The sequence below is a fragment of the Pseudoduganella sp. LjRoot289 genome (assembly GCF_964252925.1).
In the GTDB taxonomy this organism is placed as follows: Bacteria; Pseudomonadota; Gammaproteobacteria; order Burkholderiales; family Burkholderiaceae_D; genus Rugamonas.
Map to the genome: position 1 here is coordinate 4,205,173 of NZ_CAXUPN020000001.1, position 115,343 is coordinate 4,320,515.

85 protein-coding genes, 1 tRNA gene and 1 pseudogene (2 of these 87 only partly in view) are annotated in these 115,343 nt (G+C 64.8%); 29 read left to right on the forward strand and 58 right to left on the reverse strand.

Going from position 1 to position 115,343, the window contains the following annotated elements:
* From ACSQ8Y_RS18005 to ACSQ8Y_RS18035, 7 genes are all read right to left on the reverse strand, one after another.
* On the reverse strand, positions 1–1,194 hold the 5' portion of the coding sequence (locus ACSQ8Y_RS18005; protein ID WP_436267805.1) for a pseudouridine synthase. 963 nt of this gene lie to the left of the window's left edge; only the first 1,194 of its 2,157 coding nucleotides appear in the window; the start codon lies at positions 1,192–1,194; its stop codon lies beyond the left edge, outside the window.
* Positions 1,181–1,900, reverse strand: a complete 720-nt coding sequence (gene scpB, locus ACSQ8Y_RS18010) for an SMC-Scp complex subunit ScpB (RefSeq protein WP_436267806.1) — start codon at positions 1,898–1,900, stop codon at positions 1,181–1,183. The genes ACSQ8Y_RS18005 and scpB overlap by 14 nt, the downstream gene beginning before the upstream one ends.
* A gap of 206 nt (positions 1,901–2,106) precedes the next feature.
* Complete coding sequence (locus tag ACSQ8Y_RS18015) at positions 2,107–3,126, reverse strand: glucokinase (RefSeq protein ID WP_436267807.1); 1,020 nt, start codon at positions 3,124–3,126, stop codon at positions 2,107–2,109.
* 220 nt (positions 3,127–3,346) lie between these two features.
* Positions 3,347–4,315: a VTT domain-containing protein gene (locus ACSQ8Y_RS18020; RefSeq protein WP_436267808.1), complete on the reverse strand. Its 969-nt coding sequence runs from the start codon at positions 4,313–4,315 to the stop codon at positions 3,347–3,349.
* A 12-nt stretch (positions 4,316–4,327) separates the two neighbouring features.
* A complete protein-coding gene (locus ACSQ8Y_RS18025) occupies positions 4,328–6,034 on the reverse strand; it encodes an ABC transporter ATP-binding protein (protein ID WP_436267809.1) in 1,707 nt (568 codons plus the stop codon).
* The gene (locus ACSQ8Y_RS18030) at positions 6,035–7,207 is read right to left on the reverse strand and encodes an ABC transporter permease (RefSeq protein ID WP_436267810.1); all 1,173 of its coding nucleotides are present in this window, start codon (positions 7,205–7,207) and stop codon (positions 6,035–6,037) included.
* Between the two features lie 9 nt (positions 7,208–7,216).
* Positions 7,217–8,155 (reverse strand): ABC transporter permease, encoded by a 939-nt coding sequence (locus ACSQ8Y_RS18035; protein ID WP_436269854.1) that lies wholly within the window; start codon positions 8,153–8,155, stop codon positions 7,217–7,219.
* Between the two features lie 445 nt (positions 8,156–8,600).
* On the opposite strand from ACSQ8Y_RS18035, the gene ACSQ8Y_RS18040 reads away from it, so the two are divergent.
* The 4 genes from ACSQ8Y_RS18040 to ACSQ8Y_RS18055 all read left to right on the forward strand — a co-directional run bounded on the left by ACSQ8Y_RS18040 (position 8,601) and on the right by ACSQ8Y_RS18055 (position 21,082).
* Positions 8,601–11,381, forward strand: coding sequence for a TonB-dependent receptor (locus tag ACSQ8Y_RS18040; protein WP_436267811.1), 2,781 nt, complete (start codon positions 8,601–8,603; stop codon positions 11,379–11,381).
* Positions 11,382–11,796: 415 nt separating this feature from the next.
* Positions 11,797–14,589, forward strand: a complete 2,793-nt coding sequence (locus ACSQ8Y_RS18045; protein WP_436267812.1) for a TonB-dependent receptor — start codon at positions 11,797–11,799, stop codon at positions 14,587–14,589.
* 512 nt (positions 14,590–15,101) lie between these two features.
* Positions 15,102–17,765 (forward strand): TonB-dependent receptor, encoded by a 2,664-nt coding sequence (locus ACSQ8Y_RS18050; RefSeq protein ID WP_436267813.1) that lies wholly within the window; start codon positions 15,102–15,104, stop codon positions 17,763–17,765.
* 542 nt (positions 17,766–18,307) lie between these two features.
* The gene (locus tag ACSQ8Y_RS18055; RefSeq protein WP_436267814.1) at positions 18,308–21,082 is read left to right on the forward strand and encodes a TonB-dependent receptor domain-containing protein; all 2,775 of its coding nucleotides are present in this window, start codon (positions 18,308–18,310) and stop codon (positions 21,080–21,082) included.
* 70 nt (positions 21,083–21,152) lie between these two features.
* Here ACSQ8Y_RS18055 and aroG read toward each other — a convergent pair whose 3' ends face one another.
* Entirely contained in the window at positions 21,153–22,214 is a 1,062-nt protein-coding gene (aroG, locus tag ACSQ8Y_RS18060; protein WP_436267815.1) for a 3-deoxy-7-phosphoheptulonate synthase AroG, read from the reverse strand.
* A 383-nt stretch (positions 22,215–22,597) separates the two neighbouring features.
* Here aroG and ACSQ8Y_RS18065 point away from each other — a divergent pair, with 383 nt between their 5' ends.
* Positions 22,598–25,429, forward strand: coding sequence for a TonB-dependent receptor (locus ACSQ8Y_RS18065; RefSeq protein ID WP_436267816.1), 2,832 nt, complete (start codon positions 22,598–22,600; stop codon positions 25,427–25,429).
* A 105-nt stretch (positions 25,430–25,534) separates the two neighbouring features.
* Here the strand turns inward: ACSQ8Y_RS18065 and tldD are convergent, their stop codons facing one another.
* The 3 genes from tldD to ACSQ8Y_RS18080 form a co-directional block, all read right to left on the reverse strand.
* Positions 25,535–26,995 (reverse strand): metalloprotease TldD, encoded by a 1,461-nt coding sequence (gene tldD, locus ACSQ8Y_RS18070; protein ID WP_436267817.1) that lies wholly within the window; start codon positions 26,993–26,995, stop codon positions 25,535–25,537.
* Between the two features lie 95 nt (positions 26,996–27,090).
* Complete coding sequence (locus ACSQ8Y_RS18075; protein ID WP_436267818.1) at positions 27,091–27,888, reverse strand: carbon-nitrogen hydrolase family protein; 798 nt, start codon at positions 27,886–27,888, stop codon at positions 27,091–27,093.
* Positions 27,885–32,033 (reverse strand): YhdP family protein, encoded by a 4,149-nt coding sequence (locus ACSQ8Y_RS18080; protein ID WP_436267819.1) that lies wholly within the window; start codon positions 32,031–32,033, stop codon positions 27,885–27,887. The genes ACSQ8Y_RS18075 and ACSQ8Y_RS18080 overlap by 4 nt, the downstream gene beginning before the upstream one ends.
* 193 nt (positions 32,034–32,226) lie before the next feature.
* Between ACSQ8Y_RS18080 and glnE the strand changes: the two genes are divergently transcribed.
* Together glnE and ACSQ8Y_RS18090 are read left to right on the forward strand one after the other, a co-directional pair.
* Positions 32,227–35,004, forward strand: coding sequence for a bifunctional [glutamate--ammonia ligase]-adenylyl-L-tyrosine phosphorylase/[glutamate--ammonia-ligase] adenylyltransferase (gene glnE, locus ACSQ8Y_RS18085; RefSeq protein WP_436267820.1), 2,778 nt, complete (start codon positions 32,227–32,229; stop codon positions 35,002–35,004).
* The gene (locus ACSQ8Y_RS18090) at positions 35,001–35,456 is read left to right on the forward strand and encodes a cache domain-containing protein (protein ID WP_436267821.1); all 456 of its coding nucleotides are present in this window, start codon (positions 35,001–35,003) and stop codon (positions 35,454–35,456) included. The genes glnE and ACSQ8Y_RS18090 overlap by 4 nt, the downstream gene beginning before the upstream one ends.
* Positions 35,457–36,526: 1,070 nt before the next feature.
* Here the strand turns inward: ACSQ8Y_RS18090 and gap are convergent.
* Both gap and tkt read right to left on the reverse strand, forming a co-directional pair.
* The gene (gap, locus tag ACSQ8Y_RS18095; RefSeq protein WP_436267822.1) at positions 36,527–37,537 is read right to left on the reverse strand and encodes a type I glyceraldehyde-3-phosphate dehydrogenase; all 1,011 of its coding nucleotides are present in this window, start codon (positions 37,535–37,537) and stop codon (positions 36,527–36,529) included.
* A 38-nt stretch (positions 37,538–37,575) separates the two neighbouring features.
* Positions 37,576–39,573, reverse strand: a complete 1,998-nt coding sequence (gene tkt / locus ACSQ8Y_RS18100) for a transketolase (RefSeq protein ID WP_436269855.1) — start codon at positions 39,571–39,573, stop codon at positions 37,576–37,578.
* 133 nt (positions 39,574–39,706) lie between these two features.
* Here tkt and ACSQ8Y_RS18105 point away from each other — a divergent pair, with 133 nt between their 5' ends.
* Entirely contained in the window at positions 39,707–40,432 is a 726-nt protein-coding gene (locus tag ACSQ8Y_RS18105; protein ID WP_436267823.1) for a 16S rRNA (uracil(1498)-N(3))-methyltransferase, read from the forward strand.
* A 195-nt stretch (positions 40,433–40,627) separates the two neighbouring features.
* The gene (locus ACSQ8Y_RS18110; RefSeq protein WP_436267824.1) at positions 40,628–42,256 is read left to right on the forward strand and encodes an NAD(P)/FAD-dependent oxidoreductase; all 1,629 of its coding nucleotides are present in this window, start codon (positions 40,628–40,630) and stop codon (positions 42,254–42,256) included.
* A gap of 35 nt (positions 42,257–42,291) precedes the next feature.
* On the opposite strand, the gene ACSQ8Y_RS18115 is transcribed toward ACSQ8Y_RS18110, so the two are convergent.
* From ACSQ8Y_RS18115 to glnA, 8 genes are all read right to left on the reverse strand, one after another.
* The gene (locus ACSQ8Y_RS18115) at positions 42,292–43,641 is read right to left on the reverse strand and encodes a sensor histidine kinase (RefSeq protein ID WP_436267825.1); all 1,350 of its coding nucleotides are present in this window, start codon (positions 43,639–43,641) and stop codon (positions 42,292–42,294) included.
* A 32-nt stretch (positions 43,642–43,673) separates the two neighbouring features.
* Complete coding sequence (locus tag ACSQ8Y_RS18120; protein WP_436267826.1) at positions 43,674–45,221, reverse strand: HD domain-containing phosphohydrolase; 1,548 nt, start codon at positions 45,219–45,221, stop codon at positions 43,674–43,676.
* Positions 45,222–45,346: 125 nt separating this feature from the next.
* Positions 45,347–48,130 carry a TonB-dependent receptor gene (locus ACSQ8Y_RS18125; protein ID WP_436267827.1) on the reverse strand — a complete coding sequence of 928 codons (2,784 nt, stop codon included), beginning with the start codon at positions 48,128–48,130 and terminating at the stop codon, positions 45,347–45,349.
* Between the two features lie 639 nt (positions 48,131–48,769).
* Positions 48,770–49,744, reverse strand: coding sequence for a magnesium/cobalt transporter CorA (gene corA, locus ACSQ8Y_RS18130; RefSeq protein ID WP_436267828.1), 975 nt, complete (start codon positions 49,742–49,744; stop codon positions 48,770–48,772).
* Between the two features lie 55 nt (positions 49,745–49,799).
* Positions 49,800–51,398: a nitrogen regulation protein NR(I) gene (ntrC, locus tag ACSQ8Y_RS18135; RefSeq protein WP_436267829.1), complete on the reverse strand. Its 1,599-nt coding sequence runs from the start codon at positions 51,396–51,398 to the stop codon at positions 49,800–49,802.
* Between the two features lie 69 nt (positions 51,399–51,467).
* Positions 51,468–52,577: a nitrogen regulation protein NR(II) gene (gene glnL / locus ACSQ8Y_RS18140; protein ID WP_436267830.1), complete on the reverse strand. Its 1,110-nt coding sequence runs from the start codon at positions 52,575–52,577 to the stop codon at positions 51,468–51,470.
* A 31-nt stretch (positions 52,578–52,608) separates the two neighbouring features.
* Complete coding sequence (locus ACSQ8Y_RS18145; RefSeq protein WP_436267831.1) at positions 52,609–53,082, reverse strand: DUF4124 domain-containing protein; 474 nt, start codon at positions 53,080–53,082, stop codon at positions 52,609–52,611.
* A gap of 128 nt (positions 53,083–53,210) precedes the next feature.
* Positions 53,211–54,626, reverse strand: a complete 1,416-nt coding sequence (glnA, locus tag ACSQ8Y_RS18150) for a type I glutamate--ammonia ligase (protein ID WP_436267832.1) — start codon at positions 54,624–54,626, stop codon at positions 53,211–53,213.
* 283 nt (positions 54,627–54,909) lie between these two features.
* Between glnA and ACSQ8Y_RS18155 the strand changes: the two genes are divergently transcribed.
* The gene (locus tag ACSQ8Y_RS18155) at positions 54,910–55,368 is read left to right on the forward strand and encodes a rhodanese-like domain-containing protein (RefSeq protein ID WP_436267833.1); all 459 of its coding nucleotides are present in this window, start codon (positions 54,910–54,912) and stop codon (positions 55,366–55,368) included.
* Positions 55,369–55,559: 191 nt separating this feature from the next.
* Here the strand turns inward: ACSQ8Y_RS18155 and ACSQ8Y_RS18160 are convergent, their stop codons facing one another.
* From ACSQ8Y_RS18160 to ACSQ8Y_RS18195, 8 genes are all read right to left on the reverse strand, one after another.
* Entirely contained in the window at positions 55,560–58,049 is a 2,490-nt protein-coding gene (locus ACSQ8Y_RS18160) for a TonB-dependent receptor plug domain-containing protein (protein WP_436267834.1), read from the reverse strand.
* Between the two features lie 118 nt (positions 58,050–58,167).
* Positions 58,168–59,508, reverse strand: a complete 1,341-nt coding sequence (locus tag ACSQ8Y_RS18165; RefSeq protein WP_436269856.1) for a TAXI family TRAP transporter solute-binding subunit — start codon at positions 59,506–59,508, stop codon at positions 58,168–58,170.
* Positions 59,509–59,616: 108 nt separating this feature from the next.
* Entirely contained in the window at positions 59,617–62,769 is a 3,153-nt protein-coding gene (locus ACSQ8Y_RS18170) for a transglycosylase domain-containing protein (protein WP_436267835.1), read from the reverse strand.
* A 340-nt stretch (positions 62,770–63,109) separates the two neighbouring features.
* On the reverse strand, positions 63,110–63,895 hold the full coding sequence (locus tag ACSQ8Y_RS18175; RefSeq protein WP_436267836.1) for a competence/damage-inducible protein A: 786 nt from the start codon (positions 63,893–63,895) through the stop codon (positions 63,110–63,112).
* A 9-nt stretch (positions 63,896–63,904) separates the two neighbouring features.
* On the reverse strand, positions 63,905–64,756 hold the full coding sequence (locus ACSQ8Y_RS18180) for an EI24 domain-containing protein (RefSeq protein WP_436267837.1): 852 nt from the start codon (positions 64,754–64,756) through the stop codon (positions 63,905–63,907).
* Between the two features lie 10 nt (positions 64,757–64,766).
* Positions 64,767–65,765 carry a sterol desaturase family protein gene (locus tag ACSQ8Y_RS18185; RefSeq protein WP_436267838.1) on the reverse strand — a complete coding sequence of 333 codons (999 nt, stop codon included), beginning with the start codon at positions 65,763–65,765 and terminating at the stop codon, positions 64,767–64,769.
* Positions 65,766–65,773: 8 nt separating this feature from the next.
* The gene (locus ACSQ8Y_RS18190) at positions 65,774–66,619 is read right to left on the reverse strand and encodes a polysaccharide deacetylase family protein (protein WP_436267839.1); all 846 of its coding nucleotides are present in this window, start codon (positions 66,617–66,619) and stop codon (positions 65,774–65,776) included.
* Positions 66,620–66,626: 7 nt separating this feature from the next.
* On the reverse strand, positions 66,627–67,607 hold the full coding sequence (locus tag ACSQ8Y_RS18195; RefSeq protein WP_436267840.1) for a YncE family protein: 981 nt from the start codon (positions 67,605–67,607) through the stop codon (positions 66,627–66,629).
* 160 nt (positions 67,608–67,767) lie between these two features.
* Between ACSQ8Y_RS18195 and ACSQ8Y_RS18200 the strand changes: the two genes are divergently transcribed.
* Positions 67,768–68,124 (forward strand): FKBP-type peptidyl-prolyl cis-trans isomerase, encoded by a 357-nt coding sequence (locus ACSQ8Y_RS18200; protein ID WP_436267841.1) that lies wholly within the window; start codon positions 67,768–67,770, stop codon positions 68,122–68,124.
* A 64-nt stretch (positions 68,125–68,188) separates the two neighbouring features.
* On the opposite strand, the gene ACSQ8Y_RS18205 is transcribed toward ACSQ8Y_RS18200, so the two are convergent.
* On the reverse strand, positions 68,189–68,944 hold the full coding sequence (locus ACSQ8Y_RS18205; protein ID WP_436267842.1) for an anti-sigma factor family protein: 756 nt from the start codon (positions 68,942–68,944) through the stop codon (positions 68,189–68,191).
* Between the two features lie 181 nt (positions 68,945–69,125).
* On the opposite strand from ACSQ8Y_RS18205, the gene ACSQ8Y_RS18210 reads away from it, so the two are divergent.
* Entirely contained in the window at positions 69,126–69,410 is a 285-nt protein-coding gene (locus ACSQ8Y_RS18210; RefSeq protein ID WP_436267843.1) for an HU family DNA-binding protein, read from the forward strand.
* Between the two features lie 61 nt (positions 69,411–69,471).
* Here the strand turns inward: ACSQ8Y_RS18210 and ACSQ8Y_RS18215 are convergent, their stop codons facing one another.
* Positions 69,472–70,926, reverse strand: coding sequence for a wax ester/triacylglycerol synthase family O-acyltransferase (locus ACSQ8Y_RS18215; protein WP_436267844.1), 1,455 nt, complete (start codon positions 70,924–70,926; stop codon positions 69,472–69,474).
* A 132-nt stretch (positions 70,927–71,058) separates the two neighbouring features.
* On the opposite strand from ACSQ8Y_RS18215, the gene ACSQ8Y_RS18220 reads away from it, so the two are divergent.
* Positions 71,059–71,316, forward strand: coding sequence for an acyl-CoA-binding protein (locus tag ACSQ8Y_RS18220; protein ID WP_436267845.1), 258 nt, complete (start codon positions 71,059–71,061; stop codon positions 71,314–71,316).
* A gap of 59 nt (positions 71,317–71,375) precedes the next feature.
* Here the strand turns inward: ACSQ8Y_RS18220 and ACSQ8Y_RS18225 are convergent, their stop codons facing one another.
* On the reverse strand, positions 71,376–71,666 hold the full coding sequence (locus ACSQ8Y_RS18225; RefSeq protein WP_436267846.1) for a polyhydroxyalkanoic acid system family protein: 291 nt from the start codon (positions 71,664–71,666) through the stop codon (positions 71,376–71,378).
* Positions 71,667–71,699: 33 nt separating this feature from the next.
* On the reverse strand, positions 71,700–72,983 hold the full coding sequence (locus tag ACSQ8Y_RS18230) for a putative Na+/H+ antiporter (protein WP_436267847.1): 1,284 nt from the start codon (positions 72,981–72,983) through the stop codon (positions 71,700–71,702).
* A 176-nt stretch (positions 72,984–73,159) separates the two neighbouring features.
* On the opposite strand from ACSQ8Y_RS18230, the gene ACSQ8Y_RS18235 reads away from it, so the two are divergent.
* From ACSQ8Y_RS18235 to ACSQ8Y_RS18245, 3 genes are all read left to right on the forward strand, one after another.
* A complete protein-coding gene (locus tag ACSQ8Y_RS18235; RefSeq protein ID WP_436267848.1) occupies positions 73,160–74,590 on the forward strand; it encodes a hypothetical protein in 1,431 nt (476 codons plus the stop codon).
* A gap of 169 nt (positions 74,591–74,759) precedes the next feature.
* Complete coding sequence (gene fdxA / locus ACSQ8Y_RS18240; RefSeq protein WP_436267849.1) at positions 74,760–75,083, forward strand: ferredoxin FdxA; 324 nt, start codon at positions 74,760–74,762, stop codon at positions 75,081–75,083.
* 223 nt (positions 75,084–75,306) lie between these two features.
* Positions 75,307–76,542, forward strand: a complete 1,236-nt coding sequence (locus tag ACSQ8Y_RS18245; RefSeq protein WP_436267850.1) for a polyhydroxyalkanoate depolymerase — start codon at positions 75,307–75,309, stop codon at positions 76,540–76,542.
* A gap of 60 nt (positions 76,543–76,602) precedes the next feature.
* Here ACSQ8Y_RS18245 and ACSQ8Y_RS18250 read toward each other — a convergent pair whose 3' ends face one another.
* Complete coding sequence (locus tag ACSQ8Y_RS18250) at positions 76,603–77,448, reverse strand: substrate-binding periplasmic protein (protein ID WP_436267851.1); 846 nt, start codon at positions 77,446–77,448, stop codon at positions 76,603–76,605.
* Between the two features lie 134 nt (positions 77,449–77,582).
* On the opposite strand from ACSQ8Y_RS18250, the gene rsxB reads away from it, so the two are divergent.
* A complete protein-coding gene (rsxB, locus tag ACSQ8Y_RS18255; RefSeq protein ID WP_436267852.1) occupies positions 77,583–78,317 on the forward strand; it encodes an electron transport complex subunit RsxB in 735 nt (244 codons plus the stop codon).
* Positions 78,318–78,342: 25 nt separating this feature from the next.
* Positions 78,343–78,990 (forward strand): endonuclease III, encoded by a 648-nt coding sequence (gene nth / locus ACSQ8Y_RS18260; protein WP_436267853.1) that lies wholly within the window; start codon positions 78,343–78,345, stop codon positions 78,988–78,990.
* Positions 78,991–79,008: 18 nt separating this feature from the next.
* Here nth and proB read toward each other — a convergent pair whose 3' ends face one another.
* The 4 genes from proB to rplU all read right to left on the reverse strand — a co-directional run bounded on the left by proB (position 79,009) and on the right by rplU (position 82,170).
* A complete protein-coding gene (proB, locus tag ACSQ8Y_RS18265; protein WP_436267854.1) occupies positions 79,009–80,127 on the reverse strand; it encodes a glutamate 5-kinase in 1,119 nt (372 codons plus the stop codon).
* 242 nt (positions 80,128–80,369) lie between these two features.
* Positions 80,370–81,479 carry a GTPase ObgE gene (gene obgE / locus ACSQ8Y_RS18270; protein ID WP_436267855.1) on the reverse strand — a complete coding sequence of 370 codons (1,110 nt, stop codon included), beginning with the start codon at positions 81,477–81,479 and terminating at the stop codon, positions 80,370–80,372.
* A gap of 88 nt (positions 81,480–81,567) precedes the next feature.
* Complete coding sequence (gene rpmA, locus ACSQ8Y_RS18275; RefSeq protein ID WP_436267856.1) at positions 81,568–81,825, reverse strand: 50S ribosomal protein L27; 258 nt, start codon at positions 81,823–81,825, stop codon at positions 81,568–81,570.
* A gap of 33 nt (positions 81,826–81,858) precedes the next feature.
* A complete protein-coding gene (rplU, locus tag ACSQ8Y_RS18280) occupies positions 81,859–82,170 on the reverse strand; it encodes a 50S ribosomal protein L21 (RefSeq protein ID WP_436269857.1) in 312 nt (103 codons plus the stop codon).
* 265 nt (positions 82,171–82,435) lie between these two features.
* Between rplU and ispB the strand changes: the two genes are divergently transcribed.
* The gene (ispB, locus tag ACSQ8Y_RS18285; RefSeq protein WP_436267857.1) at positions 82,436–83,425 is read left to right on the forward strand and encodes an octaprenyl diphosphate synthase; all 990 of its coding nucleotides are present in this window, start codon (positions 82,436–82,438) and stop codon (positions 83,423–83,425) included.
* Between the two features lie 118 nt (positions 83,426–83,543).
* Here ispB and arsC read toward each other — a convergent pair whose 3' ends face one another.
* From arsC to ACSQ8Y_RS18320, 7 genes are all read right to left on the reverse strand, one after another.
* Entirely contained in the window at positions 83,544–83,891 is a 348-nt protein-coding gene (gene arsC, locus ACSQ8Y_RS18290) for an arsenate reductase (glutaredoxin) (protein WP_436267858.1), read from the reverse strand.
* 278 nt (positions 83,892–84,169) lie between these two features.
* The gene (locus ACSQ8Y_RS18295) at positions 84,170–85,984 is read right to left on the reverse strand and encodes a HAMP domain-containing methyl-accepting chemotaxis protein (protein ID WP_436267859.1); all 1,815 of its coding nucleotides are present in this window, start codon (positions 85,982–85,984) and stop codon (positions 84,170–84,172) included.
* A gap of 46 nt (positions 85,985–86,030) precedes the next feature.
* On the reverse strand, positions 86,031–86,561 hold the full coding sequence (locus tag ACSQ8Y_RS18300; RefSeq protein ID WP_436267860.1) for a chemotaxis protein CheW: 531 nt from the start codon (positions 86,559–86,561) through the stop codon (positions 86,031–86,033).
* 70 nt (positions 86,562–86,631) lie between these two features.
* Positions 86,632–88,821 (reverse strand): chemotaxis protein CheA, encoded by a 2,190-nt coding sequence (locus ACSQ8Y_RS18305; protein WP_436267861.1) that lies wholly within the window; start codon positions 88,819–88,821, stop codon positions 86,632–86,634.
* A 27-nt stretch (positions 88,822–88,848) separates the two neighbouring features.
* On the reverse strand, positions 88,849–89,148 hold the full coding sequence (locus ACSQ8Y_RS18310; protein WP_436267862.1) for an STAS domain-containing protein: 300 nt from the start codon (positions 89,146–89,148) through the stop codon (positions 88,849–88,851).
* Positions 89,145–89,513 (reverse strand): response regulator, encoded by a 369-nt coding sequence (locus ACSQ8Y_RS18315; protein WP_436267863.1) that lies wholly within the window; start codon positions 89,511–89,513, stop codon positions 89,145–89,147. The genes ACSQ8Y_RS18310 and ACSQ8Y_RS18315 overlap by 4 nt, the downstream gene beginning before the upstream one ends.
* Before the next feature lie 9 nt (positions 89,514–89,522).
* Complete coding sequence (locus tag ACSQ8Y_RS18320) at positions 89,523–90,671, reverse strand: methyl-accepting chemotaxis protein (RefSeq protein WP_436267864.1); 1,149 nt, start codon at positions 90,669–90,671, stop codon at positions 89,523–89,525.
* 224 nt (positions 90,672–90,895) lie between these two features.
* Here ACSQ8Y_RS18320 and ACSQ8Y_RS18325 point away from each other — a divergent pair.
* The 6 genes from ACSQ8Y_RS18325 (at position 90,896) to ACSQ8Y_RS18350 (ending at position 94,609) form a co-directional block, all read left to right on the forward strand.
* Positions 90,896–90,972: transfer RNA gene (locus tag ACSQ8Y_RS18325), tRNA-Pro, on the forward strand.
* Positions 90,973–91,261: 289 nt separating this feature from the next.
* The gene (locus ACSQ8Y_RS18330; protein ID WP_436267865.1) at positions 91,262–91,471 is read left to right on the forward strand and encodes a hypothetical protein; all 210 of its coding nucleotides are present in this window, start codon (positions 91,262–91,264) and stop codon (positions 91,469–91,471) included.
* A 182-nt stretch (positions 91,472–91,653) separates the two neighbouring features.
* Positions 91,654–92,331: a GntR family transcriptional regulator gene (locus ACSQ8Y_RS18335; RefSeq protein WP_436267866.1), complete on the forward strand. Its 678-nt coding sequence runs from the start codon at positions 91,654–91,656 to the stop codon at positions 92,329–92,331.
* A 4-nt stretch (positions 92,332–92,335) separates the two neighbouring features.
* On the forward strand, positions 92,336–92,863 hold the full coding sequence (locus ACSQ8Y_RS18340) for a cysteine hydrolase family protein (protein WP_436267867.1): 528 nt from the start codon (positions 92,336–92,338) through the stop codon (positions 92,861–92,863).
* A 4-nt stretch (positions 92,864–92,867) separates the two neighbouring features.
* A complete protein-coding gene (locus tag ACSQ8Y_RS18345) occupies positions 92,868–94,019 on the forward strand; it encodes a trans-sulfuration enzyme family protein (protein ID WP_436267868.1) in 1,152 nt (383 codons plus the stop codon).
* Positions 94,020–94,150: 131 nt separating this feature from the next.
* A complete protein-coding gene (locus tag ACSQ8Y_RS18350; RefSeq protein WP_436267869.1) occupies positions 94,151–94,609 on the forward strand; it encodes a cache domain-containing protein in 459 nt (152 codons plus the stop codon).
* On the opposite strand, the gene ACSQ8Y_RS18355 is transcribed toward ACSQ8Y_RS18350, so the two are convergent.
* Positions 94,567–97,551 carry a sensor histidine kinase gene (locus ACSQ8Y_RS18355; protein ID WP_436267870.1) on the reverse strand — a complete coding sequence of 995 codons (2,985 nt, stop codon included), beginning with the start codon at positions 97,549–97,551 and terminating at the stop codon, positions 94,567–94,569. The two genes, ACSQ8Y_RS18350 and ACSQ8Y_RS18355, sit on opposite strands and share 43 nt — an antisense overlap.
* Before the next feature lie 281 nt (positions 97,552–97,832).
* On the opposite strand from ACSQ8Y_RS18355, the gene ACSQ8Y_RS18360 reads away from it, so the two are divergent.
* Positions 97,833–99,362 (forward strand): catalase, encoded by a 1,530-nt coding sequence (locus ACSQ8Y_RS18360; protein ID WP_436267871.1) that lies wholly within the window; start codon positions 97,833–97,835, stop codon positions 99,360–99,362.
* A gap of 134 nt (positions 99,363–99,496) precedes the next feature.
* Here ACSQ8Y_RS18360 and ACSQ8Y_RS18365 read toward each other — a convergent pair whose 3' ends face one another.
* The 7 genes and pseudogenes from ACSQ8Y_RS18365 to ACSQ8Y_RS18395 form a co-directional block, all read right to left on the reverse strand.
* Positions 99,497–99,973 carry a hypothetical protein gene (locus ACSQ8Y_RS18365; protein ID WP_436267872.1) on the reverse strand — a complete coding sequence of 159 codons (477 nt, stop codon included), beginning with the start codon at positions 99,971–99,973 and terminating at the stop codon, positions 99,497–99,499.
* A 160-nt stretch (positions 99,974–100,133) separates the two neighbouring features.
* Positions 100,134–100,859 (reverse strand): amino acid ABC transporter ATP-binding protein, encoded by a 726-nt coding sequence (locus tag ACSQ8Y_RS18370; RefSeq protein WP_436267873.1) that lies wholly within the window; start codon positions 100,857–100,859, stop codon positions 100,134–100,136.
* Positions 100,860–100,897: 38 nt separating this feature from the next.
* Positions 100,898–101,584, reverse strand: coding sequence for an amino acid ABC transporter permease (locus ACSQ8Y_RS18375; protein ID WP_436267874.1), 687 nt, complete (start codon positions 101,582–101,584; stop codon positions 100,898–100,900).
* Position 101,585: 1 nt separating this feature from the next.
* Positions 101,586–102,335 (reverse strand): amino acid ABC transporter permease, encoded by a 750-nt coding sequence (locus ACSQ8Y_RS18380; RefSeq protein WP_436267875.1) that lies wholly within the window; start codon positions 102,333–102,335, stop codon positions 101,586–101,588.
* A gap of 99 nt (positions 102,336–102,434) precedes the next feature.
* Positions 102,435–103,400 (reverse strand): amino acid ABC transporter substrate-binding protein, encoded by a 966-nt coding sequence (locus ACSQ8Y_RS18385; RefSeq protein ID WP_436267876.1) that lies wholly within the window; start codon positions 103,398–103,400, stop codon positions 102,435–102,437.
* A gap of 105 nt (positions 103,401–103,505) precedes the next feature.
* A complete protein-coding gene (locus ACSQ8Y_RS18390; RefSeq protein ID WP_436267877.1) occupies positions 103,506–104,504 on the reverse strand; it encodes a porin in 999 nt (332 codons plus the stop codon).
* A 216-nt stretch (positions 104,505–104,720) separates the two neighbouring features.
* Positions 104,721–104,913 (reverse strand): annotated as a pseudogene (locus tag ACSQ8Y_RS18395) (LysR family transcriptional regulator); the annotation flags it as partial.
* 415 nt (positions 104,914–105,328) lie between these two features.
* On the opposite strand from ACSQ8Y_RS18395, the gene ACSQ8Y_RS18400 reads away from it, so the two are divergent.
* On the forward strand, positions 105,329–107,170 hold the full coding sequence (locus ACSQ8Y_RS18400; protein ID WP_436267878.1) for a sensor histidine kinase: 1,842 nt from the start codon (positions 105,329–105,331) through the stop codon (positions 107,168–107,170).
* Positions 107,163–108,527 carry a sigma-54-dependent transcriptional regulator gene (locus ACSQ8Y_RS18405; protein WP_436267879.1) on the forward strand — a complete coding sequence of 455 codons (1,365 nt, stop codon included), beginning with the start codon at positions 107,163–107,165 and terminating at the stop codon, positions 108,525–108,527. The genes ACSQ8Y_RS18400 and ACSQ8Y_RS18405 overlap by 8 nt, the downstream gene beginning before the upstream one ends.
* Positions 108,528–108,594: 67 nt before the next feature.
* Here the strand turns inward: ACSQ8Y_RS18405 and ACSQ8Y_RS18410 are convergent, their stop codons facing one another.
* Positions 108,595–109,497, reverse strand: coding sequence for a transporter substrate-binding domain-containing protein (locus ACSQ8Y_RS18410; protein WP_436267880.1), 903 nt, complete (start codon positions 109,495–109,497; stop codon positions 108,595–108,597).
* Positions 109,498–109,513: 16 nt separating this feature from the next.
* A complete protein-coding gene (locus ACSQ8Y_RS18415; protein ID WP_436267881.1) occupies positions 109,514–111,094 on the reverse strand; it encodes a methyl-accepting chemotaxis protein in 1,581 nt (526 codons plus the stop codon).
* Positions 111,095–111,348: 254 nt separating this feature from the next.
* On the opposite strand from ACSQ8Y_RS18415, the gene ACSQ8Y_RS18420 reads away from it, so the two are divergent.
* Positions 111,349–113,406: a beta-galactosidase gene (locus tag ACSQ8Y_RS18420; RefSeq protein WP_436267882.1), complete on the forward strand. Its 2,058-nt coding sequence runs from the start codon at positions 111,349–111,351 to the stop codon at positions 113,404–113,406.
* Between the two features lie 94 nt (positions 113,407–113,500).
* On the opposite strand, the gene ACSQ8Y_RS18425 is transcribed toward ACSQ8Y_RS18420, so the two are convergent.
* The 3 genes from ACSQ8Y_RS18425 to ACSQ8Y_RS18435 form a co-directional block, all read right to left on the reverse strand.
* Positions 113,501–114,163, reverse strand: a complete 663-nt coding sequence (locus ACSQ8Y_RS18425) for a response regulator (RefSeq protein ID WP_436267883.1) — start codon at positions 114,161–114,163, stop codon at positions 113,501–113,503.
* Positions 114,164–114,307: 144 nt separating this feature from the next.
* Positions 114,308–114,496 (reverse strand): hypothetical protein, encoded by a 189-nt coding sequence (locus ACSQ8Y_RS18430; RefSeq protein ID WP_436267884.1) that lies wholly within the window; start codon positions 114,494–114,496, stop codon positions 114,308–114,310.
* Between the two features lie 106 nt (positions 114,497–114,602).
* Positions 114,603–115,343 carry the end of a methyl-accepting chemotaxis protein gene (locus ACSQ8Y_RS18435; RefSeq protein WP_436267885.1) on the reverse strand. Its footprint extends 975 nt past the window's final position, so only the last 741 of its 1,716 coding nucleotides appear in the window; its start codon lies off the right edge, out of view; its stop codon occupies positions 114,603–114,605.

Consider the following 115,343-nt stretch of genomic DNA (forward strand, 5'->3'; position numbering starts at 1 on the left):
CAAACCTTCGGTGTTGAAGTCGAGGCGACCGATGGCCAGCCATTTTCCGGCCTTCATGGTCGGCAGGCGGTCGAACACCGATGGACGGCCGTCCGGATCGTCGTGCGACACGATTTCCCCGGCGGGCTTGTGATACACCAGCACGCGCGGCGGTTTTTTGCTGACTTTGCGCTGGATCTGCTTGCCGTTGATGCGCACCGTGTCGGTCGGCAGGATGCGCTGGCCGATGTGGGCCGGCTCGCCGTTGACCGACACGCGGCCGGCAACGATCAGGTCTTCCATGTCGCGGCGCGAACCGAGGCCGGCTTCAGCCAGTACCTTGTGCAGTTTGGGCGCGTCGTCGTCCGAGGTCAGGTCGCGGCGCACGGCCGGCTTGGCCGCACGACCCTTGCCCGACTCTTCGCTGTCGAATGCATCCGAAGTCACATAGGAGAAAGCGGCATCGGCATCGTTCGGCTTGGCGCCGGCGTGACCGCCCTGGCCGGCCCCCCCCGCGCGCTGCGGCTTGCCCTTGTTCTTCTTGTTCTTGTTCTTGCCATGGCCTTCAGGACGCGGACCGCGTTCGTGGCGCGGCGCGGCCTGGACGGCATTGCCTTCGGCGTCGACCGTCGGCGCGGCTTCGGCGCCCTCGGCCGCCGGTGCGGCAGCGACAGGAGCCGGACGGGTCAACTCGCGCACGGCGCGCAGTTCACGCATCTGGCGCGGGCCGCGCGGGCGCTGCCTGTCGCCCTGGACTGCATCCGGGGATGGCGCGTCGGCGGATGGCGCGTCGGCTTGCGCTGCTGCAACATCGGCTTGCGGCTTCTTGGCCCGCGGCGCCCGGGCTGGCGCGGCGGCGGCGGCAGCAGGTGCGGCGGATGCGGGTGCGGAAGCGGCAGGCGCGGCGGATGCGGCGGCAGGGGCTGCGGCGGGGGGCGAGCCGGCAACAGCGGCTTCGACGGCCTTGGCCGGTTTGGCGCGCGGCTTCTTCACGGGTGCGTCGGCGGCGTCGCCGGCGGCCGCCACCGGCGCGGCGGCTTCGGCATCAGCCTTGGGCTTGCGCTTGGCTTTCGGCGCTTCGCCGGCAGCCAGCGCTGCGCTGTTGTCGGCTTCGATCTGGGCTTTGGTGCGGCGCTTCGGCTTGGCGGCAGCGTCCACAGCAGGGGCGGCGGCGGCGATGCCGTCGGCAGTCTCTTTGGTATCAGTATTGTTCATTGTTCATTTCTTGGTTGGGCTCAGCGTCAACCGTCGTTTCTGGCGCAGGGGCGTGAGTCGGTGCCTCGTTGATAGGCGGCGCGGCGTGTTGCGCCGCTTTGTCAAAGTTCTCCTGCAAGGCTGCTTCCAGCGCCTCCATGTCTGGCGCGCCACCCTGCATATCGCTGATTTGCTGCAACGGAGGCAGCTGGGACAGCGAATTGAGCCCCAAATCGTCCAAAAAGTGCTTGGTCGTACCCAGCAAGGCCGGGCGTCCTACCACATCGCGGTAGCCGAGCACATCGACCCAGCCGCGATCTTCCAGCATCTTGATCGTCTGCGAATTCACGGCAACGCCGCGAATTTCCTCGATATCGCCGCGCGTCACAGGCTGACGGTAGGCGATGATGGCCAGCGTTTCCAGTGTGGCGCGCGAATATTTCTGCGGCTTCTCCGGACTCAGGCGGTCGAGGTACTGCTTCATTTCAGGCCGGCTCTGGAAACGCCAGCCGCTGGACAAACTCACGACCTCTACGCCACGGCCAGCCCAGTCCTGCCTTAATTCTTCGAGTAATTCCTTGATCGTATCGGCGCCCAGCCCTTCATTGCGCGGCCCGCCCTTGTCGTCCAGTTCGACAAACAGCTTTTTCAGGCTGTGGACAGACAAAGGCTCATGCGCGCATAGCAAAGCGGTTTCGAGGACTTTTTTCGCCTCAACTGTATTCATAGCTATCTTGTGTTTGCAAATAAATGCAAGATGTGCGCCCGGGCCTATGCGCGCTGGGCTGGGGCACTACCGAATGGGGATGGTATGTTTTCGGGCGAAAACCGGCGCGGATAGCCGCAAAAAAGTAAGCCGTTTCATCCAACTGCGCCAATTGTACCTGATAAAAGCAAGAAACGGATAAATTGTCCAGGCGATCGGAACAAGCGTTACGCCGAGGCAAGCCTATCGCTGAGGATTGCGGAAACGCCAACGAAAGCCGGGTATTGCGCGGTGATCACAAAGGTCGGGATGCGCGCCAGATAATTGACGAAGCGGCCTTTTTGCTCGTAGCGGGCACGGAAACCCGAGCGGTCGAAGCGCGCGCCAAGGCGCGGCACAATGCCGCCGCCTATATAGATACCGCCCTGCGCGCCCAGCGTCACGCCGAGGTTGCCCGCCACCGTGCCCAGCATGCAGCAGAACGATTCGATGACCTCGTCGCACAGCGCGCACTCGCCGTCCAAGGCGCGGCGCACGATTTCCGGCACGGCGAGGTCTTCCGCCGCCACGCCGCGGTGGCTGCGCAGCGCGCGGTATATCAGTTCGATGCCGACGCCGGACATGAAGCGCTCGGCCGACACATGTTCGAATTCGGTCCACGCATATTGCAGGATGGCGACTTCGGTTTCGTTCACCGGCGAAAAGCTGACGTGGCCGCCCTCGCTCAGCAGCGCGGTCCAGCCGCCGCCCTTGGCAGGAATCAGCCCGGAAACGCCGAGACCGGTGCCCGCGCCGATCAGGCCCAGCGGCGCGCCGGCTTCGGCCTGGCCGCCGCCAACCTGGCGCTTTTGCTCGTCCGACAGGAAAGGCAGCGAACTGGCCAGGGCCGTAAAGTCGTTCACCACCACCAGCACGTCGAAACCGCACTCGACGCGCAAGGCCTCGACCGAGAACGCCCAATGGTGGTTGGTCATGCGCACGAAGTCGCCCGTCACCGGGTTGGCGATGGCGATGGCGCCATGGCGGATGCCCTCGCCCGCCACCGCCGCCACTTCCGGCAGCGCCAGGTAAGCGCGCAGCGCGTCACCCAGCGTCGGATAGTCGGCACCCGCCAGCACATTGATATGCCCGATATCGCCCGGCGCCAGCTCCAGCGCAAACCGCGCATTGGTGCCGCCGACATCCGCCAGCAAACGCGGGCCGCCTGGGAAGCCGGGATTTCGAGGGGATGTGGGCTGGACTGTCATGATGAGCAAAAATTAGTTGAGGCCTTAGCTTAAAGGAAATTCGAGCCGTCACGCAAGCATTCTTTGTAGTTTTAGTACATTTTATAATTCGCCGAGTAGAAAAAGTAACGCTTCGCACGATTTCCTGCGTAGTATGACTACCCAAAAATGCAAAAACCCCGGCCGAAGCCAGGGTTTGTCGTTTCCGCGCAGGCGGGAACCTATACGGTGTTACGCGCGCTCAGCCGTGCGAGGCGGTGATGGCTGTGTCGGTTGCGGGGCGAGGACGGCGCAGCTCGTGGGCGAAGGCGGTGTTCCAGGCGTCCAGGCCGCCATGCAGGGGCTTGGCGTAGCTGTAACCCTTGGCATGCATCAGTTTGGCGACATGGGCGGCCGTCACGTCGTTCGGGCAGCTGCAATAGACGACGATGTGGCGGTCCTTCGGCAAGGCCGCGATGGCGCCGAGCGGATCGCCATTGACCAGCAGCGCACCCGGCACCGCCGGCTCCAGCTCTTGCGCAGTGAGGCTGCGGGCATCGACCATCACGGGCGCGTGGCCGTCCAGCAGCAATTGCTTGAGCTCGTCGACCGTGATGCGTTCCATCTGCACCGCCTGCTGGAAACGCTTGCGCTCGACATATTTGTACAGGACGAACAGCAGCAGCAAGGCGCCCAGCACGCTCAGCGCGGTGCCGCCCATGGTGGACAGCACGTCGAGCACGTCGTCGATGCTTTTGTGGAAATAGGCGCCGATGGCGATGCCGGTGCCGCTCCAGATCAGTCCGCCCGGCACGCTGAAGCCGAGGAAGCGGGGGTAGGAAGTGCCCATGGCGCCCGACATCGGCGGGGCGATGGTGTTGAAGCCGGGGATGAATTTGGCCACCAGCAGCGACTTCGGCCCCCAGCGGCGGAAATTGTCCTCGGTCTGGCTGACGCAGTAGTCCGGCGACAGCGAGATGCGGCACAGCAGTTTCAGGATGCGCTTGCCGTAGCGGCGCCCTGCGCGGAACCAGAAGAAGTCGCTCACCGAGCAGGCCAGCAGCGCGGCCGCCAGCACGCCGGCCCAGTGCAGCTCGCCGTTCGCGGCCAGCGCGCCGGACACGATCAGCAGCGGAAATGCGGGAATGGGCAAGCCCATCTGTTCGATCAGGACAACCGCAAACACGATGAACACACCGTATTCCTGCAGCAATGAGAGTAAGTTCGCCATGGTGCTGCTATCTTATCCGAAATCGTGGCGCGGGATCGCCGCCAGCAGCGAGCGGGTATACGGATGAGTGGGATTGCGGTACAGCTCGTCCGAGTCCGCCAGCTCCACCACGACACCCCGGTGCATCACCATCACCTGGTCGGCGATGTATTTCACGACCGACAGATCGTGGGAAATGAAGATGTAGGACAGGCCGAACTCGTCCTGCAGGTCTTGCAGCAGGTTCAGCACTTGCGCCTGCACCGACACATCCAGCGCGGACACGGATTCGTCGCACACCAGGATTTCCGGCTTCATCGTCAGGCAGCGCGCGATGGCGATGCGCTGCCGCTGGCCGCCCGAAAACTCATGGGGGTAGCGATGGAAAGCTTGCGCGGGCAGCCCGACCTTCTCCAGCAACTGGTAGGCGCTCTCCACCCGCGCGCGCTCGTCGGCGCCGATGCCGTGCAGCCGCATCGGCTCGAGCAGGATCTGGCCCACCGTGAAACGCGGATTCAGCGATGCGTAGGGATTCTGGAAGATGATCTGGATGCGGCGCTTGTAGGCCATGTATTCCTTGGCCGGCATGGACATCAGATCCTTGCCTTCGAACATGGCGGTGCCGCCGGTGGCCTGGTGCAGGCGCAGCAACGTCAGGCCGACGGTAGTTTTGCCGGAACCGGATTCGCCCACCACGCCCAGCGTCTTACCGCGCGGCAGTTTGAACGACACGCCCTGCACCGCCTTGAACTCGCGCTTGCTGAACAGGCCCTCGCGCAGGAAGAAACTTTTGCTCAAATTGTCCACCACCAGCACGTGCTCGTCGTCCGGCGCGGTGCCGCGCGTACGCTGCCCGCGCTCGACGCCGGCACCGGCCGCGCCTTCCCCGCCCCTGCCGTCCATATAGTCGCTGATGACCGGCAGGCGCCACGGGCGCGCATCCAGCGAGGGGCGGCAGTGCAGCAGCGCCCTGGTATAGCTGTCCTGCGGGTCGCCGAAAATCTGCGCCGTGGCGCCGGCCTCGCGCACCTCGCCATGGCGCATGACAATCACCCGGTCGGCGATCTCGCCCACCAGGCCCAGGTCGTGCGTGATGAACAGCACCGACATCTGGTGCTTCTTCTGCAGGCTGGCGATCAGCTCCATGATCTGCTTCTGGATGGTGACGTCCAGCGCCGTGGTCGGCTCGTCGGCGATCAGCAGCCTGGGCTCGCAGGCTATGGCCATGGCGATCATCACGCGCTGCTGCTGGCCGCCGGACATCTGGCTCGGGTAGGCCTCGATCCTTTGAGCCGGATCGGGGATGCCGACCTCGTCCAGCAGCGCCAGCGTGCGCGCCCTGGCCTGCTTCCTGTCCATGCCCATGTGCTGGCGCAGCACCTCGCCGATCTGGTAGCCGACCGTGAAGACCGGGTTCAGCGAGGACATCGGCTCCTGGAAGATCATCGCAATATCCTTGCCGCACATGCGGCGCCGCTCGGCGATGGACAGCTTGAGCACGTCGACGCCCTGGAACTGGATGCTGCTTGCGGCATCGATTATGGTGTTGTCCGGCGGAAGCAGGCCCATCACCGCAAGCGAGCTGACGGATTTGCCGCTGCCGGACTCGCCCACCAGCGCCACGGTGCTGTTGCGCGGTACGGCGAAGCTGATGCCCTTGACGGCTTCGAAGGTGGTCTTCTTGTCGATGCGGAAGGAGACGCGCAGGTCGCGGACTTCAAGCAAATTGGCGTGGTCCATTTACTTCACTTTCGGGTCGAGGGCGTCGCGCAGCGCGTCGGTGAACAGGGAAAAAGCGGTGACCAACAGCGCCATCGCGGCGGCGGCGGCCGCCAGTTGCCACCATTTGCCGAGGATCAGTTCGTTCTGCGCCTCGTTCAGCATCGAGCCCCAACTGACCACGCCGACCGGCACGCCGAAGCCTAGGAAGCTCAAAATCACCTCGGCCTTGATGAAGCCGACCACGAGGATGGACATCTGCACCAGCGCCACGTGGCTGACGTTGGGGAAGATGTGCGAGAACATCTTGCGCCAGCTGGAAGCGCCGATGGCGTCCGCCGCCATCACGTACTCGCGCGCCTTGTGCTTGATGTACTCGGCGCGGATCAGGCGGTAGGGGCCGGTCCAGCCGGTCAGGCCGAGGATGAGCACGATGGTGCTCACGCCTTTTTGCTGCAAGACCGCCGCTACCGTCAGTATCATCAGGATGGAGGGGATGGAGGTGAAGATGCTGTAGAACCAGTTGAAGAAGTCGTCGACCAGGCCGCCGTGGAAGCCGGAGAAGGCGCCGAACACGGTACCCAGGCCGACCGCGATCAGCGCCGACGCCAGGCCGACCACGATGGACGTTTCCGCGCCCTTGATGGTTTTCTTGACGACGTCGTGACCCCATTTGTCGGCGCCAAACGGCAGCGTGGCGCGGCGTGCGGCGGCGCCTTGCGGGCCGCCGCCGGCCATGTCGGCGCGGAGTTCGTTCAGTTCGCCAGCCAAAGGGTCTACGATGCCGTAAGTCTCGTTTCGCAGCGCGACTCCGCTTGCGTGGCCAAGCTCGGCCTGCAGGACGCGGATGTCGTCGGCAAGCGGGTCGAATTCGTTGGCGGACGGCGGAGCTTGGCGGGTTACGCTTGCGCCAACCCGCCCTACGGGTCCGACGCCATTCGGCGACGGGATGGCGCGTCCGGAAGATACGGCGAGGCCCGCAGGACTGGTCGCTGGTCCCGTCATGAATGATGGCGGCGCGTAATTGACCCCGACTTCCTCCTCCCAGTCCGAAACGATCAGGCCGCTGGCCGACAGCGCCAGCAACAGCATGAAGGCGCCGACGACGGCGAGCGAGACCATGGCTACGCGGTCGGCGCGCAAACGGCGCCAGGCAAGCGCCCACAACCCGGGCGCGGCGTGTGTATTGTGCATCCGGCTTCCTTACTTCAATTGGACGCGTGGGTCGACCGCCTGGTACATCAGGTCGGTGAGCAGGTTGAACACCATGGTGGCGACGGCCACGTACACGGTGATGGCTTTAATGACGGGGAAGTCGCTGCGTTCCACCGCCAGGATCACCTCCCGCCCGATGCCCGGGATGCCGAAGAAACGCTCCAGCAGGAAGGCGCCGATCAGCAGCGCCGGCAGGTTGGCCATGACGTGCGTAATGATGGGAATGGCCGCGTTGCGCAGCACGTGCATCCACATGATGCGGCGCTCCCTCAGCCCTTTGGCGCGCGCCGTGCGCACATAATCCTGGTTGACCTCGTCCAGTACGAAGCTGCGGTACAGGCGCAAGGTGGGTGCGATCGACACCGCCAGCCCGATCAGGATGGGCAAGGTGGAGTAGCGCAGCAGGTTTTCCCAGAAACCGTTGCCCCAGCCCTGCACCGGGAACCAGCCCATCCGGTAGGCCAGGCCGTACTGGAACACGATGATGTAGACCAGGATGGAGATCGACATGCCGACCGTGCAGGCGATCATCACCGCGCGGTCCAGCAGCGAGCCGCGCACGAAGGCGACCACCAGCGCCAGTGCGATGCCGAGCAGGGTTTCGAGTATGGTCAGCGGCACCAGCACCGTCAGCGACGGCCCCAGGCGCGTGGCGATGATGTCGGACACGGACTCGCCGGTGGCCCAGCTCTGGCCGAAATCGAAGGTGACGATTTGCTTCAGGAATATGCCGAGCTGTACGTAGTACGGCTGGTCCACGCCGAGCTGGCTACGGATATTGGCAATGCTCTCGGCATTGGACATCTTGCCCGCCAGGATGTAGGCCGGGTCGCCGCCTACCCAGTTGAACAGCAAAAACACCAGCAGCACCACGCCCAGCATGGTGGGCAGCATCTGCCACAGGCGGCGCAGGACGTAGGCAAACATCCCGAAGCGGTGAGCTAACTTCATGCAGGTATTCCCTCAAGTTATAGGAGCACCCGCTCCCCCACCATCATCCTTGCCGCAGCCCGGCATGCAAGGACAAAATATGCTGCATTGCAATATGTTTACTGGCACAGCAGCGATATTATCGATATTTCATAGGTAAACGCAGTGCAGCATAGCCCTTATCAGGAAACAAAAATACTGTTGTTTGTACGCAAATTGCTACATGTATTTCATTGACAATTCCCATAGTGCAGTGTTCTGATGCGCCCTCTTCGAAAACATTGCGATTTTTGGAGACAATGTTGGTATGCAACTTGTCCATAAGCAGCGGCCTGAGCCGCATTCGGTAACTCGGCGCCCCGTCGGAACCCGAATGCGGCTCAGCTCGGCTATTGCGTGGACTGGCGGCTGCCGTACGAAAATCTTCTTGGGAGTTGTTGTAATGATGATGGAAACGGTTTTATCCCGCTCGGTGCGCCTGATTTTCTCGGGCAGCCTGGTAGCGGCAGGCCTGATGGGCCAGCAAGCTTTTGCACAAGACGCCAATGTCCAGCGCGTGGAAATCACGGGCTCGAGCATCAAACGCGCGACCGCTGAAACCGCGTCGCCTATCCAGGTCCTGACCAGCGACGACATGATGAAGTCGGGCAAAGCCACCGTGGCCGAGTACCTGCAGACCCTGTCGGCCGACGGCGCCGGCTCCCTGCCGACCGGCTTCGGCTCCGGCTTCGCCGCTGGCGCCACCGGCATCTCGCTGCGCGGCCTGGGCGCGACCTCCACCCTGGTGCTGCTGAACGGCCGCCGCATGGCGCCGTTCGCGCGTGCCGACGACGGCCAGAAGAGCTTCACCGACCTGTCGACCATCCCGATGCAGATCGTCGAGCGCATCGAAGTGCTGAAGGACGGCGCTTCCTCGCTGTACGGCGCGGACGCCATCGCCGGCGTGGTCAACATCATCCTGAAGAAGGACTTCGAAGGCTTGCAGATCAAGGCCGACACCGGCGCTTCGCGCTACTCGGACGCCAAGCAGAACAAGATCTCGCTGACCGCCGGCAAGGGCAACCTGGACGACGACAAGTACAACATCGTCTTCAACGCCGAGTACAGCCACACCGACGGCCTGCAGGCTTCCGACCGCGGCAGCCGCGCCTGGATCGGCCACGGCGACATCCGCCCTTGGGGCTATGGCGTGGGCACCCAGTACGCCGGCGGCTACATCACCAACGGCGCCGCGTCGCCATCGCCGACCGGCGCGCTGCTGAACCCGAAAACCGGCCAGTACGTCTCCCTGCCGGGCTGCGACCAGTTCTCCTCCTCGGCGCCGCAAGACCCGAACGGCGGCTGCCTGTGGCATCACGACAAGTTCCGCTCCATGAATCCGGAGATCGAATCGATCAACCTGTATTCGCGCGGCACCTTCCAGATCAACGCCGACCACCAGGCCTTCTTCGAAGCCGGCTACTCGGAGCGCGACACCGCCTTTACGCTGACGCCGTCGGCCACCTCGTCGACCGTGGTGTTCCCGGGCGCCAACGGCGGCGCGAACCAGCTGATCAACTACGGCAACACCATCCTGATGGCCGCCAGCCACCCGCAGAACCCGTACGGCGTACCCGTGCGCGTGCGCTACTCGGCCTTCGACGTCGGCCCGAGCACCCGCAAGAACACCAACGAGTTCACCCGCTTCGTGGCCGGCCTGAAGGGCAACGTCAAGGGCTGGGATTATGAAACCGGCTTCACCTTCTCGCAGTCCAAGCTGAACCTGGACTGGAGCAATCTGTTCAACATGAAGACGCTGCAGTCGGCGCTGGGCGATCCGAAGTCCTCGCTGTTCCCGTACTACATCGGCGCCCAGGCCGGCAAGAATCCGGCCGCGCTGTACTCGGCCCTGGTGACCAACGCCACGTCCGACTCCAGCACCAAGCTGATGATCGCCGACTTCAAGGCCACGCGCGAGCTGTGGGCCCTGCCGGGCGGCAATATGGGCCTGGCCATCGGCGGCGAACACCGCCGCGAGACGCTGAGCAACCCTAGCTTGAGCGGCACTTCGGACGGCTCGATCAACTCCAGCTACACCGCGGCGTTCGGCAAGAACAACGTGTCGGCGGTCTACGCCGAAGTGCTGCTGCCGGTGCTGAAGTCGGTGGAACTGACGGCGGCCCTGCGTTACGACCATTACGACCAGTTCAATTCGACCACGCCGAAACTGGGCGCGAAATGGACCCCGGCCAAGAACTTCGCCGTGCGCGGCACCTACACCGAAGGCTTCCGCGCTCCTAGCGCGGCCGAGTCGAACGTGCTGAGCCAGGCAGTGGGCAGCGCCCCGGTGCGCGACCCTGTCCGTTGCCCGGGCGGCACGCCGGCGGCTGGCGCCAGCGCCACCGACTGCTCGATCACCGTCAGCTCGATCAAGGTCGGCAACCCGAACCTGCAGCCTGAAGAATCCAAAGGCTACACCCTGGGCATGGTCTGGGATCCGTTCGAAGGCAACAGCATCGCCATCGACGCCTTCAAGATCAAGCGCAGCAACGAGATCAACCCGGTGTCCTACGCCGAAGCGGCGCAGTCCCCGACCGCAGTGCGCAACGACAACAACCTGAAGAACGCCGCCGGCCAGGTGATCCCGAACACCGGCTCGCTGCTGGTGGTGTCTGGCGCCTACCGCAACTCGAGCTTCACCGAAGTGACCGGTGTCGACCTGGACGTCAAGCAGCGTTTGCGCCTGGGCGCCTGGGGCAAGGCCGTCATCGGCCTGAACCTGACGCACATCTCGTCCTGGCTGCGCGCCGAGTCCGACACGGTGCAATACCAGTTCGCCGGCACCCACGGCAACTGCGACACCTCGAACTGCGCCGGCACGCCGAAGAACAAGGCCACCCTGTCCGCTTCGTGGGACATCGGCGCCTGGAACTTCGCGTCCAACGTGAACTACCGCGACAGCATGAAGAACATCAAATATGAAGGCGACATCTGCGCCTCCAAGTTTGCCGACGGCACCGCAGCCCCTCAGGACTGCAAGCTGGCATCGTTCACCACCATGGACCTGTCGACCCGCTACAACTTCAGCAAGAACCTGCAGCTGTTCGCGTCGGTGGCCAACGTGTTCGACAAGATCGCACCGCTGGACCCGCTGACCTACGGCGGCATGAGCTTTAACCCGATGGACGCCTCCGGCGCCATCGGCCGCTACTTCAAGGTTGGCGCGACCTATTCCTTCAAATAAGTAATCTGAAGACAAATCAGGGCCCGAGGGCGGTGAGCGATCACCGCCCTTTTTACATCCAAGTGTCGCCAAAAAGTAACAATATGCCGCGAACATCTGAATTATTTATAGCAGCGGCAGCAGGGTCCGATATGTGCCGAGTTCGCCACAATAGGACGCACTTGCGTTCGGATACGTCAGAAGTTGCCCAGAAATACAGCCCTCGAACCGGTACGAAACGTGATACAGCTGTCGCGCTCGTCTTGACAGTCCCTTATCACAAGTGATCTCATCGTTCACTTGGGTAAATGCAAAGACGTTTACTCAACTGGAGCGCAGAGACCTTGATTAAAGATAGCTTTAACAAAAAGCTAACGCGGTCGCTCGTTTGTTTATTCTTAGTTGGAGGTTTTTTAGCATGATGATGGAAACAGTTATGGCACGTTCCGTGCGCCTGATATTCTCGGGCAGCGTGGTTGCAGCAGGTTTGCTGGCAACGCCGGCGATGGCACAAGATGCCAACGCGAACGTCCAGCGCGTGGAAATTACCGGTTCGAGCATTAAGCGCGCAACCGCCGAAACCGCATCGCCTATCCAGTTGATCGGCCGCGAAGAGCTGCTGAAGTCGGGCAAAGCGACCGTGGCAGAATACCTGCAGACCCTGACCGTGGACGGCGCTGGCTCCCTGCCTACCGGCTTCGGCAACGGCTTCGCCGCCGGCTCCACCGCCATCTCGCTGCGCGGCCTGGGCGCCACCTCCACCCTGGTACTGCTGAACGGCCGCCGCATGGCGCCTTTCGCCCGTGCCGACGACGGCCAGAAGAGCTTCACCGACCTGTCCACCGTGCCGATGCAAATCGTCGAGCGCATCGAGATCCTGAAGGACGGCGCTTCGTCGACCTATGGCGCCGACGCTATCGCCGGCGTGGTCAACATCATCCTGCGCAAGGACTTCGAAGGCTTGCAAGTCAAAGCCGACACCGGCACCTCGCGCTACAGCGATGCCAAGCAGAACAAGGCTTCGGTCTCGTTCGGCAAGGGCAACCTGGACACCGACAAGTACAACTTCGTGCTGAACGCGGAATACATGCAGTCGGACAAGCTGAAAAACAGCGACCGCGCCGACCGCGGCCACATCGGCCATGGCGACCTGCGTCCGTATGGCTTCCCGATCGGCACCCAGTTCGCGGGCGGTTACATCGCAGGCCCGAACAACGCCAGCCCAGGCCCGGCAGGCGCGATCCGTGACCCTGACCCGCTGAAGGCCGAGAATCCTCCTTACATCGGCCTGCCTGGCTGCGCGGCACTCAGCGCGACCACCAACCAGACCGGCGCCAATGGCGGCTGCCTGTACCATCACGACCAGTTCCGCGACATGCAGCCTGAGATCGAATCGATCAACCTGTACTCGCGCGGCACCTGGCAGGTGAACGACAACATGCAAGCGTATGTGGAAGCGGGCTACTCCAAGCGCGACACCGCGTTCACGATCATCCCGCCTAGCGTCACCCCGACCGTGGCATTCCCGCGCAACGCGGCCAACCCGCAAGGCTTCATCAATTTCGGCAACCGGAACCTGATGGCCGCCAGCCACCCGCAGAACCCGTTCGGCGCCGCGACCCGCATCCGCTATGCCGCTTTCGACGTCGGCCCAAGCACCCGTACCGCCAACAACGAGTTCTCACGCTTCGTGGTCGGCGTCAAGGGTTCGGCCATGGGCTGGGATTACGATACCGGCTACACCCACTCCGAGTCCAAGCTGCACCTGGACTACAGCAATATGCTGAACATGAAGGTGCTGGTAGCGGCGCTGGGCGATCCGAAATCGCCGTTCTTCCCCTACTACATCGGCGCGCAGGCGAACAAGAACCCGGCTTCGCTGTACGCCGCTATGGTGACCAACGCCACTTCGGATTCGACCACCAAGCTGGACGTGATCGACTTCAAGGCCACGCGTGAACTGTTCGCCCTCCCAGGCGGCAACGCCGGCATCGCGATCGGCGCCGAGCACCGCCAGGAAAAACTGTCCAACCCGTCGCTGACGGGCACCTCCGACGGTTCGATCAACGCCAGCTACGTTGCCGCCTTTGGCGACACCAAGGTATCGGCGATCTACGCCGAAATCCTGGCGCCGGTGATCAAGAACGTCGAGTTGAGCGCCGCCGTGCGTTACGACAAATACGACAACTTCAAGTCGACCACGCCAAAAGTCGGCGCCAAGTGGACTCCGCTGAAGTCGTTCGCGCTGCGCGGTACCTACACCGAAGGTTTCCGTGCCCCAGGCGCGGCTGAAGGCAGCTCGTCGTCGCAATCGACCGGAACATCCACCGTGGCCGATCCGATCCGTTGCCCGAACGGCAAGACGCCTGCACCGGGCGGCGCCACCACCACCGACTGCGGCATCGGCGTTGCTGCCGTAAAAGTGGGCGATGCCAATCTGCGTCCAGAAACCTCCAAGGGCTACACCCTGGGCGTAGTATGGGATGTGCTGGCCGACACCGGCGTCACGCTGGATGCCTGGAAAATCAAGCGTTCGGACGAGATCAACCCGCTGCCGTACAACGAAGCGGCCGCCCTCCCGACCGCCGTACGCAACGACAACAACCTGATCCAGAACGGCGTAGTCATCCCTAACTCGGGCACCCTGGTGCTGACCCAGGCGCCATACCGCAATTCGAGCTTCACCGAAATCAGCGGCGTGGACCTGGATATCAAGCAGCGCCTGCGCATGGGCACTTGGGGCAAGGCCACCTTGGGCCTGACCTGGACCCACGTTGCATCGTGGAAGCGCCACGAGTCCGCCACCACCGTGTACCAGTTCGCTGGCACCCACGGCAACTGCGACACCTCGAACTGCGCCGGCACGCCTAAGGACAAGATCAACCTGACCGGCAGCTGGGATCTGGGCGACTGGAACTTCAACGGCATCGTGAACTATCGCGCCAAGATGAAGAATATTCTGTTCGAAGGCAAGGCTTGCGCCGCCAACCTGGCCAACGGCCAGCCAGGCACCACCAACTGCGAAATCGCCTCCTTCACCACGCTGGACCTGTCGACCCGCTACAACTTCAGCAAGCAGCTGACCTTGTTCGCGTCAATGAACAACGTGCTGGACAAGATCGCGCCCCTGGATCCGCTGACCTACGGCGGCCTGAGCTACAACCCGATGGATGCTTCCGGCGCCATCGGCCGCTACGTCAAAGTGGGCGTGAACTACAAATTCTTCTGATCGCCTAGCTGTTAGATAGAATGCCTTGAGGGGGCGGTGCGCGAGCACCGCCCTCTTTTTCGTCGCGCATCTCCAACAACAAGACTATACAACTTGTTGACCAAGACTCTGGCGACGGCAAAAGTCGGCGTGCTCGACACTATCACCGCCACTGCCTCGGCACCGACAAATCTACGCCAGCGGCTGAGCCAATTTCAGGCCGCGCTTGCGCTCCAAAAAATGCTATTAAGCAGCAAATAACGGCAATTTCACAGCATCTGCACGCAAGCTTGATGAGCAATCCTCCACTCTTCTCCGCCATCTGCACAAAATAAGCTTTTGCGAAAGACCGCATAAGCCGTGCGTTGTATTATCCGCACATTCAACATTTCAATATTGACATGCTAACCGCCTGATGGTTACATGGCACTCTTGAAGATCAAACATTTCTTCAAGGAATTGCCACAAGCAGGGCCCTGCCTATCCGGCATCAGGCCCATGACATTAGTTGATAATCTTTTGGGAGTTTGGCAATGATGAAAGAAACAGCAATCGCACGCTCGGTGCGCCTCGTCTGCGCAATCGGTCTCGGCCTGGCGGCGCAAACCGCCTTCGCCCAAGCGTCGGAACCGGCAATGCAACGGGTCGAAGTGACCGGTTCCTCGATCAAGCGCCTGGTATCGGAAACGGCCAATCCGCTGACCGTCTTCAAAGCAGAAGACTTCGTCAAGCAAGGCTTGACCACGGCCCAGGAAGTGCTGGACCGCATTCCGTCGAACAGCTCCAGCTTCAGCTCCGGCAATGTGGTCGGCGGCAACAGCTCCGGCCTGCCGACCGGCGGCCAGTCCAGCGCCGACCTGCGCGGTCTGGGCAGCGACAAGACCCTGGTGCTGCTGAACGGCCGCCGCATTGCCAACCACCCGTACGACGGCGCCAGCGTCGACCTGAACATCATCCCGGTCTCCGCGCTGGAGCGCGTCGAAGTGCTGCGCGACGGCGCCTCGGCCATCTACGGCACCGACGCCATCGGCGGCGTGATCAACTTCATCACCAAGCGCTCGGTGCAAGCGACCACGGTCACCGCCGAAGTGCTGCTGCCGCGCGCTGCCGGCGCCGATGAAAAGCGCGTCAACATCTCCAGTGGCTTCGGCGACCTGGACAAGGACGGCTACAACTTCTTCGGCGTGTTCGACTACCACAAGCTCGACATCCTGACTTCGCAGCAGCGCGAGTTCTCGAAGACCGGCGTGATTCCCGAGCGCGGCCTGAACCTGACCTCGGGCACTACCTACCCGGGTAACTATTTCGATCCGGGCTCGAACAAGACCGGCAACCCCGGCTTCGCCACCGGCTGCGACCAGCCCTTCTCGGTGCCGCGCGCCAGCAACGGCACCTGCCGCCAGGATTACACCCGCCTGATCGACGACCTGCCAGCGCAAAAGCAAATGGCTTTCTTCGGCAAGGCCAGCTTCAAGATCAATAACGACCACCAGGCCAATATCGAGTACCTGCACGCCGAGAACGACGTGCTGTCGCACACGGCGCCGCCGCCGCAGACCGGCCTGATCCTGCCGAAGAGCAGCAAATATTACCCGGGCAACCCCGGCGGCGGCGTGCCGGCGCAAGCCGGCCTGTCCGGCCAGCCATTGTCGGTCAACTGGCGTCCGACGGAAGCGGGCCAGCGCGAGATCAACTCCCTGGGCGCGTCCGACCGCCTCAGCATCGGCGCCGAAGGCCTGGCCGGCGGCTGGGACTACAAGACCGCGTTCACGCTGTCCGAGAGCCGCTCCTCCGAATGGTTCACCGGCGGCTATGTGCGCGACGAATCGTTCGCCGCCGGCGTCTTCAACGGCATCCTGAACCCCTTTGGCAAGCAGGACGCGACCGGCAAAGCCTACCTGGACAGCGTCGCCCTGCGCGGCAAGGTACAGACCGGCAAAACCCGCAACACCGGCATCGACGCCAAAGCCAGCCGCGACCTGATGGAATTGGCCGGCGGCAAAATGGCAGTGGCGGTCGGCGGCGAACTGCGCCGCGAAGAAGCCGACTTCTTCGTCAACCGCGACATCGCCGGCCAAGCCGCCAGCTCGGGTCTGTCGGGCTCGCAGTCGACCGCCGGTTCGCGCACCGTCAAGGCCATCTTCGGCGAGCTGAACATGCCGCTGCTGAAAGACCTGGAAGTCAACTTCGCCACCCGCTTCGATGATTACAGCGACGCCGGCAACACCACCAACCCGAAACTGGGCGTGCGCTACCAGCCGACCAAGGAAGTGCTGCTGCGCGGCTCGGCCTCGACCGGTTTCCGCGCCCCGACGCTGTTTGAGAAGAACGCGCCGGCGTCGAAGAACGACACCAACAATTCTTACAACGATCCCATCCTGTGCCCGGGCGGCGTGATTTCGAGCAACCCGATCGCCAATCCACTGCGCGACTGCGACCTGCAACAGTTCAAACTGCAGAGCGGCAATGCTAACCTGAGCCCGGAGAAGTCGAAGACCTTCTCGGCCGGCATCGTCATCGAGCCGATTCCGCAAGCCACGCTGGCGATGGATTACTGGAACATCAAGCTCAAGGACAAGATCAACTACCTGCCGGAAGAAGCCATCTACGGCAACTACGCCAAGTACAAGGACCGCTTCCTGCGCAATCCGGACGGCTCGCCGTTCGCGATCTCGGATCCGAAGGAAAACCTGGGCAAGGTCAACACCGACGGCGTCGACGTCAGCCTGACGCTGCGTTCCGGCTCCACCGCCTACGGCAGCATCACCTTCACGCTGGACGGCACCTATGTCCACAAGTATGAGTACCAGGACGAGCGCGACGGCCCGTACACCCAGAACGTGGGCCGCTACGCCGCCAACAACCCGGTCTTCCGCTGGAAACACAATGCCGTGCTGAACTGGCGTCAAGGCGCTTGGGCTGCAACCTTGGCGCAGTCCTTCAAGACCGGCTACACCGACCAGAACCTGGACATCCCTGCCCAGTTCCTGAACGAAGTGCCGTCCTATAGCCTGTGGAACCTGTCGGCCACTTACACCGGCATCAAGGGCTTGACGCTGACCGGCGGCGTGAAGAACCTGCTGGACAAGGAACCGCCGTTCTCCAACCAGGGCACGCTGTTCCAGAAGGGTTACGATCCGCGCTACACCGACGCGGTCGGCCGTGCGCTCTACCTGCGCGGCAGCTATACCTTCTGAGCGGGGCTGACACCCAAGTGAACTGGTAAGCAGTATCAAAATCCGCCGTCCGGGCGATCCGGCGGCGGGTCTATTTACTCGGCCGCCACCTCACACCACCCGTCGCCAGCTGTAGCAATAGGTAGCAACGCGCATCGTTTTGTAGCAAAAAAGGGACAATCGAGCCCTCTAGTTGCCGCCTACTAAGCAGGGACCGAATGCCGCCACCAGCACTTGCATATTAGTCAACTCGTTTTGCCAAATGGTCAAAGATGTTCGCTAGTTCCGCGATCTTCACTGATTTTGGCTACGACTTGCCTACAAGGCTCAGAACTGGATCGGCCTGCGCGTTTCCCTTACTTCAGCTCGCCAGCTTACAGAGGCAAAATTTCTACGTTGACACCCCTTTCCCCGGGTGATTACATGAGCATATGAGCAAGCATGGCTATCTATCCAATGGCACGTTTGTATCACCGAAGAGATTTAACATCTTTCAACCGGCCCAAGAAGCCGTTATTTACGCATCACATACTGGGAGTAGTTAAATGATGAAGGAAACAATCTTGTCCCGCTCCGTACGCCTGATCTGCGCCGCCGGCGTCGCCGTCGGCATGCAAGCGGCGTACGCGCAACAAGCAGCGCCAGAATCGATTCAGCGCGTCGAAATTACCGGCTCGAGTATCAAGCGCATCGCCGCCGAAGCATCGCTGCCGGTGCAGTCGTTTAGCCAGAAAGACATCCAGCGCGCAGGCGTGACCTCGGTCACCGACTTTGTGCAGCAACTGCCTGTGATGCAAGGCTTCACCGTGGCGGCCGACTCGGTCGGCGGCGGCGGCGGCGGCATCACCACCGCATCGATCCACGGCGTGGGCGAAGCCTACACCCTGGTGCTGGTCAACGGCCGCCGCATCGCGCCCGCCACCTCCGGCACCACCATCGACATTAATTCAATCCCGCTGGCAGCTATCGAGCGCATCGATGTGCTGACCGACGGCGCCTCCGCCCTGTACGGCGCCGACGCGATCGCCGGCGTACTGAACTTTATCCTGAAAAAAGGCGCGTCGCCACTGACGATAGACGCCAAGTACAGCAAGCCGCAGCATCCGGGCGCCAAAGACAAGTCGGTTAGCGTCTCCAAGGGCTGGGGCGACGTGGAAAACGACGGCTGGTCGCTGTTCCTGTCGGGCAGCCACCAGGAGCAGGAGCGCATGACCGCCGCCCAGCGTCCCTTCGCGTCGACCGGCATCATCAATTTCAACGACCCGAAGACCGGCACACCCCTGCAGTTCTTCAACGGTTCTTCCCGTTCGATCCCGCCTAACGTCACCGTGGGCTACGTGAACGCAGCCGGCGCCAACAAGACCGTCAGCGTCAACCCTTACCTGAAGATCAATGGCAAGTGCCCGCCGAAACATGTCGACCTGGGCGATGGTCAGTGCTACTTCGACTACACCTCCTCGGTGGAAATCTCCCCGGAAATCAAGCGCGACAGCTTCTACGCCGCAGGCAAGCTGAAACTGGGCCAATCGGGCTTTACCGCCTTCAGCGAAGTGACGCTGAACGACGCCCACATCTACGCCACCATCGCGCCGTACCCGGCTGAATTCTCGCTGGCCAAGAGCTCGCCGTTGTTCACCAAGTACGTCCAGCCCTACCTGACCGCGCAGCAGCTGAACACGATGACCTCGGCCACCGTGAAATACCGCCTGCAGGACATGGGCGGCCGCGCCTACGACTACGCCAGCAAGACCACCAACGTGGTCGCCGGCGTTGAAGGTGTAGCCGCAGGCTGGGACCTGAACTCGGCCCTGACCTTCTCGCGCAACAAGGCGCCTACCAACTATGTCGGCGGCTTCCCGCTGGCCGACAAATTCAACGCGGCGCTGACCGCCGGCACCATCGATCCGTTCCCGTACGCGCTGGGCGAGATGCCTGAAGCGATGAAGACCGCGCTGAACGGCACCGGCTACACCGGCAACTACAGCAACACCGAAATCGAAATGAAGGGCTTCGATGTGCGCGGCACGCGCGAGCTGTTCTCCATGCCTGCCGGCAAGGCACAGCTGGGCGTGGGCGCGGACTTCCGCAAGACCACCTACACCCAGAGCGGCAACCCCGCCGTGAGCCACTCCGAAATCCTGTTCGACGACGACCAGCCAGCCTTCGACTTCTCGCGCAAGAACGGCGGCGCATTCGCCGAGCTGGTGCTGCCTGTGATCAAGGAGCTGGAAGTGACCGGTTCGGCGCGCTATGACCGCGTGACCAAGATCAGCGACGGCCTGAACGCCAAATCGATCGGCGAAGACCAGTCGGCGACCACTTACAAGGTCAGCACCCGTTACCAGCCGACCAAGGAATTGGTGTTCCGCGCCGCCTACGGCACAGGCTTCAAGGCAGCGTCGATGAAGGATATCGGCCAGCCACAGACCGACTTCGGCGTCACCGGCGGCACCTACAACTGCCCGCTGAGCGCAGCCAACGGCTTGGCCAGCCACCCGCTGGCCCAGTACTGCGACGGCCGCAACCAGCTGGAAGTGTTCCAGGGCGGCAACCCAGCCTTGGTGCCTGAGAAGTCCAAGCAGTGGTCGGCAGGCTTTGTATTCGAGCCGAACGCAGCCTTCAGCGCCAAGTTCGACTACTGGAACGTGGAAATCCGCAACGCCGTCACCAGCGTCAGCGAAGCGCTGATCGCCGCCGATCCGAACAAGTACATCGACCTGTACACCACCAAGTTCAAGGCATCGACCAACAAGCGGACCCTGGCCATCATCCTGGCTCCGATCAACATCGGCCGTCAGGAAAACCAGGGTATCGACTACGACCTGCTGTTCAAGCAGAGAGTTTGGGACGGCAAGCTGACCGCCCGCCTGGCCGGTACGCATATGTTGAAGTCGCGCTACACCACCCCGGGTACGGATGACCAGTGGGAAACCAGCCTGGACCAGTTCGGCAGCGACGACAAGGTACAGTTCCGCAACGTGGTGAAAGCGTCCGCCACCTATGAACTGGGCCGCTCGACCAGCACCCTGACCGCGAACTACCGCAACGGTTACAAGGACAAGCACCACGACATCGACAACTGTGCGGTCAACACCAACGACGCTGCGCAGGATTGCGTGGACGTGCAACTGGACGTGCCTAGCTATGTCACCCTGGACTTCCAGACCCAGTACCGCGTCCTGAAGAACCTGGAGCTGACCCTGGGCGTGACCAACCTGGCCGACCGCGATCCGCCGCTGTCCCTGCGTAACACCGGTTCGCACCAGCTGGGCTATGATCCGCGCTACGCCAGCTCCGTGGGCCGTACCTTCTACGTGAGCGCCAACTACAAGTATTAATCGACTTGGAGCAGGCAACAAAAAACCCCGCCGTAGCGATACGGCGGGGTTTTTTACGTCCCTCTATATATTAGTCGTCGCTGCGCAGGCGGCGCTGGCGCACGGCGGCGGCCAGGCCTTCGAGCACTTGCAGGCTGCTGTCCCAGTCGATGCAGCCGTCGGTGATGGACTGGCCGTAAGTCAGCTCCTTGCCCGGCACCAGGTCCTGGCGCCCCGCCACCAGGTGCGACTCGACCATCACGCCGACGATGCGCTGGTCGCCGCCCGCCACCTGGGCCGCGATGTCGGCGCACACCGGGATCTGGTTCTCCGGCTTTTTCGAGCTGTTGGCGTGCGAAGCGTCGATCATCAGGCGCGCCGCCAGGCCTTGGCAGGCGATGGCCTTGCAGGCCTCTTCCACGCTGGCCGCGTCGTAGTTCGGCGCCTTGCCGCCGCGCAGGATGATGTGGCAGTCCTCGTTGCCGTTGGTCGACACAATGGCCGAGTGGCCGCCCTTGGTCACCGACAGGAAGTGGTGCGGCTGCGAGGCGGCCTTGATGGCCTCCACGGCGATCTTGACGTTGCCGTCGGTGCCGTTCTTGAAGCCCACCGGGCACGACAGGCCGGAGGCCAGCTCGCGGTGCACCTGGGACTCGGTGGTGCGGGCGCCGATTGCGCCCCAGCTGATCAGGTCGGCGATGTACTGCGGGCTGATCACGTCCAGGTATTCGGTGCCGGCCGGCAAGCCCAACTCGTTGATGTCGCGCAACAGCTCGCGCGCCATGCGCAGGCCGTCGTTGATGCGGAAGCTGTTGTCCATATAGGGGTCGTTGATCATGCCCTTCCAGCCCACCGTGGTGCGCGGCTTCTCGAAGTACACCCGCATGACGATTTCCAGGTCCGCGCCCAGCTTGTCGCGCAGGGGCGCCAGCCGGCGCGCGTATTCCATGGCCGCCTTGGGATCGTGGATCGAGCACGGGCCGATCACCACCATCAAACGGTCGTCCTGGCCGTGCAGGATGCGGTGCAGCGCCAGGCGCGCGTTGGCGGCGGTGGTGCTGGCCGCTTCGCTGACGGCGAACTCGCGGATCAGGTGCGAGGGTGGGACCAGTTCCTTCATTTCGCGGATGCGCAGGTCGTCGGTGCGTTGCATGTTTTCTCCTGGAGTCTAAGGCTGATTAAAATCTTGGGCTAAAAAAAAACCGCCATCGTTGGCGGTTTGTCTGGGTCTGCTGGGATCTCGTTTTGCTGCTACGTGAACCGGCCGCTACTCCACCGCCTTTGGGTTGGAATTGCTAAAGTAAAAATGGCCGGTAAAGAAGAAGCGCTGCATGGATGAAATCCTAAAAGGTTGCAACGACTATAGCAACAAGTCGCAAGCTTTGGCAAGTAGTTTTGTCAAGTGGCCTCGTCATGCCCGCGCGTGGCGCGCGCACCACAATGGGGCGGCATCCCTGCCTGTCCTTGATCCAGATCAGCATCTCTTCATGAAAAGGCGGCAAGACTGCATGTTCGACTACTGATTGGAGTTACACGATGAAAAAATTGATACTTCCTGGTCTGCTGGGCCTGCTATCGCAAGCGCAGGCCCAGACCACGGATACGGCCCAACCTATCCAGCGGGTCGAGATCACCGGTTCCAACATCCGCCGCGCGCAGGCCGAGACGGCCTCCCCGGTGCAGACGCTGAACCGCGCCGACATTGAAAAATCCGGCAAGACCACGGTGGCCGAACTGATGCAGACGCTGGCGGTCGACAACCAGGGCTCGGTGCCGATGACCTTTGGCGGCGGTTTCGCCTCCGGCGCGTCCGGCATCTCGCTGCGCGGCCTGGGCGCGGCCTCCACGCTGGTGCTGATCAACGGCCGCCGCGTCGCGCCGTACGGCTTGGCCGACGATGGCCAGAAAGTGTTCGCCGACCTGAACGTCATCCCGGCCGAGGCCGTCGAACGGGTGGAGATCCTGAAGGACGGCGCCTCCGCCATCTACGGCTCGGACGCCATCGCCGGCGTGGTCAACGTGATCCTGCGGCGCGACTTCCAGGGCACGACGGTGCGCGCCAGCCAGGGCATGTCGGGCGACCACGACGGCCACGACACCCGCATCGCCATCTCGCACGGGATCGGCAACCTCGACAGCGACCGCTACAACTTCATGGGCAGCTTCGAGTACGGCCGCAAGGGCGCCATCCCCTACAGCTCGCGCAGCGACCGCCGCTACATCGGCCGCGTCGACCTGCGCGACTACGGCTTCTCGGCCCAGGAAACGCTGGGCGGCACCGGCGCCATCACCGGCCCCAACGCGGCCGGCAGCTCGGTCAACGGCAACGTGCGCAATCCGGACACGAACACGGAGTCCCCCGACTACCTGCGGTATTTCAGCCGCGGCAACCCGGCCGGCGTGGGCTTTACCCGATTCTTCCCCGGCGCCAACTGCGCCAACTTCACCCAGCACCCGCAGGGCGACCCCGGCGGCGGCTGCCTGATCGACGCCCAGCAGCAGTACAGCGAAATCCAGCCGGAGCAGGAGACCGCCAACGTGTTTGCGCGCCTGAGCTACCAGCTCACCCCCGAGCTGCTGGCGTACAGCGAGCTGAACTTCTACCACAGCAATTCCACCGCCAGCACCACCCCGTCCACCGTCAGCGCCTCGGTCGGCTACCCCGGCGGCCCGGTCAGCAACGCCGCCGTGCGGCTGGGCGAAACGCATCCGGACAACCCCTACTTCGGCAGCGCCGCGCGGCTGCGCTACCTGGCCGCCGATGTCGGCCCGCGCATCAGCCATGTGGGCTCGGATTTCACGCGCTTCGTGGCCGGCGTCAAGGGCAGCTGGATGCAATGGGATATGGACGTGGGCTACCTGTTCTCGGAGAACCAGGTCAGCAATTCGCGCACCGGTTATTTGCAGCGCAACGTGGCCTTCGCCCTGCTCGACCCGAGCGCGGCCAACGTCGCCGCCGCGCGCGCCGGCAGCCCCGCCTACGCCGCGCTGCCGGCCGGCAGCGTCTGGCGCATCGGCGAGAACGCCGGCCTGAACTCGGCCGCGCTGTACGGCGCGCTGTCGCCGACCATTTCCAACGACGCCGAAACCCGCATCAGCCAGGTCGACATCAAGGGTAGCCGCGAGTTCGGCAAGCTGGCCGGCGGCGCCATCGGCGTGGCGCTGGGCGCCGAGTACCGCCACGAGTCGACCATGCTGCAACCGACCCAGGGCACCGAGACCGGCAACATCATCGGCCTGGGCTACTCGGCCTACCAGGGCAAGCGGCGCGCCAGCGCGGTCTACGCCGAAGTGCTGGCGCCGGTGCTGAAGACGCTGGAGGCCTCGGCCGCCGTGCGCTGGGACCATTTCTCCGACGTGGGCAATTCCTACACGCCCAAAGCCGGCCTAAAATGGACGCCGACCAACACCTTCGCGCTGCGCAGCACCTTCGCGCGCGGCTTCCGCGCCCCCAGCCCGGCCGAGAACGGCGTGGGCGGCTTGGCAGCGTTCTCCACCGCCGCCGACCCGGCGCGCTGCGCCTTGGGCGTGCAGATGGCCTGCAACCCGGCCTCGATCGCCGTCATCACCTCGCCCAACCAGGCACTGTCGCCGGAACGCTCGAAGAGCTACAGCGCCGGCCTGGTGTGGGATCCGCTGCCGCGCACCAGCATGTCGCTGGACTTCTGGCAGATCAAGCGCAAGAACGAGATCAACCAGGAGCAGGTCGACGCCGCCATCGCGGCCGGCCAGGTCTCGCGCGACCCCTCCACCGCGACCGTGGCCGGCGACCCCGGCGCCATCACGGCGGTGCTGGCGCGCTACGTCAATTCGGCCTCGACCAAGGTGCGCGGCGCCGACCTGGACGTGCGCAAGACCTTCTCGCTGGGCGGCTGGGGCAGCCTGCAGGCGGACGCCAAATGGACGCATTTGTTCAAATGGCTGCGCACGGAGACCGACGGCACGCAGCGCGACTTCGCCGGCACCCACGGCAACTGCGACGTGACCAACTGCATCGGCACGCCGGACGACAGGGTCAACCTGGGGGCGACCTGGGAACGCGAGGCCTTCCGCGTGACGGCCTCGGTGAACTATCGGGGCAAGCTGGACAACACGGCGTTCAAGAACGATCCGGAGGGCTGCGCCACCCACTTCGCCAACGGCAACGATGCGCCGACGGGCTGCAAGATCTCCTCGTTCACGACGACGGACCTGACGGCGCGCTGGACGGTGAGCCCGAAAATGGAAGTGACGGCGTCGATCCAGAACCTGTTCGACAAGGTCGCGCCGCTCGACCCGCTGACCTATGGCGCGGTGTCCTATAACCCGCTGGACTACAGCGGCGCGCTGGGACGCTACTTCAACGTCGGAATGCGCTACAAATTCTGACGACCGGTGTCATTCCCGCGCACGCGGGAATCCATACACTGCATGCTGCGCCGGCTTGGCCCGCGCAGCATGGATCCCCGCCTGCGCGGGGACGACAAGCCAACTTTACGCCGTGCCGCCGACGGTCACGCCGTCGAGGCGCAGGGTCGGCTGGCCGACGCCGACCGGCACGCTCTGCCCTTCCTTGCCGCACACGCCCACGCCCGAATCGAGCTTCATGTCGTTGCCTATCATCGACACGCGGTTCAGCACGTCCGGACCGTTGCCGATCAGCGTCGCGCCCTTGACCGGATAGGTGATCTTGCCGTTTTCGATCATATAGGCTTCGCTGGCCGAGAACACGAACTTGCCGTTGGTGATGTCGACCTGGCCGCCGCCGAAATTGACCGCGTACAGGCCGTTCTTGACCGAGGCCAGGATCTCGCCGGGGTCCTTGTCGCCGCCCAGCATATAGGTATTGGTCATGCGCGGCATCGGCAGGTGGGCGAACGATTCGCGGCGCGCGTTGCCGGTCACCGGCATCTTCATCAGGCGCGCATTCATGGTGTCCTGAATGTAGCCTTTCAGAATGCCGTCCTCGATCAGGGTGGTGCACTGGGTCGGGTTGCCCTCGTCGTCGATGTTGAGCGAGCCGCGGCGGTCCGCCAGCGTGCCGTCGTCGACCACGGTGACGCCCTTGGCCGCCACGCGCTCGCCGATGCGGCCGGAGAACGTCGACGAACCCTTGCGGTTGAAATCGCCCTCCAGGCCGTGGCCGATCGCCTCGTGCAGCAGGATGCCGGGCCAGCCCGGTCCCAGCACCACGGTCATCGGGCCGGCCGGCGCCGGCCGCGCGTCCAGGTTGACCACCGCCGACTTGACGGCTTCCTCGGCGTACTGCTCGAGCAGCTCGTCGCTGAAGTAGCCATAGTCGTAGCGGCCGCCGCCGCCGGACGAGCCCATCTCGCGGCGGCCGTCCTGTTCGGCGATCACCGTCAGCGACACGCGCACCAGCGGACGGATGTCGGCCGCCAGCACGCCGTCGCTGCGCACCACCAGCACCACGTCGTATTCACCGGCCAGGCCGGCCATCACCTGCACCACGCGGCTGTCCTTGGCGCGCGCCATCTTCTCCAGGCGCTCCAGCAGTTTCACCTTGGCCGTCGCGTCGAGCGAGGTCAGCGGATCATGCGGCAGGTACAGCGAGCGGCCGCCCACCTGGGTCATGCCGCTGGCCACCTTGATCTTGCCGGCGCCGGCGCGGCCGATGGTGCGGGTCGCCGCCGCCGCTTCCATCAGCGCGCGTTCGGAAATGTCGTCCGAATAGGCGAAGGCGGTCTTGTCGCCGGATATGGCGCGCACGCCCACTCCCTGGTCGATCGAGAAGCTGCCGGTCTTGACGATGCCTTCCTCCAGGCTCCAGCCCTCGTTCTTGGTGAACTGGAAGTACAGGTCGGCGTAATCGACTTTGTGGGTGAACATGCTGCCCAGCGTTTTCAGCAGCTTGCCCTCGTCCAGGCCGAACGGCGTCAACAGCAAGTCGCGCGCGACGGCCAGGGTGGACAGATTGGGTTCGAATGGAGTCATGATTGGTTACCTTATTGGATATGTTGCCATTGTAGGGCGGATTAGCGGGAAACGCCGAGTCCCTAGCGCGTAATCCGCCATGCGGCGGGGCGACACTACATGGTGCGGTGTTTCAGCGCCGGCAAACTCTCGCGCACGCTGTCCATGAACATCGTGTCGATCTCGCCGTGGACCACGCCCTCGCCTTCGGCCAGCACGGTTTTCACCGCGCCCCAGGGGTCGACCAGCATGCTGTGGCCCCAGGTGCGGCGGCCGTTCTGGTGGGTGCCGCCCTGCGCCGCCGCCAGCACATAGCACTGGTTTTCGATGGCGCGCGCGCGCAGCAGGATTTCCCAGTGCGCCTGGCCGGTGGTGTAGGTGAACGCGGCCGGCACGACGATCAGCGCGACCGGCCCCATGGCGCGGAACAGTTCGGGGAAACGCAGGTCGTAGCAGATGGCCATGCCGACCTTGCCGACCGGCGTCTCGGCCACGCCGACGTCGCGGCCCGGCACGATGGTGCGCGCCTCGTCGTAGGATTCGGTGCCCTTGGTGAAGCCGAACAGGTGGATCTTGTCGTAGCGCCCGACGTGGCGGCCCTCGCCGTCGTACACCAAGGTGGTGTTGACGACCTTGGCCGGGTCGCTGGAGGCCAGGGGCAGGGTGCCGCCCATCAGCCAGATGCTGTGGTGGCGCGCCATCTCGCTCATGAAGTCCTGGATGGGTCCGTGGCCCAGCGGCTCGGCCACGGCCACCTTGTCGCTGTCGCTCAGGCCCATGATGGCCCAATACTCGGGCAACACCACCAGCTTGGCGCCGGTGTCGGCCGCTTGCGCGATCAGGCGCCGCGCGGTGGCCAGGTTTTCGCCCACGGAGGGCGAGGAAATCATCTGTATCGCTGCCACGGTGTTCATGGTGTCTTCCCTTTCAAGGCCTCCAGCCGGGCCGCATCGAGCTTGGTGATGACGGGCGCCTTCCACGGCCCCGTCACTTGCATTTCATAGGTCAGCGCCCGCATCATCGGCTGCGCCAGGAACAGCTGGGCCAGGTAGCTGCCCAGGCCGATGACCGGATTGACGGCCAGCGCGTACACCAGCGGCGCCGTGCCGAAATTCACTTCGGGCATCACCACCACGTGCAGGTTGGCCGTTTCGTTGGCGATGTCGGCGGTGCCGTCCATCAGTACAGTAGCGGCGACGCCGTGCATTTTCAAGTTGTCGGTCTTCACGATGCCGCGGTTGATGGCCGCGTTGGCACTGATGCCGTCGAAGGCCAGGCCGTCCGAAAACACGTCGTGGAAGTCCAGCTTGAGCATGCGCGGCAGCGCTTGCAGGCTGAGCACGCCGAGCAGCTTGGCCGCGCCCGGATCCTGTTTCAGGAACTGGCCCTTCTCCACGTTCATGCTGATCTGGCCGGACAGGCTGGGGATGTCCAGCGCGTAGGGCAGGCCCTTCCAGGCGATGTCGCCGCTCAGCTTGCCCTTGCCGTTGCGCAGCGTGTCGACGAAGCCGAAACGGTCCAGCAGCTTGCCGGCGTTGGTGATGCCCAGTTCGAAATTGAGATTGGTCTGGTGCTGGCCGTCCTTGACGAACCAGCGCCCCGTGCCGTTCAGCTCGCCGTCCGCATTGGCCAGCTGCAGCTTGGCTATCCGCCATTCGCGGGCCGTGGCTATCATCGCGTTGTTCGCCTGCAGTTCCAGGCGGCCCAGCGGCTTGTTGAACAGTTCGAAACGCTCGGCCACCACGTCCAGCGCCGGGATGGTCGGCTGCGTCCCCTTGTTCTCCAGCAGTTCCTTCACTTCATTGGCCTGCGATTCGGGAATGATAAGCGAAGACAGGCGCGCCGTCACCTTGCCCACGCCCTGCCCGGTCGGCGATTCGTTCCACGTGACGTAGCCGGCCACCTGGCGCGAATCGATGTTGGCCTGCCACACGCTCTTCTGGTGGCTGACGCCGACCACCACGCCGTCCAGCTTGCGCTCGCCGATGACCAGTTCGCCGGCGCGCGCGGCCATGGTGTCGGCCACCACGTACTGGGCGACGTCGACGCCGCTGCCTGCCGCCGGAGCGGCCGGCTCCTTGCCGACGATGGCGTCGCCCAGGTCCAGCCACTGGTCGACATTGAGGGTCTTCAGGTTGGCGTGCATCATCATGCCGCTGTCCGGTTCCGGCGCCGGCACGTTGACGCCGATGCCGCCGCGAACCAGCTTCCATGCCTCCTTGCCCTGGCGCTGACGCTGGTAGGCGGCAGCGATGCCGGAACCGAGCGCGATACGGATCTCGTCGCGCATCAGCCCGGCTTCATTGGCGGCCGTGCCGTTCAGCAGGAAATGCAGCGGCAGCAGGTCGGCCGCGTTCTTGGCCAGCGGCGCCGGGAAGTCCAGGCCCAGTCCGGCCAGGTTGGAATCGACCGTCACCGCATACTGGCGGTCGCGCGCCGTGACCAGCCCGGTGTAGCGGGCGCCGCCGCTGAAATGCCTGGCCACGCGCTGCATCTGCGGCGACGGCCAGGTCTTGGCCAGGCCGTCGGCGGTGACGGCGCCGCCCAGGCGCACCTGGATGCTGCCGTCGCGCTGGCTGCCGCCGGAGATGGCCACCGGCCCGCCGATGAAACTGCCCGCCAGGCCGTTCAGGTTGACGCCCTTCTCGTTGAATTCAATCTTGCCGGTCGCCCCCAGCACCGGCGGCATGTCGTGCCACAGCACGACGTCGTTGCCGCCCAGTTGCAGCACGCCCTGCACTTTCGCGTCATGCAGATGGTTCAGCGGCAGCTGCAGCTTCAGCGCCAGTTTGGCCGAGCCGCTGGCCAGCGTTTCATCGGTGAAATGGCCGATCCACTCCAGCACCGGGCTGGCCGCCATGTAGTTGAGGAATTCCTGCATGGCCGCGGCAGCGTTGCCGTCGATTTCCAGCACGCTGTCGTGCGAGGACAGATCGGCGATCACTGCCTTCACATTGTTCAGCGCGGCACCGCCGGTGGCGGCCGTGTCGCCGCGGATCTCCATGCGCGTGCCTTCGAACACGAAGCTGCCCTTGATCTTCTCGGCTTGCGGCCACAGCGGCGACTTGCCGTCCCTGGCGTAGACGCCGGGGTCGTAATTGAGCTTGCCGTTGCTGAGGCGGCCGGCCACGCGGAACTCGCCCTTGGCCCGCTCGGCGGCGCCGGCGCCCTTGAACGGGAAATGCGCCAGGTCGCCGCGCAGGCGCAGCGCGACGTCGTCGGCCTGGCCGTCCTCGAGCGCGCCGACCAGCCAGTGGCGCAGGTGCTCGGGGGTTTGCAGCGGCAGGTAGCGGCCGATTTTCTTCAGGTCGAAGCCGCTCAGATTTCCCGTGAAATCAGCCACGCCCGCGCTCTTGCCGTCCAGCGGCAGCACATGGCTGCCGGACAGCGAGCCGCGCAGGCCCTGCTGCGAGAACTCCAGGTTTTCCAGGTCCAGCTTCAGTTTTTCGTTGCCTTCGAAGGTCCAGCGGGCCTGGCCGCGCAACTTGTCGAAAGGCATGGCCGCGTCGCTGAAATAGTCCGGCATGTGCAGCACCAGCTGGTCGGCGTTCAAGGCGAAGCTGCCGCCCTTCTCGCTCGCCTCCAGCGTGCCGCTCAGGTTGTCGAAACCGGGCAAGGCCGGCATGCCGCGCACCGCCGGGGTTTTGCCGCTTTTCGGCTGCGGCAGGCGGGCCGGGCGCGGCCGCAGTCCAAGGTTCTCCAGCTGCGCGCTCACCTTGTAGGACAGCAAGGCCGGGTAGCTGCCCTGCCAGGACGCGGCCACGTCGCGCAGCCGCCCGCTGGGCGCCAGGTCGGCCAGCATGCCGCGCTGCTCCACGCTCAGCGGCAGACGGCTGGCCAGCGAGGCCAGCGCCTGCAGGTCCAGCACGCTCGCCTTGAGCTCGACGCGTTCCGTCGTCTTGGCCGTGGCCGCCACATAGCGCTCGGACAAATCGGTGGGCGCCATGACCAGGCCGTCGCGCGTGCGCAGCGAGAAATTGCTCAGGTTGATGCTGTGGCCCAGCACGCCGAAGGCCGGCTTGCCGCTGTCGAGCGCCTTCGGGATCTCCTCGCGCGCCGAGACGCGGCCGCGCACGTCGAGCAGGTCCAGCGCTTCCAGGTCCTTGCCCAGCACGGCGGTGACATCGGTCAGCGCGACGTCGGCGGTAAAGCCGGCCAGCTTGGCGTGGTCCAGCAGCACCCAGGCACGCACGGAGCCCAGGCCCGCGCGCAGGTCGAAGGGGTAATTGACATGTCCTTTCCAGGCCGCCAGGTCGGCCTGCCGCACGTCGGCGTAGACCTCGCCCTGCCACTGGCGCACGTCCGAGGTGCGGGCCGCGAAGGCCGGGTGGACGAAGTCGGCGCGCACGTCCAGCGGGCCGCCCAGCGCGGCCGGCGGCGTGGCGGTCAGGCCGAACTGGTGGCGGCGCCATTTGTTGCGCAGCACCAGATTTACGTCGGCCAGCGCCAGCGGCGGCGCGCCGCGCAAGTTGTCGGTCCAGGCCAGCTTGCCTTCCCGGATGACGATCTCGCGCTGCGCCAGCAGCCAGTCGGCGCCCTTGCCGTCGCCCTTCTGGTTCAGGTCGATATACACGCCGGCTGCGTACAGCTTGCCGTCCGCCTCGCGCCGCACGTCCAGCTCGGGCCGTATCAGTTCCAGCGATTCGAAGCGCACGTCGGCTGCCGCCACGCTCCACCACGACAGGGTGGCGGCCACGCTAGGCAGGGTCAGCACCTGGCGGCCCTGCTGGTCGCGCAGCACCACGTCGCCCAGGAACAGGCTGGGATGCAGGCCGGACCAGGAGGCGTAGACGCGGGCGATGGTGACCGGGTTGCCGAGCGCGCGGCTGGCGGCACGCTCGATGTCGCCCTTGTAGTGGTCGATATTGGGCAGCACCAGGTAGCGCAGCGCCAGCAGCAGAACGGCGAATGCAAAGTACAGCAACAGGGCTAACTTGACAGTAAAGCCCAGCACGTGGTGGGTGGCCAGATTGCAGACGCGATAGGCGGAACGCAGCCTCTGCCAGCGCACGGCCAAGGGCACGCTGCCTGTCACTGTCTCCTCTGGCGGTTTTTGCATCAATAAGCTAATAATTCGGGCCCGGCGTCAAAATAAATCGCTAAAATCGTTTCCAGCCCTAAAGGACGCGCCTTGCGAGAGTGAAAAAGCGCGTCTTAGCCTGCGTGTCCATTTTACCGCATAGGCCGTTATCCCCACGCTCCGTTTATTACGTTGCTACACTACGTTACTTCCTGCCCATATGACTGACAGCATGACCGACAGCAACGCCAGCCAGCTCGTTTCCTCCTCCCGTTACTACCAGCGCTGGACCGGCGCCGATCCCGGCCGGGCCGCCAAGGTGGAGGCGCTGGCGCTCACGCCGCTGACCGGGCTCGACTTTGCCGACTGCCTGGCGCGCGAGATGGACCAGGGGCCGGACGCCGCACGCCCGGCGCTGCCGCTGCCGCGCGCCATGCGCCGCCTGCGCAACCTGCTGGTGTGCACCCTGATCCGGCGCGATCTGGCCGGCCAGGCCGACCTGCACGAGGTGGTCACGGCGATGACGCGCTTCGCCGACTTCGCCATCCAGCGCCATCTGGCGGCGCTGCACGAGGAGATGGTGGCGCTGCACGGCCAGCCGGTCGGCCACGAGAGCGGCGAGGAGCAGGAGCTGATGGTGCTGGCCATGGGCAAGCAGGGTGGCGGCGAACTGAACGTCTCGTCCGACATCGACCTGATCTTCGTCTACCCGGAGGACGGCGACACCGTGGCCGGCCCCGGCCAGCGCTCGCTGTCCAACCACGAATTCTTCATCCGCCTGGGCAAGAAGCTGATCGCCGCCCTGTCCGAGATCACCGAGGACGGCTACACCTTCCGGGTCGACATGGCGCTGCGCCCGAACGGCGGCTCCGGCCCGCTGGCCGCCAGCCTGAGCATGGTCGAGCAGTATCTGATCGTGCAGGGCCGCGAATGGGAACGCTACGCCTGGGTCAAGGCGCGCGCCGTCACCGGCAAACCGGCCGACATCGCCGCGCTGGACGCCATCGTGCGGCCCTTCGTGTTCCGCCGCTACCTGGACTTCGGCGTCATCGACGCCATCCGCAGCATGCACGCCCAGATCCGCGCCGAGGTGAACCGCCAGGAGCGGCTGCACCCGGACCGCAGCAACAACGTCAAGCTGGGGCGCGGCGGCATCCGCGAAATCGAGTTCCTGGCCCAGGTGTTCCAGCTGATACGCGGCGGACGCGACGCCACGCTGCGCGACCGCTCGACCCGCGCCACCTTGCGCGTCCTGCCGGAAAAAAGCTTGCTGACGGCCGACATCGTGCTGCAACTGCTCGCTTCCTACACCTTCCTGCGCAACCTGGAACACCGCCTGCAATACCTGGACGACGCCCAGACCCACACCTTGCCGCCCAACGAGGCCGACCAGCTGGTGGTCGCGCACATGATGGGCCTGCCGGACGTGGCCACCCTGCTGGCGCGCATCGAGGCGCACCGCAAGTTCGTGGCCGAGCAGTTCGATGCCATGTTCGCCGATAAGACCGCGAACGGCGGGCAAGACGCCGACATCGACCCTGCCACCAGCAACGAGTGCGCCGACCCGGACAATCTGGAGGCGATCCAGGCCCGCTTCACCGCACTGGGCTATGACGACCCGGCCAGCGCCGCCCAGCGCCTGGTCGCCACTTGGCAGGCGCCACGTTTGCAATCACTGCCCGAGGCCAGCCGCAACCGCCTGGTGTCGCTGGTGAACGCGGCCCTGCCGCTGATCGCCCGCACGGCGCAGCAGTCCAGCGTCGGCAGCCAGCTGGTGACGCTGGGTTCCCTGCTCGACTTCCTGGAGGCGATCGCGCGCCGCTCGGCCTATTTATCCTTGCTGACCGAGTATCCGCACACCCTGGAACGCGTGATCCGCATGATGCACGCCAGCGGCTGGGCCGCCAAATTCCTCACCAAGCACCCCATCCTGCTCGACGAGCTGCTGGACGACCGCATCCGCAACGCCGTGTTCGACCCGGCCGCGCTGGCCGCCGAGCTCGACGGCCAGCTGGCCGCAGCCGCCGGCGACACCGAGCGCCAGATGGACATCCTGCGCGAAGTGCACCACGCCCAGCTGTTCCACCTGCTGGCGCAGGACCTGGCCGGCGACCTGACGGTGGAAAAGCTGGCCGACTACCAGTCCGCGCTGGCCGACGTGATCGTCGCCGCCACCGTGCAGGCGGTGTGGCAGACGGTGGCCACGCGCCACCGCGACGTGCCGAAGTTCGCCGTCATCGCGTACGGCAAGCTGGGCGGCAAGGAGCTGGGCTACATCTCCGACCTCGACGTGATCTTCCTGTTCGACGACGACGACCAGGACGCCCCGGCCCAGTACGCCAAGCTGGCGCAGCGCTTCATCACCTGGATGACCTCGCACACCTCGGCCGGCATCCTGTTCGACGTCGACATCGCGCTGCGGCCCGACGGCGCCAGCGGCATGCTGGTATCCAGCGTGCAGGCATTCGAACGCTACCAGGACAGCTCGGCCTGGATCTGGGAGCACCAGGCGCTGACGCGCGCCCGTTTCTGCGCCGGCGACGCGGCCATCGGCGAGCGTTTCGAACAAATCCGCTGCAAGGTATTACGCAAAGAACGCCCGATCGGCGGACCGCTGAAACTTGAAGTGCTCAATATGCGCAAAAAGATGGCGGAAGCGCGGCCCAACCGTTCCGAGCTGTTCGATTTAAAACAGGACGCCGGCGGCATGATCGATATTGAGTTCATCGTTCAATACCTGGTGCTGCAGCACGCGGCCACCTATCCCCAGCTGACCGGCAATGTCGGCAATATCGCGCTGCTGAAAATGTGCGGCGAACTGGGATTAATTAAACCGGAATTGGCGGCCAGCGTTGCCGACGCCTATCGTGCTTTCCGCAAGTTGCAGCATCAGATGCGCTTGCAGGGCCAGGAAAATGCCCGCGTCGATCCAGCCCGCGTTGCCGGCCATGCGGAAAAGGTTATAGATTTATGGCAGGAAATCTTTACCACCCAAGGAGAGTCGAAATGAAGATGTTTTTAAGTGGTGTCGCAATCAGCCTGGGCATATTCGCCCTGCCAGTGTATGCCGCTGAAAAAGGATCGGCCAACGAAGCGGTCGCCATGGTGAAAAAAGCCGCGGCCCTGATAAAGTCCGACGGCAAGGACGCGGCTTTCGCGGCCATTTCCGATCCGGCCAACAAGGATTTCCACGACCGCGATCTGTATATTTATGTGTACGACCTGAATGGCGTGGCGGTGGCACATGGCGTTAATCCCAAGCTGGTCGGCAAAAACCTGATCGATATGAAAGACAATGAAGGCAAAGCCATGATCCAGGAGATGGTCAAAGTAGCCAAGGAAAAAGGTAGCGGCTGGGTGGATTTCAAATGGCCCAATCCGGTGACCAAGGCGATCGAGGCGAAGTCCGGGTATGTGGAGAAAGCGGGTGATCTGCTGGTGGGTTCCGGCATTTATAAATAAAACAGTCTTCATCCAGCCCCAGCGCCGCGTCTCGCGGCGTTTTTTTTCGCCACTCACGCCAAACTTTGGCTTAATTAAGCCAATATTCGGCCTGTATTTCGCCTACTCGCGGACCTGTACGCCAGAGGAAGCTCGAAAAACTTCAAATCATGTCATCCACATCGGCGAACCGCCGCGCAGGGTGTAGCAAAAAGTTCGTAGGACATTCGCGCACCTGCGGAATGATATCCGGCAGCAAGGGGAATCAATCCGTGGCAGCAAAAGGTCGCGGCGCATGGTTTGCGCGGCGGCCGAACAGTCGAAAGGCTATAGAATACCCCTGCAGGCTATTCTTTCCGTCAGCGCCGCCATTGCCGGCTTCGCCTGTAGCCCAGTCCGCGTTTGCACTGATGCGCCTGCCATCGCACCTCCCCCTATCCAGCGCGTTGAAATCATCAGCTCCGCGATGCACGTCGACGTTAGGGTGCCTCGAATAGTCGCCAATTTGTCATTCCGCATCGACGGACCGCCGCGCATGGTCCGGCGCCCCGCGTGAATCGATTCTATGCCTCTGAACATGCGAAGTATGGGTTCCCGCCTGCGCGGCGGTCCGCCGATGCGGAACGACAAGCATTTTGAGGTACCCGCTATAACCGAAGGGCATTTCGAATAATCACCGATTTATCATCCTCGCGCAGGCGGGAATCCATGCTACGCGTCTGAGCATGCAATGTATGGGTCTCCCACGTTCGTGGGAACGACCGGTATTTCGAGATGGCCCAAATTGCCGGTCACTGCGGTTGGAAAAGAAGGGCCTCGAAATACCTGGGCGACCTGTGCGATCAGAGCATTCCCATCATCGAAAATATAATGCCCTGCCTTAGGAGCCGTCGATTAATTCGGCATTTTTCCGGAGTTCTCTCGTACAACGTCCGGAAATCGAATAATTCAACGCGTCCTTTTAATTAGTTAAGGCGAAAAAAATCCCCCATCAGCCTGAACGCGCTCTAGATCGCGCTCAGTGCAGATGGGGGATTTTTACGTCGCGTGGCGGCGGATTAGCGCGCAGCGCGTAACCCGCCAAGCGGCAATTACTTGGCGGTCATCAGCGCGACGGTGGTGTCCAGCATACGGTTGCTGAAGCCCCACTCGTTGTCATACCACGACGACACCTTCACCAGGCGGCCCGACACTTTGGTCAGGGTCGAATCGAAGTTCGACGACGCAGGGTTGTGGTTGAAGTCGATCGACACCAGCGGCTCGGTCTGGTAGGTCAGCACTTCTTTCAGCGCGCCTTCGGCAGCGGCTTTCATCAGCGCGTTGACTTCGTCGACGGTGGTGTCGCGCGCGGCGATGAAGGACAGGTCGACCAGCGAGACATTGATGGTCGGCACGCGGATCGCGAAACCGTCCAGCTTGCCGTTCAGCTCAGGCAGCACCAAGCCGACAGCGGCGGCAGCGCCGGTCTTGGTCGGGATCATCGACATCGTGGCCGAACGGGCGCGGCGCAGGTCCTCATGCATCACGTCGGACAGCACCTGGTCGTTGGTGTAGGCATGCACGGTGGTCATCAGGCCGGTTTCCAGGCCGATGGCGTCGTGCAGCGGCTTGACCAGCGGTGCCAGGCAGTTGGTGGTGCACGATGCGTTCGAGATCACGGTGTCGGTGGACTTCAGCACGTGCTGGTTCACGCCGTACACGATGGTCGCGTCGACATCCTTGCCGCCCGGAGCGGAGATGATGACTTTCTTGGCGCCGCCCTTCAGGTGGGCCGAAGCCTTTTCCTTGGTGGTGAAGAAGCCGGTGCACTCCAGCACGACGTCCACGCCCAGGTCGCCCCATGGGATTTCAGCCGGGTTGCGCTGTGCGAACACGCGGATCACGTCGCCGTTGACGATCATGTTGTCGCCGTCCACCGTCACGGTGCCAGGGAACTTGCCGTGCGCGGTGTCGTAGCGGGTCAGGTGCGCGTTCGACTTGGCGTCGCCCAGGTCGTTGATGGCAACGATCTGGATGTCTTGCTTTTTGCCGCCTTCGTAGAAAGCACGCAGTACATTACGGCCGATGCGGCCGTAGCCGTTGATTGCTACTTTGATCGTCATACTAAGCTCCTGATGAATAAGAAAAGGGTACTAGGTAATTATGCAACCAGAACAGATTTAACTTTGGCCACGACGTTTTCCACCGTGAAGCCGAAATGCTTGAACAGCACAGGCGCTGGAGCGGACTCGCCGAAGGTGTCGATGCCCACCACCGCACCTTCCAGACCGACATATTTGTACCAGAAATCGGTCACGCCGGCTTCGATGGCCACGCGTGGCGTGCCCTTGGTCAGCACGCTGGCCTTGTAGGCGGCGTCCTGGCGGTCGAACACGTCGGTGGATGGCATCGACACCACGCGGGCGGCAATGCCTTCGCCGGCCAGCGCGCTGGCGGCGGCCACGGCCAGTTCCACTTCGGAACCGGTGGCGATCAGGATCACCCGGGCGTCGGCCACATCGTTCAGCACGTAGCCGCCCTTGGCGATATTGGCCACCACGGCGGCGCTGCGCTCCTGGTACGGCAGGTTCTGGCGCGAGAAGATCAGGGTCGACGGACCGTTCTTGCGCTTGACCGCCTCGCCCCACGCCACCATCGATTCGACGGTGTCGGCCGGACGCCAGTTGTCCAGGCCAGGGATCAGGCGCAGCGACGAGACGTGCTCGACGGACTGGTGGGTCGGGCCGTCTTCGCCCAGACCGATCGAGTCGTGGGTGAAGACGAACAGGGAACGCTGTTTCATCAGCGCGGCCATGCGCAGCGCATTGCGGCTATAGTCCGAGAACGTCAGGAAGGTGGCGCCGAACGGGATGAAACCGCCGTGCAGCGTGATGCCGTTCATGATGGCGCTCATGCCGAACTCGCGCACGCCGTAGTTGATGTGGTTGCCAGGCTTGCCGGAACGCAGGTTGACCGACTCTTTCCAGTTGGTCAGGTTGGAACCGGTCAGGTCGGCCGAGCCGCCCAGGAATTCAGGCAGCACCGGCGCCAGGGCCTGGATCGCGTTCTGGCTGGCTTTGCGGGTGGCGATGGTTTCCTTCTTCTCCACGCAGGCGGCCACGGCGGCGGCCAGGGTGGCGTCGAAGGCGGCTGGCAGTTCGCCGGCCATGCGGCGGGTCAGCTCAGCGGCTTCGGCAGGGAACTTGGCGCTATATTCGGCGAATTTCGCGTTCCAGTCGGCTTCGTGCTGCGCGCCGGCGGCTTTCGCGTCCCATGCCGAGTAGACGTCGGCCGGGATTTCGAACGGGGCCGGGGTCCAGCCGATGTATTCGCGGACGGCGGCGATTTCCTTGTCGCCCAGCGCGGCGCCGTGCACCTTGTCGCCGCCCTGCAGATTCGGCGAGCCCTTGCCGATCACGGTCTTGCAGCAGATCAGGGTCGGTTTGTCGGCCTTCTTGGCGGCCGCGATGGCGGCGTCGACAGCGGCAACGTCATGGCCGTCGACAGCGCGGATCACGTTCCAGCCGTAGGCTTCGAAACGGGCCGGGGTGTCGTCGGTGAACCAGCCTTCGACTTTGCCGTCGATGGAGATGCCGTTGTCGTCGTACAGGGCGATCAGTTTTTTCAGGCCCAGGGTGCCGGCCAGCGAGCACACTTCGTGCGAAATGCCTTCCATCAGGCAGCCATCGCCCACGAACGCGTAGGTATAGTGGTCGACCACGTCCAGGCCCGGCTTGTTGAACTCGGCCGCCAGCAGGTACTCGGCCAGCGCCATGCCGACCGCGTTGGCGATACCCTGGCCCAGCGGGCCGGTGGTCGTTTCCACGCCCGGCGTGACGTCCACTTCCGGGTGACCCGGGGTCTTCGAGTGCATCTGGCGGAAGGCGCGGATGTCGTCCATCGTCACCGCGTAGCCCGCCAGGTGCAGCAGCGCATAGTGCAGCATCGAGCCGTGGCCGTTCGACAGCAGGAAGCGGTCGCGGTTCAGCCATTTCGGGTTGGCGGGGTTGTGGCGGTGATGACCGCTCCACAGCGCTACGGCGATCTCGGCCATGCCCATAGGCATGCCTGGGTGGCCGGAATTAGCCTTTTGCACAGCGTCCATTGCCAGCGCGCGGATCGCGTTGGCCATTTGAGTGGTAGGGAGCGTAGTAGTCATCATGTTAATGGAAGGTTTGGAGAGGGACAGCAGTACAGCGTGCTTGCTTGAACCAAGTATTTTACCAGACCAAGGGGCGGCCAATTAAAATTGCGGCTATCTCAGCACGCTCAAGCGCACCCAAGGACCCCGCATGCCCCGTTTCTACTGCCCGCAGCCGCTTGCCATCGGCCTCATCATCGACCTGCCCGAGGCGGTCGCCCACCACATGCACGTGGTGCGGCTGGCGCCGGGCGAGGCCATCACGCTGTTCAACGGCGACGGCGGCGAGTACACGGCGGTGCTGCAATCGGTGGAAAAGCGCCGCGCCAGCGCGGAAATCAAGGCCCACACCGCGCGCGACACCGAACTGCCCTACGCGGTGACGGTGGCGCAGGCACTGCCGGAAGCGTCGAAAATGGACTGGATCATCGAAAAGGCGGTGGAACTGGGCGCCGCCGCCATCCAGCCGCTGGCCGCGCGCCGCTGCGTGGTGCGCCTGTCGGGCGAGCGCGCCGAGAAAAAGCTGGCGCACTGGCAAGGCGTGATCGTCTCGGCCAGCGAGCAAAGCGGGCGCAACCGCCTGGCCCATCTGGCGCCGGTGGACGACTTCAAGGACTGGATAGGGCAGCAGGACATGCACCGCCGCGTCATCCTGACGCCGCGCGCCAGCCAGTCGCTGGCCGACTGGGCCCGCCACCAGCCGCCGCAGGCGCTGACCATCATGGTCGGCCCGGAAGGCGGTTTTTCCGATGAGGAAGAAGACCTGGCCATCGCCCAAGGCGTGCTGCCCCTGTCGATGGGTCCGCGCATCCTGCGCACCGAGACCGCCGCGCTGGCCGCCCTCGCGGCGCTGAACGCCAGTTGGGGCGGCATGTAGCAGAGATATGTCATTCCCGCGCCAGCGGGAGTCCGTGCTGAGCGTGGTACCCAGCGACAGTTGAGTGCATCATGCTTTCTATGGATTCCCGCTTGGGCGAGAATGACAATGCGCGGCAGGAACGACAATGCATCGCTTAAAGCCATGCTAAAATTCCCAGTTCTGCCCGATAACTACCGGCTCTGGAACCGACACATGCTGCGACTGAACGAAGTAAAACTCCCGCTCGACCATACCCCCGAACAACTGACCGCCGCCATCCTGGCCCGGCTCCACATCGAGCCCGCCCAGCTGAGCAGCTACACCGTCTACAAGCGCAGCTACGACGCGCGCAAGAAATCGGCCATCGTCCTGATCTACGCGGTCGACGTGGCCACCACCGACGACGACGCCGTCCTGAAGGCCAATGCGCGCGACAGCCATCTGATGCCCTCGCCGGACACCCGCTACAAATACGTGGCGCAAAATGTCAACGCCAGCGGCGCGCAGCCGCGCCCGGTGGTGATCGGCATGGGCCCTTGCGGCCTGTTCGCCGCGCTGATCCTGGCGCAGATGGGGCTGAAACCCATCATCCTGGAGCGAGGCAAGACCGTGCGCGAGCGTACCAAGGACACCTTCGGCTTCTGGCGCAAGCGCGAGCTGAACCCGGAATCGAACGTGCAGTTCGGCGAAGGCGGCGCCGGCACCTTCTCGGACGGCAAGCTGTACAGCCAGATCAAGGATCCCAAGCACTACGGCCGAAAGGTGCTCACCGAGTTCGTCAAGGCCGGCGCGCCGGAAGAGATCATCTACGTCAGCAAGCCGCACATCGGCACCTTCCGCCTGGTCAAGATGGTGGAGGCGATGCGCCAGGAGATCGTGTCGCTGGGCGGCGAGATCCGCTTCTCGGCCAAGGTGGCCGACATTGAAATCGACGAGACGGACGGCGTGCGCCAGGTGCGCAGCCTGACCCTGGCCGACGGCGAGCGCATCGCCACCGAGCACGTGGTGCTGGCCATCGGCCACAGCGCGCGCGACACCTTCGAGATGCTGTACGAGCGCGGCGTGTTCATCGAAGCCAAGCCCTTCTCGATCGGCTTCCGCGTCGAGCACCCGCAGTCGCTGATCGACCAGTGCCGCTTCGGCCCCAACGCCGGCCACCCGCTGCTGGGCGCGGCCGACTACAAGCTGGTGCACCACGCCTCCAACGGCCGCGCCGTGTACAGCTTCTGCATGTGCCCGGGCGGCACCGTGGTGGCGGCGGCGTCCGAGCCGGGCCGCGTGGTCACCAACGGCATGAGCCAGTACTCGCGCTCCGAGCGCAACGCCAACAGCGCCATCGTGGTCGGCATTTCGCCGGAAGACTATCCGGGCCACCCGCTGGCCGGCATCGAATTCCAGCGCCGCCTGGAGGAAAAAGCGTACGAACTGGGCGGCAGCAACTACAGCGCGCCGGGCCAGCTGATGGGCGACTTCGTGGCCGGCCGCGCGTCGACCGAGTTCGGCGCGGTGGTGCCGTCGTACAAGCCCATGGTGCACCTGACCGACCTGGCCAGCATCCTGCCGGAATACGCGGTGACGGCGCTGCGCGAAGCCTTCCCGGCGTTCGACAAGCAGGTCAAGGGCTACTTCAAGGCCGACGCCGTGCTGACCGGCCTGGAGACGCGCACCTCCTCGCCCATCCGCATCAAGCGCCGCGACGACGATCTGCAAAGCCTGAACACGCGCGGCCTGTTCCCGGCCGGTGAAGGCGCCGGCTACGCGGGCGGCATCCTGTCGGCCGGCGTGGACGGCATCAAGGTCGCAGAAGCGGTCGCGCTGTCGATGGCGGCCAAGGACGCCTGATTGTCATTCCGCATCGGCGGAATGACATAGAGAGCCTACTCCGGCAGCGGTAACTTCACGTGGAAGCGGCAGCCGCGCTCCACGCCGCCGTCCACCGCCACCCGTCCGCCCATCTGTTGCACGATGGTGTAGACGATATGCATGCCCAGCCCCGAACCGCCCTGCCCGCGCTTGGTGGTGAAGAAGGGCTCGAACACCCGCTCGCGCACGCCGGGCGGCATGCCGACGCCGTCGTCGGCGAAATCGATCAGCAGCCAGGACTTGCCGTCCGCATCCGCTTCGGTTTTGGCCTCCACGGTCACCACGCCGGGCCCGCCGTCGGGATAGCCGTGCTTGGCCGAGTTCATCAGCAGGTTCGACAGCACCTGCGACAGCTTGCCTGCCGGCATGCGCGCGCGCAGCGCTTCGTCTATCCGCAGTTCCACCGTGATGGCACCCTTGCGCAGTTCCGGGCTGTGCGCCGAGACCACGCCCTGCACGTAGTCGCGCAATACCAGTTCGGTCACGTGCTCGGTGCCCTGGTCCACCGCCAGCTGTTTGAAATTGCCGATCAGTTCAGCCGCGCGCGCCAGGTTCTGCTCGATCAGGTTGGCAGCGCCCTTGAGCCGTTCGGCCAGCGCGATCAGCTCGGAGCGGCTCACCTTGGCCCCGTTGAGCGTCTCCACCATCTGCCCCGCATAGGCGCTCATGCCCGATGCCGCCGTCACCGCCACGCCGATCGGCGTGTTCACCTCGTGCGCCACGCCGGCCACCAGCGCGCCCAGCGCCGCCATCTTTTCCTGCTCCACCATGCTGGCCTGCGCCGCGCGCAAGGCCTCGGTGCGCTGCAATACCTTGTGCTCCAGCAGTTCCTCGCGCTCCTGGTGCTGCAACTCGGCCGCGCAGCGCGCGGAGAAGATCGACAGCAGCGACAGCGCCAGCAGGCGCTTGTTCTCGTCGATGGCATTGGTGTCGATGGCCGACAGGATGCCCAGCGTCTTGCCCTCGGTGTCTATCATCGGCATGCCTATGTAACTTTCGGCCTTCATGTCCACCAGCAGCGTGTCCTGCGGATAGTCGGCCTGGATGCCGCAGGCGTGGAAGCACATGGTCTGGTCGGTCACGTCCTGGCAGGGCGTGTGGCGCAGGCTGTATTCCATATTGGGCAGGAAGTCGCCGCCGCCCCACACCGCCAGCGTGCGTATGCCTTCGCCGTCGCCCATGGCGATCACGCGGCCGGCGATCACATAGGTGACGTCGAGCGCCTTGGCCAAGTCGCGCACCAACGTGCGCATGAACTCCTCGCCGCGCACGCGCGCGGTGGAGGCGGTGATCGAACGCAGCGCGGCTTCGGCCAGCAGGCGGCTGTCGTGCTCGTCGAACAAAGCGGGGGACTGGGCGGTCATGACGGGCTCCGGCGGCGTGGCCGCGGCGTGGATCAGTGGGCGGGATGGCGCTGGTAAAGTATCTTCAATTCGGCCGCGTGCGCCAGCAGCAGCGCGGCCAGCGCCGGATCGAAGCGGCGCCCGCTTTCGGCCTGCACCTGCTCGAGCGCCTGCGCCAGCGGCCGGGCCGGCCGGTAGCAGCGCGGACTGACCATGGCGTCGACGAAATCGGCCAGCGCCGTGATGCGTCCGGCCATGCTGATCTGCTCCCCCGCCAGGCCGCGCGGATAGCCGCTGCCGTCCCAGTTCTCGTGGTGTTCATAGGCGATGTCGGCGGCCAGGCGCAGCACCGGCTGGTCCGAACGCAGCAGCATGGCGCGGCCGATTTCGCTGTGCCGGCGCATCAGCCGCCATTGCCCGCTGTCGAGCGGACCGGGCTGGTTGAGCACCGCATCCGGCACGCCGCTGTGGCCGACGTCGTGCAGCGGCGCGGCCTGGCGCAGCTGGCGCACCACGGACGGCGCCAGTTCGGCGGCGCGCGCCAGCATGGCGGCGATGGCTCCCACCCGCGCCACGTGGCCGCCGCTTTCCGGCGAGCGCCGCTCCAGCGCCTCGCCCAGGATGGCGATGGTGGCGTCCTGGGTCGATGCGCCTTCCTCGCGCTGCAGCAGTTTTTCATAAGTGATGGCGACATTGGCCGAGAACAGCGCCAGCAGCTCGCGCTCCTCGTCGCCCACCGGGTCGGAAAAGGACATGTACAGCAGGCTCTCGTTGCCTTCGCGCGTACGGTGGTAGCAGGCGTAATAGCGATCGCCATGGTGGTCCTTGCGCTCGCGCAGGCAACGCCTGAAGGCGGTGGCCACCTCAAGCGGCAGCTGCGCCAGCGTTTCGTCGGCGCGCAGGCATTCATAGGCCGGCGTCACGGCCAGCACCCGCAGGCGCTCGTCGAGCGGCGCCGCCGCATAGGCTTGGATGCTGCCGTTGCGGCTGGCGCAAACGCCCTCGCCGTCGTGGCCCAGCAGCGCGCTGGCCTGGGCCAGCACCGCCGAGCAGAAACCGCGCAAGGTGTCCGAGTCAACCACCTGGGTGATGGCGTCGATCGAGCGCCGCAGCCCGCTGCGGGCGCGCTCTAGGCGCATCAGGTCGCGGTAGGCGCGCAGCGTCGCATAAAACACGGTACTGAGCTTGGCATGCGTCAGGTCGGTTTTTTCGCGGTAGTCGTTGATGTCGTAGGTTTTCAGTACATAGGCTTGCGGCGCCTGGCCCGGCTGGCCGGTGCGCAGCACGATGCGCACCTTGTTGTCGCCCAGTTCATCGCGGATGTGGCGCACCAGGTCCAGGCCGGCGTGCTCGCTCTCCATGACCACGTCGAGCAGGATCAGGGCGAATTGGGCGTCCGCCAGTACGGCGCGCGCCTCGGCAGCCGAATAGCAGTGGGTGAAACGCAGCGGGCGCCCGTCGAACATGAAGTCGCCCATCACCAACTGGGTCACCTGGTGCACCGAGACGTCGTCGTCGACGATCAGTACCTGCCACGGCGGCAGCGCGGCCGGTGGCGGCGCAGCTTCGTCGTCGAATTGCATGTCATCGTCGTCCAGCATGGCGGCCTCGCGTAGGCACTGCTTACTTGCATATTGTACATCGATACTGCGGCAGAGAATAAAAAAAGGACGCCCGAAGGCGTCCTTTAAGACTGCGGCGCAACGGCCGCCGCAGCAGTTCCCGATTAGAACGAGTAGTTCGCGCCTACGCTGAAGAAGCGGCCTACTGCGCCGGCCTGGTGCAGGCTGGCATTGTAGGAGGTCAGGTTGTTGGAGTTGCCGTAGGTGGCGACGTCGATCGGTGGAGCTTTGTCGAACAGGTTCGTGATCGAAGCGCGCAGCGTCAGGTTTTTGTTCACTTTGTACTGCAGGTTCAGATCGGTCGTCAGGAACGATGGGATCTTGCAATAGCTCAGCGGGGTGGTCGTGCCGAAGAAGTAGGCACGACCCGAGACGCCAGCCGCATCGGCGCAATCGAGCACATCAACCGATGGATCGATCGCCTTGAACGAGCCCACCCAGTTGAAGGTGGTGGTCACGGTGGCCGGGCCTTTTTCCCAGCCCAGGGTCAGCTGAGCGCGGTTTTTCGGATTGCCGGTGTTGCCCGACACTCCCGATGGGCCGTGGGTGCCGGCCAGCTCGAACTCCTGCCCGTTCGACTCGATCGTGTAGCTGATCATATGGTTGACGTTCAAGTTCGCCTTGAACTTGCCTGGTTCGCCGAAGTTATGGTTGAACAGCAGGTTCATTTCCAGGCCGCTGGTAGTGGTCGAACCTGCGTTCACGTAGCCCGAAGCGGCGTAGGCGATGGTGCCGACCGAAGGGATGCCTTGCGACGTGCCACCCTGCGCATTGGTGATCTCAACCGGGAACGGCTGATTGCGCACATAAGTCGGAACGAAACCTGGCAGGGCCGACGCCGTGGTGATCTGGTTCTTCGCTTCGATCTTGTAATAGTCGAAAGTGGCGTTAAGCGACTTGATTGGGTCCAGGATCAGGCCAAGGGTATAGGAACTCGACTTCTCCGGCGCCAAGTCCTTGGTGGTGACTTGGACGAAAGCTGGAGCGAAGTTACATGCCGATGGCACATTGCCTGGGGTCTTAGGATTGCCGTCTTTGCACAGGATCGGATCGTTGACCGCATGGAATGAGAAGAACGACGAAGCGGTGCCGTTTTCAGCCGAGTTCGGAGCGCGGAAACCCTTGGCAAACGTGCCGCGCACGGTGGCCATCGGGGTAGCCTTCCACTTGACCTTGGCGGCCGGTGTGAATGAGTTGCCGTAAGTGTCAAAGTGGTCGTAACGAGCCGACGCGATCAATTCCAAGTTCTTGACTGGCAGTGCGTTCAATTCGGCGAAAGCGGCGGTGTTGGTTTCTTCGCCGAAGGAGTAGGCTGCGCCGTTGCCGACGGTGCCTTGCTGCAGCAGGATAGGCGAAGGTGCGTTCAGCTTCTTCTTTTTCCAGCTGACGCCGGTTGCCAGCATCAACGGACCGCCCGGCAGTTGCATCAATTCGCGGACGCCGATCACGTCGGCATAGGTCAGCTTGTTAGTCGCCTCGTTCGAGAAGTGAGGCTGTATCAGTTCCATCACGGCTGGCGAATTGCCGCCCAACGGGTTGAACGGGTTTGCCAGGTTATTCAACGCCTTGTACAACTCGATACGGTTCACGTAGCCGCTGTAGTCGATCTCGGTCTTGACTTGCGAAGCGCCCAGGGAAGCGGAGATATCCCAGCCCATCGCCGTACCTTTCAGGTCGGCGGCGAAGCGGGTAGAGGTAGCCGTATTGTCCTGAGTGCTGGCTGGGTTCAGACCTGGAATATAGCCATACAAGCGAGCGGTGCCTCCGGTCTTGTTCAGCGGATAGCTGGCAGGGAACGTCGTCACGCCAAAGACATTCACGATGGCAGGGTTCTGGCCTGGAATCAGCGCGGTGTTACCGGCGAAGCTTGTTGGCGAGAAGGTTGCTGGGACGCCGCGATTGTTCACGCTGTTACGCTTGAACATCGACGCTTTCAGCGCCAGGTTCCAGTCCTCACCCAGACTCTTGGTAAAGCCGGCAATCACGTTCGCGTTCTGCGACTCAGGCTGCAGGAAGGAAACCGTGTCGCGCACGTAGCAGCCGCCGGCCTTGTACTTGAGGAAGTTGCAGCTCGGATCCAGGAACTGGAAGTTTGCTTCGTCTTCCGCGCCGACTTTGCCGGTAACCGGGTTCTTGACCGAGTTGGGCTTGTAGAAGAACGGGCTGCTGGCAGCGACCAGGCCGGCATTCTGCGCATTCGGGATACCGCGGCGCAGATCCATTCCGCCACGGCCGGTCCAGTTCCCGTCGGCCCAGATCTGGTTGTCGCGCTGCGACAGCATGATGGCGTTCGCATGGCGGAATTCACCAGCGATGTAGGCGTTGTAGCCGTCGGTGTTCAGGTCGCCGAAACCAGTGGTCAGTGCCACTTTGTAGTTTTTGCCGCCGCCGTGCTGGGAATTACCCATGTCGGCTTTGATGTTGGTGCCCTTGAAGGTCTTTTTCAGGATGATGTTGACCACACCAGCCACCGCGTCCGAACCGTAGATCGACGAAGCGCCGTCTTTCAGAACCTGGATGCTGTCAACCGCGTCGAACGGGATCGAGGACACGTCGACGAACTGGCGCTGCGCGTCGTCCGACAGCGGGTACGGTGCCATGCGGTGGCCATCGATCAGCACCAGGGTCAGGCCGACGGACAGGCCGCGCAGCGAAACGCCGGCGGCGCCGTTGGCGAAGGCGCCGGAGAAGCCGGTGCCCAGCGCACCCTGGCCGTTGGCGGTCAGGTTGCTGAGTACTTCAGCGATCGAGGTGGAGCCGGTCTTGATCAGGTCGTCCGCAGTCAGGATTTGCACTGGGCTGGCGGTTTCCTTGTCAGCGCGGCTGATCAGGGAGCCGGTCACGACAACGCGCTGCGGCGCTGCTTCGGCGGCTGCTTGTTGCGCCATCGCTGGCTGGATGAATGCGGCGGCGCCGAACGCTGCCATCAGGGAGCGAACTAATACGGTTTTTCTTAACATTGTGATTTTTCCCAATTAAAAGCCGTCTGGTAGACGGCTGTACGATTATCTGCAGCCGATTCCCGGTCGGCTGTTTACTGCGTACCACTCATTTCTTTCGCTGTTGCGAAATTTTGCCAAATTCACTTGTCGTTTTTTTGGCAAGCAGCAATCAAAACACGGCGCGAAATGGAGTGTCAACAAAGGAATTGTATTGATGTGTTTTTACGACATTATTAATAATGCATTACAAAAGGCGTACGCCGGCAACGCCCATGCATGGTGCGTTGCCGCACCCGTACCGGGCGGTTTCATAGTAAGAAAGGGGAATAAGAAGGATTAACGTCGAGTGGGGGAGCTTATGCCGCGCTGCAGCAATGCGTCGTGCGCGCAATCATTAGTCCGAATAACATTCTGTAAAAAACTAGGATTTTCCAATTTTATTCAATTAGTCCAAACCGTATTTTGTACGGCTGGACCTTCAGGGCCCGAATAAGGATATTCGGTTAGTCATTCAACGCATCAATGTTGTGATGGAAATGACACGGGGATATTAAAGTCAAATTTTCTAATTGACAATAAATTTTCCTACAGCCAGCCCGCTTTTCGGAATTTTCGGTACAAATAACAACACACTGTGACCATGAGCAACAATGCGGCCGGGTAGCCGTAGCGCCACTCCAGTTCGGGCATGTACTTGAAGTTCATGCCCCAGATGCCGGCGAAGGCCGTCATCACCGCGAAAATGGCGGCGCCGGCGGCCAGCTTCTTGTTCACCTCGCCCTCGTCGATGGCCACCATCGACAGGTGCACCTGGATCGCCGTGCTGATGGTGTCGCGGATCGAGTCCAGCGTGGTGTTGATGCGGTGCAGGTGGTCGTGCACGTCGCGGAAGTATTCCTGGCTGTCGGCGCAGACGGACGGCACGCGGCCGCCGTGCAGCTTGCCGACCGCGTCGAGCAGCGGCACCACGGCGTGGCGCAGCACCAGCGCCTTGCGCTTCAGCGCGTACAGGCGCTCGATGTTGTCGCGCTGTGACTTTTGCTCGAAGATGCGCTCCTCGATTTGCTCCAGCTCGGTTTCCATGGCGTCGGCGACGGGGAAGTAGCGGTCCACCACGGCGTCCATGATGGCGTACAGCACGAAGGCCGGCCCCTGCTTGAGCAAGTGCGGCTCGCGCTCGGCGCGGGCGCGCACGCCCAGCAGGTCGTGCGCACTGTTCTGGCGGTTCGACAGCACGTAATTGGGGCCGACGAAGACGTCGACCTCGCCCAGCACCAGCTCGCCGTTGCCGCCCGGGCGCTGCTCCACGGTCTTGACGACCACGAACAGCGAATCGCCGTACTCCTCGATCTTGGGCCGCTGGTGGCCCCGGCTGGCATCCTCGACCGCCAGCGCGTGCAGGCCGAACTCCTCCTGCATCTTGGCCAGCTCGCCCACGTCACCGTCGCGCAGCGCCACCCAGACGAAACAGTCGCCGCGCGCGACGTAGTCGCTGATGTCCTCGACTTCGACATCGGCCAGCTTGCGGCCATCCTGGTAGGCAACACAATTAATCAGCATAAGGATTCAGCTTCGGCAATAAAGCCGAAAGCTTAGCATGGCCATGCCGGCCCCGCTAATCGTCCTTGGCGCCGTCGATGCCGAGCTCGGCGATTTTTCGCGTGATGGTGTTGCGGCCTATGCCCAGGCGCACCGCCGCGTCGTTCTTGCGGCCGTGCGTGTACTTGAGCGCCGTGCGTATCAGCGCGGACTCGAACTGCCGTCCCAGCACATCCATCACTTCCTGCTGGCCGCTGGCCAGCATGCCGGCAGCCTGCAGCTCGAGCAGACTGAGCCAACTGTCCGCGCCGGCCGCCGCGCCGTTGGCCGCACCGGCGCCGGCGCTTGCACCCGCGCCGCCCAGCCCGCCGCCCTCGCCCATAGGCACGGCCAGCACCGTGCCGTGATGCGACAGGCTGCCATGTTCATGGCCCATGCCTGGCGACGCCAGGCCGGAAGAACTACTACCATGGCCGCCATGGCTGCCGTTGGCGCCATGGCCGCCGCCGTGGCCGCCGGCCTGTTCCTGCGTCAGCTCCAGCGGCAAGTCCTTGATCTCGACCGTCTGGCCGGGCGCCATCACGGTGATCCAGTTGCACAGGTTTTCCAGCTGGCGCACATTGCCCGGCAAGTCCAGGCTGCACAGGAACACCAGCGAGGAGTCGCTCATGCGCTTGGCTTCCACGCCCAGCTGCTTGGCGCTTTGCACCAGGAAGTGGCGCACCAAAATGGGGATATCCTCGCGCCGCTCCCTCAAACTGGGCAGGCGCAGCCGGATCACGTTCAGGCGGTGGTACAAGTCTTCGCGGAACAGGCCGTCGCGCACGCGCTGTTCCAGGTTCTGGTGGGTGGCGGTGATGACGCGCACATTGGCCTTCAGCGGCTGGTGGCCGCCGACCCGGTAGAAGTGGCCGTCCGACAGCACGCGCAGCAAGCGGGTCTGCAAGTCGAAGGGCATGTCGCCGATCTCGTCGAGGAACAGCGTGCCGTTCTCGGCCTGCTCGAAGCGGCCGCGCCGCGTGGTCTGGGCGCCGGTGAAGGCGCCGCGCTCATGGCCGAACAGTTCGGATTCGAGCAGGTCCTTCGGGATCGCCGCCGTGTTCAGCGCGATGAAGGGCTGCGCCGCGCGCGGGCTGTGCTTGTGCAGCGCGCGCGCCACCAACTCCTTGCCGGTGCCGGACTCGCCGGTGATGAGTACCGTCACATTGGACTGCGACAGGCGGCCGATGGCGCGGAACACTTCCTGCATGGCCGGCGCCTGGCCGAGGATCTCGGGCGTTTCGGTGGGGCCGGATTCGACGCTGGTCTCGCGCAGGCTCTCGTCGAGCGCGCGGCGGATCAGCTCGACCGCCTTGTCGATGTCGAAGGGCTTGGCCAGGTATTCGAAGGCGCCGCCCTGGAAGGCCGCCACGGCCGAATCCAAGTCGGAGAAGGCGGTGATGATGATGACCGGCAGGCCGGGGTGGCGCGCCTTGACCTGCTGCAGCAAGTCCAGGCCGGAATCGCCCGGCATGCGGATGTCGGACACCAGCACCTGCGGCGTTTCGCGCTCCAGCGCCGCTATCGCGTCGCGCGCGTTGGCGAAACTCTTGGTGGCGAGGCTTTCCCTGGCCAGTGCTTTTTCCAGTACCCAGCGGATCGATTCGTCATCATCAACTATCCAGATTGGCTTCATGTGTTTTCTGTATCCCGCGGATGGATCGTCAAATCAAGGGACCCGGCCCCAGCGTTCGGCCGCGCCCGCTTATGGCAGGGGCAGCAAAATCCTGAAGTCCGTATATCCAGGCCGGCTCTCGCACTCGATCACACCCATGTGCTGCTGCACGAAGGTCTGCGCCAGCGTCAGCCCCAAGCCGCTGCCGCCCTCCCTGCCCGACACCAGCGGGTAGAAAATCCGGTCGCGGATCTGGGGCGAGATGCCCGGTCCATTGTCAATGATATGCAAGTCTAATGCCAGGTTGTAGCGCACCTTGGCCAACGTCACCTGGCGCCCCACCCGGGTCTTCAAAATCAGCTCCGCGTCGCCCTGTTCGATGCGCGCCGACAGGGCTTGCGCGGCGTTGTGCGCGATGTTGAGCACGGTCTGGATCAGCTGTTCCTTGTCGCCCCGGAACTCGGGTATCGAGGCGTCGTAATCGCGCCGTATCGCCAGGCCGGACGGGAACTCGGCCAGGATCAGGCTGCGCACGCGCTCGCACACCTCGTGGATGTTGACGTCGCCCACGATGTGCGGCCGGCGGTGCGGCGCCAGCAGGCGGTCGACCAGGGTTTGCAGGCGGTCGGCCTCCTTGATGATCACCTGCGTGTATTCGCGCAGCTCGGCCAGGTGCAGCGGCGGCAGCTCCATCTCCAGCAGCTGCGCCGCGCCGCGTATGCCGCCCAGCGGGTTCTTGATCTCGTGCGCCAGGTTGCGGATCAGCTCCTTGTTGACCTGGCTCTGGTCCAGCATGCGCTCCTCGCGGTCCAGCTTGAGCTGCTGCACGTTCTCGCGCAGCTCGATCAGGATGGCGCCGGCCGGCTCGTCGAGCGCGGAAACGATGCTGTGCACGTGCAGCGGCTCCTTGCCGGCGCGCTCCAGCGTCATGTCCTGGCGCAGGTCGGAGAACTTGTGTTCGCGCGCCTGCGCAATCAGGTTGAGCAGCTCGTCGGGGTTGGTGAACAGGGCCGGGAAGTTCTGCCGCGACAGCGCCTTGACCGAGCTCTCCAGCAGGTTCTCGGCGGCCGCGTTGATATAGGTGATGTTGCCGTCCGCGTCGAGCAGGATGACGGCCGAGGCCAGCAGTTCAAGGCCGGCCAGCGATTGCGGGCGCGCCATGGCGGCCGCCGCGCGGGCGATGTTGGACACGATGCTCATGGTGCTCCCAAGGTTGGAAGGGGCGGAAAAATCAGCGGATGTTCGAGATCTCGCGCTTGAGCGCTTCCACGTTCCTCTCGGAACGGTTGATGCTTTCCTTCAGGCTGGCCACGCGTTCCTGGTATTTCGCATAATTGCGCTCGTCGCCGCGCCGTTCCGGTTCGCCGCTGTTGAACTCCTTCTTGAGTTCGTTCAGCTTGGCCTGCTCGCCGTTCAGCTCCTCCATCAGGATCTGGCGGCGGTCGGCGTCGCGCGCCTTCTGCTCGCTGCTCTCGACGCGCGGGAAGTCGCCCGGCGTCGCGGCTGCTGCGGGCGCCGGGCGGGGCCGCGCAGCGCCGTCCTGGCGCCGGGCCGGGGCCGGGATCGCGCCCGGGATGTCCAGCGGCTTGCAGGCCGCGTGCTTGCGGCTGTCGGTCAGCTCCTTGTGGCCGGCCGCGTCGACGCAGAGAAAAATCTGCCCCTGCGCGCACGCCAGGCCACTGGCGACACTCGTTGCGAATAACACAATAATGGCTGCGGAATTCCAGGTAGTCATGCCCCGACTATACAACATCCGGTAAAAAAAACGCGAGGAGAGCTTTGCTGTCCTCGCGTCTGGTTGCGTGCCGGCCCGGGGGCCGGCGGCGTCGCTGATTACAGCGAGTAGTACATGTCGAATTCGACCGGGTGCGTGGTCATGCGCATACGGGTCACTTCGGTCATCTTCAGTTCGATGTAGGCATCGATCATCGAATCGGTGAACACGCCGCCACGGGTCAGGAACTCGCGGTCTTTGTTCAGGTGGTCCAGGGCTTCTTCCAGCGATGCGCAGACGGTCGGGATCAGCGCGTCTTCTTCAGGCGGCAGATGGTACAGATCTTTCGATGCTGCTTCGCCCGGGTGGATCTTGTTCTGCACACCGTCCAGGCCGGCCATCATCAGCGCCGCGAAGCACAGGTATGGGTTGGCCAGTGGATCCGGGAAACGGGTTTCGATGCGGCGGCCCTTAGGGTTGGCCACGTGCGGAATACGGATCGAAGCCGAACGGTTGCGTGCCGAGTACGCCAGTTTCACTGGAGCCTCGTAGCCTGGCACCAGGCGCTTGTACGAGTTGGTGCCTGGGTTGGTGATCGCGTTCAGCGCCTTGGCGTGCTTGATGATGCCGCCGATGTAGTACAGCGCGAAGTCCGACAGGCCTGCATAGCCGTCGCCGGCGAACAGGTTTTTGCCGTCTTTCCAGATCGACTGGTGCACGTGCATGCCCGAACCGTTGTCGCCAACGATAGGCTTAGGCATGAAGGTGGCGGTCTTGCCGTAGCTGTGGGCCACGTTCCAGACCACGTATTTCAGGTTCTGGGTCCAGTCGGCGCGCTCGACCAGGGTCGAGAACTTGGTGCCGATTTCGTTCTGGCCGGCGCCGGCCACTTCGTGGTGGTGCACTTCGACCGGGATGCCCAGCGATTCCAGGATCAGGCACATTTCCGAACGCATGTCCTGGAAGGAGTCCACTGGTGGCACTGGGAAGTAGCCGCCCTTGACGGTAGGACGGTGGCCGCTGTTGCCGCCATCGATGTCCTTGTCGGTCGACCAGGAAGCTTCGTCGGAGTCGATCTGCACCTTGGCGCCCGACATGTCGATTTTCCATTTGACGGAATCGAAGATGAAGAACTCTGGCTCAGGACCGAAGTAGGCGGTGTCGCCCAGGCCGGACGATTTCAGGTAGGCTTCAGCGCGCTTGGCGATGGAGCGTGGGTCGCGGTCATAGCCCTTGCCGTCCGACGGTTCGATCACGTCGCACTGCATGAACAGGGTGGTCTCTTCCATGAACGGGTCGATGTTCGCGGTCGCTGGATCCGGCAGCAGGATCATGTCCGAAGCTTCGATGCCCTTCCAGCCGGCGATCGAGGAGCCGTCGAAGGCGTGGCCGGACTCGAATTTATCCATATCGAAGTGCGATACAGGCACGGTAACGTGCTGTTCTTTGCCGCGGGTGTCGGCAAAGCGGAAATCAACGAATTTCACTTCGTTATCTTGTACCATTTTCAATACTTCTGCGGCGGTCAGTGCCATGCGTCTCTCCTAGTGAAAAAGTGGGGCAGCCCACGCTGGTGCGTGCGGCTTGAAACTCGTCCTTCCATTAAGCAGGAAGCGTGCCAGGACTTGCGCCCTCTTGCACTACTTTTGCGCATAATCAAACCCGCACCGAACTGGTGCATTGCTAAAATTATGCACCTGTTTTGTGCAAATTTTTACCGATTTTGAAAAATGCATCGGCTTGGTGCAAAAAGCTAAAATGGACGAATCGGGCACTATAATAAACGCAATATTGACACTCGAAGTGGGAAAAATCACCATGAGCACTATTACCGAGATTCTCGACCGCGCGCGCAGCCGCGACGCCGGCCTGCCCTACGCAGGCGCCGTCACCCCGGCCGAAGCGCATGCCCTGATCGGCGCCGACGGCGCGGTCAAGCTGATCGATGTGCGCACCAACGCCGAGCGCGACTGGGTCGGCCGCGTGGCCATCCCGGAGGCGCAGCACGGCGCGGTGCAATGGAGCACCTATCCGGGCGGCGTGCCCAACCCGCAGTTCGCCGAACAGCTGGCCGCGGTGGCGAAGAAGGACGATGTGCTGCTGTTCCTGTGCCGTTCCGGGGTGCGCTCGCGCCACGCCGCCAAGCTGGCCACGGAGCAGGGCTATACGCAGTGCTACGACATCCTGGAAGGTTTCGAGGGGGACAAGGACGCCGACGGCCACCGCAAGACGGTAGGCGGCTGGTGCAAGGCCGGCCTGCCCTGGCTGGGCGCCTGAAAAACCAGGCCCTTTTCCGAAAAAGCAAAAAGGGGGGATGACGCCGCAGTGCGGCGTAATCCGAGCCCCCGTGGCAAAAAGCAAAAAGGGGGGATTACGCCGCAGTGCGGCGTAATCCGAGCCCCCGTGGCAAAAAGCAAAAAGGGGCCAGGGTCAAATATTAAAAGGGGCCTGGCCCCTTTTTAGTTTTGTTACAGGCTGTAGTTCAGGCGCGCATAGACGAAGCGGCCGGAACGCCCGAACGGCGAGTAGTTCGAGTACGGGGCGTTGCCGGTCGTGTTCAGCGCGGCCGGGTAGGCGTCCGGATACTGGTCGAACACGTTGTCCGCGCCCACCGCCAGCGACAGCTGCTTGGTGAAGGCGTAACGCCCTTCCAGGTCGACCAGGGTCTTCGGGCTCATCCAGAAGTCCAGGTTGGCCGTCGTGCCCGGCTGCAGCACCTTGCCGTAGCGCGTGGCGCGCGCCGTCACGCCGAACTGCGCGTAGGACCAGGTGCTGCTGGCGATGACCTTGGTCTTCGGCGTGCCGTCCGTGAAGGTCAGCACGTTGACACGGTCGAACAGCACCGGCGCCGGCGACAGGGCCGCCAGCTGCGCCGTCACCGGCACCTTGGTCACGTCGGTCTTGGTGTAGTTGCCGGCCAGCGTGAAGTCGAGCTTGCCGTAGCCGTCGGTCTTCACCGGCAGGCTGCTGACGATGTCGATGCCCTTGGTGGTGGTGTCCACGCCGTTGATGAAGAAGCGGCCGCCGCCCACGCCGATGAAGCCCTGGCTGGTCAGGTAGTTGCGCACATTGGCCGCCGTCAGGTTCTCGGACAGCACGATGCGGTCCTTGATCTTGATGTGGAAGGCGTCCGCCGTCACGTTCACCGCGCCCAAGCGCATCACCGAACCGAGCGAGAAGTTGACCGATTTCTCGGCGTCCAGCGGCTTGGCGCCGAGCGCGATCGCGGCCGGGTGGCCAGGCTTGAAGGTGGTGATCTCGAACGGCACGCCGTTGATGAAGTTGGTCGAGGTCGAGGTGAAGAACTGCTGCTGCGGCGACGGCGCGCGGAAGCCGTTCTGCACCGAGCCGCGCAGCGCGAATTCGGGTACGAAGTCGTAGCGGCCGGCCAGCTTGCCGGACACGCTGTTGCCGAAGTCGGAGAAGTGCTCGCCGCGGATGGCCACCGAAGCGAGGAACTGCTTGGTCAGGTTCGCTTCCAGGTCGACATAGGCGCTGTAGGCCTTGCGGCTGTTGTCCGACGCGTCGGCCGGGCGGAAGCCGGGGAAGACCTGCGCGCCCGGCGGGGCCGGGGTGCCGTTGGCCAGCACCTGGCCGCCGTAGCGGTAAGAGTCCGGCTCGCCGGCGAACAGATTGTAGCCTTCGCGGCGCGCCTCGGCGCCCACCGCCACGTTCAGCGGCGAGGCCAGGCCCACGTCGTACTGGCGCACGCCGGACAGGTTCAGCGTCAGCTGGCTGTACCAGTAGCCGCCGGCGTCGAACGCGGTCTTCGACGTCGGGCCGATGGAGCGGTTCAGCGTGTTCTCGATGGTGTACTGCATCTTGTTCTTGCCGTAGCCGATGGACGCGTCCATGTCCCATTCGCCGATCGACCAGGTCACGCCGCCGGTGCCGCTGTAGTCGTCCACCTGCGGCGAGATGATGGGCAGGAAGCCGTCCGGATAGATGGCGATGACGTTCTGGTCCTGCAGCGCGCGGCGGAAGAAGCCGGCCGAACTGGCTTCGCGCTTCTGGTAGCTGGTCCAGCCGTACAGCTTGGCGCCGCCTGCAAGCGAGTAGCCGGCGTTGGCGAACACGGTGCTCTGCTTCATTTCAGGCTCGCCGTACCAGGCGTTGAAGCGGTTGATGGTCTTTTCGCGCGGGTCGAAGGCGCCGTTGACCAGCGGGTACTGCTGGCGCACGTCGTAACCGCTGCGCTCGGTGTGGTCCTGGTCCTTGTACTCGGCGGCGATGGTCAGGAAGCCGCTGTCGCCCAGCTCCAGGCCTTTCCAGCCGCCCACGGTGACGGTCTTGCCATCGTTGCGCTTGCGCGAGGTCTTGGCGTCCCAGGTGGCGCCGGCCGGCAGCGCGCCGGCGATGAAATCGTATTCGGTGCGGCGCTCGCCGTAGGTGGTGGTGAATTCGCCGCCCTTGCGGTCGGTGCGCAGGCGCAGGTTGACCACGCCGGCGATGGCGTCCGAGCCATACTGGGCGGAGGCGCCGTCGCGCAGCACTTCAATGTTCTTCAGGATGGCGACCGGGATGGTGTTCATGTCCACCGACGACGAGCCGCGTCCGATGGTGCCGTTCAGGTTCACCAGCGAGGAGGTGTGGCGGCGCTTGGAGTTCACCAGCACCAGGGTCTGGTCCGGCGCCAGGCCACGCAAGGTGGCGGGACGGACGGTGTCGGTGCCGTCGGCCAGGCCGGGACGCGGGAAATTCAGCGAGGGCAGCGCGACCGACAATGCTTGCGAGATCTCCGGCACGCCGGTGTTCTTGATGGTGTCGGCGCCGATGATGTCGACCGGCGAGGCGGTGTCCAGTGCGGTGCGGTTGGCGACCCGGGTGCCGGTGACGACCACGGTGGCCGTGGCGGTGGTTTCGGGCGTTGCGGAGGGTGCCGGCGCGGTCTGTGCGGCGGCGTGCGCGCCTGCGAACAAGGAAGCGATGGCAACTGCGAGTACGTGGTTTCTCTGCATTGTGACTCCTGGCTGGTTAAATTTCACTTATCCCCCTTCAGTAATACCGCCGTGAAAAAGTAAAGTCAAAGAAAACCAGGCCGGCTGTAGCTAGGTTGTAACAGTTAAGTAATATTACTTAGCCTTCCATAGCTTTTCCGTCAAGCAATTGCCCGAGGATGCGCTGGCGCACCAGGTTGATGTGGCTGCGCAGCCCGTACAGGTCGTCGGCGAAGGACAGCGGGATCGATATCTGGTTGACCTTCTCCTCGATGTCGTTCAGCTCCCGCAGCTGCTCGGCGTAGACCCGGTCGCGCTGGTCCTCGGCTGCGGCGGCCAGCGCCTGCTCCACCGAGCGCAGCTGGCCGTACCAGCGGAATACGCGCGAGCGGATGCGCCACACGTACAGCGGCGGCACCACCTTGGACAGCGGCAGGATCAGCGCGCCCAGGGCCACCACCACCACCCACATGCGGTCGAACAGATTGGCCAGCCAGAAGCTCATGTAGCGCTGCAGGAAAGGCGGGCCGTCCTTGTAGAACTTGGCCGCCTCGCGCGCGACCGGGATTTCGCTGTAGCGCGGATTGGGGAACTGGCCTTGCTGCTGGAACCAGCCGGCGCCGCCGTGGATGCCGCTGGCCGCCTGCACCAGCAGGTCCACCAGCGCCGGGTGCAGGTCGGCGCGCGCGACCAGCGTGGCGGTGGGCGCGATCAGGTGGTAATCCTTGGCCGGCAGGTCGCGGCCCAGGTCGACGATGCCGCGCGGCAGCACCACGTGGGTCAGGAAAGGCAGGCGGCGGGTGTAGGCTTCGGCCTGGCTGAAGTCGAACAGCTTGATGCCCGGCGTGATCAGCAGCATCTGGATCAGCGGCGCGTCCGGCGCGGAACTGAACACCAGGCCGTCGATGCGTTTTTCCAGCAGCTCGATGGTAGCGGGCGTGTTCTCCAGCGCGCTGACCTTGAGGTCGGACGCTTCCAGGCCGTTGGCCTCCAGCACCTGCTTGAACAGGCGCGGCGCACCGCTGCCCGGCGGGCCGAAGTTGATGCGCAAGCCCTTGAGCTGGGTCAGGTCGCCGGCCTTGACGTCGTCGCGCAGGAACAGCCAGAGCGGCTCGGTAAACAGGCTGCCCAGCGACACCAGGCCTTTGCGCTCGGCCTCGTCCTGGCTGGTGGTGCCGCTTTGCAGGAAGGCGATGTCGGCCTCGCCGGCGGCCAGGCGCTGCAGGTTCTCGTAGGAGCCCATCGACGGCTTGAGCACCACCTTGATGCCGTGCTTGGCCAGCACGGCGGCGTATTTCTTGCCGAAGGCTTCGTAGGCGCCGTTTTCCTGGCCGGTGGACAGGGTGACCGTGCGCGGCGGCGTGGGGTCGATCACCACGTAGGCCAGCGCGCACACGGCGGCGATGATGACGATGGTGGGGGCGGCGGTGACGATCAGGTCACGCACCGAGAAGCGCGTGAATTTCAGGATCTTGGTCATGTGGTGGCGCATGGGTTTCATGGGCCACACCATGCCAACAAATGGCAAAACATGCAAGCGCGCCGTCGCCTGCGCGGATTGTCGTTCCGCTTGCGCGGGAACGACAGATCAGCCGCCGCAGGCGCGCAGCGGCGGCGTCGACATGCCGCTGGCCGGCGCCAGCGTCGGTTTCAGCCCCTGCCCCGCCGCCGGATTGAGCGCCACCGCGACCACGCCGCCTTTGGGCGCCGCGTTCGGTTCTATCAAGGGCATCAGGCTGGGCGCGAGCACCACCAGCAGCTGCACCGGCAAGGCGCTGGTGAAGTCGTAGTTCTTCGATTCCGGTCCGTGCACATAGGCCGTCATGCTGCCGAAGAAGCGCTCGCCGATGTTGAACACGAAGGTCGCCGAGCGGTTCACGAAGCGCGACTCGATCAGCCGCCCGCCGCCGCCGTACACTTCGAAGCGCTGGTCGCCGGTGCCGGTCTTGCCGCCGACCGGAATGATGGTCCCGTCCGACTTGACGAAGGCGCTCTTGACGCGCTTGGCCGTGCCGTCCGATACCACTTCGCGGATGGCGTCGGCCGCCGCGCGCGCCACTTCGGGCGACAATATCCGTTCGCTGGCCGGCTGCTTGGCGCGCTTGACCAGCGTTTCGTACGGCGTGCCGGAGGCGAAGTGCAGCGAGGAGATGCGCTGGCTGCTCTGGCGCACACCGCCGTTGATGATGATGCCCATCATCTCGGCCAGCGCCGACGGACGGTCGGCCGAGGCGCCCAGCGTGGTGGCATAGGACGGCACCAGCGACTCGAAGGGATAGCCCATCTTCTTCCACTGGCGGTGGATGGCCATGAAGCTCTCCATCTCCACCAGTCCGGCGATGCGCTTGTCCTGCGCGTGCTTGCGGTGGGTCTTGAACAGCCACTGGTAGACTTCCTGCCGCTGCTTCTCGCTGGCCGCCACCGCCTGCGCCATGGTGGCGCCTTCGTTGTTGCGCAGGTAGGCCACCAGCCACAATTCCAGCGGGTGCACATTGGCCAGGTAGCCGCGGTCGGCCAGCGACCATTTGTCCATCGCGTACTGCTCGTACATTTTGGCGGCGCGGTCGTCCTGGACCTCGTTCTGCGACGGCAGGTTGTCCTTCAGGTAGGCGCTGAACTGCTCCACCGTCGCTTGCGGATACAGCGTGCGGTGGATGTTGGCCAGGCGCACCGGCGTCGGCCGGATGGTCGCCACCAGGATCTTGTCCAGTTCGGCCACCGGCTTGCCGCGGTACTTGGCGTAGAAGCGGTACAGGAACTCCTTGCCTTCCTTGTCGGCGAAGCGCGCCAGGTAGTCGGCGCGGCGCGGGTCGTCGGCGTCGGCCAGCAGCGAGGCCGAGGAGCCCGGCGCCTGGAACATGTAGTATTTCACGACGTCGCGCATCAGGCGCACGAACACCAGGTTGGTGGAGCGGCGCAGCGCTTCGCGCACGGTCAGGATGCGGCTGTCGTCTTCCTTCGAGAAGTTGCCGAAGGTGTGCACGCCGCCGCCGGTGAAGAAGCCCTCGCCCGGATTGCCGGAGTATTTGCGCTCCATGGCGTCGGCCAGCAGCGAGACCAGGTCGCGCTTGTCGCTCGGATGTTCGAGGAAATAGGCCACGGCCCACTGGCTCAGGTGGTCCTGCGGCGCCAGCACCTGCTTGCGCAGTTCCTCCGGCCCCATGCCGCTGTAGCGCTTGTGCAGCTGGTCGACGATGTCGAGGTAGGTCACCAGGGTGCGCAGCTTGGCGGTCGAGCCCAGGTCCAGCTTGGCGCCCTCGTTGATGTCCAGCGGCTGGTCGAAGTTGTCGGTCTGCAGGCGCAGGTAGTTCGTGCCCTCGCCCTTTTCCAGCAAGGTGAAGCTGTACACCACGTTGGCGGGGTCGCCGTTGCCCAGCATGCCCTTGCCGGTCAGGCCGGCGGCCTTGGCCATCTCGGGGTCGCGCAGGTCGCGCAGCACCTGCGTGACCTTGCGCTGCGCCTGCGCGTCCAGGGTGCTGACCACGTTCAGGTCGAGCCGGTCCAGGTTGTACATGCGGTTGTCGCCCAGCAGGTTGGCCAGGTGGTTGCGCACCGAGTTGGACGCCTTCTTCTCGACGAAGGACTGGGCCGGCGCCGCCGCCAGGCCGTTGCCGGCGGCCGGGTGCAGGCGCTCCTTGAGCGCGGCGTCGCGCAGCCCGGGGGTGATGATGCCCGCCTGCGCCAGCACCCGCAGGTGGCTGTTGGCCAGCGTTTCCAGGTCGGCGTCGCCTTCGCCCAGGTAGTAGCTCGGACGGCGCTGCGCGATCAGCAGGCTGAGCGCCTCCTTGAAGGCCATGGCGCTGCCCGGCTGGTCCATCTTGCCGCTCAACAGCTTGTTGATTTCGTTGAAGTCGCGCCCGTACCAGACCCACATGCCGTCGCCGATGCCGTTCACCTCGCCGTAGCCCGGCTTGGCCGACAGCGGCACGGTGTTCAGGTAGTCGACCACGATCTGGCGCCGCACCTGCGTGGTGTCCGGGCCGCCCTGGTAGGCGCGCAGGCTGGCCGAGATCATCTGCTGCAGCTTGTCCTTCATCGAGCCGGTGCGGCCCTCGGGCGAATGGCGGTATTTCTCGATCTGCGTGGCCAGCGTGCTGCCGCCGGCGGCGCGGTGCCCCCCCGCCACCGCGCTGACGGACTTCTCCAGCACGGCCTTGCTCAGGCGATCCCACTCGACGGCGGGATTGCGTTTCGGGTAGGTGTTGTCGAGCAGCTCGCGGTTCTCGATGAACAACAGGCTTTGCACCAGCGCGGTCGGGGTCTCCTTGAAGCCGGGATAGACCCGCTCCGGATAGCTGGCGGTAAACAGCGGCTCGGCGCGGCAGTCGACGATGTTCAGGCCGGTGCGCGTCTTCTCGCGGTAGGTGGCGAACAAGCCCATGTCGGCCAGCTCCACCATCTTCGGCGAGAAGCGCGCCTGCGCGGCCACTTCGTAGTCGCGCGTCTTCAGCTTGCCCAGGTAATCCGGCAGGTTGGCATAGCCCAGGCGCTCGTCATAGGGGCTGTCGTGCGGGAAGCGGATCGCCTTGCTGGGGCCGGGTTCGACCTTGTAACTGAGCTTGCCCACCAGGTCGGAGAAGAACTTGGCCTGCATGGCCGAGCTGCGCATTTCCTGCAGCGCCCACCAGACCGCCAGTGACAACAGCACCAGCAGCAACAGGATGAAGGCGTTGCGCGAGCGCTTGCTTTTGCCTTTGCCGCTGGCGGCATCGGTGGCGGGGGTGTCTGGAGTATCGGGCATATCGGAAGGGGCTGACTGCGCTTGCAAAAGCACGGCGGTTTGGGGCACGACATGCAGGCGGCTGCGGCGCTTGAAGCCGAATACTGCAGCGCCTGCACGTAATTTGCGCACTGCGCGCGCAACGATGAGGGGCTGGCGAAAACGTCGATTGCGTGGGTTGCTTAACATTGCTGACACCATGTGTTTCAGTGGTACTGCTCTTGCTATCCATTGCACCACATCGGCAAGGTGGACACAGGCAAGTACGCGCAATATTTGATCTGGGGCTATCCATTTTCGCAAAAAAACAACGCATGCGTTGTCGCCTTAACCACCCGGCCTGCAGCCGGTCACGGCGCTGTCATATACGGACGTACTCCACGCCCATGCGGTCCAGTTCCGCGCACAGCCTGGCGTACGCTTCGCCAGCCTGGGCCGGCTCGCCTTTCACCCCCAGTTCGATGTGGCGGCGCGTGTGCGCGTCGCCCACGCTGGGCAGGCTGAACACCTTGATGCGCGGGTACTGCGATTCCAGCGCCACCATCAGCGGCGTCAGCGCCGACTCGGCCGCCTCGTACACCAGCGTGGCGTGCTCGGCGCGCGGCTCGCGGTTGAACAGGTCGGCGTAATGCGTGTCCAGCACCCACTCTATCATCGGCCAGGCCATCACCGGGAAGCCCGGCACGAAGTAGTGCGTGCCCAGCGCGAAGCCGGCCACGTTGTTGTAGGGGTTGGGGATCAGCGCCGCGCCCTCGGCGAATTCGGCCATCTTCAGGCGGTGCAGATTGTCGGGCGTATCCAGGTCCACCTGCTGGCCCGCCTCGCGCGCCATCTGCAGGATGCGCTGCTGGATATGCTCCTTGCCCTGCGGGTGCAGCACCAGCGGCAGCCCGAGCGCGTCGGCGGCGGCCTGGCGCGTGTGGTCGTCCGGCGTGGCGCCGATGCCGCCGCAGGAGAACACGATGTCGCCGCCGGCGAAGGTGCGCTTGAGCGCGGCCGTGATGCGCGCCGGATCGTCGCCCAGGTACTCGGCCCAGCCCAGCTGCAGGCCGCGCGCGGCCAGTATCTGCACCACTTTGGGGAAATGCTGGTCGGTGCGTTTGCCCGACAGGATTTCATCGCCGATGATGATAAGTCCGATAGCCATAGCCCTGCCCTATTCCGTAGTCGTTGCGATGGTCGCGATGCTCGCGCCGGCCGGCGCGGCCGTGCGCTGCGCGCGCTGCTGCTGCAGCGCCTCCAGACAATAATACTCAAACCACAAGCCGGTGAAGATAAATATCACGATGTAGAGCCAGATCGAGGCGGCCGCCAGGAAGGGGAAGAACACCACGGCCAAGGTGGCGCCGCCGACCCAGACCACGCCGGGAATCGCGCCGGCCGCGCCGGACACGACGCCGATCGCCAGCAACTGCCAGCGGTGCGCGCGGCGCAGTTCGGCGCGCTCTTCCGCGCTGGCATAGTCGGCCAGCGCGTCGTAAGTCATCACGCGGCAGGTCAGCCAGCCCCACAGCAGCACTTGCGCCAGCAGCGCGGCCGGCGGGAAGAAATACAGCGGCAGCGTGAGCAGCCAGGCCAGCACGAAGACGGCGAAGCCGCCCAGCGCCGCCGCCACGCTGCCGGCGATGCTGCCGCCGCGCTTTTTCTCCAGCTGCGGATAATGGCGGCCGCCGACGTGGCGCACCACGAAGGGCATGGCGGCCACGCCGATGAAGATCAGCGCGGTCAGTATCATCAGCGGCAGCAGGGTCAGCATGGCGATCAGCGGCGGCACCACCGTCCTCAGCACGCCCAGGCCCAGCGTGTTGAGCCAGCTGGTGCTGGCGCCGAACAGGTCGTGCTCGGCGAACTGCAGGTGCACATAGTCCACCATGGGCTGCAGGCAGAAGTAGAGCAGCACGGCCCACAGCGCCACCGACAGCAGGAAGGGGACGATGCTGAGCACCAGCATCTTGCCGTGCAGCTGGGACAGCAGCGCGCGGCCGTAAGCGTTCAGGACGGCCCTCATGGCTGGGCTTTCATGGCGTGGGCTCCTTGCCGAAATTGTGCACCATGCGCTTCAGGCCCAGCCACTGCTGCTGCCAGAAGCCGCGCCCATAGTCGCGGCCGGGCACGGCGCTGCCGTCGGGCGCGGTGTGCGGCAGCTGGTCGCGGATGCCGGTCTGCTCGAAGCGCGGCGTGAAGTTGGCGGTGCGGAAAACGATGTCCCAGACCGGGAACAGCACCGAGAAATTGCAGCCGCCCAGGGTGCCCCGCCCTTTCGACTCGTGGCCGACGCCGATCGCGTGGTGCATGCGGTGGTAGCGCGGCGACACCAGCAGCCGTTCGCCGATGGCGCCGAAATGCACGCGCACATTGGCGTGCTGCAAGCTTTGCAGGATGCGCGACAGCGACACCAGCAGCACGTATTGCGCCGGCGGCACGCCGATGGCGATGGCCACCAGCGCCATCACGACGTCGCGCAGCAGGTCGTCCAGCAGATGGTTGCGGTCGTCGCTCCACAGGTTCATATTCATCTGGCTGTGGTGCAGGCTGTGCAAGCCCCACCACCAGTTGAACTGGTGCGAGGCGCGGTGGTACCAGTAGTCGACGAAGTCCAGCACCAGCAGGTAGAGCACGAAGCTGGTGAGCGGTCCCATGCCCGGCAACAGGTCTTCCAGGTTGACCGGGCGCACATCCTCCAGGCGCAGCAGGGCGTTCAGGCTGTCGAGCAGCGGGTCCAGGGTAAAGAAGATCACCACCGTGAACAGGCCGAGGCGGTGCAGCACCGTGTAGACGAAGTCGTTCCAGCGCGCGCGCGGGTCGGTGAACTTGTGCACCGGGATCAGCGCCTCCAGCGGCCGCAGCACCAGGTACAGCAGCACCAGCTCGGCCAGGCCGATGATCAGCCACTCGGTGCCCTCGAAGGCCTCCTCGGTGATGTCGCCCAGGCCGGCGTAGAACAGGAAGGGCTGGATCGCGGTTTCGAACAGCCAGCCCTGGGCCAGGCCCAGCCAGTCGCTTAATAATTGCATCATGTGCGGAATTAACGTTGCTTGAAAACTGATTGATAGTCCGGGTGCTCGCGCAGCGTGCCGAAGCAATAGCCCTTCTGCTTCAGGCCCGCGATCAGCGGCTCCAGGTTGGCGGGCGCCCACGGGTCGCGGCGCGACCAGATGCCCATATGGGCCACGAAGATGTCGCCGCCGCGCAGCTCGCGCAAGGACTTCTGCAACAATAGCGCATTCGGCCAGGCGCTGCTGGAGAGCTCGTCGCCGGAGAAGCCGGCCTTGGCCCAGCCCACGTGGGCGTAGCCGCAGGCCTGCCCCGCCGCCAGGGTGCGCGGCGAAGTCTTGCCGCCGGGCGCGCGCCAGATCGGATCGAGGCGGCTGCCGGTGAGTTCGTAGAAGCGGCTCTCGACGCGCTTGATCTCGTCGCAGTACTGCCCGGTGCTCCAGCTTTGCGCCTTGCCGGCCGCCGCGCCGAACTGCGGCCTGACCTCGATGGCGCCGCCGGGGCCGTCCTTGAGCCAGTAGACGTGGTCGAAGGTGTGCGAGCCGAAGGCGTGGCCTTCCGCCACGCGCGCCTTCCAGAACGCGGCCCAGGACGGGTCCAGCGAGTAGTCGCCGCGCACCGTCTTCTCGTTGGCGAGGAAGAAAGTGGCTTTGATGCGGTGCCTGGCCAGGGTTTGCGCGATCAGCTCGGCCTGGGACTGGCTGCCTGTGTCGAAGGTGAGGTAGATGGTGCCGAGGCAGGCAGCCGGCGCCGCCCCGGCGAAGGCGGGAGCGGCAGCCGATATGGCCAACGCGGCCAGCGCGGCAGCGCATGCCGCCGCCGGCGCGGTGTCAGTCAGGAAGGCGGCGCTGCCGCCCGGTCGCAGCAGGCCGCTCATGGCGCGCTCAGATGCGCGGCGAGGCGTTGGCGAAGAACACGCCGTGCGGCGAACGCCCGACCGGGATCATCTTCACCACCTTGCGCGTGGCCAGGTCGACCACCGCCACTTTCTTGATCCAGCGCAGCGTCACCCACATGGTCTTCTTGTCGTCGGTGATCTCCATGCAGTCCGGGCCGCCCGGCACATCGATGGTGCCGACGTTCTCCAGCGTCTTCTGGTCGATGATGTTGATCGAGTTCGAGACCCGGTTCGAGACATAGGTCAGGCGGCCGTCGCCCAGCGCGCGGAAATTGTGCGTGCCGTTGCCGGCCTTGATGCGCTTGACCGTCTTCTGCGTCTTCCAGTCGATCACTTCGACGTAGTCGCTGCCCATGATGCCGACCAGCAGATGCTTGTCGTCCGGGGTCATGGCGATACCGGCAGGCAGCTTGCCGACCGGGATGGTCCATTTGATCTGCTGCGTCTTCAGGTCGACGCAGCTGATCTGGTCGCTGCCCTGCTGCGTGATGAAGACCATGCTGCTGGCCGCGTCGAAGGCGATGTGGCTGGGCAGCTTGGCCATCGGCAGGCGCTTCGACAGCGTGAAATTGCTGCCGTCGAACTTGTAGATGTCGATGCGGTCCAGCCGCAGCGAGGTCACGACAAACCATTTCTGGTCCGGCGAGAAGCCGATCTGGTAGGGGTCGAGGATGTCCTTGACGTGGCGCTGCACCTGGCCGGTCTTCGGGTCCAGGAACACCAGTTCGTTGCCGACCGAGCTGGCCACGATCAGGGACTTGTTGTCCGGCGTGGGCATCAGGTGGTGCGGTTCCTTGCCGACGGCGAAGGTGGAGAGCGTCTTCTGGGTGGCCTGGTCCAGCAACTGGACGGTGGCGTCGCGCGAATTGAGGACGACTACCACGTTCGCCTGCGCCGAGCTGGCCGAGCTGACGGCGGCAACCAGGCAGACACTGGAAAATACGATACGGCGTAGACTGCGGAACATGACGGGAATCGCTTGTAGGGGCAAAACCCTATTTTAAGTGCAAACCGGCCCCGTGTAGGTCCAATTGCCCACAAATCGCCGACAATTAAGCGGGCCGATAGCGCGTATGCGCCGCTCCCGCTACAATTCGTGATTAACCTAACATTTAAAAGGAAGTTCCATGTCCACCATTACCACCGAATCCGGCCTGCAATACGACGACGTCGCCGCGGGCGAAGGCGCCGAAGCGAAAGCCGGCCAGAACGTCACCGTGCATTACACCGGCTGGCTGCGCAACGACGACGGCAGCAAGGGTTCCAAGTTCGATTCGAGCAAAGACCGCAACGATCCGTTCGAGTTCGCGCTGGGCGCCGGCATGGTCATCCGCGGCTGGGACGAAGGCGTGCAAGGCATGAAAGTGGGCGGCACCCGCGTGCTGACCATCCCGGCCGAGCTGGGCTACGGCGCGCGCGGCGCCGGCGGCGTAATCCCGCCGAACGCCACCCTGATCTTCGAAGTCGAACTGCTGGGCGTGTGATGCGGCGGGTTACGCTGCCATGCAGCTAACCCGCCCGCACGTCCGGTGCGTGCTGTCTGCGCCATCACCGCTGCCATGCCTTGCGCATGGCCTCCTGCTCGGCCGCCGCGTCGAGCAGGGCGCCGCTGCTGCGCTGCTCGACCACGGCCTGCACCGCCGCCGGCAATTCCGTCGCCGCCTGCCGCAGCTGCCCCGTCTGCGTCCCGCCCTGCGCCTGGTTCGACGGCCTGGGCTGCTGCATCAGCACCGGCAGCTTCCATCCGCCCCCGCTCTTGCACGCCAGTCCCGCCATGTCCTGCACAGCGCCCGTGGCGCTGAAGCTGCGGCAATAGCTGCCGTCCGTCGCCACGAAACTGGACACGATGCGCACACTGCCGCCGTACACGCCGGCCGCGCCGCCCGGCGCCTGCTCGAGCGCCAGCGCCAGCCGCCCCTGCGCCTGCAGCGTGCCGTCGCGCCAGGCCACGCTGGCCTGGGCCTGCGGGTCAGGCTGCCAGTCGGCCAGCCAGAATTTGCCGGCCGCCACGCCCAGCATCAGCACCCCGGCCAGCACGCCCCATTCCATCCACGACCAGCGCCAGCCCTTGCGCGCCTTGCGTGCCGCCTGCTGGGTGGCGGCGCGGGTGGCGCGCACGGCCGCCAGCTGCACCACGGTCGCGCCACGGCGCGGCCCGGCCATGCGCTGGCGCGCGCTCTGGTAGTGCGCCACGCGCTGCGCCAGGGCGGCGTCGCGCTGCATGGCCTGCTCCACGGCGCGGCGGGTCGCCTGGTCCAGTTCGCCGTCGGCGTAAGCCATCAGGATGTCGTCGGAAAAGCTCATGTTACGGTTCCTCGCTAGTTCCGATCATACCCCCAGCGGCGCGGCAGCGGTAGCCGGCCTGACGCGAAATCGGCGCAAGCCAGCACCCGTATGGCTTACTTTCGAAATTCTGTCAGCAGATTCCTACTCCCGGCAATAATTCTGTGCTAATCTGCGCGCTCTATTAACCAAGGAGGTAGTAATGAAAAAAGGCGAACTGATTGCAGAATTTGCGAAGCGTACCGAGATGTCGGGTGCTGCCGCCAACGATGCAGTGAACACTCTGATTGCCATCGTTACCGAGCGTCTGAAAAAGGGCGACACGGTCGGCATCACCGGCTTCGGCACCTTCTCCGTCGCCAAGCGCGCAGCGCGCAAAGGCCGCAACCCTGCAACCGGCGAAGCGATCAAGATCGCCGCATCCAAGACCCCGAAATTCTCCGCTGGCGCGACGTTGAAAGCGGCAGTGAACCCGAAGAAGAAGTAATCACTTCTTTGAGCGGTTCGGCCGGGGATGCGTCCCCGGCCTTTTTTTTTGCCTCGCCAGCTCAGGCGCAGCCGTCCATCAGCGCCAGCAGCACCAGTTTCTCGAACTCGGGCGCGAAGCGGCCGATGATGTTGTCCGGGTCGCGCACCAGCGCGTCGTCGGTGACGATGCCGAACTGCACCCCGCCGTTGTAGGACAGGATGGAGACGCCGATCCCGATGTCGCCCGACTGCGGCACCCAGAACATGATCTGGTCGAGGCGGCTGCCGGCCAGGTAGAGCGGCGTCTGCGGCCCCGGCACATTGCTCATCACGGCGCTCGCCTTGCGCGCGAAGAAGTTCTGGATCTCGTTTTGCACCTGCTTGGGCGAAGCGCCCAGCACGCCCAGCACCGACATGGCCACCAGCGCGGTGTAGCTGCCCTTGAGCTCCGTCATGCGGCGCTGCACCTCCGCCAGCCGCGCCACCGGGTCCTCCACACCGACCGGCAGCACCAGCGGCACCAGGCCGAAGGCGTTGCCCAGGCGCTGCTGCTGGCTGGCCTTGCGCAGGTTGACCGGCACCATCACCCGCACCTCGCAATCGGCGGCCACCGCGTCGCCGCTGTCCTTCAGGTAGGCGCGGATGGCGCCGGCCACGCTGGCCATCAGCACATCGTTGACCGAGCAGCCATAAGCCTTGCTGACCACCTTGACCTCCTCCAGCGGCAGCGGCTCGCTCCAGGACACGTGCTTCTTGCCGTTCGGCTTGCCCTTCAGGCGGGTGTGGCTGTCGTCGGCCATGGTGGTCAGCTTGACCGCGTCCGTGGTCAGCTGGGCGGCGGTGTGGCCGACGGCGGCCACGCGCTCGGCCATCTTGTCGAGGTCGGCGAACATGCTCACCGACTTCAGCAGCATGGCCGAGGACAGGTCGATCGCCTTGACGCTGGTGGCGGTGATGGGGTTCAGGATCTGCTCCCACGGGTTGGCCTCGGCCTCGGCCACGGCGGCCGGCGGCGGCCGCTCGGGCTGCTGGTCCGGGTGCTGGCCGAACATGGACATGAACACGCCCACCAGCGCGATGCCGTCGGCGATGCAGTGGTGGATGCGCACGATCAGCGCCTGGCGCACGTGGCCGTCCTCGCCGATGCAGTTGTCCACCAGGTGCATCTGCCACAGCGGGCGGGCCGGGTCGAGCGGCTGCTGCGACAGCAGGCCCACCATGCGCTGCAGCCCGGCCTTGTTGCAGGCGCCGGCCGCGTCGTCGATGCGGGTGTGCACCACGTGGTCGTCCAGGTCCACCTCGTCCTCCTCCCACCAGGAGCCAGCCAGGTCGGTGACGACCCGGCTGCGGAAACGCCGGTAGGCCAGGAAGCGGGTTTGCAGCGCATCTTTCAAGCCGGAGACGCCGATCGCGTCGGCCATCATGGCCACGCCGACGATCATCATCTGGTTGCCTTCGGAATCCATGCGCAGCCAGGCGGTATCGACCGTGGACATTTTTCTGCGGCCGAGCGCCGACAAGGCTTTGGACAACATATTTGAACTTCTCCTCTATAGTGGCCGGGCAGACGCGCCAGCGCGGGGTATTTTTTGTATTATGTCGCCAATACGTCCATTCCGTGCACGGGTGCACAAAGTTTCTTTAGTGATATTACTCTAGGAGAGTTTATGAGTCTGCAAGAACAATTCGACCAGGCGATGGCCGATTCCAAAAATCTGCCGGAACGTCCGGACAACATGACGCTGCTGAAGATGTACGCGCTGTTCAAGCAAGGCTCGGCCGGCGACGCGAGCGGTTCGCGTCCGGGCTTCACCGATATGGTGGGGCGCGCCAAGTTCGACGCCTGGGCGGCACTGAAGGGCACCTCGCAGGAAGAGGCGCAGCAGCAGTACGTCGACCTGATCGGCGAACTGCAGGCCGCTTAAAGGCAAAATGCCCGCATCGCGCGGGCATTATTTATTCAGGCGGGGATCCGGGTGCGGACTCAGGCGGCCTTGACGCCGCCGAATATCTTCTTCATCTTCTCGCCCGCCTTGGCCTCGATCAGCGGTGCGAACGCGCCGTACAGGAAACCGAGCTTGATGAACATCTCGGCCTTGTGCTTGCTCAAGGTCAGTTCGCCGGCCACGCCGCTGCGTTCAAAACGCAACACATCCCCGTCCCATTCATAGGCCAGGTCGAATTCCTCGGCCAGCTTTTCAGCGACCTTTTGCGCGGCCTCGCGCGCTTTTTTTGGCGTCAGGCTGTGTTCCTGAACGATGTTGATGTCTGCCACGGCATTCTTCTCCTTTGATGGGGCGGCGCCATTTTACAGCAGGCGGAACGCGGCGATGGCCACTATCGTCGGCGGCAGCGCGCCCAGGAACAGGCCCAGCGGACTGACGCAGCCATCGCCGAAGTAGCGCCGCAAGAGCGCCATGCCGGCCGGATTGGGCGCGTTGGCGATCACCGTCAGGCCGCCGCCGGTGACCGCCCCGGTCACCAGCGCGTACTTGAATTCCCCGCTCAGGCCCTCGACCAGCGAGCCCAGGTAGGTCAGCGCCGCGTTGTCGGTGATGGCGGTCAGCGCGGTCGCGCCGTAGTACACCGCCTGGCTATTCATGCTGAGCAAGGCCGATTGCAGCCACCACTGCTGCTGCCCGCCCAGCACCACCAGCCCGGCCAGGAAGAAGGCCACCATCAGGCCTTCGCGCAGCATCAGCTTGTCCTGGTGCCGCTCGTAGGCGTGCGCCACGCCGAGGAAGAACAGGAACAGGCCCATGAACACCGCCGGGTGGTGCGAGAACACCACCACGCCGGCCAGGAACAGCACATGCGCCGCCACCAGCGCCAGCGGCACCGGCGCGTCCAGCATTTCACCGGGGCCGATGCCGTCGGCCCGGTCGGTCGGATTGGACAGCTGGCCCAGCTCCCGGGAAAACAGCAGCGCGGCGGCCACCGCATTGACGGCCACCGCGATGGCCGCCTTCCAGCCGATGTGGCTCAACATGAAGGCCGTGTCCCATTGCCATTTGGCGGCCACCATCAACACCGGCGGCGCGGCGAACGGGGTCAGCGTGCCGCCGATCGACACGTTGACGAACAGCACACCGAGCGTGGCGTACTGCAGGCGCGGCGAGATGCCGGCGGCGAAGATGCGGCGCGCCAGTATCAGCGCGCCCAGCGTCATGGCGGCCGGCTCGGTGATGAAGGAACCCAGCAACGGCACCACCGCCAGGATCACGATGTAGGCGCCCATGCTGCCCGGCAGCGGCAGCGCGCGCGCCAGCAGGCCGACCGCGCCGGCCGTGCTTTGCAGGATGGGGCGGGTGGCGGCGATTACCATGATGACGAACACGAACAGCGGCTCGGTGAAGTTGCGGCTGTCCAGGTAGGCGGTGGCGCCGGCCTTGCCTTGCAGCGCGAACATGCACAGCACCAGCACCAGCGCCCAGAAGCCGAACACCACCTCCACCTCGCCCAGCAGATGCCACAGGCCGGCGTGGGCCGGGCGCGCATGGGCCAGGCGCTCGAAGATCTTGGTGGAGAAGGTATGCAGGATGGCGACCGCGAACAGGGCCGCGCCGATGATCTCGATAGTGCCGGGTGCCACGCTGTCTCCTTGACTGGGGTTCGAATCCGCTTGCTACGGCATTGTACGTCAGCAAGAAAAATCGGGCGACGGCCGCAGCGTCTTTGATAAAGCGCAAGCGGCGCGCGCGCGCCAGGGGCCACTATCGGAATTCGGCGCGGCATCCGGCCAGCGCCTGTCACAAAACTGGAGGGACCATGGAAACCGACCTGATAGAGACCTTGATAAGCCCGGCCAACAAGCTGCCGGTCAGCTATGTACCGACCCCGTCCGCCCCCTACCGCGTGCACCGCAAGGCGGCGCAGGCGACCATGCAGCCGGGCCGCCCCTGCCGCAACACCAACGGCCAGGCCGCGCCGGCCTTCCCGGCCGGTTCGCGCGTGCTGATCTGGAAACAGGACCCCTCGGTGACGGAAATGGGGACGCGCAAGACCTTCCTGCCCGGCGTGATCCTGGAAGGCCCGCGCGACGCCCGCATCGCCAACGGCTCGCCGGGCATCCTGCCGGTCAGCCCGAACGCCTTCGGCGACTTCATCATGCGTCCCGACACCGACCAGTTCGACGCCGTCCACACCTTCGCCGTGGTGCGCCAGACGCTGACCATGTACCAGCGCGCGCTGGCCACCGGCGGCGAGGCCGCGCCGCTGCCCTGGCAGTGGAACAGCGCCAGCGACACCGACCCGCTGCTGGTCTACCCGCACGGCATACCGGACGTGATGAACGCCTATTACAGCCGCGACGAACGGGCCCTCAAGTTCGGCGACTTCGTCCCCAGCGGCGCCGACGAGCGCATGTACACCTGCCGCTCCTTCGACATCGTGTCGCACGAGACCGGGCACGCGGTGCTGGACGGCCTGAAGCCGCGCTGGCTGCTGAACAACAATCCGCCGCAGACCGGCGGCCTGCACGAGTCCTTCGGCGACCTGACCGCCATCTTCCTGACGCTGTCGCAGCTGGACCAGGCCGAGGCCGTGATCGCCCAGACCAAGGCCGACCTGCACGACAAGACCTTCCTGGCCGACATGGCCGAACAGTTCGGCCTGGCCCTGGGGCGCCCCAACGGCTTGCGCAACGCCGACAACGACTTGAAGCTGTCCGAGACCGGCAACGAAGTGCACGCGATTTCGCAGGTGTTCACCGGCGCCGTCTACGACATCCTGGCCGACATGTTCGCCTACGAGCGCCACCCGGGCGTCGAGGACGACGCCGCGCTGCTGCACCGGGTCGCCGAATACCTGTGCGGGCTGGTGCTGCGCGGGCTGATGGCCGCGCCCGACCATGGCGCCACCTACGCCCACGTGGTGAACCAGATGGTGCGCATCGTCGGCGAGGACGGCAAGCCGGCCGAATACGGCAACTTCATCCGCAACCGTTTCAGCCTGCGCGAGGTGGTCATCGCGGCGGCCGGCACGGACGCCACCGCCATGGCCGGCAATGGCCACGCGGCCGAACTGGTGCCGGACGTGAAGGACGAGCCCGGCGTGCCGCAGGACAGGCGCGCCTGCTGCGGCACCATGAACAACGCCCAGTATTTCGAGCTGCAGGACGCGCTCGACCAGGAGCGCGAGGAGCTGGCGCAGTGGTGCCGCAGCTATGCGGCGAGGAACGGCGGCGGCGCCCATCCTTAGCGCCATGCCGGCGGGGGCGCCGGGCCGGCGCGGGAACGGCATGGCTCTCCCCGCGCCTGGCAGCGCATTTGCTTATTTGTATAGTGTCTAAGCGCGAATTTGTGGCGAGGCGCAAATTACCTTAAAATACAGTGCTTTGCTGTACTCGACCAACATAGATAGGACTGTCATGACCCACGTAGTTACCGAATCTTGCATCAGCTGCCGTTACACCGACTGCGTCGATGTTTGCCCGGTAGATTGCTTCCGCGAAGGCCCGAACTTCCTGGTTATCGATCCGGACGAGTGCATCGATTGCGCTGTCTGCGTCGCCGAATGCCCAGTGAACGCCATTTTCGCCGAGGAAGACGTGCCGGCCAACCAGGTCCAGTTCATCAAGATCAACGCCGACCTGACCGCCAACTGGCCGTCCATCACCAAGACCAAGCCGGCCCTGCCGGAAGCGGAACAGTTCAAGGATGTGCAGGACAAAATCCACCTGCTGGTGCGTTAAGCAATAGATAACACCTCGGACGCCTCCTACACAAAAGCAGCGGAAACGCTGCTTTTTTTGTTTGTTCTCACGTATTATCGTTATATCCATGGCGCTGGCGCGTCATGGACTTATTTCCTTTGGTTACCGCAAAGTGCTTTACGTCATGAACAAATATCCTATAATGGATTCATGATTCCATCCACGGGGGCGCCGGGCGCCTCGCTTAAAACCGGGAATATTTATGCTTTACCAACTGCACGAAATGCAACGCACCTTCCTGACGCCCCTGATGCAATGGGCCGACGCGTCCTCCAAACTGTTCAGCAATCCAGTCTCTCCCCTGGCGCATACGCCGTTTTCCCAGAGGATCGCAGCGGGTTACGAGCTGATGTACCGATTGGGCAAGGAATACGAAAAACCTGCGTTCGAGATTGATAGCGTTACCGTCAACGGCAAGGAAACGCGCATCGTCGAAAAGGTCGTGATCAACAAGCCGTTCTGCCGCCTGATCCACTTCAAGAAGGATTTGAGCGACAAGGAAACCAAGGCGCTGAAACAGCCCACCGTGCTGCTGGTGGCGCCTTTGTCCGGCCACCACTCGACGCTGCTGCGCGACACCGTCTCGGCGCTGTTGCAGGAACAGGACGTCTACATCACCGACTGGACCGACGCCCGCATGGTGCCGATGTCGGCCGGCGCCTTCCACCTGGACGACTATATCTTCTACGTGCAGGACTTCATCCGCCACCTGGGACCGGACCTGCACGTGATCTCCGTGTGCCAGCCTACCGTGCCGGTGCTGGCCGCGATCTCGCTGATGGCCACCGCCAAGGACCCGATGCTGCCGAAGACGATGACGATGATGGGCGGCCCGATCGACCCGCGCCGCTCGCCGACGGCGGTCAACAACCTGGCCACCGAAAAGAAATTCTCGTGGTTCGAGAACACGGTGATCTACTCGGTGCCGCCCAGCTATCCCGGTTTCGGCCGCAAGGTCTATCCGGGCTTCCTGCAGCACGCCGGCTTCATCGCGATGAACCCGGGCCGCCACGCGCAAAGCCACCGCGAGTTCTATATGCACCTGGTGACGGGCGACGACGAGCCGGCGGAGAGCCACCGCAAGTTCTACGACGAGTACAACGCCGTGCTGGACATGCCGGCCGAGTACTACCTGGACACCATCAAGACCGTGTTCCAGGACTTCTCGCTGCCGCAAGGCACGTGGATGGTGGGCGGCCAGCTGGTGCGTCCGCAGGACATCACGACGGTGGCGCTGTTCACGGTGGAAGGCGAGCTGGACGACATCTCCGGCGCCGGCCAGACCCAGGCCGCGCACGACCTGTGCGCCAACATCCCGGCCGACATGCAACAAGACTTCGTGGCGCCGGGTGCCGGCCACTACGGCATCTTCTCCGGACGCCGCTGGCGCGAGGTGGTGTGCCCGAAAATCAGCGAGTTCATACGCAAGCACGGATAAGCACCGGCATGCACCGATAAGCGAGAACGAGCACAAGAACCCCGGACCTCCGGGGTTTTTTTATTGCATCCGCGGCGGCAGCGCATCGTCGCCGACGCGGCGCCAGTAGTCGCGCTCGATGCGCAGCAAATCGACATCCCTGGCCGCGTCGTTGAAAGCCTGCTGCAGCCTGACGCCTTCGCCATTGCGCTTGAAGCACAGGTGCACGGTGCGCTCCCTGAACAGCTTGTCGGAATACACGATGCGCTCACGCTCGGCCTTGCTGAAATGGCCGTCGGACAACAGGTGGCGCAGCACCCGCTTTTCAACGACGATGGCGGGGAAGCGCCGCATCAGCAGCTTGCGCAGATTGGTCTCGTCGTTCACGCCCTCCTCCGTCCTCAGCTCGCCCGCCTTGACCAGGGCGTCGAAGCGCTCGCCGTTCGCGTAGCCCGCGACGGTGCCGATGCGCAGGCTGCGCAGATCGGCGACGGAGGCGGCCTGCACCGGCGCCTCCTTCAGGTAGGCCAGCACGGTCAGCGTGCTGCCGATGGCGCTGGAGAAGTGGCACTGCTGTTCGCGTTCCGGCGTGCGCCAGACGGCCATGAAGCCCGTGTAGCGCGGACTGTTCAGGCCCAGCTCCATGGTGCGCTTCCAGGGGAAGTAGTCGATGTGGACCGCATAGCCGATGCGCTCGAAGACCGCGCCCACCAAGGCGCCCGACAAGCCGTTGTTGGGCATCGAGGCGGTGACGAAAGGCGGCCAGTCCTCGGCCGCGAAGCGCAGCGGCTCCAGTTCGGCCGCGCCCGCCGGCCCCGGCGCGGCCGCCATCGGGCCGGCGCCTGGTGTCAGGGCCAAAGCCAGGGCCAGGCCGGCGGCCCGCGCCGCCAGCAGCGGCCCCGCCATCTTCAATGCTCTTGCTCGCATGCGCATGCCACGTTCGGGTAATCCGGCTATGCTCCCACAAAATGTTAGCTGCTGCAAAGATTTTTTGTTGTCTTGGCAATATTCTCCGGCACGGCAGAAGGTTTTTCCCGCCCGCCGCGCGCGGATGTCGGATAATGACATATTACCGATTAGCCATACCCGCCGTGCCAGACGCAGCCCCCTCCTCCCTCGCCGACCGCATCGAAGACGTACTGCCGCAGACGCAATGCACCAAGTGCGGCTACAACGGCTGCCGCCCGTACGCGGAAGCGATTGCCGACGGCAACGCCGGCATCAACCAGTGCCCGCCCGGCGGCGCCGAGGGCATCGCGCGCCTGTCGTCGGTGACCGGCTACCCGGTGATCCCCTTGAACCCGGTAAACGGGCTGGAGCGGCCGCGCGCCGTGGCCTACATCGACGAATCGCTGTGCATAGGCTGCACGCTGTGCATCCAGGCCTGCCCGGTGGACGCCATCGTCGGCGCGGCCAAGCAGATGCACACCGTGGTGCCGGAGCTGTGCACCGGCTGCGACCTGTGCGTCAACCCCTGCCCGGTGGACTGCATCGTCATGTTCCCGGTGACGGAGGGCACCGGCTGGCAAGCCTGGTCGCAAGACCAGGCCGACGCCGCGCGCGAGCGGCACGACTTCCGCACGCTGCGCCTGCGCCGCGACAGCGAGGAAAACGACGCGCGCCTGGCGGCCAAGGCGGCCGAGAAAATGAAAGCGGTGGAAGCGCTGGACCCGGCCACGGCCGCCGGCGAAGCGGAGAAGGAACGCAAGCGCGCCATCATCGCCGCCGCGATGGAGCGCGCGCGCCTGAAGGCCGAAGCGGCCGCGCAAGACAAAAAACCGGACGAAGCCACCTGATGAACGCAGCCCATGAACGCAGCCCATGAACGCAGCTAAGCGCCACGAAATCTTCAGCCGCCTGCGCGCGGCCAACCCCTCCCCCAAGACCGAACTGGAATACACGACGCCGTTCGAGCTGCTGATCTCGGTGCTATTGTCCGCGCAGGCCACCGACGTCGGCGTCAACAAGGCCACGCGGCGTTTGTACCCGGTGGCGAACACGCCGCAGGCGATGCTGGACCTGGGGCTGGACGAGCTGACCGACTATATCAAGACCATCGGCCTGTACAAGACCAAGGCCAGGAACGTGCTGGCCACCTGCCGTATCCTGGTCGACAAGCACGGCGGCGAAGTGCCGCGCACGCGCGAAGAACTGGTCGAACTGCCCGGCGTGGGCCGCAAGACGGCCAACGTGGTGCTCAACACGGCCTTCGGCGAGATCGCGATGGCGGTCGACACCCACATCTTCCGGGTGTCCAACCGCACCGGCATCGCGCCGGGCAAGAACGTCGACGTCGTCGAAGAGAAGCTGATGAAGTTCGTGCCGAAGGAATTTTTGCTGGACGCCCACCACTGGCTGATCCTGCACGGCCGCTACACCTGCACCGCGCGCAAGCCGCAATGCTGGAACTGCATCATCGCCGACCTGTGCGAATACAAATCCAAGACCGCCATCCCCGACGGCGTTTAGCAGGCTGGGCCGGCTCGCTTACAGCAGGACCATATTGTCGCGGTGGATCAGCTCGCGGCCTTCGAGGAAGCCGAGGATGTTTTCGATCTCGGCCGAGGGCTTGCGCATGATCTTGCGCGCCTCGGCGCTGGTGTAGTTCGACAGCCCGCGCGCGATGGCGCTGCCGTCCTCGCCCACGCAGGTGATCACCGCGCCGCGGCCGAATTCGCCCTTGACGTCGGTCACCCCGATCGGCAGCAGCGACTTGCCCTCCTTGCTCAGTTTTTGCACCGCGCCGGCGTCCAGCACCACCTGGCCCGCCGTGTGCAGGTGGTCGGCCATCCATTGCTTGCGCGCGGTCAGGTGGCCGGTCTGCGCGGCCAGCTCGGTGCCGATCGCCTCGCCGCTGGCCAGCCGCGTCAGCACGTCGGCTTCGCGGCCGAAGGCGATCACCGTGTGCGCGCCGGACTTGGCGGCGCGCTTGGCGGCCAGGATCTTGGTCAGCATGCCGCCCCGGCCCAGGCTGGAACCGGCGCCGCCGGCCATCGCCTCCAGCGCCGGGTCGCCGGCGCGGCCCTGCGCGATCAGGACCGCGGCCGGGTCCTTGCGCGGATCGGCGCTGAACAGGCCGCGCTGGTCGGTCAGGATGATCAGGGCGTCGGCCTCGATCAGGTTGGCCACCAGCGCGCCCAGGGTGTCGTTGTCGCCGAACTTGATCTCGTCGGTCACCACCGTGTCGTTCTCGTTGATGATGGGCACGATGCCCAGGCGCAGCAAGGTGGTCAGCGTGGAGCGCGCGTTCAGGTAGCGCTCGCGGTCGGCCAGGTCGGCGTGCGTGAGCAGCACTTGCGCCGTGCCCAGCTGGTGGGCGCGGAAGCTGGTCTCGTAGATCTGCGCCAGGCCCATCTGGCCGACGGCGGCGCAGGCCTGCAGTTCGTGGATGTCGGTGGGGCGCTGCTCGAAGCCCAGGCGCAGCATGCCTTCGGCGATGGCGCCGGAACTGACCAGCACCACTTCCTTGCCCAGCGCGCGCAGCGCGGCGATCTGCGCGGCCCAGCGCGCGATGGCGGCGTGGTCCAGGCCGCGGCCGTCGTTGGTGACCAGCGAGGAACCGACTTTGATGATGATGCGGGTGGACTTCTGTATAACGGAATTCATGGTACGGCGGCTCTCATCTAAGCTCAATAATCCCGGCGCGCCGTGCGCTGCGCGGGTCGTGCGTTGCTTGATTGCGTAGGGCGGATCACCCTGCCTTGCCGCCGACAGCCACCGGCCCGCGGTAGCAGGCCGGCACTGTTGCTGGGAATGCAAATCAGCGCGTTGCTGATTATGCCGGTGTTGCGGATTTATTGCGAGTTGCCGAGGCCGATAATTGCCAAATTCGCCATCGGCCGGCAACTTTATTCCATGATCTTGAAACGCGGATCGTCCGGGTCGATCGAGGAAATGCCGCGCGCCTCTTCCGTCATCTGGGTTTCCTCGGCACGCTGTTCGCTGTGCTTGACCTGCTCCAGGTGCTTGTAGATGGCGTTGACCAGTTCCTGCGTGCCGTCGTGGCTCAGCGCGGAGATCTCGAACACGGGGCCCTTGAAGCCGAACTTCTTGACGAAGTCCTTGACGCGCTTGGCGCGCTCCTCTTCCGGCACCACGTCGAGCTTGTTGAGCACCAGCCAGCGCGGCTTGTCGACCAGGGCCTCGTCGTACTTCTTGAGCTCCTTGACCAGGGCCTTGGCCTCCTTGACCGGGTCGACGGTGTCCTCGAACGGGGCCAGGTCGACGATGTGCAGCAGCAGGCCGGTGCGCTGCAGGTGGCGCAGGAACTGGTGGCCCAGGCCGGCGCCTTCGGCGGCGCCTTCGATCAGGCCGGGAATGTCGGCGATGACGAAGGATTTTTCATGCGACACGCGCACCACGCCCAGATTCGGGTGCAGCGTCGTAAACGGGTAATCGGCGATTTTCGGCTTGGCGTTGGACACGGCCGAGATGAAGGTGGACTTGCCGGCGTTCGGCATGCCCAGCAGGCCGACGTCGGCCAGCACTTTCAATTCCAGGCGCAGCTCGCGGCGCGCACCTTCCTTGCCTTCGGTCTTCTGGCGCGGCGCACGGTTGGTCGACGTCTTGAAGTGGATGTTACCCCAGCCGCCCTCGCCGCCCAGCGCCAGCAGCTCGACCTGGCCATGCTCGGTCATGTCGGCGATGATGTCGCCGTTCACTTCGTCGATGATCAGGGTGCCCACCGGCATGCGCAGGTAGATGTCGTCCGCGCCCTTGCCGTAGCAATCGGCGCCGCGGCCCGACTCGCCGTCCTTGGCGCGGTGCATTTTCGAGTAGCGGTAATCGACCAGGGTGTTGACGTTGCGGTCGGCGATGGCCCAGATGGAGCCGCCCCTGCCGCCGTCGCCGCCGTCAGGACCGCCGAAGGGGCGGAACTTCTCACGGCAGAAAGAGGCGCAGCCGTTGCCGCCGTCGCCGGCGATGACTTCAATTCGTGCTTCGTCGATAAACTTCATATTGTGCCGCCATAAAACTAAAAAGGCTCCACCGTTGGCAGAGCCTTTCGATTGAAGGCTTGCGCCTTACTTTTCGTTGTAGCGCGTATTACGCTGCTACTACAGTCACGAACTGGTGCGACTTAGGACCTTTGACAACGAACTTGACCTTGCCGTCCACCAGGGCGAACAGGGTGTGGTCCTTGCCGGTACCGACGCCTTCGCCGGCGCGCACCGGGGTGCCGCGCTGACGAATGATGATGCCGCCAGCGTTGACCGCTTGGCCGCCGTACACTTTAACGCCCAGGCGTTTTGATTCTGAGTCGCGGCCGTTGCGGGTTGTGCCGCCGCCTTTTTTGTGTGCCATTTATAGCTCCTAAATTAGCTGTAGTGAAGACGATTAGCCGTTGATCGAAACGATCTGGATTTCGGTGTAGTTCTGACGATGGCCTTGGTGTTTCTGGTAGTGCTTACGACGGCGCATCTTGAAGATCTTGACCTTGTCGTGACGACCCTGCGAAACCACTACCACTTGTACCGTAGCACCTTCAACCAATGGAGCACCAAATTTGATGCTGTCGCCCGCGCCGACGGCGAGGACTTGATCGATGGTGAGTTCGGAACCAATGTCAGCAGGTATCTGTTCTATTTTGAGTTTTTCGCCAGCGACAACTTTATACTGTTTGCCACCGGTTTTTATGACCGCGTACATGATTTGAAACCTCATCAAATGTTTAAAAGAATCCTCCGCTGCGCCCCACGATGCAACTGTGCGGAACGGGGAGAACCTGCGATTATACACAAACTGAAAATTTGCGTCAAAGACTTCCCAAATCGCCCGCCGCCATGGTATGTCGGCAAGATTGCCGGGCGGGGCGTGCGCCAGCTTGCCAAAGCGGCATCGGCGCCGGCAATCGCCACCGGGGCCGGGCCATGACGTATAATCGCCGCACTTCACTTACCCTTGCAGGTTTGCCTTGTCTGCCGCTACCCAAAACGCCAACTCCAACACCATCACCCAGACCATCGCCGCCGATATGGAAGCGGTCAACACGGTGATCCGCCAGCGCCTGCACTCCGAGGTGCCGCTGGTTAACCAGATCGCGGAATATATCATCAGCGCCGGCGGCAAGCGCATCCGTCCCGTGCTCGTGCTGCTGGTGGCCAACGCCTACTCCTATCAGGGCGTGGCGCACCACGAGCTGGCCGCCGTGGTCGAGTTCATCCACACCGCCACCCTGCTGCACGACGACGTGGTCGACGAATCGTCGCTGCGGCGCGGCCGCGCCACGGCCAACGCCCTGTTCGGCAACGCCGCCTCGGTGCTGGTGGGCGACTTCCTGTATTCGCGCGCCTTCCAGATGATGGTGTCGCTGAACAGCATGCGCGTGATGCAGATCCTGTCGGACGCCACCAATGTGATCGCCGAGGGCGAAGTATTGCAATTGCTCAATATGCACGACCCGGACGTGAGCGAGGAGCGCTACCTGCAGGTGATCCGCTCGAAGACGGCCAAGCTGTTCGAGGCGGCCGCCGAGCTGGGCGCGCTCATTTCCGGTGCCGACGACGGGCAGATCGCCGCCGCCGGCGAATACGGCCGCTCGCTGGGCACCGCCTTCCAGCTGATCGACGATGTGCTGGACTACGCCGGCGACGCCGCCGAGATCGGCAAGAACGTGGGCGACGACCTGCGCGAAGGCAAGCCGACCTTGCCGCTGATCTGGCTGATGGGCAACGGCACCGAAGCACAGCGCCAGCTGGTGCGTTCCTGCATCGAGAACGGCGACGAGCAGCATTTCGACACCATATTGGCCGCCATCACCGGCAGCGGCGCGCTGGCCTACACCCGCCGCGCCGCCGAAGAGGCAGCCCAGCGCGCCGCGGCGGCGGTAGCCGGCCTGCCGGCCAGCGTCTACAAGGACGCCCTGCTGCAGCTGGCCCGCTTCGCGGTCGACCGCACCCACTAAGCAGCCCGCCCCCGCAGAGCAAAAAGGGGCCAGGGTCAAATCGTAAAAGGGGTCAGGGTTATTTTTCTCCGCCCGGGGAAATAAATAACCCTGACCCCTTTTGGGTTTCGCTCTTGGTTTAGAGGATCTCGTGCACCAGCGCCGGGGGGCGGCACAGGCGCACGCCCTTGTCCGTCACCACGAATGGACGGTTGATCAGCGCGGGGTGGGCCAACATGGCGTCGAGCAGGGCGTCGTCGCTCAGGCCGGGGTCGGCCAGCTTCAGTTCGTCGTATAGCTCGCCCTTGTCGCGCATGGCGCCGCGCACGGTCAGCCCGGCCTTGGCGATCAATTCCTGCAGCCGTTCGCGGCTGGGCGGCTGCAGGACGTAGTCGATGATTTCCGGCTCGACCCCGGACTCGCGTATCAGCGCCAGCGCGCCGCGCGAATTGCTGCATGCGTTGTTGTGGTAGATCGTGATGGCCATGGCCCCTCCTGTTCCTTGAAGGCAGCCATGCTAGGCCATCCGGCTCATCGTGGCAAGCGCTACACGCGCGGCTTGCCCCCCCCTTACGCCCGCGCCATCGACTTCAGCCGCGTCCGGTTGGACTTGATCCAGCCCAGCATCTTCTCGCCCGGCATGGGCCGCGCCGCCAGGCGCGCAGCAGGCGGGCCAGGTGGGCCCGCCGCACGCCGCTGTCTTCCACCACCATGGCCGTGCGCGCGCCCCACAAGCTCGTCACTTGGGCTCCCTTCCGGCGGCCGTCAGAATCGGACGAAGCTGCTGTCGTCCGGCTCCATCTCCAGGCTGCGCTTGCCGGCCGCCTGGCGCGGCTGGCGTGCCGCCGGGGCTGCCGCCGCCCGCCGCGGCGCCGGCCTGCGCTCGCCGCCCTCGACGCGGAAGAAGGCCACGGCTTGCTGCAACTGCTCGGCCTGACCGCTCATCTCTTCGGCGGTGGCGGCCAATTCCTCCGAACTGGAGGCGTTCTGCTGGGTGGTCTGGCTGAGCTGGCCGATCGCCGAGTTGATCTGCGCCACGCCGGACGACTGCTCCTCGGACGCGGCCGTGATTTCCTGCACCAGGTCGGAGGTCTTCTTGATGCTCGGCACCATCTCGTCGAGCAGCTTGCCGGCCTTTTGCGCCAGGTCGACACTGCTGCCGGCCACCTCGCTGATTTCCTGCGCCGCCACCTGCGCACGCTCGGCCAGTTTGCGCACCTCGGCCGCCACGACCGCGAAGCCCTTGCCGTGCTCGCCCGCCCGAGCCGCCTCGATGGCCGCGTTCAGCGCCAGCAGATTGGTCTGGTAGGCGATGTCGTCGATGATGCCGATCTTCTTGGCGATCTGCGTCATGGCCTCGACCGTCGACCTGACGGCCGAACCGCCCTCGGCGGCCTGCGTCGACGCCTTGCCAGCCATGCCGTCGGTAACCTTGGCGTTCTCGGTGTTCTGCGCGATCGAGGCGGTCATCTCCTCGACCGAGGCACTGGTCTCCTCGACGCCGGCGGCCTGCTCGCTGGCGGCCTGCGACAGCGATTGCGCAGTGGCGGAAATCTCCTCGGAGGCGCTGGCCAGGGCCTGGGCCCCGGCGCTGACCTCGGTGAGCACAGCCGCCAGCTTGTCTATCATGGTTTTCATCGCGTACAGCAGGCTGGATTGGTCGCCCGGGCGCAGCGCGACCTGCACCAGCAGGTCGCCGCGCGCGACCTCGTTGACGATGCGCGAGGCATAGGCCGGCTCGCCGCCTATCTGCACCAGCAGTTTGTCGACCATTTGCTTCATCGAGAACAGCAGGCTGCTCTGGTCGCCGGGCTGGAGCTTGACGTCCACCGCGAAATTACCCTGGGCCACTTCGTGCACGATGCCGGCCGCGTAGGCCGGCTCGCCGCCCAGCTGGCGCAATATGCCACGCAATATCGTCATGCCCAGCGCAACCAGCAGCGCCAGCCCGACCAGGGCCGAGGCATACATCAGCAGCAGCGAGCGGCTGGCCGTCTGCTCCGCGTTCTGCACCGCCGCGTCGCCAGCCTTCTTGTTGTGTTCGACCAGCTTGTCGATGCCGGCCTCGGCCGCCAGGAATTGCGGACGCAAGGCGAACAAGGCCTTGTGCATGACCGCGAACATGGCGTCGCGCTTGTCGGCCGGCGCCTTGGCCACTTCGTCGGCCAGGCCATCGAATTTCTGGTCCTGCGCCTTCCAGGTTTCCCAGTCCTTGACGAAGGCCTTCCACAAGGCTTCCTCCTCGCCGTCCCGGCTCATGCCCTCGTAGTGCTTCCACGCCTTGTCCGCCTCGGCCCAGAACTCACGCTTGCGCTTGAGCTGGCGCTCGATCTCGCCCAGCTCCTCCGGGTAGGCGGCGACGCCGTCGACCACGCGGTTGGCCGAGCGCAGGGCCACCTGGCTGTTCTGTATCGTCAACAGGTAGAGGATGGAGGGCATGCTGTTGTTGCCGATGTCGTCCAGCGCCGCCGCGTCCTTCTTCATGCCGTAAATGCCGATGCCCATCACCAGCATCAAGGCCAGCAGGCCGATACCGATCAGCGTGATCAGCTTGGCCCGTACCGTCATCGTATTGAGCATGCCATCTCCTCAGATAAGCCGCCAGGGCCGGCGGCGGGCTGTCCGGCTAGGCTTCCGCGTGGCTGCCGCCGACCTGCGCCATCGCTTCCAGCTCGGCCACCGACAAGACCTGGTCGGTGTTGAGCAGGATGACGAACTTGCCATTCACCTTGCCCATGCCGGAGATGAACTCGGCGCGGATGCGGGCGCCGAACTGCGGCGCCTTTTCGATGTCGCCCGGCGGGATGTCGATCACGGCGTTGACCGCGTCCACCATCACGCCCACCACCTGCTGTTCGCCGTCCGCGTCGATCTCGACGATGACGATGGCGGTGCGCTTGCCGATCTGGGTGGGGGGCCGGCCGAAACGCGCCGCCAGGTCCATCACCGGCACCACCGCGCCGCGCAGGTTGATCACGCCGCGCACGCACTCGGGCATCAGCGGCACCGTCGTCAAGCCGTCGTATTCGATGATTTCCTTGATCGCCAGGATGCCGATGGCGTAGACTTCGCCGCCCAGCATGAACGTGAGGAACTGGGCCGATTCTTGTGCCACGGCCGGCGGCGCGCCCCGGCCTGCTTGCACCAATGCTGTCATGATGGACTCCTGCTTGAGAGTGAGTGCGTCGTTCGGGCTTGCTTGTAGGGTGTTGCGCGTGCCGCGCGGTTCAGGCCGCCAGCTGCGGCGGCTCGCCGCCGCCGCCGGCCGGGGCCAGGCCGCTGCCGCGCCCGACGATGGCCGGCACGTCCAGGATCAGCGCCACTTCGCCGCTGCCCAGGATGGTCGAACCGCTGATGCAGCGCAGCTGGCTGAACATGCGCCCCAGCGGCTTGATGACGGTCTGGAATTCGCCGTGCAGCGCGTCGACCACCAGGCCGACCCGCTGGCCGGCGTGCTTGACGACCACGATGCTTTCGCGCCGCGGCGGCGGCGTGGAGACGCCGAACAGCGAGCGCAGGCGGATGAAGGGCAGCACCTGGCCGCGCAGATTGGTGTAGTCGTGGCCGGCCTCGGCGGCGAACTCGATGCACTCGTCTATCATGTCGAGCGGCACCACGAAGGTGGCCGTGCCCAGCCCGACCAGGAAGCCGTCGATGATGGCCAGGGTCAGCGGCAGGCGCACCGAGACCGTGGTGCCCAGGCCGGGCGCGCTGTCGACCGTGACGGTGCCGCGCAGCGCGGTGATGTTGCGCTTGACCACGTCCATGCCGACGCCGCGCCCGGACAGGTTGGTGATCGCGGCCGCGGTCGAAAAGCCGGGTTCGAAGATCAGGCCGTAGATCTCCTGGTCGCTCAGCTTGCGGTCCGGCTCGATCAGGCCGCGCTCGACCGCCTTGGCCAGGATGCGCTCGCGGTCCAGGCCGCCGCCGTCGTCCGACACTTCGATGACGATGCTGCCCGAGTCGTGGTAGGCGTTCAGGCGCACGGTGCCGCGCAGCGGCTTGCCGCGCTCGGCGCGCAGCTCGGCCGATTCGATGCCGTGGTCGATGGCGTTGCGCACCAGGTGGGTCAGCGGGTCGCCGATCTTCTCGACCACCGTTTTGTCCAGCTCGGTGTCCTCGCCGCTGACGGCCAGGCCGATGTCCTTGCCGATCTCGCGCGCCACATCGTGCACCACGCGCTGGAAGCGGTTGAAGGTGGCGCCGATTTTCACCATGCGCAGCTGCAGCGCCGAGTCGCGCACCTGCTCGACCAGGTCGCTCAGCATGGAGGTGCATTCCTGCAGCTCGCTGTTGCGCACCTGGCGCGCGATCAGGTTGGCCGAGGCGCCCACGATGATCAGTTCGCCCACCAGGTTGATCAGCTGGTCCAGCTTGTCGGCGTCGACCCGGATCGAGCGGCTTTCCTGCGGCTTGGGCTCGCCCGCCTGCTTCTGCTTGGTCAGCGCCGCCTCCACCATGGACGGCTCGACCGTGCCGCGCTCCACCAGGATGGCGCCCAGCGGCGGCGCGGCGGCCGGCGACTGGCCGGCAGCCGCCTGCACCTGCAAGGCCGCGTCCAGTTCGCGCTGGGTGATGCAGCCGCAGCGCACCAGGATCTCGCCCAGCAGCGCCTTTTGCTCGGGCAGCTCGCGGATCAGGCGCACATACTCCTCGATGCGGCTGCGCGGCGGCAGGATATGCAGCGTGCACGCGTCCTGCACGAATTCGAACACGCCCTCGATGGCGGCCTTGTCGGCCTCGGTCTCGAGCGCGATCTGGAAGCCCAGGTAGCAGGTCTCCGGGTCCATCTGCTCGGCGGCGGGAATCGCGTCGGCCAGGGTCACGATGCCGACCACGCGGCCGATCTGGCCCAGGTAGCGGATGAAGGAGAGCGGATCCATGCCGTCGCGCAGCACGTCCGGGCCGAAGCGCAGCGACAAATGCCAGGCGTCGTGGCCGCCGCCGGTCTCGCCCATGCGCTCGACGCCGGGATGCTCGCCGGCCACCAGCGCGCCGTGGCCGGGGGCGCCGCCGTCGGCCGGCTGCCCCATCCGCATGCGCAATTGCTCCAGCAGCGGCTGGCCCTCGGCCAGCATGTCGGCGTCGGCCTCGGTCTGGCCCGCCTCGAGCGCGGTGATCATGCCCGACAGGTGGTCGCAGCACGACAGCAGCAGCACGATCAGCTCGTCCGTCAGCGACAGCTTGCCGTCGCGCACCTCGTCGAGCAGGCTTTCCACCACGTGCGTGAAAGCCACGATGTGGTCCAGGCTGAACAGCCCCGCCGAACCCTTGATGGTGTGGGCCGCGCGGAAGATGGCGTTGATCGCCTCGTCGCCGGCGCCGGCCTGCTCGGCATTGAGCAGGGCGTTCTCCATGTCCTCCAGGAGTTCGCGGCTTTCAAGGATGAAGGTTTGTAGCGCAGAGTCCAAGTCCATGGTCTTGCCTCCAGAGCGTGCGGTTTTTTAGTGGGGTGCGATCAGCAGGGCATCGCCAAACCAGGCGCCCAGGTCCAGCAGTTCAAACACTTCCAGCACCGCCGGGCTGTGGCCGACCAGGCGCAGTTCGCGCTGCTCGGCGCGCGCGGTCTGCTTGGCCAGCATCAGCACCTGCAGGCCGGCGCTGTCCATCTCGGTCACGCCGGCCAGGTCCACTTCGAGCACGGTGCTGCGCTGCAGCTCGCCCAGCAGCAAGGCCTTCATGTCCGCCGCGCGGTAGATGTTCAGTTCGCCGTCGATGGCGACCCGTCCGGCGCCGGCGCTCACGGCAGCACCAGCTTGGCCACCGCGCCCAGCAGCACCTCGGGCTTGAACGGTTTCACCACCCAGGCCTTGGCGCCAGCCGCCTGGCCCTCCTTCTTCTTGCCCTCCTGCGACTCGGTGGTCAGCATGATGACGGGCGTGAACTTGTAATTGGGCAGCTGCTTGATTTCCTTGACGAAGGTGATGCCGTCCATATTCGGCATGTTGACGTCGCACACCACCAGGTTGACCTTCTGGCCACTCAGCTTGCGCAGCGCGTCGACGCCGTCGCAAGCCTCGATCACATCGTATCCGGCGCTCTTGAGCGCTATGCCGACCACTTGCCGCAGCGAAGCCGAGTCGTCGATCACCATGATGGTCTTTGCCATAGTACTTCCCTAGAAAAAAGTCACTTCATCGGATGGCGCGGCGATGGCTTGCTGCTCGCCCCGGTGCACCGCGTGTTCCTCGGCCATTGCGTAGGTTTTTTCCAGCTCGCCCAGCAAATCGGCGGCGCGCGGCGCCTCCAGCGCCTGTCCATCCTGATAGCGCTGGCGGTTCTCGTCAAGCAGACTCGGCAGTAGCTCGATATTGTGGCTGACATGGCCCAGCACCTGACTGACGCGGTCCTGGAATTGCAGCTGCACCAGCGCGTTTCCGACTTCGCCCTTGATAGTGACGCTCTCTTGTTTGAGCAATTCGGACGACTGCGCCATGGCGTCGGTCAGGTTGCGGAACTCGCGCAGCACGGCGTCGATGGTGCCCTCCGACTCGCGCATGGCCTGGTCCTCGGCCGCGCTCGATTCATTGGCGGCGTGGCAGGCCGACACGATGGCGCTGCTGATCTTGCCCACCCGGTCGCTGATGCTGCGGCCGGTCTCGGCGGAGCGGTTCGACAGGTTGCGCACCTCCTGCGCCACCACGGCGAAGCCGCGTCCTGCCGGGCCGGCGCGGGCCGCCTCGATGGCCGCGTTCAGCGCCAGCAGATTGGTCTGCGCGGCAATGCTGGCCACGCCCTCGGCCATGTCGCGCAGTTCGCGCGTAAATTGTTCCAGTTCGCGGATGCGGGTCAGCATGGCATGCTTGGAGGCCAGTGCCGATTTCATCGTCGCCACCACGTCGCCAAGCTGCTGCTCGCTGTGGGTAAACACCTGGCTCAGCGAGGCGCCGCCCTGGTTGTCGGCGGCCGCGTTCGACAGGCGCAGCGTCTCGTCGAGCTTGTCGACGATGGTGGAAAAGCGCGTGGCCAGTTCGGCCACCGCCTCCTCCATCTGGCTGCGCGACGATTCGATGTGGCGGCACCAGACCGGCACCACGGTTTCGCCGAATTCCTGGCGCGCGGCCAGGTAGTCTTCGACTTCGCGGCGCGGGTCGTTCTGCCCACTGCTCAGCTGTATCCAGGAGAAGGCGCCCGCCGCCAGGAAGGCCGCCGCGCCGAGGATGCCGAGCCAGCCGCCGTTGGGCCAGAACAGCGCCATCAGCGCGCCGGCGATTGCGAGTGCGGCCGGATAGAAGCGGCCGCCGGTGTTGTGAAGGAATGAGTTCAATCGGTGTCTTCTCAGGGTTGGGAAACCACAAAGGCGCATCTAGACCACTGCCAATCCATTCTATCAAAACCGATATTTGCCACATGGAATATCTATCGGGCCGGACGAAAAAACCACGTTTGCCGGCAAATGAGCGCGCCCGGACGGCACACCCGTGACAGTCAGTCATCGTTGCCATTTCCGTCATTTTCTGATGTAATCCCAATGTCATTAAAGCACACCGTCGGGGTGTGGCTCAGCCCGGTAGAGCGCTGCGTTCGGGACGCAGAGGCCGGAGGTTCGAATCCTCTCACCCCGACCAACCTTCCTTATGCAAAACAGCGGGCGAACCCGCGGTCTTTGCCTGCGGGCCATCCGCAGCACTTCAGTTGCCATGCGATCCGCCACAGCCGCAATGAGGCCCCCTCATGCTTGCTGGCCAGCGCACCGGTACCTCGACGGAGAAACATTCACAAAATAAATAATGTTCATAAGAAAATATTGTTATGTCATACTTTTTGTGAATGTCACACATCCAAACTTAAAATGTGAGTTATATGCTGCAATGCCGCATAATGTTTTCAACGGACAACATTTTGAAGGAGAACAGCATGAACCTCAGCAAACATATGGAATTCATCTTCCTCGGCGCCCTGATACTGATCGGCGGATCCGCAGCAGCCACAGCCACTGTGCCTAAATTGCTGGCTCCGCTGGCGCCAGCCGCCCATGTAGCGCCCGTTCAAGATAGCGCTATCCCGACCGTGGTGGTAAAGGCCAAGCGCCTGACTGCCAAAGAAAAGGCTGCGCTGGCGGAGTAATTCCCGGCCTTGGGGAGGGCGCACGCCCTTCCCGGCCACAAGCAAGGTGAGAATAAGCGACGTCGGCGAACTGATTCCAGCCAGGCGCGCTCCAGCAAGACGCTCTTCCATGTCGACAGGGGATGAAGTTCGCCAATCTGTAGTATATTACATATTGCAAATTATAAAACCTGCTCGCCGCCATGCCTCTTCCTGCCACCGTCACCGCCATTCCCCGCTCGCTCGCCCGCGCCGAGGTGTACCGCACACTGAAGCAATGGATCGTCGAGCTCACCCTCGCGCCCGAAGAAGTCATCCGCGATCATGATCTGGCCGAGCGCCTGGGCGTGTCGCGCACCCCGGTGCGCGAGGCCCTGCGCCAACTGGAGGACGAGGGCCTGGTGGTGACCAGCTTCCACAAATGGACCAAGGTGGCGCCGGCCGACCCGGCCGAAGTGCTGCAGCTGTATCCGGTCGTGGCGGCGCTGGAGGCGGCGGCGGTCCGCCTCGCGGCAAGCCGCCTGGCGGCGGACGACCTGGCCCGGCTCGGCAAGCTGAACCAGGCACTGGAGCAAGCCATCCGGCGCGGCGACAGCGCGGCGGCCACCGGCTGCGACATGGCCTTCCACGCCCTGCTGGTCGAGCGCAGCGGCAATGCCGAGATCGCCAAACTGCTGGGCACGCTACGCCCGCGCATCCAGCGCATCGAGCTGGCTTACTTCGGCGACCAGCCGATGGCCTTGCAGTCGGTGGCCGATCACCGCGCCATCCTGGCCGCCCTGCGCAAGGGCGACGCCGACGCGGCCTGCGCCGCCATGCAACGCAACTGGGCATGGCAGCCGACCGCCACGCCTCCAAGCTCATCCCCGCCCAAGGAGTAGACCCATGCGCACCGCCCTGATCGTGATCGATTTCCAAAACGCCGTGTTCATTGAACCGCCGGCCTACCAAGCCGTGCTCGTGCTCGAACGCATACGCGGCCTGATCGCCGCCGCGCGCGCCAGCGGCGCGCCGGTCGTCTACATCCAGCACGAAGAACCGGGCAGCGACTGGGAAGCCGGCCGCGAAAGCTGGCAGTTCCCGCCGGAGATCGCGCCGCAAGCAGGCGATTTCATCAGTGCCAAAGCGCGCAGCAACGCCTTCTTCGGCACCGGCCTGCACGACCATCTGCACGGGCAAGGCATAGGGCGCGTGGTGGTCTGCGGCTACGCGACCGAATTCTGCATCGATACCAATGTGCGCCACGCCGCCGGCGCCGGCCTGGAGACCGTGGTCGCGACGGATGCCCACACCACGCGCGACCGCGCCCACCTGGCCGCGCCGGCCATCATCGAGCACCACCACGCGACTTGGCGCGGCTTCGGCGGCATCCGCCTGTGCGACAGCGGCGCGGTGCGCTTCGGCCGGGAGTGAGGCCATGACCAGCATCGCCACGGAACTGCTGCAGCCGGCCGGGAACCTTCCGCCCGGCTTTGCTTCGCTGTCGCAGGGCGTCTTCCACGCGTCGACCATCCTGTTCCCGGACGTCGCCTCCTTCCTGGACCGCCAGGCGCAAGCCGGCAGCGGCTATAGCTACGGCCAGAACGGCACGCCCACCCACTACGCGCTGGCGGACAAGCTGGCGCAGCTCGAGGGCGGCGGCCAGACCGTGCTGGTCCCCAGCGGCCTGGCCGCCGTCACGCTGGTCAGCAGCTGCGTGCTGTCGGCCGGCGATCACGTGCTGCTGCCTGCGGCCGTCTACGGTCCCACGCTGGACGTCACGCGCACGCTGTTCGGCAAATGGGGCGTGCGCTGTTCGGTGTACGGGGACGAGGCGGGCGCGGACTTCGCGCGCCTGTTCGAGCCGCGCACCCGGCTGGTGTGGACCGAGGCTCCGGCCTCGAACACGCTGGAGATGCAGGACGTGCCGGCCATCGCCGCGGCGGCGCGCGCGCACGGCGCGCTGGTGGCGATGGACAACACCTGGGCCACGCCGCTCGGCTTCCGGCCGCTCGACCACGGCGTGGATTTTTCGATCCAGGCACTGACCAAATACGTCGGCGGCCATTCGGACCTGCTGATGGGCGCCGTCACCACCCGCGATCCGCAGCGCTACCAGGCGCTGCGCGACACCGCCGAGCTGCTGGGCTACTACGTCTCCAGCGACGAATGCTTTCTTGCGCTGCGGGGCCTGCCGACACTGGCGCTGCGGCTGGAACGGCATTTCGCCTCGGCATTGAAAATAGCCCGCGCGCTGGAAGGGCATCCGGCGCTGGCCAGCTTGCATTACCCGCCGCTGGCATCGGATCCGGGCCATGCGCTGTGGCAGCGCGACTTCAAATCGGGCAGCGGGCTCTTGTCGTTCACGCTGCGCCGGCGCGGCCTGGCGGCGGTCGAGGCACTGGTCGCCGCGCTGCGCCTTTTCCCGCTTGGAAACAGCTGGGGGGCGGTGCACAGCCTGGTCGCGGTAGCGCCCTTGCGCGCCCCGCGCGACGGCTGGCTGGTCCGGCTGCACGTGGGGCTGGAGGACGCCGACGATTTGCTGCAGGATCTGCTGCAGGCGCTGACCGCCCTGCCCAGCCCGCCATAGCGCTGCCCAGGGCCGCGTAGCCGAAAGGCCACAATACCGCGGCCGAGTGGCTTCGCAAGCGCCGAAAAAGGGAATACTCTTGGACAAGACGGGACCATCCAGATCCCGATCGGTCAACCGGGAGACAAAAGATGAAGCTCTTTCTAAAGATGGTCGTGTTCCTGATGGCTCTGGCCATGGCTGGCATGGCGCCGGCGGCGGACAGGGGAACGGCGGAGGAAGCGGTGGCCCTGGTCAAGAAAGTCGTGGCGGACATGAAGAAGTACGGCAAGGACAAGGTCATCAAGGATATCCAGAACCAGGCTCCCGACTACAAGGACCGCGACCTCTACGTTTCTGTCGGCACCCTGGACGGGATGAATCTGGCGAACGGGAACAATCCTAAGCTGGCCGGCAAAAACATCATCGACCTGAAGGACGCGGACGGCACCTTCATCACGCGCGAGCGCATCGACATCGCCAAGAAAAAGGGCTCCGGCTGGCAGGAATATAAATGGCCGGACCCCATCACCAAGGAAATCCAGAAGAAGGCGATGTACGTGGAGCGCTATGAGGACCTGACCATCGCTTGCGGCGTATACAAGAACTGAGCCGCGTCCTGATGCCTGCCAGGCACGGTCACCGTGATGACCGTGCCGGCGCCCGGTTTGCTGGCGATGTCCAGGCCGGCGCCTATGCCCCTGGCGCGCTCGCGCATGCCCACCAGTCCCCAGTGGCCGGGCCGGTGGCCCACGGCGGCGACGGATTCGTCCAGTCCCTTGCCGTTGTCGCGCACGCGCAAGACGAAGGCGCTGGCGCTGTACTCCAGTTCCAGTTCGATGCGCGTGGCATCCGAATAGCGCGATGCGTTGAACAGCGCTTCGCGCGCGATGGCGTAGACCTCCCCGTGCACATCCGCGCACAACGGCCTGGTCGCACCGACGACCTTGACGGCAAAGGCATGCGCGCGGTGTTCCGCCAGCCCTTTGCCGAACTGCTCCAGCGTCAGCTCCAGCGCCTCCGGCGAGCCCGACGCCCGCAGATCCATGATCTGGTCCCGTCCTTCGACCAGCAATTGCTCGGCAAGATTGAGCGTCTGGTCCAGGCGCGTGCGCTCCGGCGTGCCTTCTTTCAGATTCCGGCTGTGCACATCGAAGGACATCAGCAACGCCTGCACGCTTTGCAGCAGGGTGTCGTGCATGGTCCGCGCGATGCGCGTGCGCTCCGCCAGGCGCTCCTGCAGGCGCTCCTGCATCCGCTGCGTGAGGAAACGTATGCGCAATGCGTAGGCGGCATACAGCAGCAGCAAGCCGATCGCCGCCAGCAGCAGTTTGAACCAGCCGCTTTGCACAAACGTCGGCGGAATATCCAGCTCCAGCGCCGCGCCCTCGGTGTTCCATAAATCATCCTCGTTCGAGGCGATGACTTCGAAGCGGTACTTGCCGGGTGCCAGATTGGTGTAATACGCTTGCCGCCGCTCCACCGGCCCCTGCCACCCATGGTCCAGGCCGACCAGCCGGTAGCGCAGCCGCACCCGCTCGGGGATCGACAGGCTCAGCGCGGTAAAGTCGATCTGCAGATTGCGCGTTCCCTGCGGCAGGCCGAGCACACCGCCACGCGGCACCGCATAGCGCAAGCCGCCGGCGCTCACGCCCAGCACCTCGACCGGCGGCGTCAGCCGATTGCGCGGGATATGGGCCGGATCGATGCTGCCGACCGAACCCGTGGTTGCGTACCACAGCATGCCGTCGCGCGAGCGCAGCAGCGAGGGCACCGGCCGCAACTGCGGCGCGCGGCCCTGCATGCCGTCCAGCGCATTGAAGCGCTCGAACGGCACGGCGCTGCCCTCGTCTTTCAGCCACCGCTCCAGGTCGGCGGCGGCGATGCGGTACAGGCCGTCGGCACCGTGCAGCCACAGCTCGCCGCCGGGCAGCCGGACGATGCCGGACACGCCCCGGAAATGCTCGTTGCGCTCGCCGTGCAAGGCGGCGAAGCGGCCGTTGCGGTGCAGGGCGACCCCGGTCTCTCCTCCCGCCCACATTGCCTTACCGTCGGCGTACAAGTGCAGGATGGTGCCCAGCTGCAGGCCTTGGACGGGGCCCAGCTGGCGGACCGCGCCGCCGCCGACCACGGTGATCAGGCTGCGCAAGTGCGCCATCCACAGGTCGCCGTCGCCGTCGCGGGCCATGGAGGTGATCAGCAGATCGGAAATGCCCTGCAATCCGCCCGACCTTGTCCAGCGGCCATCGGCCAAGCTGTACACACCTTTGCCGGAGGAAAACGACACCCACATGGCGCCGTCGCGGTCCTGTTGCAGGGCGTGGACACGCAGCGCAGTCACTTCGTCCGGATAGCGTATCAAGGTCTGGCTGCCGTCGCGGTCACGCCGCTGCAGGCCTTCCATGCCGCCCATCCACACCACGCCGTCCGGTGCCGTGTAGCTGGCCGTCAGCCGCCCCGGCATTTCGCGCCGGATGCGCCCATCGGGAGCGGCGCTCCACAGGTCGCCGGCATAGTCGCCCACCCAGGCTTCGCCGGACGGCCCGGCCACCAGCGCCGGATACTCGAGCGGCTTGACGACGGGCATGGTGCGCAAGCGGTTCGGCCGCAAGCGGTCTATGCCGCGCGACGTCCCTACCCACAGATTGCCCTCCCTGTCCTGGAAGGTCGCGCCCAGCATCGGGCCGCTGAGACCGTTTGAGCTCGACAAGCGCTGCTCCGGCAGGCCGGCACTGTCCGGCGCCGCGATGCGCTCGAAGCTGTCGGCGTGCACCATCCACATGGTTCCCTGCCGGTCGAAGCGCATGCTCTTGCCCTCGAGCTCGGGCTGCACCGGCTCGCCGGCGGGCGGCGGCGTCAAACGGGCACGGTAGTAGCTGTGTCCGAAATCGTTGCCCCATATCGTGCCGTCCGGCGCCTCGCACAGCGCAACGAGCGCGACGCGGGGCCAGGCGCGGCTGAAGCGGGTTTGGCCCGGCTTGCGAAAATAGGCGCCGGTGTTGGTGCCAGCCCAGGTCGTGCCGTCGCGGGCGAACAGGATCTGGAACACGCCCAGCGCCGGCAGCCCGGCCTCGGGCCCGAGGTAGCGGAAGCGCCCGGCGCCCGGCGCCAGCACCGCCACGCCGTCGCGCATCGCCGCCCAGACCGCGCCGTCGGGCGCCACTTCGATATGCATGGCGCCGACCGGTTGCAATCCGCCTTCCTCCATATAGGTGCGGGCGCCATCTTTCCTGAACACGGACACGCCGCCGACACGGTAGCCGACCCAGACCGCGCCGTCCGGCGTGCTGGCCAGCGCCATGATATTGCTGGAATAAAGCGGCTGCCCGTAGACCTTGTCGGTGCGCTCGAAATGCACGCCGTCGTAGCGGTACAGGCCGGCCGGCGTGGCGATCCATAGCCAGCCATCCGGTCCTTGCGCGAATTTGGTCACCCCGGTCGGCGCGCCGTCGACCTCGGTCCAGGCGGTGTGGGTGTAATCGCTAAGTAATGGCCGCGCCGCCGGCGTCGCAGCCGTCGTGGCGCCGCAAGCGATGTGATGCCAGACCAGCATGAGTAGAAAAGCTTGGAACGGGCGTATGGTCATCTGTCGGGGGCTGGCTTTGTTTCGGTTAAATGTCGCGTACCGAATGGTAATTCATCCAGGCACACAACAGCGTAGTGCACCGGCGCACCAATCCCAGCCCTGCGGGCAGCACAGCACCGTCGTTTCCTGCCACACATCGTTATTAAACAGTAATGTACTATCGGTTTAATAGAAACAATTAAATTTATCTATAGACTCCCGGGCAGTACATTGTGGACTCCTGCACACCAATCAAGAGGAGAACCGATATGACCCCGAATATACGCGCTGCCGCCGCCTTGCTCATCTTCCTGGGCGTTGCCGCTGCCAGCAGCCAAGCCACCACCGACCTGACCCGCGACAACGGCGCGCCGGTGGGCGACAACCAGAATTCCCAGACCGCCGGCCCGAACGGCCCGGTCTTGCTGCAAGACGTGCACCTGATCCAGAAGTTGCAGCGCTTCGACCGCGAACGCGTTCCGGAACGCGTGGTGCACGCGCGCGGCACCGGCGCGCACGGCGTGTTTGTCGCCAGCAAGGACATCTCCGCACTGACGCGCGCCGCCGTCTTCGCACCGGGCGAGGAAACGCCGGTGTTCGTGCGCTTCTCCAGCGTGGTCCATGGCAACCACTCGCCGGAAACCCTGCGCGACCCGCGCGGCTTCGGCACCAAGTTCTACACCCGCGAAGGCAACTGGGACCTGGTCGGCAACAACCTGCCCGTGTTCTTCATCCGCGACGCGATGAAGTTCCCGGACATGGTGCACGCCTTCAAACCCGCACCGAACAGCAATATCCAGGACAACAAGCGCGTGTTCGACTTCTTCTCGAGCCATCCGGAAGGCACCCACACGCTGACCCGCGTGTACTCCGATTTCGGCACCCCCGCCAGCTACCGCGAGATGGACGGCAACAGCGTACACGCTTATAAATTCGTGAACGCCACAGGCCGATACAACTACGTGAAGTTCCACTGGAAAAGCCTGCAGGGCGAACGCAACCTGAGCGCGAAGGAAGCCGAAGCCATCCAGGGCAAGGACTTCAACCACATGACGCGCGACCTGGTCGAGGCCATCGGCAAGGGCAACTTCCCGAAATGGGATTTATATGTACAGGTGATGGCGCCGGCACAGCTGGCCACGCTGGACTACGACCCGCTGGATCCGACCAAGATCTGGAACGGCGTGCCCGAGACCAAGGTCGGCACCATGACGCTGAACCGCAATCCGGACAATGTCTTCCTCGAAACCGAGCAGTCGGCGCTGGCGCCGTCCAACCTGGTGCCGGGCATCGAACCGTCGGAAGACCGTTTGCTGCAGGGCCGCCTGTTCTCCTACGCCGACACGCAGCTGCACCGCATCGGCACCAACGGCCTGCAGCTTCCCATCAACCGTCCCCGGGCGGCGCCGGTCAACTATAACCAGGATGGCGCCCAGAACGCCGGCGCCCGCCAGGGCAGCGTGAACTACCAGCCCAGCACGCAGGCGGCGGTGGCCGACAAGGCCGGCCACAAGTACAGCCAGTTGCCGCTGTCCGGCGCCACCCAGCAGCAAGGCATCGCCCGCACCCGCAACTTTGCGCAGGCCGGCGAGTTCTACCGCGCGCTGAGCAAGCAGCAGCAGTCCAACCTGGTCAGCAACCTGGCCGGCGATCTGGGACAGGTGAGCGACGACAAAGTGCTATACACCATGCTGTCCTATTTCCATAAAGCCGACGCCGGCTACGGCAAGGCGCTGGCGGCAACCCTGAAGGCGGATACCGCTCGCGTTGCAGCCCTGGCCGCCGCGCTGCGCGATTGAGGGCTCACCCTCTTCAAGCTGGCGCAGCATTCGGAACCATGATGAGCAACTTGGCCGATCTGGCCTGCTTCGTCGTCGTGGTCGAGCACAGCGGCTATTCGGCCGCTGCGCGCTGGAGGTTTTTCAAGGTTGGCTTACGTTGCACCGCCGCGTTTCGACGGACGACTGCCGGAGTCGGCGGCCGGCTCGTCGGGGCTGCCTTGCCGCTGGCCCCGGTCGGCCTGCAGGGATCCCGGCGGCCCGGCCGGCGATTCTTCCGAGCCCGCGCGCTGGCTTTGTTCCATGCCGCCACGACCGGACTGCAGGGCTTCGCCGAGACGGCCTTGCTCGCTATCTTCCTTCATGCGCTGCGCCTGCTGGCGGGCGCTCCAGCCGGTTTGCTGGGCACCGGCCCCGCCGCGTTCGCCGATTCCCGGGCCACCGGGCCCGCCTTGCAGCGAACCCGGATTACCGCCCGGCGCGCCCGGTCCCGCGGACTGCTCGCTGCCCCGGTGGGCGGGCCCGGCGCCCGGCGCCCTTGCCTGCTGGCTCCCCGCGGCGACCGGTACCGTCTTCTCCTTCCCGATCTGCCGCTTGCTGTCTTCCCCCTGGTTCTTCTGCTTCGAGTTCATGATAGCCATCCTCCCAAGATTGGAGCTAGCATGATCATGCGCGCCGCACCGGCCCACTTGTATCGGAGGGCGGGCCGGGCCTCTGTAGGAAATCACCGACATCGTCGCAGCAGCCAGCTGACCGGTCCGCGCTCTTGCACAGTTCGCGTTGCGCCTGCCCTTAATGGATGATCTTGGCCAGGAAGTCGCGCGCGCGGTCCGAGCGCTGGGTGCCGAAGAAGGCGTCCTTGCTGCAGTCCTCGATCACCCTGCCCCGGTCCATGAAGACGATGCGGTTGGCCACGCGCTTGGCGAAGCCCATCTCGTGGGTCACCACCATCATCGTCATGCCCTCCTGCGCCAGGCCCACCATCACGTCCAGCACCTCGTTGATCATTTCAGGGTCCAGCGCCGACGTGGGCTCGTCGAACAGCATCGCGATCGGGTCCATCGCCAGCGCGCGGGCGATCGCCACGCGCTGCTGCTGGCCGCCCGACAGCTGGCCGGGGAACTTGTCCTGCTGCGCCAGCAGGCCGACCCGGTCCAGGTATTTCAAGCCCTTGGCGTTGGCCTCGTCCAGGCTGCGCCCCAGCACCTTGACCTGGCCCAGCGTCAGGTTCTCGCGTATGGTCAGGTGCGGGAACAGTTCGAAGTTCTGGAACACCATGCCGATGCGCGCGCGCAGCTTGGACAAATTGGTTTTCGGATCGCCCACTTCCATGCCGTCGACCGTGATGCCGCCGCTCTGGAACGGCTCCAGGCCGTTGACGGTCTTGATCAGGGTCGACTTGCCGGAGCCGGACGGACCGCAGATCACCATCACGTCGCCCTTGCCCACCTTGGTGCTGCACTCGGTGAGCACCTGGAACTGGCCGTACCACTTACTGATTTCTTTTAATTCGATCATTTTTTTATCTCTCCCTAATTGATGCGCTCTGATGATGGTTAGCGGATGATGGCGACCCGCTGATGCAGGCGTTTGACCAATGCCGACAGCGCAAGGCACAGCACGAAATACACCAGCGCCACGAAGCTGTACATTTCCACCAGGCGGCCGTCGCGCTGGGCGACCTTGCTGGCGGCGCCGACGAAGTCGGGGATGGACAGCACATACACCAGCGATACGTCCTGGAACAGCACGATGGTCTGCGTCAGCAGCACCGGTATCATGTTGCGGAAGGCCTGCGGCAGGATCACATTGGCCATGGTTTGCCAGTAGTTCATGCCGAGCGCGTTGGCGGCCCAGACCTGGCCACGCGGGATCGACTGTATGCCGCTGCGCATGATCTCGCAGTAATACGCCGCTTCGAACATGATGAAGGTGATCAGCGCCGACTGGAAGGCGCCGACCTGCACCGGTTCGGCCGCGCCGATGACCCAGGCCGCGATGTAGGGCACCAGGAAGTAGAACCAGAAGATCACCAGCACCAGCGGGATCGAACGGATCAGGTTGACGTAGCCGGTGGCGAACAGCGACACCGCCTTGTAGCGCGACAGCCGCATCATCGCCAGCAGCGTGCCGACCAGGATGCCGCCGGTCATGGCCAGCGCGGTCAGTTTCAGCGTGAACGCCATGCCGGTCTGGAACAGGTAGAACCAGGACCGGGAAATTACATCGAAATCGAAATCCATATCAGTGTCCTCCCGAAGCGCCGCCGGCGACGATGAAACCGGGGATGGCGACCCGCTTCTCTATCCTGTGCATCAGGAACACCACGCCGATGTTGACCACCACGTAGATCAGCGTGGCGGCGGAAAATGCCTCGAACACCTGGAAGCTGAATTCCTGAATGCCGCGCGCGCGCGCCGTCAGCTCCATCAGGCCGATGGTCAGCGCCACCGAGCTGTTCTTGACGATGTTGAGGAACTCGCTGGTCAGCGGCGGCAGGATCACGCGGCCCGCCATCGGCAGCAGCACGTAACGGTAGGTCTGCGGCAGCGTCAGGCCGAGCGCGGTGCCGGCCATGCGCTGGCCGCGCGGCAGCGCGGCGATGCCGGCCGACACCTGCACCGCCACGCGCGACGAGGTGAAGAAGCCCAGGCACAGCACCGCCGTGACGAAGGGCGCGTTCGGCAGCGCCTTGATGGCGTCGCCCAAGGCCTGCGGCAGCACTTCCGGCATCACGAAGTACCACAGGAACATCTGCACCAGCAGCGGTATGTTGCGGAACAGTTCGACGTAGCCGTTGGCGAGGCGCACCGCCCACGGGTTCGGCAAGGTGCGGACCGTGCCGATCGCGAAGCCCAGCGCCAGCGCCATCAGCCAGGCCGTCAGCGAGGTCGCCAGCGTCCAGGCCAGGCCGGACCATAAGGTATCCAGATAGGTGCCGGAACCATCGGGGGCGATGTCCCAGAAAATGTGCCAGTTCCAGTGGTAATTCATAGTATTCCCTCCAAAGTGAGCCATGGGCGGAAGCGCAGGGCCGCCGAAGGCGATTCCTGCGCCGCCCAGTTGCGGCCCCGCGCGAGCCGCTGTGCGTTATTATTTTTTCTTGGAGGCGGCCTTCTGCGCCTCTGGGACAGCCGCGTAGTCGGCCGGGTTGCCGGAGTCGGTCGGCTTGGCCAGCGCTGCCTCAAGCTGCGGCGGCATCGGGAAGCGCAGGTTGATGCCCTTCGGCGGGATCGGCGACATGAACCACTTGTGGTACAGGCGCTGGATGTCCTCGCGCGACTTGTAGAAGCGCACCAGGGCCTCGTCGACCGCCTTCTTGAAGGCCGGGTCGTCCTTGCGCATCATGATGCCGTAGGGCTCGACCGACAGCGCCTCGGTGGTGATGTCGTAGTCGCCGGGCGCCTTGGCGTTGGCGCGCTGCGAGGCCAGCAGGATGTCGTCGTTGGCCTCGGCCACGGCGCGCCCGGTTTCCACCATCAGGAAGGACTCGGGGTGGTCCTTGCCGACCAGGATGGTCATGCCCAGGTTCTGTTCATTGTTCAGTATCGTCATCTGCTTCAGGGTCGACGTGCCGGCGGTGGCGACCAGGGTCTTGCCCTTCATGTCGGCCAGCGTCTTGATGTTGGACGACTTCTTGGCCAGCAGGCGGTTGGCGATCACGAACATGGTGGGCGCGAAAGCCACCTGCTGCTGGCGCTCCATGTTGTTGGTGGTCGAGCCGCACTCCAGGTCGATGGTGCCGTTGGCCATCAGCGGGATGCGGTTGGCCGAGGTGACCGGGTTCATGACCACTTTCAGTTCGCTCAGGCCCAGCTGCTTCTGCAGCGACGCGACCACCTTCATGCACAGGTCGATCGAGTAGCCCTGGTACTGCTGCTGGTCGTCCAGGTAGGAAAACGGGATGGAGCCGTCACGCACGCCCAGGGTGATGCTGCCGTTCTTCTTGATCTTGGCCAGCGTGCCGGTCGCTTCCTGCGCCTGGACGTTGCCGCCCAGGGCCACTGCGCTGAAGAGGGCGACGCTGCTCAGCGCCACTGCGAAAGTCGATTTAGTCATCTGATGTACTCCAGGTAATCCCGGACGGGCCGGGGGAGGAAGGAGCCGGCCTCAGGCCGGTCCCGTCCAGGTTGACATGCGTGCCGTGGTGTCCGGCTGCGGCGCTTAGAAGGTGTGGCGGACGCCCAGGTTCAGGCCGGTGTTGCCGGTGCCGTCTTCGGTCGCGTTGCCGACCTTGAAGGTGGCGCCGTTGCGGTTCGAAATGCGCGCGTAGGCGGCGTACAGGTCGGTGCGCTTGGACAACGCGTAGGTGTAGCCCACCGCCCACTGGGTGGCGTCCTTGTTGGCCTTCGATTCGTCGTTGCGGCGGATGACCGAGCCGAACACCTTGCTGGCGGCGCCGAACGGCACCGTCACGCCCAGCAGCACGTCGGTGCTGTCGATGCCGCCCAGCGCACGGTTCTTGGCGTAGCCGATGTTGCCTTCGGCGAAGCTGGCGCGGTACTTCGCCGTCAGCAGCGTGTTGGCGCTATGGTCGGTCGCGGTCGCGTTCTGCGCCTGGTGCCAGGCCAGCGCCACCACCAGCGGACCCTGGATGTAGGACAGCGACGTGCTGTAGACGCGGTTCTTGGCCGAGTCGCCCGCCACTTCGCCGAAGCCCAGCGCCGCCTCGGCGACAAAGCCGCTCAGGTTCGGCGAGGCGTATTGCACCATGTTGTTGACACGGGTGTTGGCCACCATGATGTTGCCGGCGCGGCCAGCCCAGCCGGCGACGAAGGGGTCGGCCACGTCGCGCATGGCGCGGTAGTAAGGCGAGTACTGGCGGCCGAAGGTGACCGTGCCCGCTTGCTGGCTGCCCAGGCCGACGTAGGCCTGGCGGCCGAACAGCAGGCCGCCCTGCGCGGCGGTGCCGGTGTCGATGTTGAAGCCGTTTTCGATCACGAACAGCGCCGACAGGCCGCCGCCCAGGTCTTCCTTGCCCTTGAAGCCGATGCGCGAGCCGGAAGCCACGCCGCTGACGAGGCCATTGAAGTGGCCGGCGGCGCCGCCCGTTTCACGCACAAAACCGGCATCGGCCACACCGTAAATGGTGACGTTCGATTGCGCCATGGCGGAACCGGCGAGCAGGCCGAAGGCGGCGATGGCGATAGTAGCTTTTTTCATTTGTTCTCCTAGTTGATAGTTTTATTTACACTTATTGGCGAAACAACGCGTATGCGCTATTCCGGTCAGTCTTATTCAAGACCCGCCTCGACCGTAAAGAAATAAGTGAATATATACACGCGGCTCTGGCAGATTTATTGATGCCGCAACTTTACTGATGCCTCAGACTTTTTCTTACCTGGTTAATCTGTTTTACGAGATCGACGGCAACACCGTGGAATTGGCGTCCCGCTGGAGTAAGCGATGGTGGCGTGCTGCTGCGGTCCACCAATTCCGTTCCCAACCATATTTCAAGCGATTGAATCCGCCGGCTGAACGCCGACTGGCTGGTGTGCCGCACACTGGCCGAACGCGAGAAACTGCGTGTATCGGCCAAGCAAATAAAGTCTTCCACCCATTTCGTGTCCATAAGATCTCCAGCACCGGGTTCATATTCATTGACATCGTTTCGTCCCGCCCTATTCCTTCAGCACATTGCGTGCCAGCAAGAGACTTTTCCGCATATGAACCACAACTCTTTGATTCCATTGATCTTTATAGTTTTTTAAGCGGCCCGCAGCAGCATGGCAGTGTGGAGATCCACACGACAGGCGGATAGCCAGTATCGAAATCGATACGCCGCCGGGAAGGGGGGCGCGGCGCCTATCGGCCGGGGCCATCGAAAGGCGGGGAAAGCGCTGAAAAATGGTGGTGCGATCGGGGCGGCCAAGGTATAGTTGGCCTCTGCCACACCATCTTCCGCATTGCCGAGGCTTTAATTGCGCATCAATCTAAAAGTTAAAGAATACCGATCCATATTTTGGATCGTCGTATGGATAGGCATATTGGCGGCGGGCGCCGTTGGCGTTGTATTCGCATATTCCTGGAGCGAGCGTTACGGCTATGAACAGCTCAATGGCGCGCTCGCCCATAAACTGGACCTTTATGCAGCCACGCTGGAAAGTGAACTGGGCAAGCATGAATACCTGCCCGGCATCGTCGGTTTCGACAACGACGTGCAAGCGCTATTAAGGGCGCCGGCCGACCCGCGCCTGGGTGAAATAGCCAGCAAGAAGCTGGGCAGCCAGAACGTGCGCGCCGGCACGCTCGCCATCTTTGTCACGGACCGGGCCGGCGTGGTGCGCGCCGCCAGCAACTGGTATCAGCCGGGCAGCCTGGTCGGCCAGGACTATTCGGCCCTGCCTTATTTTTCCGACGCCATCAAGGGCGGACAGGCGCGCTATTTTTCCCGCAGCGCCGCGCGCGACGCGCCCGAGTACTACTTCGCCCAGCCGGTCCGCCAAAATGGCGTGGTGGCCGGCGTCGCCGTGGTCAAGATCAGCCTGGAGCCGATCGAATCGACCTGGATCGCGCTGGCCACGCAATCGAACCACGGCACCTTCCTGGTGCTCGACGAGGACGGCGTCGTGGTCATCGCCCCATCCCCCGAGTGGCACAACCGCAAAATCAGCAAGCTCACCTCGCTGCTCGACACCGGCAGCGCCGGCACCCGCGTGCTCCCGCCACCGCGCACGGCGAGCGAGGTGCGCAGCGGGCAGGCGGCCGCGGACAGCATGACGGTCGAGGAGATCACCGCCTACGGCAACGAGATCATCCGCTGGCCGGGCCTGAATCCGGCCGCGCCGCGCACCAAATACGCGGCGCAGAGCCGCTTCCTGTCGCGCCAGGGCTGGCGCCTGGTGACACTCACCAGCGCCACCCCGGTGGCGCTGGACGCCTTGCAGAACGCGATCGGCGCCGCCGTCCTGATGGCCTTCGCCGGCCTGCTCGGCATGTATCTGGCGCTGCGCCGGCGCACCATCGCGGGCAGCCTGCGCGCGCGCGCCGCGCTGCAGCAGGCGCACGACGAGCTGGAGCAGCGCATCGCGCAGCGCACCGCCGAGCTGCACGAAACCAACCAGGAACTGGTGCGCGAAGTGCGCGAGCGGCAGCACGCCGAGCAGGTGCTGCGCGCCTCGCAGGATGAACTGGTCCATGCCAGCAAGCTGGCGCTGCTGGGGCAGATGTCGGCCGGTATCACGCACGAGATCAGCCAGCCGCTGACGGCATTGCGCGCGCTGTCCTTCAACACCCAGCTGCTGCTCAAGCGCGGCGAGGCGGGCCGGGTCGAACGCAATCTGCAGTCGATCACCGACCTGACCGAGCGCATGGGCAAGCTCACCGAGCAATTGAAGTCCTTCTCGCGCAAGGCGCCGCTGACGCTGGGATCCTTCCCGCTGGCGAACGCGGTCGACAACACGCTGCTGCTGCTGGAAAACCGCATCCGCACCGCGCGCATCACACTGCACGTCGACATCGCCGAGCCGCTGCGGGCGCTGTGCGACGGCGGCCGGCTGGAGCAGGTCCTGATCAATCTGTGCGCCAACGCGGTCGACGCCATGCAGGACGCGCCGGTGCGCACGCTGTCGCTGCGCGTCTGGCGCGCCGAAGGCAAGGCCTGGATACGGGTCGCCGACACCGGCGCCGGGATACCGGAGGCAGTCTTCGAACGCCTGTACGAACCCTTCTTCAGCACCAAGCCGGCCGGCCAGGGGCTGGGCCTGGGCCTGGCGATCTCCGCCGACCTGGTGCGCGAATTCGGCGGCACCCTGCGCGCCTTCAACACCGAGGGCGGTGCCGCCTTCGAGTTCGAACTCAATCTTTCAGAGGAAAGCAGCCATGTTTGACGGATTCAAAATCGTATTTGTCGAGGACGAGCCGGCGGTGCGCAGCAGCGTCGCCGAAACGCTGGAACTGGCCGGCTTCGCGGTCGCGCCCTTCGAGTCCGCCGAACAGGCCTTGCCGCACATCGGCCCCGGCTTCGCCGGCATCGTCATCAGCGACGTGCGGCTGCCCGGCATGGACGGCTTCGCCCTGCTCGAGCGGGTCTGCGCGGTCGACGCGACCATCCCCCTGATCATGGTCACCGGCCATGGCGACGTGTCGATGGCGGTGCAGGCGATGCGCTGCGGCGCCTACGACTTCATCGAAAAACCGTTCGCCATGGAGCGCCTGGTCACGGTGGCCGGCCGGGCCATGGAAAAGAGCGCGCTGCGCATCGAGGTCGGCACGCTGCGCCGCCGCCTGCAACACCAGGGCGGCATCGAATCCACGCTGCTGGGCAACTCGCCGGCGATACGCGAGGTGCAGCGCCAGATCCTCAACCTGGCCGACACCTCGGCCGACGTGCTCGTGTTCGGCGAGACCGGCACCGGCAAGGAAGTGGTGGCGCGCTGCCTGCACGACCACAGCGTGCGCAAGCAGGCCAATTTCGTGGCCATCAATTGCGGCGGCCTGCCCGAGAACCTGTTCGAGAGCGAGATTTTCGGCCACGTGGCCGGGGCCTTCACCAACGCCAGCAAGCGCCGCATCGGCAAGATCGAGCATGCCCACGGCGGCACGCTGCTGCTCGACGAGATCGAAAGCATGCCGATGGGCTTCCAGGTCAAGCTGCTGCGGGCGCTGCAGGAGCGCAAGATCGAGCGCCTGGGTTCGAACGAGCAGGTGCCGGTCGACGTGCGCATCGTGGCGGCCACCAAGTGCGACCTGCTGGAACTGAGCGCGCAGCAGAAGTTCCGCAGCGACCTGTATTACCGGCTCAATGTCGCCACGCTGGAGCTGCCGCCGCTGCGCGAGCGCCGCGAAGACATCCCCATCCTGTTCGAGCACTTCCTGCTGCAGGCGGCCACGCGCTACGGCCGCGACGCGCCGGTGCTGCAGGGCCACACGATGCGCGCCCTGATGGCCAAGGACTGGCCGGGCAATGTGCGCGAGCTGCGCAACGCGGCCGACCGCTGCGTGCTGGGACTGCCGGGCGCGCAGGACAGCGGCCCTGCCGCCGCCGCAGCCGCGCCGGCCACGCTGGCGCAGCAAATGGACATGATAGAGAAATCGCTGATCGAGCAGACCTTGAAACAGCACCAGGGACGTCCGCTGCCGGTGTGCGACGCGCTCGGCATCGGGAAAAAGACGCTGTACGACAAGCTGCACCGGCACGGCATCGCGATCGAGGAGTACCGGCCGGCCGGCACCCCGCAGGCCTAGCCGGAGAGGCGCAGGCCGGCGGCCAGGCGCCGGCGCCTGGCGCCCGCCCCAGCCCGGCCCTCGCGCGTCAGCGGTAGGCTGCCGGGTCGGCCGCGTCGGTGGGTGCGGACAGCAGTTTCTTCAACGCCGGGCTCATCGCCAGGTTGAGGGTCACCTGCTTGGGCGGTATCGGCGCCAGGAACCATTTGCGGTACAGCTGAGCGATGGCGCCCGTGCGGTACATGTCGATGATGGCGTCGTCGACCACTTTCTTGAACACCGGGTCGTCCTTGCGCAGCACGATGCCGTACGGTTCCACCGACAGGTCGCCGCCGTAGATCACATAGTCTTGCGGATGGCGGGCATCGGCCACCAGGCCATAGAGCAAGGCGTCGTCCATCGCGAACGCGACGGCGCGGTCGGTCTCGAGCAGGTCGAACGATTCGGCGTTGTCCTTGCCCGCGATGATGCGCAGGTCCAGCCCGAGCGAGCGGTTCAGTTCCAGCAGGCCCTTGATCGGCGTGCCGCCGGCGGTCGACACCACGGTCTGCCCCTTGAGCTGCACCAGGCTCTGGAAACCGCTGGCCCTTTTCGACACCAGGCTGTTGGCGGCCACGAAGGTGGTGACCGAGAACGCCACCGACTTCTGCCGGTCCAGCGTGTTGGTGGTGCTGCCGCATTCCAGGTCGACGATGCCGTTGGCCACCAGCGCCATGCGGTTGGCCGAATTCGCCGGCCGGAACAGCACCTCCACGTCCGGCTGCTTCAGCCTGGTCCTGACCGCCTCCACCACGCGCAGGCAGATGTCGATCGAATAACCGACCGGCCGCTGCCGGTCGAGGTAGGAGAAGGGGATGGACTTGTCGCGGAAGCCGAGCGTGACGATGCCCGTTTCCGCGATTTTCCTCAGGGTCGGCGATTCCTGCGCCGCAGCCTGCTGCGACAGCGACGCCAGCACAGCGCATACCGGGAGTAAGGTCTTCAATTTCATGATGGTTCCGCGAACGTCAATGAATGCCGGCCAGCGCCGGTGCTGCCGTACCTGGGACCAGCCGGAAGATGCAGACCGCCCGCGCCAGCGCCTGGGCCTGGTGCTGCAGGCTGCCGGCCGCGGCCGCCGCCTGTTCAACCAGGGCCGCATTCTGCTGCGTCATGCCGTCGATCCGGTTCACCACCTGGCTGATCTCGCCGATGCCGCCACTCTGCTGCGCGCTGGCCGCCGAGATGTCGCGCATGATGTCGGCCACCGACTGTACCGCGCCGACAATATCGTCCATCGCATGGCCCGCATCATCCACCAAACGGCTGCCCTGGTCAACCTTGCCGACCGAGTCGCCGATCAGCGCCTTGATCTCCTTGGCCGCGCCGGCCGAGCGCTGCGCCAGGTTGCGCACTTCGCTCGCCACCACCGCGAAGCCCCTGCCCTGCTCGCCGGCGCGCGCCGCCTCGACGGCCGCGTTCAGCGCCAGGATATTGGTCTGGAAAGCGATGCCGTCGATGACGCCGATGATGTCGGCGATGCGGCGCGAGCAATCCTTGATCGAACTCATGGTGGCGATCACTTCCGACACCACCGCGCCGCCCTTGAGCGCGACCGCCGAGGCGCCCTGCACCAGGTGGTTGGCGCGCCCGGCGTGGCTGGCGTTCTCGCTGACCGTGCCGCTCAGGCGCGCCATCGATCCGGCGGCGGCCTCCAGCGCGCTGGCCTGGGACGCGGTGCGCACCGCCAGGTCGGCGTTGCCGGCCGCGATTTCCTCCGAGGCCAGCGCGATGGTCTCGCTGCCCTCCTTGATCTGGCGCACCGCGTCGACCAGCTGGCGCTGCATCAGCCGCAGCGAGCGCACCAGCCGCCCGGCCTCGTCGTCGCCCCCCTCGGCGATGTCCTGCGTCAGGTCGCCCTGGGCGATGGCGTCGGCGATGTTGCCGGCACGCCGCAGCGGCACCGTGATGCTGCGGGTGATGCCCCAGGCGGTGACCATGCCCAGCGCGGCGGCCAGCAGGCCGATGGCGAGCATGCCCGTCCTGGCGGCCTCGTAGTGCTGGCGCGAAGCCTCGGCCGAGGCCTTCATCGCCGCCATCTGGTGCTCGGCCAATGCCGCCAGCGCCACCATCCACTGTTCGTGCGGGCCGGCCAGGTCCTTCAGCAGCAGCGAAGCGTCGAAGTAATTGCCGGCCGTGACGTAGCCCTGGAACTTGCGCAACAGCGGAAACACCACCGCCTGCCGCGCGACCACCTGCTCCAGCAGCTGCCGGCCCTGCGGCACGGCAGGCAGTTTCTGCAGGCTGTCGAGCGAGCGCGCATAACTGCCCAGCGTGGCCGCCATACGCCCGCTTTCCAGCGCCGCCTCCGCCGTGTCGGTCGGCGCGCTCAGCTTGCGCAGCGTGAGCGCCAGCGAGCCGCCGGTCTCGCGCATGCCGGTGGCGTGGTTCAAGCTTGCCACCTTGTCATTGACGATGGCGTCGGTCAGTGTCTGCATTTGGCTCATCCGCCATAGTCCCAGCCCCAACAGGGCCAGCGCACACAGCAGTATGACACCGAAACCCAGTGCCAGCCGTCCTCCGATTTTCATATTCGCCAAGCCAAGCATGATCCGCTCCCTGTTAGACAGACGACCGCGCCAGGCCCACCCCGGCAAATACATCATCCCAGATGCCCTTGCAGCCACATACGCATATGCAATATTTGCATGGATGCAGGCAAAGTATTGACTAGCGGCATGAAACCATGCCTCCGGCCATGGTGCCCCATATAGTTATCGATATCAATCCCCGAAAAATCGCTATTTGCTTAATTCGCCCGGGACTCGGATAATGCTCGGATCGGAATAGAAAAAAAGGCAACATGAAGCTGCTCGCCCTCCTGCTCTCCCTGGCCGCCGCCGTCCCCGCGCTGGCGCAGAACGCGACCGACCACTTGCTGTTCGGCGCCGCCTACTACGACGAATACATGCCGGTCGAGCGCCTGGCCAAGGATGTCGCCATGATGAAGGCGGCCGGCATCAACGTGGTGCGCATCGGCGAATCGACCTGGGGCACGATGGAGACCCGCGAAGGCGTGTTCGACTTTTCCCACCTGGACCGCGTGCTGGCGGCGATGCACGGGGCCGGCATCGGCGTCATCGTCGGCACGCCCACCTATGCCATCCCGACCTGGCTGGCCAGGCAGCATCCGGACATCCTGGTCACCACGCCGGCCGGCCGCGCCAAGTACGGGCCGCGCCAGAACATGGACATCACCAACCCGCACTTCAGGCGGGCCGCCGAGCGCGCCATCCGCAAGATGCTGGCGCACGTGAAGGACCATCCGGCCATCATCGGCTACCAGGTCGACAATGAAACCAAGCCCTACAACACCTCCGGCCCCAATGTGCAACAGCAGTTCGTGGCCTACTGCAAGCAGAAGTACGGCACCTTGGACGCGCTCAACGACGCCTTCGGCCTGAACTACTGGAGCAACCGCATCAACCGCTGGGAGGATTTCCCCTCCACCGATGGCAGCATCAACGCCAGCCTGTCGGCCGAGTTCGCGAAATTCCAGCGCCGCCTGGTGACGGACTACCTGGCCTGGCAGGCGCGCATCGTGCGCGAGTACAAGCGCCCCGGCCAGTTCATCACGCAGAACTTCGACCTGGACTGGAAAGGCCACAGCCACGGCATCCAGACCGAGGTCGACCATTTCGCGGCCGCCGCCGCGCTGGACGTGGCCGGCGTGGACATCTACCACCCGACGCAGGACAAGCTGACCGGCCTGGAAATCTCCTTCGGCGGCGACCTGGCGCGCTCCATGAAGGCCGGCAAGAACTACCTCGTCATGGAGACGCAGGCGCAGGGCTTCCCGGACTGGACGCCCTACCCCGGCCAGTTGCGGCTGCAAGCCTACAGCCACCTGGCCTCGGGCGCCAGCATGGTGTCGTACTGGCACTGGCACTCGATCCACAATTCTGCCGAGACCTACTGGAAGGGCTTGCTGAGCCACGACTTCGAACCCAATCCGCCCTACCTGGAGGCCAAGGTGATCGGCGCCGAGTTCGCCCGCATAGGCCCGCACCTGGTCAACCTGCGCAAGGAGAACCAGACCGCCATCCTGTTCAGCAACGAGGCGCAGACGGCGCTCAACCATTTCCCGCACGGCCTGAAATACAACGACATCCTGCGCCCCTTCTACGACGGCTTGTACAATATGAACGTGGGCGTGGACCTGCTCGATCCCGGCAGCGGCGCCTTCGACGGCTACAAGCTGATCATCGTGCCGGCGCTGTACGCGGCCTCCGACAGCCTGCTCGAGAAGCTCAACGCCTACGCCCGCAACGGCGGCCATGTGCTGTACACCTTCCGCAGCGGCTTCTCGGACGACAACGTCAAGGTGCGCCACGGCCGCCAGCCCGGACTGATCGCCGAGGCGGCCGGCATCAGCTACGACCAGTTCACCATCCCGCAAGGCGTGCCCCTGGCCGGCCACGCGTTCGCGGTGAGCGGCAAGGACAACGAGGCGCGCAACTGGATGGAGCTGCTCACGCCGGGCAGCGCCCGGGTGCTGGCGCGCTACGACCATGCGGCGTGGGGCAAGTATGCGGCACTGACCGAGAACGACTACGGCAAGGGCCTGGTCACCTACGTCGGCTTCATGCCCTCGGACGCCATGATCGCCGGCATACTGGCCGACGCGGTCGGCAAGGCCGGCGTGGCGCGCGACAGCGCGCTGAGCTTCCCCCTGATCAGCAAGAGCGGCGTCAACCAGCTGGGCAAGCGCGTGCATTACTACCTGAACTACTCCGCCGCCCCGGCCGAGCTCAGCTACGCGAACAAGGACGGCGTATCGCTGCTGAGCAACGCGCCTGCGCCGCAGGGCGCGCTGCTCAAGCTCGAACCCTGGGGCGTGGCCATCATCGAGGAGCGCTAGGCCGGCACCGCCCTGGCGGGGCTAGCCGCGCCAGGCAACAGCATCCGGCCGGCCCGGCCGCCCTGATGCGGCGGCCATTGCCAGGCACGCGCGCCTAACTCAACAGCCCGCGATCGATCCCATAGCGCAGCATTTCCATATTGCTCTGGAAGCCCATCTTTTCCATCAGGCGCGCTTTGTGGGTGCTCACGGTCTTGTTGCTGATAGATAATTCGTCGGCGATCTGGTTCACGCTTTTACCGCCGACGAAGAGCTTGAAGATGCTCATCTCGCGCTTCGACAATTGTTCATGCGGCTGCTCTATCTGAGCGGCCGCGCCTTCGAACACCATCTGCTCGGCCAGCCCGGCATCGATGTGGCGCCCGCCGGCGGCGACCTTGTGCACCGCGGCCAACAGCGTCTCCAGGTCCACGTCCTTGCTCACATAGCCGGCCGCGCCGGCCTTCAGGGCGCCGAGGGCGAGCCGCTGGTTGTCGTGCCGGCCGAACACCAGCATCGGCAAGCTTGGCATGCGGGCTTGAATCCGCCGGATCAGCTCGATCCCGCTGACGCCGGGCATCGACAAATCGAGCAAGATCAGGTCGCACACGCCGGTGCGCAAAAAATCGATGACCTGGCCGCCATGCGTGGCGACGCCCATCACTTCGACATTGTCTGCCAGGTTAAACAGGTGCAACAAGCCGCAACGCACGATCGCGCGGCCATCCGCGATCAAAACTCGAATCATAGGTGCCAAAGTTACTTTCGTCGGATTCAATCTCTCACAGATCTTTCATCCGCATTATTGCTCAAAAGTATAATGTATGTCGCTTGGGAAGCGGAAATTAACACTCGCCCGCCACCAGCATGGCTTCAAACCCGCCCATGGCATGGGCTTGCCGAACAAAACGGGTCAGATGGCTCAGCGCCGAATAGCCGGTCGATTTCGGTAATGTTCGTAGCGGGCGAGCGTGCCGGGCGAGTTTTCCACCAGCGTGCGGAAGGTCTCCAGCAGGCCGGCGGTGCGCGCCGCCACCAGTTGCTCAAGCTCCTGCGGGAATGCTTGCGGGAACGCCCCTGCCGCGGGACGATGCGATACCGGTCCCGTCATCAGTACGTTTCCCGCCCCTCGTGCCTGGCCGCAGCCGGCGCCGGCCGGGCGGCGCCGCTTCCCGGCTTGAACGCACTGATCACTTCGTTGCCCCGTGCAGGCGGCATCAAAACTCTTCCCATTCGGCGCCGGCCCCGTTGGACCGCCTGGGCGCCGCTTTGATACGCGCCGGGCCGCCCGCCAAGCCGTGGGCGGCGGGCCGGGAGCGCGGCAGGCCGACGACGTTGCCGGCGGGCGCCGCGTGGCTGGCCTTCAGCTTGAACAGACCCACCACCTCCACCAGGCTGCCGGCCTGATCCTGCATGGATGCGGCGGCGGCGGCGGCCTCCTCGACCAGTGCGGCATTCTGCTGCGTCGCCTGGTCCATCTGGCTGATCGCCTGGTTGACTTGCTCGATGCCGCCGGTCTGCTCCAGGCTGGCGGCCGTGATTTCGCTCATGATCTCGGTCACGTGGCGGACACTGTCGACGATCTCGTGCATGGTCGCGCCAGCCTGGTCGACCAGCCGGGTGCCGGCCTCCACCTTGTCGACCGAGTCGCCGATCAAGGTCTTGATTTCCTTGGCAGCGGCAGCCGAACGCTGCGCCAGGCTGCGCACCTCGGTCGCCACCACGGCGAAACCGCGTCCTTGTTCGCCGGCCCGCGCCGCTTCCACCGCCGCGTTCAGCGCCAGGATATTGGTCTGGAAGGCGATGCCGTCGATCACGCCGATGATGTCGACGATCTTGCGGGCCGATTCGTTGATCGAGCCCATCGTGTCGACCACCTGCGCCACCACCGCGCCGCCCTTGAGCGCGACTTCGGAGGCCGACAGCGCCAGCGTGTTGGCCTGCCGTGCGTTGTCGGA

Excerpts from the sequence above, each read along its gene's own strand:
- ACSQ8Y_RS18340 (WP_436267867.1), top strand. The coding sequence starts at position 92,336 with ATGCGCACCGCCCTGATCGTGATCGATTTCCAAAACGCCGTGTTCATT.
- rsxB (WP_436267852.1), top strand. The coding sequence starts at position 77,583 with ATGACATATTACCGATTAGCCATACCCGCCGTGCCAGACGCAGCCCCC.
- corA (WP_436267828.1), bottom strand. The coding sequence starts at position 49,744 with ATGCTGATTAATTGTGTTGCCTACCAGGATGGCCGCAAGCTGGCCGAT.
- ACSQ8Y_RS18375 (WP_436267874.1), bottom strand. The coding sequence starts at position 101,584 with ATGGATTTCGATTTCGATGTAATTTCCCGGTCCTGGTTCTACCTGTTC.
- ACSQ8Y_RS18305 (WP_436267861.1), bottom strand. The coding sequence starts at position 88,821 with ATGGACTTGGACTCTGCGCTACAAACCTTCATCCTTGAAAGCCGCGAA.
- ACSQ8Y_RS18030 (WP_436267810.1), bottom strand. The coding sequence starts at position 7,207 with ATGCACAATACACACGCCGCGCCCGGGTTGTGGGCGCTTGCCTGGCGC.
- ACSQ8Y_RS18155 (WP_436267833.1), top strand. The coding sequence starts at position 54,910 with ATGAGCACTATTACCGAGATTCTCGACCGCGCGCGCAGCCGCGACGCC.
- glnA (WP_436267832.1), bottom strand. The coding sequence starts at position 54,626 with ATGGCACTGACCGCCGCAGAAGTATTGAAAATGGTACAAGATAACGAA.
- nth (WP_436267853.1), top strand. The coding sequence starts at position 78,343 with ATGAACGCAGCTAAGCGCCACGAAATCTTCAGCCGCCTGCGCGCGGCC.
- ACSQ8Y_RS18415 (WP_436267881.1), bottom strand. The coding sequence starts at position 111,094 with ATGCTTGGCTTGGCGAATATGAAAATCGGAGGACGGCTGGCACTGGGT.
- ACSQ8Y_RS18105 (WP_436267823.1), top strand. The coding sequence starts at position 39,707 with ATGCCCCGTTTCTACTGCCCGCAGCCGCTTGCCATCGGCCTCATCATC.
- ACSQ8Y_RS18220 (WP_436267845.1), top strand. The coding sequence starts at position 71,059 with ATGAGTCTGCAAGAACAATTCGACCAGGCGATGGCCGATTCCAAAAAT.
- ACSQ8Y_RS18080 (WP_436267819.1), bottom strand. The coding sequence starts at position 32,033 with ATGCAAAAACCGCCAGAGGAGACAGTGACAGGCAGCGTGCCCTTGGCC.
- ACSQ8Y_RS18025 (WP_436267809.1), bottom strand. The coding sequence starts at position 6,034 with ATGGACCACGCCAATTTGCTTGAAGTCCGCGACCTGCGCGTCTCCTTC.
- aroG (WP_436267815.1), bottom strand. The coding sequence starts at position 22,214 with ATGCAACGCACCGACGACCTGCGCATCCGCGAAATGAAGGAACTGGTC.
- ACSQ8Y_RS18040 (WP_436267811.1), top strand. The coding sequence starts at position 8,601 with ATGATGATGGAAACGGTTTTATCCCGCTCGGTGCGCCTGATTTTCTCG.
- ACSQ8Y_RS18250 (WP_436267851.1), bottom strand. The coding sequence starts at position 77,448 with ATGCGAGCAAGAGCATTGAAGATGGCGGGGCCGCTGCTGGCGGCGCGG.
- rplU (WP_436269857.1), bottom strand. The coding sequence starts at position 82,170 with ATGTACGCGGTCATAAAAACCGGTGGCAAACAGTATAAAGTTGTCGCT.
- ACSQ8Y_RS18120 (WP_436267826.1), bottom strand. The coding sequence starts at position 45,221 with ATGCTGGACGACGATGACATGCAATTCGACGACGAAGCTGCGCCGCCA.
- ACSQ8Y_RS18125 (WP_436267827.1), bottom strand. The coding sequence starts at position 48,130 with ATGGCGCAACAAGCAGCCGCCGAAGCAGCGCCGCAGCGCGTTGTCGTG.
- ACSQ8Y_RS18360 (WP_436267871.1), top strand. The coding sequence starts at position 97,833 with ATGACCCCGAATATACGCGCTGCCGCCGCCTTGCTCATCTTCCTGGGC.
- glnL (WP_436267830.1), bottom strand. The coding sequence starts at position 52,577 with ATGAGCATCGTGTCCAACATCGCCCGCGCGGCGGCCGCCATGGCGCGC.
- fdxA (WP_436267849.1), top strand. The coding sequence starts at position 74,760 with ATGACCCACGTAGTTACCGAATCTTGCATCAGCTGCCGTTACACCGAC.
- arsC (WP_436267858.1), bottom strand. The coding sequence starts at position 83,891 with ATGGCCATCACGATCTACCACAACAACGCATGCAGCAATTCGCGCGGC.
- ACSQ8Y_RS18300 (WP_436267860.1), bottom strand. The coding sequence starts at position 86,561 with ATGACAGCATTGGTGCAAGCAGGCCGGGGCGCGCCGCCGGCCGTGGCA.
- ACSQ8Y_RS18205 (WP_436267842.1), bottom strand. The coding sequence starts at position 68,944 with ATGAGCTTTTCCGACGACATCCTGATGGCTTACGCCGACGGCGAACTG.
- ACSQ8Y_RS18160 (WP_436267834.1), bottom strand. The coding sequence starts at position 58,049 with ATGCAGAGAAACCACGTACTCGCAGTTGCCATCGCTTCCTTGTTCGCA.
- ACSQ8Y_RS18185 (WP_436267838.1), bottom strand. The coding sequence starts at position 65,765 with ATGATGCAATTATTAAGCGACTGGCTGGGCCTGGCCCAGGGCTGGCTG.
- ACSQ8Y_RS18165 (WP_436269856.1), bottom strand. The coding sequence starts at position 59,508 with ATGACCAAGATCCTGAAATTCACGCGCTTCTCGGTGCGTGACCTGATC.
- ACSQ8Y_RS18355 (WP_436267870.1), bottom strand. The coding sequence starts at position 97,551 with ATGCTGGTCTGGCATCACATCGCTTGCGGCGCCACGACGGCTGCGACG.
- ACSQ8Y_RS18420 (WP_436267882.1), top strand. The coding sequence starts at position 111,349 with ATGAAGCTGCTCGCCCTCCTGCTCTCCCTGGCCGCCGCCGTCCCCGCG.
- ACSQ8Y_RS18190 (WP_436267839.1), bottom strand. The coding sequence starts at position 66,619 with ATGAGCGGCCTGCTGCGACCGGGCGGCAGCGCCGCCTTCCTGACTGAC.
- ACSQ8Y_RS18065 (WP_436267816.1), top strand. The coding sequence starts at position 22,598 with ATGAAAAAATTGATACTTCCTGGTCTGCTGGGCCTGCTATCGCAAGCG.
- rpmA (WP_436267856.1), bottom strand. The coding sequence starts at position 81,825 with ATGGCACACAAAAAAGGCGGCGGCACAACCCGCAACGGCCGCGACTCA.
- obgE (WP_436267855.1), bottom strand. The coding sequence starts at position 81,479 with ATGAAGTTTATCGACGAAGCACGAATTGAAGTCATCGCCGGCGACGGC.
- gap (WP_436267822.1), bottom strand. The coding sequence starts at position 37,537 with ATGACGATCAAAGTAGCAATCAACGGCTACGGCCGCATCGGCCGTAAT.
- scpB (WP_436267806.1), bottom strand. The coding sequence starts at position 1,900 with ATGAATACAGTTGAGGCGAAAAAAGTCCTCGAAACCGCTTTGCTATGC.
- ACSQ8Y_RS18385 (WP_436267876.1), bottom strand. The coding sequence starts at position 103,400 with ATGACTAAATCGACTTTCGCAGTGGCGCTGAGCAGCGTCGCCCTCTTC.
- tldD (WP_436267817.1), bottom strand. The coding sequence starts at position 26,995 with ATGACTCCATTCGAACCCAATCTGTCCACCCTGGCCGTCGCGCGCGAC.
- ACSQ8Y_RS18345 (WP_436267868.1), top strand. The coding sequence starts at position 92,868 with ATGACCAGCATCGCCACGGAACTGCTGCAGCCGGCCGGGAACCTTCCG.
- proB (WP_436267854.1), bottom strand. The coding sequence starts at position 80,127 with ATGAATTCCGTTATACAGAAGTCCACCCGCATCATCATCAAAGTCGGT.
- ACSQ8Y_RS18200 (WP_436267841.1), top strand. The coding sequence starts at position 67,768 with ATGTCCACCATTACCACCGAATCCGGCCTGCAATACGACGACGTCGCC.
- ACSQ8Y_RS18180 (WP_436267837.1), bottom strand. The coding sequence starts at position 64,756 with ATGAGGGCCGTCCTGAACGCTTACGGCCGCGCGCTGCTGTCCCAGCTG.
- ACSQ8Y_RS18175 (WP_436267836.1), bottom strand. The coding sequence starts at position 63,895 with ATGGCTATCGGACTTATCATCATCGGCGATGAAATCCTGTCGGGCAAA.
- ACSQ8Y_RS18315 (WP_436267863.1), bottom strand. The coding sequence starts at position 89,513 with ATGGCAAAGACCATCATGGTGATCGACGACTCGGCTTCGCTGCGGCAA.
- ACSQ8Y_RS18295 (WP_436267859.1), bottom strand. The coding sequence starts at position 85,984 with ATGCTCAATACGATGACGGTACGGGCCAAGCTGATCACGCTGATCGGT.
- ACSQ8Y_RS18410 (WP_436267880.1), bottom strand. The coding sequence starts at position 109,497 with ATGAAATTGAAGACCTTACTCCCGGTATGCGCTGTGCTGGCGTCGCTG.
- ACSQ8Y_RS18405 (WP_436267879.1), top strand. The coding sequence starts at position 107,163 with ATGTTTGACGGATTCAAAATCGTATTTGTCGAGGACGAGCCGGCGGTG.
- glnE (WP_436267820.1), top strand. The coding sequence starts at position 32,227 with ATGACCGACAGCAACGCCAGCCAGCTCGTTTCCTCCTCCCGTTACTAC.
- ACSQ8Y_RS18380 (WP_436267875.1), bottom strand. The coding sequence starts at position 102,335 with ATGAATTACCACTGGAACTGGCACATTTTCTGGGACATCGCCCCCGAT.
- ACSQ8Y_RS18170 (WP_436267835.1), bottom strand. The coding sequence starts at position 62,769 with ATGCCCGATACTCCAGACACCCCCGCCACCGATGCCGCCAGCGGCAAA.
- ACSQ8Y_RS18090 (WP_436267821.1), top strand. The coding sequence starts at position 35,001 with ATGAAGATGTTTTTAAGTGGTGTCGCAATCAGCCTGGGCATATTCGCC.
- ACSQ8Y_RS18115 (WP_436267825.1), bottom strand. The coding sequence starts at position 43,641 with ATGACCGCCCAGTCCCCCGCTTTGTTCGACGAGCACGACAGCCGCCTG.
- ACSQ8Y_RS18430 (WP_436267884.1), bottom strand. The coding sequence starts at position 114,496 with ATGACGGGACCGGTATCGCATCGTCCCGCGGCAGGGGCGTTCCCGCAA.
- ACSQ8Y_RS18390 (WP_436267877.1), bottom strand. The coding sequence starts at position 104,504 with ATGAAAAAAGCTACTATCGCCATCGCCGCCTTCGGCCTGCTCGCCGGT.
- ACSQ8Y_RS18365 (WP_436267872.1), bottom strand. The coding sequence starts at position 99,973 with ATGAACTCGAAGCAGAAGAACCAGGGGGAAGACAGCAAGCGGCAGATC.
- ACSQ8Y_RS18075 (WP_436267818.1), bottom strand. The coding sequence starts at position 27,888 with ATGAACACCGTGGCAGCGATACAGATGATTTCCTCGCCCTCCGTGGGC.
- ACSQ8Y_RS18215 (WP_436267844.1), bottom strand. The coding sequence starts at position 70,926 with ATGTTGTCCAAAGCCTTGTCGGCGCTCGGCCGCAGAAAAATGTCCACG.
- ACSQ8Y_RS18050 (WP_436267813.1), top strand. The coding sequence starts at position 15,102 with ATGATGAAAGAAACAGCAATCGCACGCTCGGTGCGCCTCGTCTGCGCA.
- ACSQ8Y_RS18330 (WP_436267865.1), top strand. The coding sequence starts at position 91,262 with ATGAACCTCAGCAAACATATGGAATTCATCTTCCTCGGCGCCCTGATA.
- ACSQ8Y_RS18335 (WP_436267866.1), top strand. The coding sequence starts at position 91,654 with ATGCCTCTTCCTGCCACCGTCACCGCCATTCCCCGCTCGCTCGCCCGC.
- ACSQ8Y_RS18015 (WP_436267807.1), bottom strand. The coding sequence starts at position 3,126 with ATGACAGTCCAGCCCACATCCCCTCGAAATCCCGGCTTCCCAGGCGGC.
- ACSQ8Y_RS18350 (WP_436267869.1), top strand. The coding sequence starts at position 94,151 with ATGAAGCTCTTTCTAAAGATGGTCGTGTTCCTGATGGCTCTGGCCATG.
- ACSQ8Y_RS18245 (WP_436267850.1), top strand. The coding sequence starts at position 75,307 with ATGCTTTACCAACTGCACGAAATGCAACGCACCTTCCTGACGCCCCTG.
- ACSQ8Y_RS18210 (WP_436267843.1), top strand. The coding sequence starts at position 69,126 with ATGAAAAAAGGCGAACTGATTGCAGAATTTGCGAAGCGTACCGAGATG.
- ACSQ8Y_RS18045 (WP_436267812.1), top strand. The coding sequence starts at position 11,797 with ATGGCACGTTCCGTGCGCCTGATATTCTCGGGCAGCGTGGTTGCAGCA.
- ACSQ8Y_RS18020 (WP_436267808.1), bottom strand. The coding sequence starts at position 4,315 with ATGGCGAACTTACTCTCATTGCTGCAGGAATACGGTGTGTTCATCGTG.
- ACSQ8Y_RS18110 (WP_436267824.1), top strand. The coding sequence starts at position 40,628 with ATGCTGCGACTGAACGAAGTAAAACTCCCGCTCGACCATACCCCCGAA.
- ACSQ8Y_RS18235 (WP_436267848.1), top strand. The coding sequence starts at position 73,160 with ATGGAAACCGACCTGATAGAGACCTTGATAAGCCCGGCCAACAAGCTG.
- tkt (WP_436269855.1), bottom strand. The coding sequence starts at position 39,573 with ATGACTACTACGCTCCCTACCACTCAAATGGCCAACGCGATCCGCGCG.
- ntrC (WP_436267829.1), bottom strand. The coding sequence starts at position 51,398 with ATGAAGCCAATCTGGATAGTTGATGATGACGAATCGATCCGCTGGGTA.
- ACSQ8Y_RS18195 (WP_436267840.1), bottom strand. The coding sequence starts at position 67,607 with ATGTTCCGCAGTCTACGCCGTATCGTATTTTCCAGTGTCTGCCTGGTT.
- ACSQ8Y_RS18035 (WP_436269854.1), bottom strand. The coding sequence starts at position 8,155 with ATGTTTGCCTACGTCCTGCGCCGCCTGTGGCAGATGCTGCCCACCATG.
- ACSQ8Y_RS18370 (WP_436267873.1), bottom strand. The coding sequence starts at position 100,859 with ATGATCGAATTAAAAGAAATCAGTAAGTGGTACGGCCAGTTCCAGGTG.